Origin of the sequence: Pseudomonas sp. Root562 (assembly GCF_001427125.1) — a bacterium.
Classification (GTDB): Bacteria; Pseudomonadota; Gammaproteobacteria; order Pseudomonadales; family Pseudomonadaceae; genus Aquipseudomonas.
The window spans coordinates 512,395-627,737 of record NZ_LMGK01000012.1; the positions used below are offsets into that span (position 1 = coordinate 512,395).

101 protein-coding genes and 2 pseudogenes (2 of these 103 only partly in view) are annotated in these 115,343 nt (G+C 57.7%); 59 read left to right on the forward strand and 44 right to left on the reverse strand.

All coding sequences use genetic code 11. The annotated features are described in order from the left end of the window. Together ASD60_RS12425 and ASD60_RS12430 are read left to right on the forward strand one after the other, a co-directional pair. A protein-coding gene (locus tag ASD60_RS12425) for a ThiF family adenylyltransferase (RefSeq protein ID WP_056854280.1) crosses the window boundary here: on the forward strand, nt 1–387 show its 3' end. It extends 1,398 nt beyond the left edge of the window; 387 of the gene's 1,785 nt are visible here — the last part of the coding sequence; its start codon lies off the left edge, out of view; its stop codon occupies nt 385–387. Next, nucleotides 384–866: a Mov34/MPN/PAD-1 family protein gene (locus tag ASD60_RS12430; protein ID WP_056854281.1), complete on the forward strand. Its 483-nt coding sequence runs from the start codon at nt 384–386 to the stop codon at nt 864–866. Before ASD60_RS12425 ends, ASD60_RS12430 begins: the two co-directional genes overlap by 4 nt. Before the next feature lie 28 nt (nt 867–894). Here ASD60_RS12430 and ASD60_RS12435 read toward each other — a convergent pair whose 3' ends face one another. After that, entirely contained in the window at nt 895–1,443 is a 549-nt protein-coding gene (locus tag ASD60_RS12435) for a 3'-5' exonuclease (RefSeq protein ID WP_056854282.1), read from the reverse strand. Between the two features lie 221 nt (nt 1,444–1,664). Here ASD60_RS12435 and ASD60_RS12440 point away from each other — a divergent pair, with 221 nt between their 5' ends. The 9 genes and pseudogenes from ASD60_RS12440 (at nt 1,665) to ASD60_RS12470 (ending at nt 10,711) form a co-directional block, all read left to right on the forward strand. Then, nucleotides 1,665–2,297: an antitoxin Xre/MbcA/ParS toxin-binding domain-containing protein gene (locus ASD60_RS12440; protein WP_236708445.1), complete on the forward strand. Its 633-nt coding sequence runs from the start codon at nt 1,665–1,667 to the stop codon at nt 2,295–2,297. A gap of 200 nt (nt 2,298–2,497) precedes the next feature. After that, on the forward strand, nt 2,498–2,839 hold the full coding sequence (locus ASD60_RS12445) for a hypothetical protein (RefSeq protein WP_056854283.1): 342 nt from the start codon (nt 2,498–2,500) through the stop codon (nt 2,837–2,839). Nucleotides 2,840–2,938: 99 nt separating this feature from the next. Further along, a complete protein-coding gene (locus ASD60_RS12450; protein WP_056854284.1) occupies nt 2,939–4,195 on the forward strand; it encodes a TolC family protein in 1,257 nt (418 codons plus the stop codon). After that, nucleotides 4,192–5,673 carry an efflux RND transporter periplasmic adaptor subunit gene (locus tag ASD60_RS12455; protein WP_056854285.1) on the forward strand — a complete coding sequence of 494 codons (1,482 nt, stop codon included), beginning with the start codon at nt 4,192–4,194 and terminating at the stop codon, nt 5,671–5,673. The genes ASD60_RS12450 and ASD60_RS12455 overlap by 4 nt, the downstream gene beginning before the upstream one ends. Next, entirely contained in the window at nt 5,670–8,828 is a 3,159-nt protein-coding gene (locus tag ASD60_RS12460; RefSeq protein ID WP_056854286.1) for an efflux RND transporter permease subunit, read from the forward strand. The genes ASD60_RS12455 and ASD60_RS12460 overlap by 4 nt, the downstream gene beginning before the upstream one ends. Next, entirely contained in the window at nt 8,825–9,175 is a 351-nt protein-coding gene (locus ASD60_RS12465; RefSeq protein ID WP_056854287.1) for a copper-binding protein, read from the forward strand. The genes ASD60_RS12460 and ASD60_RS12465 overlap by 4 nt, the downstream gene beginning before the upstream one ends. 301 nt (nt 9,176–9,476) lie before the next feature. Beyond that, complete coding sequence (locus ASD60_RS28265; RefSeq protein WP_082557577.1) at nt 9,477–9,653, forward strand: transposase; 177 nt, start codon at nt 9,477–9,479, stop codon at nt 9,651–9,653. After that, nucleotides 9,608–9,883: pseudogene (locus ASD60_RS28270) on the forward strand (transposase domain-containing protein); the annotation flags it as partial. The gene ASD60_RS28265 and the pseudogene ASD60_RS28270, both read left to right, overlap by 46 nt. 207 nt (nt 9,884–10,090) lie before the next feature. Further along, nucleotides 10,091–10,711 (forward strand): LysE family translocator, encoded by a 621-nt coding sequence (locus tag ASD60_RS12470; protein ID WP_056854288.1) that lies wholly within the window; start codon nt 10,091–10,093, stop codon nt 10,709–10,711. 262 nt (nt 10,712–10,973) lie between these two features. On the opposite strand, the gene ASD60_RS12475 is transcribed toward ASD60_RS12470, so the two are convergent. Beyond that, nucleotides 10,974–11,888 (reverse strand): AraC family transcriptional regulator, encoded by a 915-nt coding sequence (locus ASD60_RS12475; protein ID WP_056854289.1) that lies wholly within the window; start codon nt 11,886–11,888, stop codon nt 10,974–10,976. Nucleotides 11,889–12,013: 125 nt separating this feature from the next. On the opposite strand from ASD60_RS12475, the gene ASD60_RS12480 reads away from it, so the two are divergent. Next, nucleotides 12,014–12,553, forward strand: a complete 540-nt coding sequence (locus ASD60_RS12480) for a carboxymuconolactone decarboxylase family protein (protein WP_056854290.1) — start codon at nt 12,014–12,016, stop codon at nt 12,551–12,553. Nucleotides 12,554–12,669: 116 nt separating this feature from the next. Continuing rightward, a complete protein-coding gene (locus ASD60_RS12485) occupies nt 12,670–13,152 on the forward strand; it encodes a YkgB family protein (RefSeq protein WP_056854291.1) in 483 nt (160 codons plus the stop codon). A gap of 819 nt (nt 13,153–13,971) precedes the next feature. On the opposite strand, the gene gcvA is transcribed toward ASD60_RS12485, so the two are convergent. Next, nucleotides 13,972–14,916, reverse strand: coding sequence for a transcriptional regulator GcvA (gcvA, locus tag ASD60_RS28280; protein WP_177336571.1), 945 nt, complete (start codon nt 14,914–14,916; stop codon nt 13,972–13,974). Between the two features lie 76 nt (nt 14,917–14,992). Here gcvA and ASD60_RS12490 point away from each other — a divergent pair, with 76 nt between their 5' ends. From ASD60_RS12490 to ASD60_RS12550, 13 genes and pseudogenes are all read left to right on the forward strand, one after another. Then, entirely contained in the window at nt 14,993–16,081 is a 1,089-nt protein-coding gene (locus tag ASD60_RS12490; protein WP_056854292.1) for a quinone oxidoreductase family protein, read from the forward strand. Between the two features lie 13 nt (nt 16,082–16,094). Next, a complete protein-coding gene (locus ASD60_RS12495; protein WP_056854293.1) occupies nt 16,095–16,610 on the forward strand; it encodes a RidA family protein in 516 nt (171 codons plus the stop codon). A gap of 93 nt (nt 16,611–16,703) precedes the next feature. Beyond that, complete coding sequence (locus ASD60_RS12500; protein WP_082557579.1) at nt 16,704–17,657, forward strand: alpha/beta fold hydrolase; 954 nt, start codon at nt 16,704–16,706, stop codon at nt 17,655–17,657. 167 nt (nt 17,658–17,824) lie between these two features. Beyond that, complete coding sequence (locus ASD60_RS12505) at nt 17,825–18,361, forward strand: carboxymuconolactone decarboxylase family protein (protein ID WP_056854380.1); 537 nt, start codon at nt 17,825–17,827, stop codon at nt 18,359–18,361. 110 nt (nt 18,362–18,471) lie between these two features. Further along, on the forward strand, nt 18,472–19,014 hold the full coding sequence (locus ASD60_RS12510) for a YkgB family protein (RefSeq protein WP_056854294.1): 543 nt from the start codon (nt 18,472–18,474) through the stop codon (nt 19,012–19,014). 5 nt (nt 19,015–19,019) lie between these two features. Continuing rightward, nucleotides 19,020–19,295 carry a Rho-binding antiterminator gene (locus tag ASD60_RS12515; RefSeq protein WP_056854295.1) on the forward strand — a complete coding sequence of 92 codons (276 nt, stop codon included), beginning with the start codon at nt 19,020–19,022 and terminating at the stop codon, nt 19,293–19,295. A gap of 324 nt (nt 19,296–19,619) precedes the next feature. After that, nucleotides 19,620–20,155: pseudogene (locus tag ASD60_RS28285) on the forward strand (GNAT family N-acetyltransferase). Between the two features lie 122 nt (nt 20,156–20,277). Further along, complete coding sequence (locus ASD60_RS29865; RefSeq protein WP_056854297.1) at nt 20,278–20,670, forward strand: DUF6957 family protein; 393 nt, start codon at nt 20,278–20,280, stop codon at nt 20,668–20,670. Nucleotides 20,671–20,926: 256 nt separating this feature from the next. Then, entirely contained in the window at nt 20,927–21,829 is a 903-nt protein-coding gene (locus tag ASD60_RS12530; RefSeq protein ID WP_056854298.1) for a LysR family transcriptional regulator, read from the forward strand. Between the two features lie 129 nt (nt 21,830–21,958). Continuing rightward, nucleotides 21,959–22,585 (forward strand): glutathione S-transferase family protein, encoded by a 627-nt coding sequence (locus ASD60_RS12535; RefSeq protein ID WP_056854299.1) that lies wholly within the window; start codon nt 21,959–21,961, stop codon nt 22,583–22,585. A gap of 61 nt (nt 22,586–22,646) precedes the next feature. Continuing rightward, nucleotides 22,647–24,677 carry a 2Fe-2S iron-sulfur cluster-binding protein gene (locus tag ASD60_RS12540; RefSeq protein WP_056854300.1) on the forward strand — a complete coding sequence of 677 codons (2,031 nt, stop codon included), beginning with the start codon at nt 22,647–22,649 and terminating at the stop codon, nt 24,675–24,677. Between the two features lie 50 nt (nt 24,678–24,727). Continuing rightward, the gene (locus tag ASD60_RS12545) at nt 24,728–25,924 is read left to right on the forward strand and encodes a DUF3142 domain-containing protein (RefSeq protein WP_056854301.1); all 1,197 of its coding nucleotides are present in this window, start codon (nt 24,728–24,730) and stop codon (nt 25,922–25,924) included. Continuing rightward, a complete protein-coding gene (locus tag ASD60_RS12550; RefSeq protein ID WP_056854302.1) occupies nt 25,911–28,028 on the forward strand; it encodes a hypothetical protein in 2,118 nt (705 codons plus the stop codon). Before ASD60_RS12545 ends, ASD60_RS12550 begins: the two co-directional genes overlap by 14 nt. Nucleotides 28,029–28,031: 3 nt before the next feature. Here the strand turns inward: ASD60_RS12550 and ASD60_RS12555 are convergent, their stop codons facing one another. Next, nucleotides 28,032–28,658, reverse strand: coding sequence for a LysE family translocator (locus ASD60_RS12555; RefSeq protein ID WP_056854303.1), 627 nt, complete (start codon nt 28,656–28,658; stop codon nt 28,032–28,034). A 144-nt stretch (nt 28,659–28,802) separates the two neighbouring features. Between ASD60_RS12555 and ASD60_RS12560 the strand changes: the two genes are divergently transcribed. Continuing rightward, nucleotides 28,803–29,276, forward strand: coding sequence for an Lrp/AsnC family transcriptional regulator (locus ASD60_RS12560; RefSeq protein WP_056854304.1), 474 nt, complete (start codon nt 28,803–28,805; stop codon nt 29,274–29,276). Nucleotides 29,277–29,322: 46 nt separating this feature from the next. On the opposite strand, the gene lpdA is transcribed toward ASD60_RS12560, so the two are convergent. Continuing rightward, nucleotides 29,323–30,723, reverse strand: coding sequence for a dihydrolipoyl dehydrogenase (lpdA, locus tag ASD60_RS12565; RefSeq protein WP_056854305.1), 1,401 nt, complete (start codon nt 30,721–30,723; stop codon nt 29,323–29,325). Between the two features lie 371 nt (nt 30,724–31,094). Here lpdA and cfaB point away from each other — a divergent pair, with 371 nt between their 5' ends. Next, nucleotides 31,095–32,282: a C17 cyclopropane fatty acid synthase CfaB gene (gene cfaB, locus ASD60_RS12570; protein ID WP_056854306.1), complete on the forward strand. Its 1,188-nt coding sequence runs from the start codon at nt 31,095–31,097 to the stop codon at nt 32,280–32,282. Here cfaB and cls read toward each other — a convergent pair. Next, the gene (cls, locus tag ASD60_RS12575) at nt 32,279–33,718 is read right to left on the reverse strand and encodes a cardiolipin synthase (RefSeq protein WP_056854307.1); all 1,440 of its coding nucleotides are present in this window, start codon (nt 33,716–33,718) and stop codon (nt 32,279–32,281) included. The two genes, cfaB and cls, sit on opposite strands and share 4 nt — an antisense overlap. A gap of 132 nt (nt 33,719–33,850) precedes the next feature. On the opposite strand from cls, the gene ASD60_RS12580 reads away from it, so the two are divergent. Next, nucleotides 33,851–34,372 carry a DUF3617 domain-containing protein gene (locus ASD60_RS12580; RefSeq protein WP_056854308.1) on the forward strand — a complete coding sequence of 174 codons (522 nt, stop codon included), beginning with the start codon at nt 33,851–33,853 and terminating at the stop codon, nt 34,370–34,372. A 46-nt stretch (nt 34,373–34,418) separates the two neighbouring features. Here ASD60_RS12580 and ASD60_RS12585 read toward each other — a convergent pair whose 3' ends face one another. Next, the gene (locus tag ASD60_RS12585) at nt 34,419–35,312 is read right to left on the reverse strand and encodes a His/Gly/Thr/Pro-type tRNA ligase C-terminal domain-containing protein (protein WP_056854309.1); all 894 of its coding nucleotides are present in this window, start codon (nt 35,310–35,312) and stop codon (nt 34,419–34,421) included. A gap of 338 nt (nt 35,313–35,650) precedes the next feature. Here ASD60_RS12585 and zigA point away from each other — a divergent pair, with 338 nt between their 5' ends. After that, complete coding sequence (zigA, locus tag ASD60_RS12595) at nt 35,651–36,856, forward strand: zinc metallochaperone GTPase ZigA (protein ID WP_056854311.1); 1,206 nt, start codon at nt 35,651–35,653, stop codon at nt 36,854–36,856. 71 nt (nt 36,857–36,927) lie between these two features. Here the strand turns inward: zigA and ASD60_RS12600 are convergent, their stop codons facing one another. Continuing rightward, a complete protein-coding gene (locus tag ASD60_RS12600; protein ID WP_056854312.1) occupies nt 36,928–37,284 on the reverse strand; it encodes a hypothetical protein in 357 nt (118 codons plus the stop codon). 26 nt (nt 37,285–37,310) lie between these two features. Here ASD60_RS12600 and ASD60_RS12605 point away from each other — a divergent pair, with 26 nt between their 5' ends. Beyond that, complete coding sequence (locus tag ASD60_RS12605; protein WP_056854313.1) at nt 37,311–38,276, forward strand: CobW family GTP-binding protein; 966 nt, start codon at nt 37,311–37,313, stop codon at nt 38,274–38,276. Nucleotides 38,277–38,279: 3 nt separating this feature from the next. Here the strand turns inward: ASD60_RS12605 and ASD60_RS12610 are convergent, their stop codons facing one another. Further along, entirely contained in the window at nt 38,280–38,693 is a 414-nt protein-coding gene (locus tag ASD60_RS12610) for a DUF3301 domain-containing protein (RefSeq protein ID WP_056854314.1), read from the reverse strand. A 120-nt stretch (nt 38,694–38,813) separates the two neighbouring features. On the opposite strand from ASD60_RS12610, the gene pdxY reads away from it, so the two are divergent. Next, complete coding sequence (gene pdxY / locus ASD60_RS12615) at nt 38,814–39,686, forward strand: pyridoxal kinase PdxY (protein WP_056854315.1); 873 nt, start codon at nt 38,814–38,816, stop codon at nt 39,684–39,686. 79 nt (nt 39,687–39,765) lie between these two features. Here pdxY and ASD60_RS12620 read toward each other — a convergent pair whose 3' ends face one another. Then, nucleotides 39,766–40,248, reverse strand: a complete 483-nt coding sequence (locus ASD60_RS12620; protein WP_008064551.1) for an acyl-CoA thioesterase — start codon at nt 40,246–40,248, stop codon at nt 39,766–39,768. 288 nt (nt 40,249–40,536) lie between these two features. Here ASD60_RS12620 and ASD60_RS12625 point away from each other — a divergent pair, with 288 nt between their 5' ends. Continuing rightward, nucleotides 40,537–42,300: a cation:proton antiporter gene (locus tag ASD60_RS12625; RefSeq protein WP_056854316.1), complete on the forward strand. Its 1,764-nt coding sequence runs from the start codon at nt 40,537–40,539 to the stop codon at nt 42,298–42,300. A gap of 21 nt (nt 42,301–42,321) precedes the next feature. On the opposite strand, the gene ASD60_RS12630 is transcribed toward ASD60_RS12625, so the two are convergent. The 3 genes from ASD60_RS12630 to uvrD form a co-directional block, all read right to left on the reverse strand. After that, nucleotides 42,322–42,729 carry an SMI1/KNR4 family protein gene (locus ASD60_RS12630; protein ID WP_014720555.1) on the reverse strand — a complete coding sequence of 136 codons (408 nt, stop codon included), beginning with the start codon at nt 42,727–42,729 and terminating at the stop codon, nt 42,322–42,324. A 138-nt stretch (nt 42,730–42,867) separates the two neighbouring features. Then, entirely contained in the window at nt 42,868–43,746 is an 879-nt protein-coding gene (locus tag ASD60_RS12635; RefSeq protein ID WP_056854317.1) for a Tim44 domain-containing protein, read from the reverse strand. Nucleotides 43,747–43,969: 223 nt separating this feature from the next. Then, a complete protein-coding gene (gene uvrD, locus ASD60_RS12640; RefSeq protein WP_056854318.1) occupies nt 43,970–46,153 on the reverse strand; it encodes a DNA helicase II in 2,184 nt (727 codons plus the stop codon). Between the two features lie 258 nt (nt 46,154–46,411). Between uvrD and ASD60_RS12645 the strand changes: the two genes are divergently transcribed. Then, nucleotides 46,412–49,282 carry an EAL domain-containing protein gene (locus tag ASD60_RS12645; protein ID WP_056854319.1) on the forward strand — a complete coding sequence of 957 codons (2,871 nt, stop codon included), beginning with the start codon at nt 46,412–46,414 and terminating at the stop codon, nt 49,280–49,282. A gap of 69 nt (nt 49,283–49,351) precedes the next feature. Here ASD60_RS12645 and ASD60_RS12650 read toward each other — a convergent pair whose 3' ends face one another. Beyond that, entirely contained in the window at nt 49,352–49,666 is a 315-nt protein-coding gene (locus tag ASD60_RS12650) for a hypothetical protein (RefSeq protein ID WP_056854320.1), read from the reverse strand. 339 nt (nt 49,667–50,005) lie between these two features. Here ASD60_RS12650 and hexR point away from each other — a divergent pair, with 339 nt between their 5' ends. Both hexR and ASD60_RS29155 read left to right on the forward strand, forming a co-directional pair. After that, entirely contained in the window at nt 50,006–50,872 is an 867-nt protein-coding gene (hexR, locus tag ASD60_RS12655) for a transcriptional regulator HexR (RefSeq protein ID WP_007954250.1), read from the forward strand. A 214-nt stretch (nt 50,873–51,086) separates the two neighbouring features. Then, entirely contained in the window at nt 51,087–51,251 is a 165-nt protein-coding gene (locus ASD60_RS29155; protein WP_177336572.1) for a PA3496 family putative envelope integrity protein, read from the forward strand. Here the strand turns inward: ASD60_RS29155 and ASD60_RS12660 are convergent. Then, complete coding sequence (locus ASD60_RS12660; RefSeq protein ID WP_056854321.1) at nt 51,241–52,203, reverse strand: LysR family transcriptional regulator; 963 nt, start codon at nt 52,201–52,203, stop codon at nt 51,241–51,243. The two genes, ASD60_RS29155 and ASD60_RS12660, sit on opposite strands and share 11 nt — an antisense overlap. A 190-nt stretch (nt 52,204–52,393) precedes the next feature. Between ASD60_RS12660 and ASD60_RS12665 the strand changes: the two genes are divergently transcribed. Together ASD60_RS12665 and oadA are read left to right on the forward strand one after the other, a co-directional pair. Beyond that, nucleotides 52,394–53,809: an acetyl-CoA carboxylase biotin carboxylase subunit gene (locus ASD60_RS12665; RefSeq protein ID WP_056854322.1), complete on the forward strand. Its 1,416-nt coding sequence runs from the start codon at nt 52,394–52,396 to the stop codon at nt 53,807–53,809. Nucleotides 53,810–53,820: 11 nt separating this feature from the next. Beyond that, the gene (gene oadA / locus ASD60_RS12670) at nt 53,821–55,629 is read left to right on the forward strand and encodes a sodium-extruding oxaloacetate decarboxylase subunit alpha (protein ID WP_056854323.1); all 1,809 of its coding nucleotides are present in this window, start codon (nt 53,821–53,823) and stop codon (nt 55,627–55,629) included. A 76-nt stretch (nt 55,630–55,705) separates the two neighbouring features. Here the strand turns inward: oadA and ASD60_RS12675 are convergent, their stop codons facing one another. Beyond that, entirely contained in the window at nt 55,706–57,877 is a 2,172-nt protein-coding gene (locus tag ASD60_RS12675; protein ID WP_442965994.1) for an autotransporter outer membrane beta-barrel domain-containing protein, read from the reverse strand. A 337-nt stretch (nt 57,878–58,214) separates the two neighbouring features. After that, the gene (locus tag ASD60_RS12680) at nt 58,215–61,178 is read right to left on the reverse strand and encodes an autotransporter outer membrane beta-barrel domain-containing protein (RefSeq protein WP_056854325.1); all 2,964 of its coding nucleotides are present in this window, start codon (nt 61,176–61,178) and stop codon (nt 58,215–58,217) included. A gap of 230 nt (nt 61,179–61,408) precedes the next feature. Here ASD60_RS12680 and ASD60_RS12685 point away from each other — a divergent pair, with 230 nt between their 5' ends. Further along, entirely contained in the window at nt 61,409–62,734 is a 1,326-nt protein-coding gene (locus ASD60_RS12685) for a HipA domain-containing protein (protein WP_056854326.1), read from the forward strand. Then, nucleotides 62,731–63,009, forward strand: a complete 279-nt coding sequence (locus ASD60_RS12690; protein ID WP_056854327.1) for a helix-turn-helix domain-containing protein — start codon at nt 62,731–62,733, stop codon at nt 63,007–63,009. Before ASD60_RS12685 ends, ASD60_RS12690 begins: the two co-directional genes overlap by 4 nt. A gap of 145 nt (nt 63,010–63,154) precedes the next feature. Here the strand turns inward: ASD60_RS12690 and ASD60_RS12695 are convergent, their stop codons facing one another. Genes ASD60_RS12695 through ASD60_RS12705 form a run of 3 tightly spaced genes read right to left on the reverse strand, consistent with a single transcriptional unit; the run spans nt 63,155 to nt 64,924 of the window. Then, nucleotides 63,155–63,826: a GNAT family N-acetyltransferase gene (locus ASD60_RS12695; RefSeq protein ID WP_056854328.1), complete on the reverse strand. Its 672-nt coding sequence runs from the start codon at nt 63,824–63,826 to the stop codon at nt 63,155–63,157. Between the two features lie 17 nt (nt 63,827–63,843). Then, nucleotides 63,844–64,290 (reverse strand): GNAT family N-acetyltransferase, encoded by a 447-nt coding sequence (locus ASD60_RS12700; RefSeq protein ID WP_056854329.1) that lies wholly within the window; start codon nt 64,288–64,290, stop codon nt 63,844–63,846. Between the two features lie 10 nt (nt 64,291–64,300). Next, complete coding sequence (locus ASD60_RS12705) at nt 64,301–64,924, reverse strand: FMN-binding negative transcriptional regulator (RefSeq protein ID WP_056854330.1); 624 nt, start codon at nt 64,922–64,924, stop codon at nt 64,301–64,303. A gap of 92 nt (nt 64,925–65,016) precedes the next feature. Here ASD60_RS12705 and pdxR point away from each other — a divergent pair, with 92 nt between their 5' ends. After that, nucleotides 65,017–66,567: a MocR-like pyridoxine biosynthesis transcription factor PdxR gene (gene pdxR, locus ASD60_RS12710; protein ID WP_056854331.1), complete on the forward strand. Its 1,551-nt coding sequence runs from the start codon at nt 65,017–65,019 to the stop codon at nt 66,565–66,567. Between the two features lie 32 nt (nt 66,568–66,599). Here pdxR and ASD60_RS12715 read toward each other — a convergent pair whose 3' ends face one another. The 8 genes from ASD60_RS12715 to aspA form a co-directional block, all read right to left on the reverse strand. After that, entirely contained in the window at nt 66,600–71,177 is a 4,578-nt protein-coding gene (locus ASD60_RS12715; protein ID WP_056854332.1) for a dermonecrotic toxin domain-containing protein, read from the reverse strand. 132 nt (nt 71,178–71,309) lie between these two features. Then, a complete protein-coding gene (locus tag ASD60_RS12720; RefSeq protein ID WP_056854333.1) occupies nt 71,310–75,938 on the reverse strand; it encodes a dermonecrotic toxin domain-containing protein in 4,629 nt (1,542 codons plus the stop codon). Between the two features lie 315 nt (nt 75,939–76,253). Beyond that, a complete protein-coding gene (locus tag ASD60_RS12725; RefSeq protein ID WP_056854334.1) occupies nt 76,254–77,354 on the reverse strand; it encodes a polyamine ABC transporter substrate-binding protein in 1,101 nt (366 codons plus the stop codon). 12 nt (nt 77,355–77,366) lie between these two features. Continuing rightward, complete coding sequence (locus ASD60_RS12730; RefSeq protein WP_056854335.1) at nt 77,367–78,398, reverse strand: histone deacetylase family protein; 1,032 nt, start codon at nt 78,396–78,398, stop codon at nt 77,367–77,369. A 157-nt stretch (nt 78,399–78,555) separates the two neighbouring features. Further along, nucleotides 78,556–79,548 (reverse strand): AraC family transcriptional regulator, encoded by a 993-nt coding sequence (locus ASD60_RS12735; protein WP_056854336.1) that lies wholly within the window; start codon nt 79,546–79,548, stop codon nt 78,556–78,558. Nucleotides 79,549–79,721: 173 nt separating this feature from the next. Then, entirely contained in the window at nt 79,722–80,726 is a 1,005-nt protein-coding gene (locus tag ASD60_RS12740; protein WP_056854337.1) for an asparaginase, read from the reverse strand. A 77-nt stretch (nt 80,727–80,803) separates the two neighbouring features. Further along, on the reverse strand, nt 80,804–82,252 hold the full coding sequence (locus ASD60_RS12745; RefSeq protein ID WP_056854338.1) for an alanine/glycine:cation symporter family protein: 1,449 nt from the start codon (nt 82,250–82,252) through the stop codon (nt 80,804–80,806). Between the two features lie 427 nt (nt 82,253–82,679). Further along, entirely contained in the window at nt 82,680–84,104 is a 1,425-nt protein-coding gene (gene aspA / locus ASD60_RS12750) for an aspartate ammonia-lyase (protein ID WP_056854339.1), read from the reverse strand. A 180-nt stretch (nt 84,105–84,284) separates the two neighbouring features. On the opposite strand from aspA, the gene ASD60_RS12755 reads away from it, so the two are divergent. Next, nucleotides 84,285–85,193 carry a LysR substrate-binding domain-containing protein gene (locus ASD60_RS12755; protein ID WP_056854340.1) on the forward strand — a complete coding sequence of 303 codons (909 nt, stop codon included), beginning with the start codon at nt 84,285–84,287 and terminating at the stop codon, nt 85,191–85,193. Between the two features lie 36 nt (nt 85,194–85,229). On the opposite strand, the gene ASD60_RS28840 is transcribed toward ASD60_RS12755, so the two are convergent. Beyond that, nucleotides 85,230–85,922: a hypothetical protein gene (locus ASD60_RS28840; protein WP_156386262.1), complete on the reverse strand. Its 693-nt coding sequence runs from the start codon at nt 85,920–85,922 to the stop codon at nt 85,230–85,232. Between the two features lie 368 nt (nt 85,923–86,290). On the opposite strand from ASD60_RS28840, the gene purE reads away from it, so the two are divergent. From purE to ASD60_RS12775, 4 genes are all read left to right on the forward strand, one after another. Beyond that, the gene (purE, locus tag ASD60_RS12760) at nt 86,291–86,782 is read left to right on the forward strand and encodes a 5-(carboxyamino)imidazole ribonucleotide mutase (protein WP_034149342.1); all 492 of its coding nucleotides are present in this window, start codon (nt 86,291–86,293) and stop codon (nt 86,780–86,782) included. Nucleotides 86,783–86,793: 11 nt separating this feature from the next. Further along, complete coding sequence (locus ASD60_RS12765; protein WP_056854341.1) at nt 86,794–87,876, forward strand: 5-(carboxyamino)imidazole ribonucleotide synthase; 1,083 nt, start codon at nt 86,794–86,796, stop codon at nt 87,874–87,876. 105 nt (nt 87,877–87,981) lie between these two features. Then, entirely contained in the window at nt 87,982–88,227 is a 246-nt protein-coding gene (locus tag ASD60_RS12770) for a GlsB/YeaQ/YmgE family stress response membrane protein (RefSeq protein ID WP_056854342.1), read from the forward strand. Nucleotides 88,228–88,309: 82 nt separating this feature from the next. Further along, the gene (locus ASD60_RS12775) at nt 88,310–88,846 is read left to right on the forward strand and encodes a DUF3299 domain-containing protein (RefSeq protein WP_056854381.1); all 537 of its coding nucleotides are present in this window, start codon (nt 88,310–88,312) and stop codon (nt 88,844–88,846) included. A gap of 125 nt (nt 88,847–88,971) precedes the next feature. On the opposite strand, the gene ASD60_RS12780 is transcribed toward ASD60_RS12775, so the two are convergent. Further along, nucleotides 88,972–89,871, reverse strand: coding sequence for a D-hexose-6-phosphate mutarotase (locus ASD60_RS12780; protein ID WP_056854343.1), 900 nt, complete (start codon nt 89,869–89,871; stop codon nt 88,972–88,974). 74 nt (nt 89,872–89,945) lie between these two features. Continuing rightward, nucleotides 89,946–90,350, reverse strand: coding sequence for an acyl-CoA thioesterase (locus ASD60_RS12785; protein ID WP_007896491.1), 405 nt, complete (start codon nt 90,348–90,350; stop codon nt 89,946–89,948). A gap of 361 nt (nt 90,351–90,711) precedes the next feature. Here ASD60_RS12785 and ASD60_RS12790 point away from each other — a divergent pair, with 361 nt between their 5' ends. The 8 genes from ASD60_RS12790 to ASD60_RS12825 all read left to right on the forward strand — a co-directional run bounded on the left by ASD60_RS12790 (nt 90,712) and on the right by ASD60_RS12825 (nt 101,547). Beyond that, nucleotides 90,712–92,010, forward strand: coding sequence for an MFS transporter (locus tag ASD60_RS12790; protein ID WP_056854344.1), 1,299 nt, complete (start codon nt 90,712–90,714; stop codon nt 92,008–92,010). 256 nt (nt 92,011–92,266) lie between these two features. Next, nucleotides 92,267–93,265: a phosphate ABC transporter substrate-binding protein PstS gene (locus ASD60_RS12795; protein ID WP_056854345.1), complete on the forward strand. Its 999-nt coding sequence runs from the start codon at nt 92,267–92,269 to the stop codon at nt 93,263–93,265. 254 nt (nt 93,266–93,519) lie between these two features. Next, on the forward strand, nt 93,520–95,802 hold the full coding sequence (locus ASD60_RS12800; RefSeq protein WP_056854346.1) for an ABC transporter permease subunit: 2,283 nt from the start codon (nt 93,520–93,522) through the stop codon (nt 95,800–95,802). Nucleotides 95,803–95,817: 15 nt separating this feature from the next. After that, nucleotides 95,818–97,488 carry a phosphate ABC transporter permease PstA gene (gene pstA / locus ASD60_RS12805; RefSeq protein WP_056854347.1) on the forward strand — a complete coding sequence of 557 codons (1,671 nt, stop codon included), beginning with the start codon at nt 95,818–95,820 and terminating at the stop codon, nt 97,486–97,488. Between the two features lie 156 nt (nt 97,489–97,644). Then, entirely contained in the window at nt 97,645–98,478 is an 834-nt protein-coding gene (gene pstB / locus ASD60_RS12810; protein WP_020797931.1) for a phosphate ABC transporter ATP-binding protein PstB, read from the forward strand. A 72-nt stretch (nt 98,479–98,550) separates the two neighbouring features. Then, nucleotides 98,551–99,312, forward strand: a complete 762-nt coding sequence (gene phoU, locus ASD60_RS12815) for a phosphate signaling complex protein PhoU (protein WP_008150055.1) — start codon at nt 98,551–98,553, stop codon at nt 99,310–99,312. 167 nt (nt 99,313–99,479) lie between these two features. Continuing rightward, the gene (locus ASD60_RS12820; RefSeq protein WP_056854348.1) at nt 99,480–100,403 is read left to right on the forward strand and encodes a response regulator; all 924 of its coding nucleotides are present in this window, start codon (nt 99,480–99,482) and stop codon (nt 100,401–100,403) included. 223 nt (nt 100,404–100,626) lie between these two features. Further along, the gene (locus ASD60_RS12825) at nt 100,627–101,547 is read left to right on the forward strand and encodes a peptidoglycan DD-metalloendopeptidase family protein (RefSeq protein ID WP_056854349.1); all 921 of its coding nucleotides are present in this window, start codon (nt 100,627–100,629) and stop codon (nt 101,545–101,547) included. 65 nt (nt 101,548–101,612) lie between these two features. Here the strand turns inward: ASD60_RS12825 and ASD60_RS12830 are convergent, their stop codons facing one another. The 3 genes from ASD60_RS12830 to phoB form a co-directional block, all read right to left on the reverse strand. Next, nucleotides 101,613–102,953: a hemolysin family protein gene (locus tag ASD60_RS12830; RefSeq protein WP_056854350.1), complete on the reverse strand. Its 1,341-nt coding sequence runs from the start codon at nt 102,951–102,953 to the stop codon at nt 101,613–101,615. 122 nt (nt 102,954–103,075) lie between these two features. Next, the gene (phoR, locus tag ASD60_RS12835) at nt 103,076–104,362 is read right to left on the reverse strand and encodes a phosphate regulon sensor histidine kinase PhoR (RefSeq protein ID WP_236708451.1); all 1,287 of its coding nucleotides are present in this window, start codon (nt 104,360–104,362) and stop codon (nt 103,076–103,078) included. 105 nt (nt 104,363–104,467) lie between these two features. After that, entirely contained in the window at nt 104,468–105,157 is a 690-nt protein-coding gene (gene phoB, locus ASD60_RS12840; RefSeq protein ID WP_034149326.1) for a phosphate regulon transcriptional regulator PhoB, read from the reverse strand. 152 nt (nt 105,158–105,309) lie between these two features. Here phoB and ASD60_RS12845 point away from each other — a divergent pair, with 152 nt between their 5' ends. Further along, complete coding sequence (locus tag ASD60_RS12845) at nt 105,310–105,696, forward strand: COG4315 family predicted lipoprotein (RefSeq protein ID WP_056854352.1); 387 nt, start codon at nt 105,310–105,312, stop codon at nt 105,694–105,696. Nucleotides 105,697–105,800: 104 nt separating this feature from the next. Here ASD60_RS12845 and ubiA read toward each other — a convergent pair whose 3' ends face one another. Continuing rightward, the gene (ubiA, locus tag ASD60_RS12850; RefSeq protein WP_056854353.1) at nt 105,801–106,691 is read right to left on the reverse strand and encodes a 4-hydroxybenzoate octaprenyltransferase; all 891 of its coding nucleotides are present in this window, start codon (nt 106,689–106,691) and stop codon (nt 105,801–105,803) included. Beyond that, nucleotides 106,691–107,254 carry a chorismate--pyruvate lyase family protein gene (locus tag ASD60_RS12855; RefSeq protein ID WP_056854354.1) on the reverse strand — a complete coding sequence of 188 codons (564 nt, stop codon included), beginning with the start codon at nt 107,252–107,254 and terminating at the stop codon, nt 106,691–106,693. Before ASD60_RS12855 ends, ubiA begins: the two co-directional genes overlap by 1 nt. Nucleotides 107,255–107,453: 199 nt before the next feature. Here ASD60_RS12855 and ASD60_RS12860 point away from each other — a divergent pair, with 199 nt between their 5' ends. The 3 genes from ASD60_RS12860 (at nt 107,454) to ASD60_RS12870 (ending at nt 109,260) form a co-directional block, all read left to right on the forward strand. Next, on the forward strand, nt 107,454–107,621 hold the full coding sequence (locus tag ASD60_RS12860) for a rubredoxin (RefSeq protein ID WP_007954349.1): 168 nt from the start codon (nt 107,454–107,456) through the stop codon (nt 107,619–107,621). A 20-nt stretch (nt 107,622–107,641) separates the two neighbouring features. After that, a complete protein-coding gene (locus ASD60_RS12865) occupies nt 107,642–108,790 on the forward strand; it encodes an NAD(P)/FAD-dependent oxidoreductase (RefSeq protein WP_056854355.1) in 1,149 nt (382 codons plus the stop codon). Nucleotides 108,791–108,984: 194 nt separating this feature from the next. After that, nucleotides 108,985–109,260, forward strand: a complete 276-nt coding sequence (locus ASD60_RS12870; RefSeq protein WP_003213368.1) for an HU family DNA-binding protein — start codon at nt 108,985–108,987, stop codon at nt 109,258–109,260. Between the two features lie 195 nt (nt 109,261–109,455). Here the strand turns inward: ASD60_RS12870 and ASD60_RS12875 are convergent, their stop codons facing one another. From ASD60_RS12875 to ASD60_RS12895, 5 genes are read right to left on the reverse strand one after another with little or no spacing between them, the layout of a single operon-like run. Next, nucleotides 109,456–110,091, reverse strand: a complete 636-nt coding sequence (locus ASD60_RS12875) for an SCO family protein (RefSeq protein WP_056854356.1) — start codon at nt 110,089–110,091, stop codon at nt 109,456–109,458. Beyond that, nucleotides 110,088–110,987 (reverse strand): heme o synthase, encoded by a 900-nt coding sequence (gene cyoE / locus ASD60_RS12880; protein ID WP_056854357.1) that lies wholly within the window; start codon nt 110,985–110,987, stop codon nt 110,088–110,090. Before cyoE ends, ASD60_RS12875 begins: the two co-directional genes overlap by 4 nt. Next, the gene (locus ASD60_RS12885) at nt 110,975–112,048 is read right to left on the reverse strand and encodes a COX15/CtaA family protein (RefSeq protein WP_056854358.1); all 1,074 of its coding nucleotides are present in this window, start codon (nt 112,046–112,048) and stop codon (nt 110,975–110,977) included. The genes cyoE and ASD60_RS12885 overlap by 13 nt, the downstream gene beginning before the upstream one ends. A gap of 10 nt (nt 112,049–112,058) precedes the next feature. Next, entirely contained in the window at nt 112,059–112,652 is a 594-nt protein-coding gene (locus tag ASD60_RS12890; RefSeq protein ID WP_056854359.1) for a hypothetical protein, read from the reverse strand. Beyond that, the gene (locus ASD60_RS12895) at nt 112,618–113,358 is read right to left on the reverse strand and encodes an SURF1 family protein (RefSeq protein WP_056854360.1); all 741 of its coding nucleotides are present in this window, start codon (nt 113,356–113,358) and stop codon (nt 112,618–112,620) included. The genes ASD60_RS12890 and ASD60_RS12895 overlap by 35 nt, the downstream gene beginning before the upstream one ends. Before the next feature lie 70 nt (nt 113,359–113,428). On the opposite strand from ASD60_RS12895, the gene ASD60_RS12900 reads away from it, so the two are divergent. Then, nucleotides 113,429–113,632, forward strand: a complete 204-nt coding sequence (locus tag ASD60_RS12900; protein ID WP_056854361.1) for a twin transmembrane helix small protein — start codon at nt 113,429–113,431, stop codon at nt 113,630–113,632. Nucleotides 113,633–113,635: 3 nt separating this feature from the next. Here ASD60_RS12900 and ASD60_RS12905 read toward each other — a convergent pair whose 3' ends face one another. The 3 genes from ASD60_RS12905 to ctaD all read right to left on the reverse strand — a co-directional run. After that, nucleotides 113,636–114,523 carry a cytochrome c oxidase subunit 3 gene (locus ASD60_RS12905; RefSeq protein WP_056854362.1) on the reverse strand — a complete coding sequence of 296 codons (888 nt, stop codon included), beginning with the start codon at nt 114,521–114,523 and terminating at the stop codon, nt 113,636–113,638. 25 nt (nt 114,524–114,548) lie between these two features. Then, nucleotides 114,549–115,100: a cytochrome c oxidase assembly protein gene (locus tag ASD60_RS12910; RefSeq protein ID WP_056854363.1), complete on the reverse strand. Its 552-nt coding sequence runs from the start codon at nt 115,098–115,100 to the stop codon at nt 114,549–114,551. Between the two features lie 165 nt (nt 115,101–115,265). Beyond that, nucleotides 115,266–115,343, reverse strand: partial view of a cytochrome c oxidase subunit I gene (gene ctaD / locus ASD60_RS12915; RefSeq protein WP_056854364.1) — the 3' end only. Its footprint extends 1,509 nt past the window's final position; 78 of the gene's 1,587 nt are visible here — the last part of the coding sequence; its start codon lies off the right edge, out of view; its stop codon occupies nt 115,266–115,268.

A 115,343-nucleotide genomic window follows, 5' to 3' on the forward strand; every position in this document is an offset into this window, starting at 1 on the left:
TGGAGCGAACCGTATACCCAGGTAGGCCACGCGCTATTCGCACCAGCCGGTACCTTTGATGGCCGTCATTTATTCACGGACATCGGCGATTTTCTTCATAAGTTTACAGAGTGGCCGGGAGGAGGTGCAGTTCCGCTGCCCGCTTGTGGGGAGAGCTTTATTCCAGGCGGATCGTTGGGGATGACCAATATCGCCTCTATGGTGTCGCACACGGCTTTACGTGCATTGACCGGCAACATCACCACTGCATCTTGGGTGAGCAGTATCTACAGGCCTGAAGATGTGCCGAGCCTAGGAGGCCAATACCATGGGCCCAAACTTCCAGAGGGGGCGCAGCAACTCCTACTCGAGCGCGGATGGCCGGAACATAAGGATGAAATGGTATGACGGATATCGCTTGGCGCTGGAGATGGGCGGAGGTGGATTCCGAGCTATTGGTGTCGCAAGCTGTCGCGGACATCTTGGATAGTCATCGGCAAGGCCTCTTTGGCATGGAGCGAGGGGGACAGTTATTCGTCAACCCGGTTAATCCGAAAGGGTTGCTGCTGGCCTTGGCCACGTTGCCTCATCGCGCCGATCGGTCAGGCTGGTCTTGGCTAGAGTTGGATGCGGAGCGGTGCTGCCAGGAGATCCAAGCTGCTAACCAACAAGGGTTGCGTCTGGTGGGCTATTGGCATACGCATCCCCAATCTGTTCCGGTGATTTCTCCGGCAGACATAGGAAGTTTTTCCAGATTTGCTGCGCGTTACACGCAGGATCTGCCGCACCCAATAGCCGTTATCGTTGGCAAGTCCGAAAAACCAGAAGGCATCAAGGCGTGGTCGTTCAGGGGCGGCAGGTATGTTGAGGCAACCTGGCTTAGATAAGCTTCAAGTCGGTGCCATGGGAGGCACGTCAGCGGTTACCTTTACCCGCCAGCATTAGTGCGAAGAGCTCTGCCTGAAAGCGAGCATCATCCAATGCGTTATGGTTCGGTTCGCTGAGCGGCTTCAGCGCAGCGGTCATCTTGGATGATCTTGTTTCCTGCCAGCTGCAACCTACAGCTCCCATGAAGTAGGCCTTCATGTCGATAGCGGTAAAACCAAAGGGGTTGGTTTCCAAGTATTTATGGAAGTAGTAGTTGACGAATGACCAGTCAAACGGTGCATTGAGTCCTACGAAAATGACCTTCTGCCCCGTTTGGCAGGAAGATTTCAGCCATTCACCAAATGTCAGCATCGCCTGTTGCGGAGTGAGTCCTTCGCGCTCCAGCTTCTCCAGACTCAGCCCCGATACTGCCAGTGCTTCTGGGTCGTGTTTTGGACTGTCAGGCCGTAGCTCAAGATAGATGGATGTGGCAGGTTGATCTACAAGGCAGGCTCCAATGGAAAGCAGACTGTATTCGCCTGGTATAGGTCCAGAAGTCTCGACGTCGACGGAAACATAAAGCTCAACAGGGTTCATGTCATATCCTTTTCGTGTAGTTGCCAGATCAAGCTCGTAACCATGTGACGGTGGAAAGGCGGCAAAGCCATTGACCCATTTTTTGCTGTTTTACTCGCTATCCGGCGTTCGAGCAGCGGCAGTGCATGTCTACTGGAGGAGTGCACGTTCCTTTGGTCAGCTCTGCGCCCGAGCATAATGATGTGTGTCATTCTCTAATCGCGGATGAGGGCCGGACAATCATGAGCGAGCGTTGGATAGTCAAGTGCCAGAATACTGAGGACGGTACTGGCGACATCATCATTGACCTACCTCCAGAGTTGCTTGACCAAATGGGGTTAGGTGTTGGGGACGACCTGGAGCTAACGGTAGCGAATGGCACATTAGTGCTGATGCCCCTGGACAACGCAACATCAGTGCGGCCAATGTTCGCTGGCGTCCTGCGTCATGATGTCTATCATGGTTACCGCACGCGTCTGGAGGCGCTTCTTCATATCTCGGTCAATGCTTCGGATCTGGACATTCACGACAAGATTGTAGCTGGCTTCTCGGCCAGCCTGATCAAGGTGCTCTATGATGATGGAACCCTAAGCGACGAAGAACGCGACAGAATCATTCAACCCAAAACGCTCAAAAAAAAATTGGCAGCCAATCAACTCTTAACTTTGCATGAGAGCGACCGCCTGTTCCGGTTTGGACACATTACTGCCATGGCCGAGGTGATCTTCGGTGACAAAGGGAAGGCCAAACGATGGCTTTCAAAACCCAAAGCCCGTTTTGTGGGAGAGAGCCCATCGGCGATGCTCACTACAACCATTGGCACACATCTAGTCGAAGAAATGCTGATTCAGATGGCTGAGGGCATGTCATCTTAATCCAGCCGCAGCCGCAGCCGCATCCGATTCGTGAGAATCGCTTTTTCCTGAAGATAGGGCGTCTTGCGTCAAAACAAAATAATGCAGGCTTAATGCTGATGGGCTTATATCGCGAGTCATCAAGCGGCTTGCATGCGCTAGATGAAAGCCAGTGTCTAATTAATTGTTCGCGCCAATTCTGACGGCTACACTCCAACCCCATGAAACGCTACCTGCGGTTTTGCCTTATTTTTGTGATCACCCTGGCGCTTCCCCTCAGCGGGATGGCGGGGGTGCAGGCACCAACAGAACCGTGCCCGATGAAAGCCATGGGTATGGCGATGATGGACGACATGGGCATGGATTGTTGCAATGACATGAAGAGCCCGACCGAGCATGGGAAACCCTGCAAACTGGGTCAGGAGTGCAAGACGGGCGGGATGCTGCAAGTCTCGATCGTCAAGCCGCCCGTGACACTGTTCAGCCCCGTCGTGCTGGTCTTTTCCAGTGATTCCGTTTCTGTGTCCACCCCGTCCGGGGTATGGCGACCGCCCCGCGTCTGATTCCTATCCGTTATTGAACCTCATCCTGTTTTAACGGGATGGCATGGCTGTGCTCAGATGTTTTGACGCGCGCAGCGGATCATCACAGGAATCGCAAACATGAACCCCAAGTGCTTTTGCGCAGGTTGGTCCCTAGTGGCCGGCCTGGCGGCAAGCGTACTGGCCTTGCCGAGCTTCGCTACCTCGCTGACGCTCGACGAAGCCTTGCGGCTGGCCGAAAAAACCGCGCCGTCGCTGTCTGCACAGGATGCAAAGATTCAGGCTGCCAGCAGTGCGGCCATTCCAGCGGGTGAGCTACCTGACCCGAAGTTGCTCGCTGGTCTGCAGAACTATCCCATCGGCGGCCCAGATCGCTGGAGCGTCAATGATGACTTCATGACCATGCAAATGGTCGGGGTCAGGCAAGACATGCCCAATAGTGACAAGCGGAGGGCGCGGATCGAGGTGGCGAACGCAGGGGTTGAGCGTGCCGCTGCTGAGCGTCAGGTCGAACGCCTGAACGTGCGCCAAGCCACGGCGCTGGCCTGGATAAGCAGCTATTCAATCGAGCGCAAAGACGCGCTGTTCCAGGACTTCTACAAGGAGAACCGCCTGCTGAGCGACACCGTCCGCGCGCAAATTGCCGGCGGTCGCGCACAACCGGCCGATGCCGTGACACCGAAGCAGGAAGCGGCGCAACTGGCCGAGCAGCAGGACGACCTGATACGCCAGCGTGCTCAAGCGCGCGCTGCGCTGAAGCGCTGGATTGGTCCGGCCGCCAACGCAACGCCGGCGGGAAGTCTTCCGCAGTGGCCGATCGATACGTCAGGCTTGCCCCATAAACTGCAACATCATCCCGAGCTGGCCGCGTTCGGGCCGATGACCCGTGAAGCGCAAGCCAAGGTGCGCGAGGCGCAGGCGGAGAAAAAGTCCGACTGGAGCTGGGAGGTGGATTATCAGCACCGTGATCGGCAGTTCGGCGACATGGTAAGCGTGCAACTTTCCTGGGATCTGCCGTTGTTTCCGCAGACTCGGCAGAACCCCAAAATTGCCGCCCGAGAAGCCGAAGTCAACCAACTCGAATCCGAGCGCGAAGCCTTGACACGCGAGCATACCGAGCAACTAGAAAGTGAACTGGCTGACTATGAACGGCTCAATCGTGCGGTCCAGCGCAATGCGCAAAGTCTGCTGCCGCTGGCCAAAGAAAAAGTCGAACTCAGCATGGCCAGCTATCGCGCCGGTAAGGGCGATTTGAATGCGGTTGTCGCCGCCCGACGTGAACTCATCGAGGCACGCCTCAAACAAGTCGAAGTGGAGGAGCAGCGAGCACTGACCAATGCACGACTGTATTTTGCGTATGGAGAGGCCAGCCAATGAGCCTTAAAAAGAGTGGGGTGTTGTTGGCAGGCGTTGCAATGGCAGTGGGCATCGCCGGTGGTTACTGGCTGGCGCTTCAACGCGTCAGCGAAGTGAAGGGCGCTTCGCCTGAGCAAAATCTAAACGCACCAAATGAACGCAAAGCACTGTATTGGTATGACCCGATGTACCCCCAACAGAAGTTCGACAAACCGGGTAAATCGCCGTTCATGGACATGCAGCTGGTTCCGCAATACGCCAGTGGCGACAACGATCAAGCGACGGTCAGCATCGATCCGAGCGTGGCGCAGAATCTCGGTCTGCGCTCGGCGATGGTCAGCCGTGGAGTGTTTGCGTCCAGCCTTGATGTGAGTGGCATCCTCGCCTTTAACGAACGGGATGTCGCGGTTATCCAAGCCCGTACTCCAGGCTTTGTAGAGCGGGTCTACGCCCATGCACCCGGAGATCTGCTCAAAGCCAATGCGGCGCTGGCGGATATTCTGGTGCCCGAGTGGGCGGCGGCTCAGACTGAGTTCCTGGCCCTGAAAAACAACGGTGATCGCGACTTGCTCGCCGCTGCGCGGCAGCGCTTACGGCTCAGTGGAATGCCGCCGGGAGTGATTGCCCAGATCGAACGTAGCGGTAAGATCCAACCTTATCTGACGTTGACCAGTCCGATTGGCGGGGTGCTGCAAGAGCTCAACCTGCGCATAGGCATGACCGTCGCGGCGGGCGAGACGCTGGCGCGAGTCAATGGTCTGAGCAGTGTCTGGCTGGCGGTGTCCGTTCCTGAATCCGACGCGGGCACCATCGCCGAGGGGCAAAAGGTCGAGGCGCAGTTGCCGGCCTTCCCTGGGACCAAGGTCAATGGCACTGTCAGCACAATTTTGCCAAACACCAATGCGGACAGCCGCACCCTGCGCGTACGGGTCGAACTACCCAATCCAGACGGCCACCTAAGGCCCGGTTTGACGGCGCAAGTGCGCTTGAGCAGCTCAACTGAGCAGAGTGTGTTGTGGGTGCCGAGCGAGGCGGTCATTCGCACGGGTCGACGTGCCTTGGTGATGCTAGCCGAAGATGCTGGCCGCTATCGCCCCGTTGAAGTGCAGCTCGGGCAGGAAAGCAGTGGCAAGACAGTAATCGTTAAAGGTCTGGATGAAGGTCAGAAGGTAGTTATCTCGGGGCAATTTCTGCTCGACTCGGAGGCCAGTCTCAAAGGTATCGTGGCCAGTTCAGCAGACGAACCACCCCGTATCGCAGCAGCCTCAAATTTGCATGAGGCAGACGGGCAGATCGTCGAAATCGACGATAAAGAAGTCACACTCGCCCACGGCCCCTTCAAGACACTAGGCATGCCGGGCATGACGATGACGTTTCCACTTGCCAATCCGACCCTGATTCAGGGGCTGAAAACGGGCGACAAGGTTCGGGTCGCGGTGAGCCAAACCGACGATGGATTGCGTGTCGAGCGTCTAGATAAAACGGGAGGTCAGCCATGATCGCTGCCCTCATCCGTTGGTCTGTTGCCAACCGCTTTATGGTGCTATTGGCGACACTTTTCGTCACAGCTTGGGGCATCTGGTCAGTTCAGAACACGCCCATCGATGCCCTACCGGATCTCTCCGATGTACAGGTGATCATCCGTACCCCTTATCCGGGACAAGCACCGCAGATTGTCGAGAATCAGGTCACCTATCCGCTGGCCACCACCATGCTTTCAGTACCTGGAGCCAAGACCGTGCGCGGGTACTCCTTCTTCGGCGACAGCTTTGTTTACGTGCTGTTCGAAGACGGTACGGACTTGTACTGGGCTCGCTCTCGGGTGCTGGAGTATTTGAGTCAAATACAAAGCCGGTTGCCAGCCAGCGCAAAGCCCGCATTGGGGCCGGATGCTACGGGAGTGGGCTGGATCTATCAGTACGCACTGGTGGATCGCACTGGTGGGCACGATCTCGCGCAACTTCGTGCGCTTCAAGATTGGTTCCTCAAATTTGAACTCAAGACGCTGCCCAATGTTGCGGAAGTGGCCACCGTGGGCGGCATGGTCAAGCAATACCAAGTACAGCTCGATCCGCTCAAGATGGCCAATCTCGGGATCACTCAGGCACAGGTGACTGAAGCCATCGGCAAGGCCAATCAGGAAACCGGTGGTGCCGTGCTGGAAATGGCCGAAACCGAGTTTATCGTGCGAGCTTCGGGTTATCTAAAGACGCTCAACGATTTTCGGACGATCCCGCTGAAGTTGGAATCAGGCGGTGTGCCTGTAAGCCTTGGCGATGTCGCCACGATTCAGCTTGGGCCGGAAATGAGACGAGGCATCACTGAACTTGACGGGGAAGGCGAGACCGTCGGTGGGGTGGTGATTTTGCGCAGCGGTAAGAATGCTCGCGAGACCATTACGGCGGTGAAGAGCAAACTGGATGAGCTGAAAAGCAGTCTCCCAGCAGGCGTAGAAATCGTAACAACCTACGATCGCAGCAAGCTGATCGACCGCGCAGTAGACAACCTCAGTTACAAGCTGCTGGAAGAGTTCATCGTCGTTGCCCTGGTGTGCGGGATCTTCCTCTGGCACCTGCGCTCATCCTTGGTGGCGATCATTTCGCTACCTGTGGGGGTGTTGATTGCATTCATTGTCATGCGATACCAGGGCATCAACGCCAACATCATGTCCTTGGGTGGGATCGCTATCGCTATCGGTGCCATGGTCGATGCCGCAGTGGTGATGATTGAAAACGCACACAAAAAAATAGAATCCTGGCACACCTCTCATCCTGGGCAGGAGTTGAAGGGTGAGCAGCATTGGCATGTGATGACCGATGCAGCGGCCGAGGTCGGCCCCGCGCTTTTCTTTTGTCTGTTGATCATCACTCTGTCGTTCATTCCGGTGTTCACGTTGGAGGCTCAGGAAGGAAGATTGTTTGGCCCACTGGCGTTTACCAAGACCTACGCCATGGCGGCAGCTGCGGGATTGTCGGTCACGTTGGTGCCGGTGTTGATGGGTTACTGGATTCGGGGACGAATTCCGAGTGAGCAACAGAACCCTTTAAACCGCTGGTTGATACGAATCTACCAACCCGCGTTGGACGCAGTTCTGCGTCGTCCGAAAACCACTCTGCTGGTGGCGCTGTTGGTATTCGTCAGTGCGCTATGGCCAATGTTTCGCTTGGGTGGGGAGTTCCTTCCACCACTGGACGAAGGGGATCTGCTCTACATGCCTTCAGCCCTGCCGGGGTTGTCGGCACAGAAGGCTGCACAACTGCTGCAACAGACCGATCGCCTAATCAAAACAGTCCCTGAAGTTGAACACGTTTTCGGCAAGGCCGGTCGTGCTGATACCGCTACCGATCCAGCGCCGTTGGAAATGTTTGAAACCACAATTCAGTTCAAACCGCATGAGCAATGGCGCCCAGGCATGACCCAGGAAAAATTGGTGGAGGAGCTGGACCGCGTGGTACGCGTGCCTGGCCTGACCAATATTTGGATACCCCCGATTCGCAACCGCATCGACATGCTGGCCACAGGGATCAAAAGTCCCATCGGGGTGAAAGTTGCCGGCACTAACCTGACGGAAATCGATTCGGTCACCCAGGCGGTTGAAAAGGCAGCCAAGAATGTGCCCGGTGTCAGCTCCGCGTTGGCCGAGCGCCTGACCGGTGGCCGCTACATCGATGTGGATATCGATCGTAATGCAGCCGCCCGCTACGGCATGAATATCGCTGATGTGCAGTCCATCGTGGCCGGTGCTATCGGAGGCGAAAATATCGGGGAGACCGTTGAGGGACTCGCACGTTTTCCGATCAGCGTCCGTTATCCGCGAGAGTGGCGTGACTCACCGGGAACCTTGGAACAATTGCCCATCTACACATCGTCAGGCACCCAGATCACCCTCGGTACTGTGGCAAAAATCAAGATCACTGACGGTCCACCAATGCTCAAGAGCGAGAACGCGCGGCCTTCGGGCTGGGTGTACATCGATGTGCGTGGTCGTGACATTGCCTCAGTGGTCGCCGATCTTCGTCAGGTCGTCAATCAACAGGTCAAGTTGCAGCCTGGTATGAGCCTGAGCTACTCGGGGCAGTTCGAGTTTCTCGAAAGAGCTAACGCACGACTCAAGCTGGTCGTACCGGCCACGCTATTGATCATCTTCGTGCTGCTTTACCTGACATTCGCTCGATTCGATGAGGCCTTGTTGATCATGGCCACACTCCCTTTTGCTCTCACCGGAGGGGCGTGGTTCCTCTATTTGCTCGGGTTCAATCTGTCGGTGGCAACGGGGGTCGGCTTCATCGCACTAGCCGGGGTTTCTGCAGAGTTCGGCGTGATCATGCTGCTATACCTGAAAAATGCTTGGGCCGAACGTGTAGACCTTGGCGATAACTCTGAACGTGCATTAGTGGAGTCGATTCGTGAAGGCGCTGTGCAGCGAGTGCGTCCCAAAGCTATGACTGTGGCTGTCATCATCGCGGGCCTGTTGCCCATACTGTTGGGCAGTGGTACCGGCAGCGAAGTGATGAGCCGAATTGCCGCGCCAATGGTCGGCGGAATGGTAACTGCGCCCTTGCTTTCCCTGTTTGTCATCCCGGCGGCCTATCGCTTAATGCGTCGTCGAAAGCTACCTAGCAAACCCGTAACTCTGAAAGGAAATGTTGTATGAAACTGACCCTTATTACAGTTGCCAGCACTGCGGTTGTGTACTCTCTCGCTGCCCATGCACAAGAAACGCCAGCAATGAAAATGGACGGTATGGAAGGCATGGAAATGAAGCAGGAATCAAAGCAGATGGCTGTCGCCAATGCCGAGGGCACGATCAAGGCCATTGATCCTGCGAAACATAGCGTGACACTCGCTCACGGTGCCGTTCCAGCTGTTCAATGGCCGCCGATGACCATGTCCTTTTCCGCATCGGATGATCAGTTGGCAGGGTTGAAGGTAGGAGATCGTGTGTCATTCACCTTTCGGGTCGAGGGAGGTAAAGGAACGATTGTCTCCATAAAGAAATGAGTTACTAAAGCTGCCGGTAACCGGTGTCGCCAATGAGGCGTTCACCACTCACCTGGCTGTCAAAAACTCTTCGCCGAGTTAGGGATAGGCGAAGGTACAAGGAATGTCATCCACCAAACCCGGGAGAATCGAACCTAGCGGCATGCCCGTGCCGGCGGTTACCCAATTTGGATAAGCAAAGCCCTGCTTGAAGGTTTCAACGTAAGCGTCCGGCAAAGTCACCTACCCGATCTCTGCAATAAGGGCGATGGTGTCCACTTAAAAATACGTGGGCACCATCGCCCTTATCGTTAGGATTGCCATGCGCCAGCGAACCTCTTATCCAAAACCCTTTAAAGCCCAAGTCGTTCAAGAATGCCTGCAACCCGGTGTATCGATAGCTAGCGTAGCCTTGCGACACGGTATCAACGCCAACCCTGTCCGTAAGTGGACACCTACCTGGACGACGGAGCTGTGCCTATCGACAACAATCAGGTAGAAAATCAGATCTGACCGTGGGCACTTGGGCGCTCGAACTGGTTGTTTGCTGGATCGCTACGGAGCGGCAAGCGGGCGGCGGCGATCATGAGTTTGATCCAGTCTGCGCGCATGAACGGGCACGATCCTTATGCTTATATTAAGCACGTTCTGGCTCGTCTGCCGACGCAGCGGGCGAGCGACATCAACGTCTTGCTGCCCCACAACTGGACGCTAGCCTCCCACATCTAGAGCAAAACGCGGATGCTTACTGCTCACCGGGTGCGAGTACGGACTTATGGTAAAACAGGCAGCTCCTTGCCCAGTCAGGCTGCTCCTCGTCCGGATTCACAGCATCCTTGTCGTCAGTCTGAGCCCACTCTGCCTAGAGATGCGACTTCTAACAGACAGCTTTTTAAGGTTAACTTCTCCTCTAAATCACGCCGAGGCCATCTTCCTATGTCAATTGCTGACAACCTTATTGCGTTCACCTTCGCAGCAACGCTGTTAACCCTGACGCCAGGCCTCGACACTGCTTTGATATTGAGAACGGCCACCGTGGAAGGTAGGCAACAGGCTTTTCGCGCCGCACTGGGCATCAATACAGGTTGCTTGCTGTGGGGCGCCGCTGTGGCGTTTGGACTAGGCGCACTGATTGCCGTATCAGAGTTGGCGTTCAACGTCTTGAAATACTGCGGTGCCGCCTATCTAGCCTGGCTCGGGCTGAATATGATCTTACGCCCGCGTAGATCATTGTCGCCTGTCCAAGCGGCAGCAAAGCCAGGCCATAACTGGTTCCTGAAGGGAATGATGGGAAATATCCTGAATCCCAAGATTGGTATTTTCTACGTCTCCTTCTTGCCCCAATTCATTCCCCAAGGCCAACCATTGGTTGCTTGGACGTTCGGCTTGGTAAGCATTCACGTGGTAATTGGGTTGCTATGGTCGATTATTCTAATCGCCGCAACCCAGTCGCTGGCCGGTATATTGCGGCGTGAGAAGGTGGTCGCGTGGATGGATCGTGCAACAGGAATGATCTTCGTTCTTTTTGCGGCGCGTCTCGCCTTCGCTAAACGTTAAGCCCTTCAGTAAGGCGCCGGTGTATTGCCCGGACGCTTACGTTTCAACCACCAGAGCCGCAAGCATTCTGGTGACTACTAACATTCAGTTGAGATGTCGCAGCGTCGAGCTCTACAAGGAAGTGTGTGATTCAAATGAAGTCGTCGCTAGGAGCCACGGTGGTTCTTTAACGGAAAAATTGTGGTGCGGAGTTTTTTCACAAACGTCTTTGAAGAACGTGGACGATATACGCGTCCAGCGAAAAGCGCAGGCCCGGATACTTTTATCTTCCGTTTTCACGCCTAAATGATCCAGGGCTCTTGCCATGGAAGCGACTAAAAGCGCGGCTAAAGGCTGCCTCGGACTGATAACCAACGATCTCTGCAATGATGGCCACGCTGCGCGTGTCACGACTTAACCAATGCGCAGCCTTCGCCATTCTGATACGCACGAGCATATCTCCAGGCGTCATTCCTGCTACTTTCACGAAATGACGTGCGAACGTAGCGCGCGATAAATGACAGGTATTAGCCAGCTCTTCCACCGACCACTGTCGAGCCGGGTCCTCCAGCATAGCGTATAAGCCGCGAACGAGGCGTGGATCCGACAGTAATGCCAGCATACTAGGTTGAGTTTGTGCCTGGGACATCCATGCCCGGAGAATGATTGCGAACAAGGCTGAGGCAAGCTGGCTCAGGATTACTTCCGACCCCTGACCTGTGGCCCGTTGCTCGCAGCCAAGAATGGCGATCAAAGATTGCATAACCTGCATGTCTTTACCGCCGGCTTCGCGAACAACCATCAAGCTAGGCAGAGAGCTGAACAATGGGCCAGCAATGCCAGGCTCAAAATGAAAGTACCCGCACAGTATCTCGCTTTGCGCACCCACCTCATCATTTACTGCAACAGGCAGCGCTGAACCGGTTTCCACCCGTACTAAGCTCGGCAAACTATCAGGGTCTGCTTTTAAGGTATGTGCAGCGCCAGTAGGGAAAACGATAACGTCACCGCAGTGCAGATGCAGTGGCTCGAAGCCAGAGGTGTAAAGCCACACACTTCCAGAGGTAACAATATGATAAGGAGCGACTCCGTAATTGGTAGGCGGGTTCTCGAGCGCCCAGGGAGCCCCGAGCTTGCACACATGGTCTAGAGCGACCTCGACGGGATAGAGGTGCAGTAAGCGGCTTAATAGGTCCATTTTCTTTCCAGATTGAGACGCTAGGGCAAGAAGATGCCCAAACCTATCATCATTTGGATCGATTACCTCGCTAAAGTGGCTACATCCGGCGCTCCTGCCGGTCCACATTAGCAAAAGGAAATCGTATGACTCGCCTTACTTCCCACCCCGTCGATCAGGCAACCGGCCGCGCTGCCGAATTGTTCGTTGCTATCAAGACTGCCTTTGGCGCTGTACCCAATACCTTCGCAGATATCGGTGCCAATAGCCCCGCAGCGCTGGAGGCAGCTCTGGCAGTCGATAGCACCTTGTCAAAAGGATCGCTGACTACACAAGACATCGAGGTAATCAAGCTCGCTATCAGCCAACAGACCGGTTGCGACTATTGCCTTGCCGCGCATACGGTGATCGGTCGAGGTGCGGGTCTTAGTAAAGAACAAATCCTGGCTGCTCGCCATGGCGATGCATCATCGGGCAACGCAAAGCTAGATGCGCTCGCGTCATTTGCCCGAGTTTTGTACCAAACTCGAGGCACTCTACCAGCGGAGCATGTGGATGCAATAAAAGCCGCCGGCTATAACAACAAGCAAATTGTTGAGATCCTTCTTGCTATCTCGTCTGGTATTTTCACTAACTACTTTAATCGTGTGAATGATACCGTAATTGAGTTTCCGAAAGTAACCTGAAAAGACCAGTAAGTTTTAGGCGCAGCACCCAGTATACAAAATCACCGTAATGTTGCTTATAGTCCCCAGCGACTATTAATAGCCAGTTGCCCATCATTCGTCTAGAGGAAATAATTATGAACTACATTATTAATTTGCTTGGCCGTTCCTTTATCATGAAGCACGACCTAGATTATCACTTGCTCCGAGCCTCCATGGTGCTTATCTTCCTTTGGTTTGGCTATGACAAGTGGTTCGATGTTGAAATAAGAGACTTAATTCCTTTGCTGACCAACGCGCCACTTCTTTCTTGGACAATTCCAGTATTAGGTGTTAGCGGCACGAGCATTTTGCTGGGTACTGCGGAATGGACTTTCGGGCTGTTATTGTTCCTTGGGTTCTGGAACAAAAAAATTGGCGTACTTGGCGCTCTTGGTTCGATTGTAACATTTATAGGTACACTCACGATTTTCCCGTTTGCACCAGGAGCTTGGCACCCAGAAGCTGGCGGGTTCCCAGCGATGACCATAGTTTCGGGTTTCTTGTTGAAAGATCTCGTCTTATTGATGGCTTCTGTCTATCTACTGAAGCAAGATCTCGGTAAGTTGCTCAAAGTTTAGGATTAGCTCTCAATAGCGGAAAGTGGTTACTGTCTAATTCTGTTCCTCAGCCGCGGTGAACATGCCGCGGCGGTCAGTAGGGCGTTGCAGAAATTAGGACTTAAAATTGTCTAAACATATTATGGCGAGTAATATCGATCGGTTTGCCAGAGCTTTAATAGTAGTTTGGGAGTAGATAAAATGAAAAATGTAACAATGTTTATTCCCCAGCGTTGGTTTTCGTTGCCATTATGCCAAAGCATTCTTAACAGGCGAGAGCAATAGGGTGGAAGAAATTAATGTTAAGGCTGATTCTCAGCGCTTGCGAGAACGGATTATCAAAAGTGGGACGACACAACGTTCCGCAGATGTTTGTTGGAGAGCATCATGTAGGTGGCTTCGATTATATGATTGCACTTGAGCACGCGGGTAGTCGTGACGCCCTGCTAGGGTAATGAAAAGAACGTGCTTTGTCAGCGATCATGGACTGACCAAATTACTATAAATTCAGTTCACCGAGGCTGTTTTTACGCCGCATTTACGCCGCATCAGAGAACACGTCGTAAGCGTCTTACACGATTCAGGAATAGTTGCTATGCAACGGCTTAATACTTTCTCGTGCTTCCGGAGGATCAGTGTTTTTGGGCTTTTAATAGTCGTTGCGCTATTAAATATGAAGGGCCTAACAACTCCCGTTTTAGAAGTTGGAAAAGGCAGGCCGCTATCATTATCGATATCACGAAGGGCATCCTTGCGCTACACGGGATTCGAACATCACCTTCAACAAAAACCCTTAATTAAATAGTTTATGCTGATCGAATAATTCTTAAGGCGCCTCGTTTAGTAGTAAGTTGTCAGTATTTGTTCCTCTTCTGCTTCCGACATCAGCCAATCACGCACTGCTTTTACTTGGGGTCGCAGGGTAGCGTGGTGGGGATACACCACGAAATAGGAAGAGTGAGACGTTTCGTATCCATCGAAAGGGCGCACCAATCGCCCTGAAACCAAATCCTCTTTTACTAATCGGCTGCGAGCTAACGCGACACCGTGCCCTTCAATAGCTGCCTGGATAGCTAGCGCAGATGCATTCACATGCATGCCACGCAGTCCATGAATATTATTGTACCCTCGAGATGACAGCCATGAAGTCCACGTTGGGAAATTTGGATCGAAGCTTATGGTTGCATCGTGTATCAAGGTCAAAGAAGCAATATCGTCAAGACTTAATGAAGGCTTTCCCAGCTTGTCTAGCAAATTTTGGCTGCAAACCGGGAATACGTACTCTCCCATCATTCGCTCCGCTGTTAAATCGGGGTAACGGCCTATCCCAAAGCGAACGCCGATGTCTACGCCCTCACTGCGAAAATCGACAAGACGGTCAGTAGTGTGCAATCGAATATCCCATTGTGGATAGCGAGCGCTGAAACCAGAAATTCGGGTCAAGAGCCATTTGCTAGCAAAAGCAGGCGTTACAGATAGCGTGACGACATTAACCGGTAGCGCTGTCCGCAAACGTTGTAATCCCTCCGCCAGCAGTGAAAATCCGTCGCGGATCTGAGGATAAATCGCAGCGGCTTCAGGGGTTAACGTCACGCCACTACGGGATCGTTCAAACAGAGAACGCCCTACGTAATCTTCTAACGTTTTGATTAATTGGCTGATCGCAGGAGGGGTTACGTTGAGTTCCTCCGCAGCAGCGGAGAACGTTTGCAGCCTTGCAGCTGCCTCGAATGCCCGTAGAGCATTCAAATAAATTGCAATCCGTCGAGCTTCTTCGTTAAGCACAGCTTATTGCTCCGGCAAGAAAATCCCAATATTCGGCTGCTTCGTTCGCTCACATAATAGCCACTCAAGCGGGTAAATGTTCAAGATGAACGATGCCGGCGACGTGATCTCTCTTATTTTTCTGTTTAACGGAGTTTTTATGAAAGCGTCTATTTTTCGTGAGTTCGGTGGCCCGAACGTTCTGCGCTACGAGGACGTTGCTACGCCAAGCGCACGCCCAGGACACGTGGTCATTCGGGTACTAGCTGCAGGCATCAATCGACTTGAACTCTACCTGCGTGAAGGTGCTATCACCCGTGATCTCGCTTTGCCTCATATTCTTGGGTCGGATGCGGTTGGGGAAGTAGTCGAGTTGGGTGCCGGTGTGACCGACTTCTCACTGGGTGAACGTGTAGTACCTATGCCTGGTTACCCGCTAGATAAAGCTGACTATGCATTTTCCCCCATGAGTGCAGCTCCCAGCTATGCCATTGCAGGCATTATGAGTTGGGGGGCCTATGCTGAGTACATGGAAGTTCCCGCGCATTGGTTGCTGCGCGACGATACGGGCCTGTCCCCAGAGGAGCTTGCGACGTTGCCAATGGTCCTAGTGACTGCTGTGCGCGCTGTGAGAGTCGTAGGCGCGGTGAAAGCGGGAGACACCGTTTTGGTCCAAGCGGGCGGTTCGGGTACAGGTTCGATGAGCATCCAAATCGCTAAGGCGCTTGGCGCCAGGGTCGTAACCACAGTTAGTAACGATGAGAAAGCTGAAGTCGCACGAAAGCTCGGTGCCGATCTGGTCATCAACAGCAAGCGTGAAGACTTTGTAGCAGTCTCTCGCGAGTGGACAGGAGGTAAAGGTATGGATGTAACGATCGACAACCTCGGTGGTGAAATTCTTGCCCGCAGTATTGAAGCCACGCGTCCTACTGGCACTGTGGTTACCTTGGGCTTCGTCGCAGGGTCTGAGCTGAATCTTGATATTCGTAGCTTTTTCTTCAGCCAGCGTCGGCTGCTTGGGACGCTTATGGGGGATTTGGACGACCTGCGTTTCGGGTTGGATTTGATAAGGAAAGGCGCTGTGCGCCCAGTACTGGATCAAGTAATTCCGCTTTCTGAAGCAGCTCGTGCTCATGAGCTACTCGGGGAAGGGCGTGTGTCGGGCAATCTAGTGCTGAAGCCTTGATTCGGAGTAGATCATGAAGACACCTATATCATTGGAATTATCGCCCGACGCGCTAAGTGGCGACGAGATTGCTGAAAGACTGCGCTTGCTCGGTATTACGTTACCGGAGCCCCCTAAGCCGGTCGGTTCCTATAGTGCGGTGATGATTCGCAATGGCATAGGGGCTGTTTCTGGGCAGTTTCCTTTAGTTAACAGCAAACTTTTCCACCCTGGTGTGGTTGGCTTCCAAATAAGTGAAGCCGAGGGCTACGCCGCTGCAAGAGCGGCAGCTCTCAATGTTATCTCGCAAATTGAAACGGCCTTAGGTGGGTTTCAACGGTTTGGCGGGTTATTGCGTTTGGAAGGGTATGTTGCCAGTGCACAGGATTTCCTTGCACAGCCACATGTGCTGGATGGAGCGTCAGAGCTTTTTGTGTCTGTTTTTGGCCAGTCTCTTGGTAGCCATAGCCGGACGGCATTCTCTGTAACGCAGCTACCGCTTGGAGCATCTGTAGAACTAGCAGTGACCTTCGCAGTGACGAATGATTAATTGCAAGTTGCTGTAGCGCCACTGCTAAGGCAGATTATTATGGAGTTAAAACGTTGGTAGGCACTAAACTTAAAAGAAAATAGAGAGGGATTTATGAAGCTAAATATGAAATCTTTTTTGATTGCTGGTTTGGTTACTACCTTAGGCTTGATCGCAAGTGTCGCTTCGGCGTCCCCGATTTTAAATCAAACCCGCCACCAGACTATTAATATCGATGGAGTAGAAGTTTTCTATCGCGAGGCAGGTGATAAGAGTGCTCCGACAGTTTTATTGCTGCACGGGTTTGGTGCATCCTCCCACATGTTTCGCGATTTAATTCCGAAATTGGCTACGAAGTACCATGTGGTCGCACCAGATTTACCGGGGTTTGGATTGACTACAGTCGATCCTACAAGAAAGTTTATTTATAATTTTGATAATCTTGCAGCGGTAGTACAAAGGTTTACAGAAGCTAAAGCTTTAAACAAATATGCCATCTATGTTTTTGATTATGGTGCACCTGTAGGTTGGCGTCTTGCTGTTAAAAACCCTGAAAAAATCACAGCCATCATCACTCAAAATGGGAATGCCTACGAAGAAGGGCTTAGCCCAGGGTGGGCAGATATGCGTAAAGCCTGGGCGGATCCATCCCTTGAAAATCGCGAAGCGTTGCGAAAACTGAATACGCTGGAAATGACCAAGTGGCAGTACACCGAGGGAGTAAATGATCCTGCGCTTATCGCGCCTGAGAGCTACATGTTGGCACAGGCAGCTGTGGAGCGTCTGGGCGTCGACATCCAACTCGACTTGATTATGAACTATGGCGAAAACATCAAGCAATATGCTGAGGTGCAAGAATACTTTAGAACTAGGCAGCCTGCCCTATTAGCGATCTGGGGGAAAAATGACCCTTTCTTCCTCCCCGCTGGTGCTGAGGCGTTCAAACGGGATATTCCAAATGCAGAAATCGTATTGCTCGATACCGGTCACTTTGCAATTGAAACTCATGGAGATGTAATTGCCGAGAGAATGCTTAATTTTCTTGGTAATAATTCGAAGAACTTGTAAGCGTAATAGTAATTTTTCTTCGCTCTGAATCCACCAATGTCGGTTTGAAAGCTGACATTGGAGATCGCCTGATCTCAGGCGTAATTATGAACGCCGCAGCATGATTAAACAGCCTCTTTAAAAAGAGGCGGCTGAGCGTTCACTCATGCATGACAAAAGGTAACTTTATGAATCGTTTGAATGTAACGGGCGTTGATGACGCGACCGGTCACTCTGCAGAAGTATTCGCCTCTATTAAGCGTGCTTTTGGTGGAGTGCCCAATGCTTTTCTAGTCGCAGGTACTAACAGTCCTCTCGCTTTGGAAGCCGCGCTCGCACTCGATAGTGCTCTACATAAGGGAAGTCTAAGCGTAAAGGAAATCGAGGTAATCAAACTCGCCGTCAGCCAGGCTTCAGGATGTGATTATTGCCTTGCAGCACATACTGTGATCGGGAAAGGTGCCGGTCTTAAGGACGACGAAATACTCGCGGCACGCCACAATACGCCTTCTGGCAATTCCAAATTTGATGCTTTGTCGAAGTTCGCTAGAACGCTCGTTAGTACATCGGGTACCCTCGCGATCGAAGCCGTTAATACTGTCAAAGAAGTCGGTTATTCAGATCAGCAGATTGTGGATGTCGTGCTTGCTGTTTCAAGTATCACATTTACTAATTTAATTAACCGTATAAATGATACTCCGCTAGATTTTCCAGCGGTTAGCTGAAAATCAGTCGGTGCCGCACGGTCGCCGTGCGGCACTGATACCGGCGTTATTCTGCCTCGTGCAAAATTGTATCTTTTTAGCAAATAAATATTTCTCCGTGAGTGTCTAAAATGACGAATCCACAGCTCAAGAATCAAACTTCATTATTTGGCATTGAGAAGTTGCGCGTTTGGGGCGACAAAATCATGCTGCTTAGTATTTATGGTTTATACTGTGCCTTAGCTGTAATCTATTTTTGGTTTGGCGGTATGAAGTTCACTCAATACGAAGCACAAGGTTTAGTACCGCTTGTTAGCAACAGCCCGGTGGTAGGTTGGACATATGAAATGCTCAGCGTGGGTAATTTTTCTAGTGCGCTTGGTTATATAGAGGTCTTGATTGGAGCCCTTATCCTCGGTCGCATCGTATCACCAAAGATTTCATTGCTCGGTGGTGTGTTATCTGTTGGGTTATTTTTAACCACGATAAGCTTTATGTTTTCTACTCCTGGAGTTATTGAGGAAGGCCTTGGTTTTCCCGCTATTACGGTGTCTCTTGGGCAGTTTTTGCTAAAGGATGTTGCACTTCTCGCAGTATCAATATTTATCGTCGGTCATTCACTTTCGGCACTCGAATCCAAAGATGATGGTTTCGTAATATTTGAAAACAGGTAATTGATATGACATATCAGCCACTGGACTGCGGTCTCTACGATTTTATTGAAATGGTCTGTATGCGACATAATTTGCTCGATGTGGAAATGTTAGACGGCCAACGTATAAAAGCACGAGCTTTAACTACAAAAACCTCCGCTTCCAAGGAAGAGTATCTTCAACTGGAGTCCCCGAATTTACTTCAAGAGGTGAGGTTGGATATGATTTCTGCAATAACAGTTATGGACGAGGGGGAGGGTTATCAGCGAAAAGACTTCACTATAGGTTCTTGCGCCATCTGAAACATTGTCGCTCAGGTTTAGTAGGTTTTTTAGAATAGGTGACAGCGTATAAATTTCAGTCCTTATGATATTTTTTCATAAATATCATTCCAGATGGCTGGGGCGATATGTAATTACGAGCCCGCTGGCGCACACCAGACCGACCTGATTGCCGCGGATCAGCAGGTGAGTTATTGCCACGCTCAGATTGAGGACTTTAAGACGCAACTCTCCGGAGTCGCAGCGCATTTGCGGACAGCAACATTATGCAAACTGAAGGCTGTGTCTTAAGTCGTTCAGCCCTTCAAACGCGGTTCCTCAAGTGGCAGCAAGAAAAGAAAAGATATGAATTATAAGGTGAGGGGTGCTTCACCCACTGATGCCTTTGCTATCCAAGCCAATCTATGGACCAGTGGTTTCGGGCTCAGTCATCTCGTTCGCGTTGATACTACCGACTGTGAAAAAGATGCAAGCACGAATAGCCGCGACACTGCCAACGTATCCCTATCTGGTAGCCCAGGGTGGAAGGCAACGTCGATGGATACGCTCACGCAAGCCAGCATCGAGCGAGAAACGCCCTGGTCGGTGGATGTCACCGTATATGTCGACCCGGCGTTGCACCGAAGGGAGGTGTGCTTTATAAGCAGCTTCTTCTAGGCCTAGAGAAACAAGGTTTTCATGTAGCCTATGCCGGCATTGCCTCACCCAACGCTGGAAGCACAGGTATCCATAAAGCGCTCGGGCTAACTCAAATCGGCACCTATCCGGAGGTTGGTTTCAAGCACGGTCAATGGCAAAGCGTGGGCTATTGGCGCAAACCGCTTTGTGCGGTCACTCCGCTAACAGCAATCATCCCGTTCAGGGAGATAAAGGAAGAGTAGAGGAACAAGGTGTGAGATGACTTGACTACTTTTTGTCGCCATCAATACCAGGCTGTTCGCTGGGAGCTATGCTTAGTGATGATTAACGTTCGAGACGGTTTACCGACCAGCCGGAGGAATTAATGAATTTGGCGGCGTTTACCTTGCTGCTTTCCGCAGGCGAGACCATAGACGGGTGCCCGCTCACTGACTCAGATGCAGTGGCACTCGCAAATCTGCATTTTCCTTCCCGTGCCTATTGCCTTGTTGCGGATTGGATAATCTTGGACCTAGAAGTTACAACACGTCAGCGAGCTGCCATCGCCGCTAGAGGGCTTATCCCGGCCTTGGTTTACGCGTTGACTGTTATCCAAGATAGTAAAGGCCGTTTTGCACCTGGTGATTGGGTTAGATCAACGTTGGAGGTTTCCTTGTCCCAGAACTGCTTATTTGAGACGAAAAACACGGTTTATGTGCTCATGGGAGCCGGACGTAGGTTGCGTACAGATTTAGATATCGCACTGAGCTTGTGCTGAAGACAGCAGTTTATGGGCTCTCCCTTCATGGCTGCTTACTTCTAGCTCTTCGTGTCAAACTATGTTGTGAGCAATCGGGCCCTGTATTTCAAACGCAGCCCATCTGGGTCAATCTATGTTGCTTATGTCTTTATCCCGAATCATCCTACAGACCCCGATTTAGGCTAGGGTTTGTGTCAAACTATGTTGTTGGTACCCAACCTCCAAAATCGCAGCCCAAGGGTTGCGATTTTTTTATCTGAATCGAGGACACTCCATGGACCGCTTTCAGGAAATGCAGGTCTTCGCCGCGGTCGCCCAGGACCAGGGTTTTTCCGCGGCAGCACGGCGGTTGGGGTTGTCGGCGGCCAGTGTCACCCGGGCGGTGGCGGCGCTGGAGAAACGCATTGGCACGCCGTTGCTCACACGCACTACGCGCAGTGTGCATCTGAGTGAGGCCGGCCAGCGTTATCTTGAAGACTGTCGCAGAATTCTTGCCGAAGTGCAGGAGGCCGAGGATTCAGCGGCAGGCAGTCATGCTCAGCCGCGTGGGCAACTGACAATCACGGCGCCGGTGTTGTTTGGTGAATTGTTTGTCACTCCATTGATGGTGGATTTTCTTACACAATTCCCGGACGTCACGATCAATGCGCTGTTGGTTGACCGTGTGGTGAATGTGGTGGAGGAGGGCATCGATGTGGCTGTGCGCATCGGTGAGCTTCCGGATAGCAATCAGCACGCCATTCGCGTGGGTGAGGTGCGGCGGGTGGTTTGCGTATCACCGGCATTCCTGGCGGCTAATGGACATCCGACTCACCCGCAGGATTTGGCTCGAGGACCGGTTATCGCGACGTCTGCGACGGGCCAGTTACGCAGCTGGCCGTTTCTGGAAGGGGGCGAGCCCATCAGTGTGCGCACCGATCCCCGGTTGGTGGTTACGGCGAATCAGGCGGCGATCACCGCGGCTTGCCTTGGCTTGGGTTACACCCGGGTCTTGTCTTATCAAGTGGCACGCAAAGTCGCGGCAGGGGAGCTGGAAATTGTCCTGGCGAATTTCGAGATGCCTCCCTTGCCTATCCATGTGGTGTACCAGGGCGGACGCAAGGCTGCGGCGCGGGTTCGCAGTTTTGTCGACTTTACTGTCAAGGCGTTGAGGGAACATCCAGCCCTGCAGGTCTGATACGTTATTTCGCTGGATGAAATAATGGATTGCGTTTGTTGGTTATTCTGTTGTTTTGGTGACTGATGGAAGATGGCCCCCCAAGGTGCTGATCTCCCTGAACAACACCACTCAAGCGCGGAGTCGATCATGCAAGCCATCAAACTCTACAATTTTCCCCGTTCCGGCCACGCCCATCGTGTGCAGCTGATGCTGTCCCTGCTGCAACTGCCGACCGAGTTGATTTTGGTCGACCTCGCCAAAGGCGAACACAAAAAGCCCGAGTTCCTGGCGCTCAATGCTTTTGGCCAGATTCCGGTGCTTGATGATCAAGGTGTGGTGTTGGCGGATTCCAACGCGATCCTGGTTTACCTGGCGCAAAAATATGGCAATGGTCGTTGGTTGCCCACCGATCCGGTCGGCGCTGCCAAAGTCCAGCGCTGGTTGTCGGCCGCTGCCGGCCCTATCGCCTTTGGTCCGGCCAGGGCGCGTTTGATCACGGTGTTTGGTGCGCCTTACAACCCTGACGAGGTGATTCCTTATGCCCACAGCGTGCTCAAGGTCATCGATAAGGAATTGGCCAACACTGAATTTCTCGTCGGTAACGAACCTACCATCGCCGACATAGCAGCCTACAGCTACGTTGCCCACGCACCGGAAGGCAATGTGTCGCTGGACGAGTACGCCAACATCCGCGCATGGTTGGCACGGGTCGAAGCCTTGCCTGGTTTTGTCGGCATGCCGCGCACGGTTGCCGGTCTGCAAAAAACAGCCTGACGTTTGTGGCCCGATGATCGGGCCCTTCACGCTGTGCCATTGGCGCAGGGGAGAAGCCGTGATGGACCGTTCACCGTGGCATGCTGGCGAAAGAGAGTTACAGGCGCATATCGGAGTTGGCGAGCGCATGGAGGCAGTAGGTCGCAGGGTTATTCGTGATTACATGCCGGACCAGCACCGCACGTTCTACGAGCAATTGCCATTCATGCTGTATGGCGCGGTGGATGCCAACGGCAACCCGTGGGCCAGTGTGCTTGAAGGTGAAGCTGGTTTTGCTCATTCCCCTGAACCGCAACTGTTGCAGTTCAGCAGCGTGCCAGCAGCGGATGACCCGGCGCAATTGAGCGATGGCGCGGCAATCGGCCTGCTGGGTATTGAATTGCATACCCGGCGGCGCAACCGCATCAACGGTCATATCGGCGCAATGACGGCGAACGGTTTTGCGGTGAAGGTTGACCAGTCGTATGGCAATTGCCCGCAGTACATACAGTTACGGCAGTTTCGCTCGGTGCCGCTGGCGGATGCATCAACGCGTCCCGCGCAGTACCTCAATGAACTGGACGAAGCAGCCAGAGCTGTGATCGCCGAGGCTGATACATTCTTTGTCGCCAGCTATGTGGACGTCGATGGCGTTCGCTCGGTGGATGTTTCACACCGTGGCGGACAGGCAGGTTTCGTTCACATCGAAGGGAATTGCCTGACCATTCCAGACTTTGCGGGCAACCTTTTTTTCAACACTTTGGGCAACTTGCGGGTCAATCCAAAGGCCGGTTTGTTATTCATTGATTTCAATTCGGGTGATCTGCTGCAACTCAGCGGGCGCACCGAAATTATCCTGGAAGGACCACAGGTAGAGGCCTTTCAAGGTGCCGAACGTTTGTGGACGTTCCACGTGGAACATGTTGTTCGCAGACCTAGTGCTCTTGCATTGCGATGGCGTTTCGACGGCGTTTCACCCACCAGTCTGCTAACAGGTACTTGGGAGCAAGCCAAAGCTCGCCTGCAAGCCAAGGCTTTAGGTGATCAATGGCGGCCATTGCGTGTCGTACGAATCGAAGCGGAAAGCCAGAACATTCGCTCGATTTACATGGAGCCAGCTGACGGAGCAGGGCTGCCGTTGTTTCAGGCCGGTCAGCATTTACCGTTGCGGTTCAACATTGATGGTGACGTGCATATCCGCACTTACAGTCTGTCGAGTGCCCCATCGGATGATTTTTTCCGTATCAGCGTGAAGCGTGATGGACGGGTGTCTTCACACCTGCATGAACACATTCGCGTCGGTGATCTGCTTGAAGCCCGAGCACCCCAAGGCCATTTCACTGTGGCCGCCAATGAGCGTCGGCCACTGGTACTGTTGGCTGCCGGAGTGGGCATTACGCCGCTGCTGTCGATGTTGCGTGAAGTGGTCTACCAAGGCTTGCGCACCCGTGGGATTCGTCCGACCTTGTTTTTGCAGAGTTCGCGTACCTTGGCGGATCAACCATTTCGTGCGGAAGTGGATCGCTTGCTCGAGCACGCCGGTGATGCGGTCAAGGTGATACGTTTGCTCAGTCAACCGGAGCCGAACGCTCTGGAAGGTGAAGACTTCGATTCGATCGGGCGTATCGATGTCGCACGGCTCACGGAATTGCTTGAAGTTGAAGACTACGATCAGCTGGATTTCGTCTTGTGTGGTCCCGGCAGTTTTACCCAGGCGATGTATGACGGCCTGCGTGAGCTGGACGTCCGCGATGTGCGGATTCACGCCGAAACCTTTGGCCCTTCGACGTTGCGCCGCCAGCCCGATCCGGATGCAATAGTGATCGAGCAACCACCGGCCGCCACCACGTCGGTGCCGGTGGTGTTCGAGCGTTCCGCCAAAGAGGCGCGTTGGCAACCCGAGGGCGGCAGCTTGCTGGAGCTGGCAGAAAGTCGTGGTTTGCAGCCCGAATTCAGTTGCCGTGGTGGCTCTTGCGGCACCTGTAAAACCCGTTTGATCAGCGGCCAGGTGCATTATCCACAACCACCAGCGGAGATACCGGAGGAGGGCGAGGTGTTGATTTGCTGTGCAATTCCGGCTCAGGGCGCGCAGCCTTTGGTACTTGATTTGTAGTTGCTGACAAAGGCTTCTACGAAGGAGCGGGTTCAACTCACAGGAGCTTTATGGTTTTTTTCGTTCGGCTGGTGTCGCTGCTGACTGCACTGACACTGCTCAATGGCTGCGATCAGCGGGAGGCGCCCCCGCTCGATCAGCAGCTGTACATCTGGCAGCGACAATGGACCCCCTCCCATGAAGCAGCGCTGCGCGACAGTCGCGCAGATTTTTCCACCCTGCGTGTGCTGGCATTGCAGGCATTTCCCCAGGCCCGATGGCATCGGGCGCTGATTGACCCTGAGCTGCTCAAGCACGATGGTCGGCCGCTGATCGCAGTGATTCGCCTCGATGGCCAGCTCAAGTCGCTGGATCAGAACGAAGTCACGCTGCATATTCAGCAGGTGCTCAGCGACTGGCAGACACAAGGATTGACTGTCGCAGGTCTGGAGATCGATCACGACGCCGGCAATGCGCGGCTTTCGGCCTATCGAGAGTTTCTCCTGCATTTGCGCACGGTGCTGCCGGTCTCAATGCCACTGAGCATCACCGCGTTGCCGGCGTGGCTCGGCAGTGCGCAGCTGCCCGCATTGTTAGCCGCGGTCGACAGCAGTGTGTTGCAGGTTCACGCGGTGAGCGATCCTCGCCGTGGTTTGTTCGACCCCGACCAAGCCCGGCAATGGACGAACGCCTGGAGCCGAATAACCGAAAAACCTTTCTTTCTGGCGCTGCCGGCATACGGTGTGGCGTTGTTGCCGAATGACGGCGGTGCGCCGGTCGTGGAAAGCGAAACTCGAATCGAACGTGACGGCAAGCGTCAGGAGTTGCTGGCCGATCCCCAACAATTGAGTCAACTCGCTGCACAATTGCGAAACGACCCTCCGAATCATCTGGCCGGATTGATCTGGTTTCGCCTGCCACTGGCCAACGACCGGCGGGCGTGGAGCCTGACTACTTTGCGCGCCGTGTCGCGGGGAGATGCGCTCCATAGTCGGCTTACGCTGAGTTTCACGGAGCACCAGGGCCTGTATGACGTGAGCCTGATCAATCAGGGCAACCTCGACAGCGCCTGGCCCGAACGCGTCACTGTCGCAGTGCAAGGCTGTGATGGCGCCGATGCACTCGCCGGTTATGCGTTGCAACAAGGCCCGGATCTGCTTACCTTCACCCGCTTGCGTGAGGGGCGGATTGCAGCCGGCGGACAACGCGCCGTTGGTTGGGCTCGCTGCAGCAAAATTGATCAAGGAGCTTCGAATGTTCACCCGTAACTGGCCGCGTCATCTGCTCTGCCTGAGCCTCAGCCTGCCACTGGGTTCGGCGTTGGCATGCGGGCCGGATTTCCCGATGCGCCTGCTGGATAACCGTGGTCAATCGTTGGCGGAGCTGCCGGAGGGCAACTTCAACTTCGAGATCAGCCGACTCGGGCACCGGATTGCCGGGTTGAATAACGTCAGCGCAACCGCATACAGCATGGATGGGCCAGACTACTCAGAGCAACGCAATCAGGCTGAGCAGGCGGGTTTGACGCCGGCGCAGCAGGCATTGGTCAAGCAGCTGCGTAGCCTGACCAATGCCTCGCAGGTTGAAGTACAGGGCGCGAACTTGCCCGACGAAATCCGTTTTTATCTGGCCGGTGCGGTGGCGTTCAACGTGGGTGACCATGGGCTGGCAGCCGAATACTTCGAAAAAGTGCTGGCGCTGCCCGCGGATCAACGCGCGTTGCGCAGTACCTGGGCAGCGTACTCGCTGGGCCGGGCGCGATTCGCCATGAGTGCCGAGGCCGGTGCGGCTCCTGATCTGCTGGCGCAAGCTCGCAAGGCTTTTGAGCAAACACGGCAACTGAGTATCGACGGCTTCAGTGATCCGCTGGAACTGGGTGTGGCCAGTCTCGGCGAAGAGGCCCGCGTAGCCCGCACCGCCGGCGACTGGAACACGGCCATCGAACTCTATGCCACGCAGAACCTGCACGGTTCGGCGGTGGGCTATACCTCACTCAAGCTGTTGGTGGCTGACTTGGCGGCCATGCCCGAAGAGCAGTTGGCCGAACGGCTCAAGGGCAAACCGGTACAGCAACTGGTAACGGCATCGTTGATCAGTCGACTGGGCTGGTCGTTCGGTGAACAACCGGCAAACGAATTGAAGCTGATTAAATTGCTGCAAAACAGCACGCTGGGCAGCCTCAATAATGCGGATCGGCTGGCGGCGGTGAATTATCAACAGGGCGATTTCGCCAGCGCCAAGGCGTTCGTTGAACACGCAGGTGACGGTGGGCTGGCGTGGTGGTTACGCGCCAAGCTGGCGCTGCGTGATGGCGATAAAACTGCTGCGGCCGCGGCGTATGCCAAGGCGGCGCAGGCCTTTCCTCAGAATGAATCCTGGGGCGATCGGCGAACGCCGGACTTCGATTATGAAACGCTGCAACCCAAATGTCGGGTTGATGGCGAAAGTGCGATTCTGGCCCTGCAACGCGGGGATTACCTGCAAGCGTTCGACCAGCTTTATCGCAGCCAAAGTATCTACTGGTTTGACGCGGCGACGGTGGCCGAACGTGTGCTGACGCTCGACGAACTCAAGCATTACGTCGACACCCAGGTTCCAGCGCCACCCCCGCTCAGCCAGCATGACCGCGACAACTATGTGCCCTTGCCAGTGGCAGCGAGCCTGCGCAATTTGCTGGGCCGTCGGTTGTTACGCGAAGGGCATTATGAAGATGCGCCCGCCTATTTCGATAACGACGGGTTGCGCCACAAGGCCAGGCTGTATGGCGAGCAACGCCTGGCGGCCGATGCCGCTTGGTGGCCGACCCGCCGCGCCGCCGCTCTGTTCAACGCTGCGTGGACTGCACGTGAGTGGGGGATGGATATTCTCGGTTACGAGATGGCCCCGGATTTCGCCACCTTCGCCGGCAACTACAGCCTTGAAAGCACTGAGTTGAAAGTCGGGCCGCTGGTGGCCGAAGACGAAGTGAAGCGTCAGCAGGCCAGCGCTGCCCAGCCTGATCAGCGTTATCACTACCGCTTTGTCGCCACACAATTGGCCAATCGCGCTGCGGATAATCTGCCGCATACCAGTCAGGCATTTGCTGCTGTGCTCTGTGAAGCGGCCGGTTGGAACAGCAGCCTTGCAGATCAAAGTGCGCTCTACCAACGCTATGTCAAAGACGGGCCTTTTGTGGAATGGGCGGCGGACTTTGGCAACCAATGCCCGTATCCCGATTTCGAGAACGCCGATAAACGCTATGTCACCCAGGTTACCGATGCCGCTCGCTCTGCATTGCGTCCATACAAGACGCCTTTGCAGGTGGGCAGCGTTGTTGCGGTCACGGCAGCGGCACTGTTGCTGATCAATCGCCGCCGCCTTAAAGCGCAGTAAGGTTCAAGCCTGTTGCACAAAGGTCAGCCGTACGGCGAAACCGATCAACAGGCTACCGAATAACCATTGCTGCAAGCGCTGGGCCGAAGGGCTGCGTTGCAACCAGCGGCCGAGCGCTGTACCGATCAGGGCATAGGTGCTGTCGAAGAGCAAACCGACGCCGACCAGCACACCACCCAACACTGCAAATTGCGCGAGCACCGGCCCGGCCTGTGGGTTGATGAATTGCGGCAGTAACACGGAACAAAACAGCAGCGCCTTGGGGTTGAGCAGGTTGGTCAACAGACCGCGACGGATCGCTTCGCGCCAGCGGGCTTTCTGTATCGGTTGATGGCTGTGCAAGGCCGGCAGCATCGTCGTTCGCAGGCATTGAATGCCGATCCACAGCAGATACGCGGCACCCGCCAGTCGCACCACGTCGAATGTCCAGGGCGCCGCTTTGAACAATGCCGCCAGCCCCAGCGCCGCCAGTACAACGTGACAGCCGCGGGCTACTGCGAGTCCCACCGCTGTGGCGAGTGCCGCTCCTTTTCCCTGACGAGCACCGGTCTGCAGCAGCAGGATCATGTCAGGACCAGGCAACAGGTACACCACGGCCAGTGCCATGAAAAACAGCCAGAGTCCTGCCATGTTGCACCCCATTTGTTGTCGATTTGGTAGGGCCAGTGTAGGGCGCAAGGGCAGGGCAGGTGCTTGCGTAGTTTGCTTCAAGATTGGGCTTTGTTGGCATAATCTGCCATGAACAGAACACATGACCATCGGAATCTGCCAAACATGAAACTGGATGCCTACGATCGCAAGATTCTCGCTGCACTGCAGCGCGATGGTCGCTTGACCAACGTGCAATTGGCCGAAGAGATCGGCCTGTCGGCGTCACCCTGTTTGCGACGGGTACGCATGCTCGAAGAAGCCGGGGTGATTCGCGGTTATCAGGCCAACCTCGATCGCGATGAAGCCGGTCTTGGGTTGACGGTGTTTGTTGGCGTGAAGGTCGAGCGTCACAACGACGAACAGGCCGAGTCGTTTCGCCTGGCGGTCACGGCTTTGCCTGAGGTGATCTCGGCGTTTCTGGTGTCCGGGGAATCGGATTTTCTGTTGCAAGTGGTGGTGCCGGATCTGCGCGCGTACGACCGCTTTCTCACCGGATGCCTGTTGAAGTTGCCGGGTGTGAGCGATATCCGCAGTAACTTTGCGATCCATACGGTGAAAGCACCGGGCCCGCTTCCGTTGACGCATTTGCCTGGCTGAAGTGAATAGCTCGCCGCCTGCCGCAGGCTGCGAGCTTTTGATGTTGTTACATCTGGGTTGCCATTCCCTCCACATTCATCGCGGCCTGTCGCAAGGCTTCAGAACGGGTCGGATGCGGATGGCAGGTCAGGGCTATGTCTTCGGCTGACGCGCTGAACTCCATGGCCACGCAATATTCGCCAATCATTTCACTGACGCTCGGGCCTACCAGATGCACGCCGAGGATCTCGTCGGTGCGCTCATCGGCCAGCACTTTGGCAAAGCCCTCGGTCTCGTGATTGATTTTCGCCCGGCTGTTGGCGGTGAAGGGAAACTTGCCAACCTTATAGGCACGACCCTCGGCCTTCAGTTGTTCCTCGGTTTTGCCAACGCTGGCCAGTTCCGGTTTGGTGTAGATCACGTTGGGGATCAGCTCGTAATTAACCTCACCGGCCTTGCCAACGATCTGCTCGACACACGCCATGGCTTCGTCTTCAGCCTTGTGCGCGAGCATCGGACCTGATGTCACGTCACCAATGACCCAAATGCCAGCGACTTCGGTGCGGTGACCCTTGTTGGCGAGCATGCCGCGCTTGTCCGTGGCCAAGCCAACGTTCTCCAGGCCCAGGCCCTGTGTATAAGGTCGGCGTCCTATGGCTACCAACACATAATCAGCGTCGAGCACTTCGGTGGTACCACCAGCGGCCGGTTCGACGTTGAGCTGCACACCTGTGTCAGATGTGGTTGCGCTCGTCACTTTCGAACTCAACTTGAAGCTGATCCCCTGTTTGCTCAAGGAGCGTTGCAGGGTTTTACCTGCTTCACCATCCACGCCAGGGCAGATTCGATCGAGGAACTCCACCACTGTCACCTTCGCGCCCAGACGCCGCCATACCGAGCCAAGCTCCAGGCCAATCACGCCGGCGCCGATGACCACCAGGTGTTTCGGTACTTCCGTCAGCGACAGGGCACCCGTGGAGTCGAGGATGCGTTTGTTATCGATCTCGACACCGGGCAGGGGAGTCGGCTCGGAGCCCGTGGCGATGATGATGTCCCTGGCGCTCAGTTCGGTCGTGCCGCCAGCAGCATCCGTGACGCTGACTTTGCCCGGCCCGTCGATTCGGCCCCAACCTTTGATCCAGTCGACCTTGTTTTTGCGAAAGAGAAATTCGATGCCCTTGGTCAGCCCAGTCACGCTTTCATCTTTCTGCTTCATCATCTGCGCGAGATTGAGGCTCGGTTTGACCTCGATGCCGAGGTTGGCGAATTCTGCGCCCATGGCTGCGTCGTAGAGTTCGGAGGCATGCAGTAATGCCTTGGACGGCATGCAGCCAACATTCAGGCAGGTGCCACCAAGGGTGGCGCGCCCTTCCACGCAAGCCGCTTTCAAACCGAGTTGACCCGCGCGAATCGCTGCGTTGTAACCGCCGGGGCCACCGCCGAGTATCACGACGTCGTAAGTGCTCATGGATCTTCTCCTGGATTGAAAGGGATCGGAGGGGTAACCGTAGCCTTTGAGTAAAATTACGAGCGTAATATGTGCGTCCGAGGCATTCCGGTCAAGGCTTCGCCTTCGCTGCGCAGAATTCAGTGTGGTTCCACGTGGAACAAATGCTGGGCTGAGAACATTTTCATCCAGTAGCGCAGTACGGGTAACAATTGTTAGAACTGTCCTTCGTGGCCGTAGTCATTTAAGTGAGGGCACGGCATTTTGTGCATTCGCTCCCTATGAGTCATTACGGCGCGAATCATGGAAAACGGCGATTAATTGAATAGCCTGCTATTTTTCCAAGATGGTCTACCCTCTGATCAGACGTCTGAAACAAGGGGGGAATCTCCATGCTCGCGCAACTTCCACCGGCCTTACAGAATCTGCAGTTACCGCTACGCCTGCGACTCTGGGATGGCCATGAGTTCAATCTGGGGCCGATGCCCAGCGTCACGATTGTGGTCAAGGACCCACAAATGGTTACCCAGTTCACCCATCCCAGCCTGGATGCGCTTGGCGCGGCATTTGTCGAAGGCAAACTGGAGCTGGAAGGCGCCATCAGCGACGTCATCCGCGTCTGCGATGAATGGAGTCAGGCGTTGCTGGATGAGGACGATGGCAGCCAGCCTGTGCGTACCGTCCACGACAAGGAAACTGACGCCAAGGCGATCTCCTACCATTACGACCTCTCCAATGCTTTTTATCAGCTGTGGCTCGACAGCGACATGGCGTATTCCTGCGCGTACTTCGAGACCGGCAGTGAATCGCTGGAGCAGGCTCAACAAGCAAAATTCCGTCATCTATGCCGCAAGTTGCGACTGCAACCTGGCGAGTATCTTCTGGATGTCGGCTGCGGTTGGGGTGGTTTGGCACGTTATGCGGCCCGTGAATTCGGCGCGAAGGTGTTCGGCATCACGCTCAGCAAGGAACAACTCGCGCTGGCCAGGGAGCGGGTCAAGGCTGAAGGCCTGGAGGATTTGGTCGAACTGCAACTGCTCGACTACCGCGACCTGCCGCAGGACGGCCGATTCGATAAAGTCGTCAGCGTTGGCATGTTCGAACACGTGGGGCACGCGAATCTTCCCGAATACTGCAAAACCCTGTTCGGCGCAGTGAAGGAGGGTGGCCTGGTGATGAACCACGGGATCACCGCCAAACACACCGACGGGCGCCCGGTAGGACGGGGGGCTGGCGAATTCATCGAAAAATACGTATTTCCCAACGGCGAGTTGCCGCACCTGGCAATGATCTCTGCCGAGATCAGTGAAGCGGGTCTGGAGATCGTCGATGTCGAGAGTCTGCGCCTGCATTACGCGCGCACGCTGGATCACTGGAGCGAACGCCTGGAAGACAACCTTGAAGCCGCCGCCAAACTGGTGCCTGAACAGGCGTTACGCATTTGGCGTCTATACCTGGCCGGGTGCGCCTATGCCTTCGCTCGCGGCTGGATCAATCTGCACCAGATTCTTGCGGTGAAGGCGCATGCCGATGGCAGTCATGAACTGCCATGGACGCGGGACGATATCTACAATCCTTAAAGGATCGGTGAAATAAGCCGGGCGACCCGCATACCGACCTGTTGCAGGTGGCGAGTCTCCCGGCCTTCCTCTTTGGCGATTTCGTGGGCTTGGGCAAAGTCATCGTTGAGCATCTGCTCCACTTCGCCGGCAAATGTGCTGTCGACCGTCAGCAACATCACTTCGAAATTCAACCGGAACGAGCGGTTATCCATGTTGGCGCTGCCAATGGCGCTGATCTCACTGTCGATCAACACCACTTTCTGATGCAGGAAACCCGGCTCATAGCGGAAAACCCGAACGCCGGCGCGCACGGCTTCAAAGGCATAGAGGCTGGAGGCGGCGTAGACGATTCGGTGGTCAGGCCGCGACGGCAACAGAATTCGCACATCGACACCACGTAATACCGCCAGCCGCAGGGCGGCGAAGACGGCTTCGTCGGGTATGAAGTAGGGACTGGTGATCCACACGCGTTCTGTCGCCGCGTGGATGGCCTCGACGAAGAATAACGAACAGGTCTCGTAGGGATCCGCCGGGCCGCTGGCGAGCATTTGACACAGTACGCCGTCGTCCGGGTACACCTCCGGCAGGATCAGCGGCGGCAACGAACGGGCTGCCCAGAACCAGTCTTCGGCGAAGGATTCCTGCATGCAGGCCACTACCGGTCCACGCACCTGTACATGAGTATCGCGCCAGGGCGCCAAGGGTGGTTTCTCCCCCATGTACTCGTCGCCCACGTTGTGCCCCCCGACGAAGCCGATAACGCCGTCGACTACCACGATCTTGCGGTGGTTGCGGAAGTTGACCTGGAATCGATTCAACCAGCCGCTGCGAGTGGCGAAGGCTTTGACCTCGACACCGGCGTCACGCAGTGACTGAACATAGCTGTGTGGCAAAGAGTGGCTGCCGATTCGATCATAGAGCAGATAGATCGCCACGCCTTCAGCTGCTTTTTCCAACAACAGTTTATGCAGGCGCTGGCCGAGACGGTCGTCGTGAATGATGAAAAACTGGATCAGCACCGCTTCCCGGGCTTGGCTGATGGCATCGAAAATCGCATCGAACGTTGCCCGGCCATTGATCAACAGTCGTACGTCGTTGTTGGCCAGGCACGGCATGCGCCCGAGCTTGGGCATGGCCCTTAACGACGCGTAAGCGGTGGAAGCACGAGCGGTTAGCGCCTCTTCAACCCACGGCCGCCAGTTGAGCTCAGAAATTGCCTTGCGCATTTCTTCGTTGGCCTGACGTCGGGCCTTGATGTAACCATCGAAGGTGCTGCGACCGAACACCAGATAGGGGATGAGTGTCAGGTAAGGCATGAAGACCAGTGACAGCGCCCAGGCAATCGATCCCTGAGCGGTTCGAACGGTCAACACGGCATGAATTGCTGCAATCGCGCCCAGGGAGTGCAGCAGGGCGATGGTGTAGCCAAAAATATGCGGTCCGAAATAATCCATGGGGGCAGCCTTGCTCCTGAAGATTCAATGCTTAACAGACCATGTTCCGGGCAGAATGTCGCTATTTAATTGGCCCATGAACCGAAGCTTGCGGCTGACGTCTAACGGCCACCAATGATCAGGAGTTACACGATGAACGTTCGTCTGCTGGGTTTGGCCATCACGCTGGGTTTGGCACTTCCTGTGGCCGCTCAGGCGCAGATGCTGCAACCGGGTTTGTGGGAATTGACCTCGAGCAACATGAAGGTCGATGACCAGAACCTGCCGGATCTGCAACTGATCCTCGGTCAGATACAAAGCCAGATGACCCCTGAACAACGGGCACAGCTGGAAAAACAGGGCATCACCATGGGGGGCAAAGGCATTCGCGCGTGCCTGACGCCGGAACAGGTCAAGACCGACAATATTCCGCTGACCGATCCGCAATCAGGCTGCAAGCAGGAAATCACCGAGCGCACCGGCAATCAGTGGAAATTCCGTTTCAGCTGTCCGAAAGCGCAGGGCGCGGGTGTCGCCACGTTCCTCAGTGACCGTGAGTTCACCACCAAGGTCAATGGCACGTTCAATGCCACCGGCATTCAGCAAAAGGGTAGCCTCGATACCCGCGCTGTATGGCTGGGGCAGGATTGCGGCACAGTTAAACCTCGGGCATAAAAAATTCGCGGGGTGCAGGCTCCCACGGGGCACGCCCTTGGGAGCTTCAACCACCGGCCATGCCGGTGGAGCTCAGCCATTCACACACCGCTTCAACCTTCATCCTGCCAAAATCCTCCCCGCTGTTACTGCGCACACTGACAAAGCCACCCGCCTTTTCCTTTTCCCCCACGACCACCAGGTACGGCACGGTTTGACGGTGCTGGCGAATCTTGTAGCGGACCTTTTCGTTACGCAGGTCCGACAGGGCGCGAACGCCGCCACGACGTAACGTCTCGGTAACGGTGTGCGCGTAGTGGGCCTGGCGATCATCCATGCTGACGACCATCACATGCGCTGGCAGGCGCCAATACTGCAGCTCCTGATGACTGGACCAGCACGTTCCATAGACCCGTTGTTGCAAGGTGCCGCTGACGTGATCCAGGGCGAATGCCTGCAGTACCCTGGTGGTTGGGACATGCGGGCCGGTGGTCCAGTACTCGGTTTCACCGAGGCGATAGAGCGAAAGACTTTCCGACGACGATGTCGCCTTGCGGCGGATTGAATGGTTGGTTGCTGCCAACGATTGCATGCGCGCTTCGATGAGCGGCAGATCGGTCGCGGCGAGGGCTCGCTCGACGGCAAACTCGCAAAAGAACCCGTCACCCAGTGCCGAGCCCACGCGCATTTGCGCATGCGGATGAAGTTGTTTGACGGCCATCGCCAGCATCAGCGTGCAGGACCGGCGCAGGATCTCCAGGCCGTCCGGCTCCTGCGGCGTGACTATGCTGACCCGGGCATTGGCTGCGACCAGGAATTCGCAATCCACCAAGACGCCGTTGACGCGTCCGGCCACCGCCGCGTTGGCCAGCCCCAGGCCAATACTTGCGGCGATTTCATGCACGGTCAGTGGTTGGTCGTACTCACGCAATGAACCATCGGGCAGGGTGATCTGGATCATGATTATTGTTCTCGAATACTTCGATCACACGCGCTAGCGGTTTAACCATAGAACCAAATCCCGTCCGCTGTCATGTAGACATTTGTCGAGGTTCGATTCGTCCGGATGGTCATCCGAAAGCAGGCTCAATTGCCCAACGCCGGGATTGGCTATGAGGTATCGCAACGATGCTTCGCCTTACCCAATCAGGCCGGGTTAGCCCCTCATGAGCGAGCCCATCATCGAAACATCATCATAATGTTATGGTATAACATGATTGTCGCGATCGTTATTCGTGAAGAATTTTTCATGTTTGGCAAGCCCCGAGGGTTGACCGGGCTTTCTATGAGGAGCAACTGATGGCAAATCGCTTACCTGTCACGGTCCTGTCGGGCTTTTTAGGGGCCGGAAAAAGTACACTTCTTAATTACATACTACGTAATAGAGAAAACCTTCGGGTTGCGGTTATCGTCAATGACATGAGTGAAATCAACATTGACGGCGGCGAGGTGCAGCGCGATGTCAGCCTTAATCGCGCCGAAGAAAAACTCGTTGAAATGAGCAATGGCTGCATCTGCTGCACCTTGCGTGAGGATTTGCTGGAGGAGGTCGGCAAGCTTGCCAATGAGGGACGCTTTGATTACCTGTTGATCGAATCCACGGGCATTTCCGAGCCGCTACCCGTCGCGGAAACCTTCACGTTCCGCGACGAAAACGGGCAAAGTCTCACGGATATTGCGCGGCTCGATACCATGGTCACCGTGGTCGATGGCATGAATTTCCTGATCGATTACCATGCCGCGCAAAGCCTCGCATCCCGAGGCGAAACGCTGGGAGAAGACGATGAACGCGCGATCACCGACCTGCTGATCGAGCAGGTGGAGTTCGCTGATGTGATCCTGATCAGCAAGATCGACCTCATCAGCAGTGGCGATCGGGATGAGCTGATGGCGATCCTGAAACGGCTCAACGCCCAGGCTGAGATCATTCCAATGGTCATGGGCGAAGTACCGCTTGGCAAAATCCTCAATACCGGTCGCTTCGACTTCGACAAAGCCGCTCAAGCGCCTGGCTGGTTGCGTGAGTTACGCGGCGAACATGTTGCTGAAACTGAAGAGTACGGCATTGCCTCCAGCGCTTATCGGGCACGTCGCCCCTTTCATCCGCAACGCTTTTTCAGTTTCATTGACCGGCCATGGGTCAATGGCAAACTGCTGCGTTCCAAGGGGTACTTCTGGCTGGCCAGCAAACATATGGATGCCGGAAGCTGGTCCCAGGCGGGAGGATTGGTGCGCCATGGTTTCGCCGGGCGCTGGTGGCGCTTTGTGCCGAACAACCAATGGCCGCAGGACGAGGAAAGCACAGCCGCCATTATGGAAAACTGGACCAGCGACACAGGAGATTGCCGCCAGGAACTGGTCTTCATCGGTCAGAACATCGACTTCAAACAACTCACTGCAGAGCTCGACGATTGCTTGCTGACAGACGCTGAAATGGCGCTGGGAGTCCAAGGCTGGCGAATGCTCCCGGACCCCTTTGGCCCTTGGCATGAAGAGGCCGCCTGAGCTTTCCATTGACCCCGTTCAGAAGTCGTGGGTTGCTGCTGTCGCTTAACAACGCTGGAGCAGCACGCCGCTCAAGGCTTCAGCCAGGTGCCCTGGCTTTGCGCTTCGCAGTACGGCTGCAAATACGCCGCATCGGTGGCCACGCCGTAATAGTGAATATCCTGCCGGTAAGGCATATTGGCGACTTGAGCGTTGCTGCACACGCCGAACGCTCCTGCAGGGCACTGGTCGACGTATTGCACGTCGACCTTCTGCCCGGCCAGGTTCGGTTGGCAGAAGCCGTCGGCGAACAGTTTTTGCGGGATGTTGCGGTTCTGCTGGCAGACTTTGACGTCGAGTCGTTCCGCCTGGCTATGGACAACGCAGGCCTGCGCCAGCGCTTCGCCACTGGCAAGCGTCAGCAGAAACGCCAATCCAATCCACCGCATCCTTACCTCCTCAGAAACCTTCGATCATGTTGCAGAACATTCCCACCCATGTCATCGCCGGGCCATTGGGGGCCGGCAAGACCAGCCTGATCAAGAACCTGCTGGCGCAACGTCCCGCGGATGAACGCTGGGCAGTGCTGATCAACGAGTTCGGTCAGATTGGCATCGACGCTGCACTGCTCACCCAGGAAGACGATGGTATCGCACTGGGGGAAGTGGCCGGGGGGTGTTTGTGTTGCGTCAACGGTGCGCCATTTCAGGTCGGTCTCGGGCGTCTGCTGCGCAAGGCGCGGCCGGATCGATTGTTCATCGAGCCTTCCGGCTTGGGGCATCCGATGAATTTGCTCAAGCAGTTGAGCGAGGCGCCATGGCGAGGCGTGTTGAGTCTGCAACCTTGTGTGCTGGTACTCGATGCGCAAGCGCTTGTAGCGGGCAAGCCGCTGCCTGAGGCCCAACAGGAGGCGCTGAACAGTGCGGGATTGTTGCTGATGAACAAGTCTGAAGGACTTGCGCAAGCGGACCGGCAGCGAATTGCCGCCACGTTGCCGATGCGTAAACTGCATTGGACGCAACAAGCTGCGCTGTCTTTGAGTGAGTTGCCCGGGCTGGTTTCGCGAGCGGTGGCGGGTGTGGATAACTTTGTGATGCCGAAAAGTCTGGCGCAGCTCGCGGCGATCTGGAGCGACCCGGTTCTGCCGATCTGTTTAAGCCAGGAACAGGAGGGTGGCTGGAGCATCGGCTGGCGCTGGCATCCGAGCCAGGTCTTTGAGGCCGCTCTCGTTGCGCGCTGGCTTGAAAGCCATTGCTGGCGGCGTGCGAAGCTGGTTATTCACAGTGACAAAGGCTGGATATCGGCCAACGCGCTGGATAATTCCGTGGTGGCGTGGCAACCGAGTGAATGGCGTAAGGATTCGCGGATTGAATTGATTTTCAGTGCGCCGCAAGACCTCGAAGTGCTGCAAAGAGGCCTGGCCAACTGCAGGAGGCATTGAAGATCACGACCGCCACTTGTTGTGTTCCTGCCGCCAATGATTCAGCTCGATCACCTGAGCGCTTGGCTTGACCACATCGACCACAGGGGGCGTGTCGTCAAACGGCATCGGGTACGGCGCCAGTTCGATTTGCGCGCTGTGGGCGCCGAACTGAGTGATGGTGCCGTTATGCCGCGTTTCGCCGGTGACCGTGAATTCAAAGTTATACACACGGGCCAGACGTCGCCGGCCAGCGGCATCCTTGATGAAGCCCATTTTTTTCAGCGCCACGTTGCCATCGAGCAACTCGATCCCCAGGTTGCTGCAATGCTGCTTGACCCGCTCCAACGCACGTTCGCGCAAGCCGTGGTTGTGCCAAAGCCAGGCGCCAGCAGTGGCGAGCAGCATCAGCACGAAAATATTTCCAAGGGTCAGCATCAACAGGGCGCTCCAACAAGATAGTGTCAGCTTAACTGCGTCGCCGGTCTGTCGTACAGGCTGCGTTTAGTCGCATACTGCGCCGCTCGAATTTCAATCGTTTTACGGAAATCTCACCGCATGAAACGTACACCCCATCTGCTCGCTATCCAGTCCCACGTGGTGTTCGGTCACGCTGGCAACAGTGCCGCGGTTTTCCCGATGCAGCGGGTCGGGGTGAATGTCTGGCCGCTGAACACCGTACAGTTCTCCAACCACACACAGTACGGGCAGTGGGCCGGTGACGTGCTGGCGCCGCACCAGATCCCTGATCTGGTCGAAGGCATCGCGGCGATTGGCGAGCTGGGCAATTGCGACGCAGTGCTCTCGGGCTATCTCGGCAGCGCGGCGCAGGGCCGGGCGATTCTCACAGGGGTGGAGCGGATCAAGTCGATGAATCCCAAAGCGCTGTACCTGTGTGATCCGGTCATGGGTCATCCGGAGAAGGGCTGCAGCGTGCCCGCGGAAGTCAGCGATTTTCTGCTGGAAGAAGCCGCCGCCGTGGCTGATTTCATGTGTCCGAACCAACTGGAACTCGACAGCTTCTCGGGGCGCAAGCCGCAATCGCTGTTTGATTGCCTGGCGATGGCGCGCTTGTTACTGGCACGCGGGCCGAAGGCGGTGTTGGTCAAACATCTGGACTACCCGGGAAAAAACCCGGACGTCTTCGAAATGCTGCTGGTGACAGCGCAAGGCAGTTGGCACCTGCAACGCCCGCTGTTGGCGTTTCCGCGCCAACCTGTGGGCGTTGGTGATCTGACGTCCGGGTTGTTCCTGGCGCGTGTGCTATTGGGCGATAGCCTGCTGGCAGCTTTCGAGTTCGCCGCATCGGCGGTGCACGAGGTGTTGCTCGAGACTCAGGCCTGCGCCAGCTATGAGCTGGAGCTGGTGCGCGCGCAGGATCGGATTGCCCATCCGCGGGTGCGGTTCGAGGCGACATCGATCAGCCTTTGATCGAAGTGCAAAAAAGATCGCAGCCTGCGGGGATCTGAATTCCTCTGCAGGAACTGCCGCAGGCTGCGATTTTTTTGCTTTACGCGTCGCCTTTGATTTCCTGGTAACGCTTTTCCAGTTCCTGGCGAATCTGGCGGCGTTGCTGCGCCTGCATATAGCGACGCTTGTCTTCGCTGTTTTCCGGTTGCAGTGGCGGCACCGGGGCGGGTTTACGTTGGTCATCCACCGCGACCATGGTGAAGAAGCAGCTGTTGGTGTGACGCACTGAGCGCTCACGGATATTTTCGGTCACCACCTTGATGCCCACTTCCATGGACGTGTTGCCGGTGTAGTTGACCGAGGCGAGAAACGTCACGAGTTCGCCGACATGGATCGGTTCACGGAAAATCACCTGGTCCACCGACAGGGTCACCACGTAGCGACCTGCATAACGGCTGGCGCAGGCGTAGGCCACTTCATCGAGGTATTTGAGCAGGGTGCCGCCGTGAACATTGCCAGAGAAGTTGGCCATGTCGGGGGTCATCAATACTGTCATCGACAGTTGGGCGTTTCCGGGTTCCATAGCGTTCTCACGGTTCAAGGCCAGGTTTGAGGGGACGCACCTCTACGGGTGCCTCGGCGGTTTTTTCAAACCAACAGTTATCGGGACGCCGGGCGGCTGATCGCCGTCACGCCGGATCGATCTGTTTCCATATATTGCACCGCCTTTCGGTTGGAAGTCGCGGTGTTACCCTTCAAAAGCCCATCCCCAAGGGCAAAATGCCTACGCGGATAGCGGATTTTCATTCTGCTCGCTCGGACGATTCCCACGCCCGATGTATGAGCAGCGTCACCCAAGGAGCCTCACACCATGCATGCCATCAGTTTTATTCAGGACCTGGCAGTGATCATGTTGGTCGCAGGTGTGGTGACTGTTCTTTTCCACCGCTTCAAACAGCCCGTGGTGCTGGGGTACATCGTTGCCGGGTTCATCATTGGCCCGCACACCCCGCCGTTCGGCCTCATCCATGACGAAGAAACCATCAAGACCCTCGCGGAACTCGGGGTGATTTTCCTGATGTTCTGCCTGGGCCTCGAATTCAGCTTGCGCAAACTGTTCAAGGTCGGCGCCACGGCATTTATCGCGGCGTTCCTGGAAATCGTGCTGATGATCTGGATCGGCTACGAAATCGGTCGCTGGTTTGACTGGAATACCATGGATTCGCTGTTCCTGGGTGCAATCCTGGCGATTTCCTCGACCACCATCATCGTCAAGGCACTCAACGACCTGAAGATGAAAAACCAGCGTTTTGCGCAATTGATCTTCGGTGTGCTGATCGTTGAAGACATCCTCGGCATCGGCATCATCGCATTGCTCTCGAGCATCGCAGTCAGTGGCACGGTCAGCTCCGGCGAAGTGTTTTCTACGGTTGGCAAGCTTTCGCTGTTCATGATCGTCGCCCTGGTGATCGGCATCTTGCTGGTGCCGCGGTTGTTGGCCTATGTGGCGAAATTCGAAAGCAACGAAATGCTGCTGATTACCGTGCTGGGCCTGTGTTTCGGCTTCTGTCTGCTGGTGGTCAAGCTCGAATACAGCATGGTGCTCGGCGCATTCCTGATCGGCGCAATCATGGCTGAATCCCGGCAATTGCTGAAAATCGAGCGCCTGATCGAGCCGGTTCGCGACTTGTTCAGCGCGATTTTCTTCGTTGCCATCGGGTTGATGCTCGACCCGCTGATCCTGCTGCAATACGCCTGGCCGATTGCGGTCATCACCGTGGCAGTGGTTCTTGGCAAAATGCTGTCCTGTGGGCTCGGTGCCTTTATCGCCGGCAATGACGGACGTACCTCACTGCGCGTCGGGATGGGCCTTTCACAGATCGGCGAATTTTCTTTCATCATCGCTTCGCTGGGCATGACCCTGCAGGTCACCAGTAACTTCCTCTATCCGGTGGCGGTAGCGGTATCGGTGATCACTACGTTGCTGACGCCGTATCTGATTCGTGCCGCCGATCCGCTGTCGATCAAACTGGCGGCGGTGATGCCGCAGCGACTGGGACGCGTATTGGGGATGTATGGCGAATGGCTGCGCAGCATCCAGCCACAGGGCCAGGGTGCGCTGCTGGCGTCGATGATCCGAAGGATCTTGCTGCAAGTGGGGGTCAATCTGGCGTTGGTGGTGGCGATCTTCTTCGCGGGCGCTTACTTTGCCGAACGCATTTCCACTTATCTGCAGGATTGGATCAGCGATCCGAGTTGGCAGAAGGCATTGATCTGGGGAGGAGCGCTGCTGTTGTCGCTGCCATTCCTGATTGCCGCGTATCGCAAGCTCAAGGCGCTGTCGATGCTGTTGGCGGAGATGGGCGTAAAACCGGAGATGGCGGGGCGCCACACGCAGCGAGTGCGTCGGGTGATCGCCGAAGTGATCCCGATTCTCTCGCTGCTGGTGATTTTTCTGTTATTGGCAGCCTTGTCGGCCAGTATTTTGCCGACCAACAAGTTGCTGCTATTGATTGCCGTGGTTGCGGCCGCTGTGGCGGCGTTGCTGTGGCGCTGGTTCATCCGCGTCCACACGCGGATGCAGGTAGCCTTGCTGGATACGCTGGACAATCACAAGGATTCGCCAGGGCACTGACCCGGCCGGGCGTCAGCTGACTCAGCTTTCCAGCCAGACGTCCCGCGCCCAATGCCATACCGATTCCCAGGTTTCTTCTGTCACCAGCTCTTCTTCGGCGGACCATAACACCACGGTGCCGTCTTCTTCGACGCAGTAGTAGTCGTCGCCGTCCTGGCAGATCGGGATCAGGCTGCGATCCACACCGGCATCCCAGGCGTTGGCGGCAACGTCCGGCAAATAGGTGTGCGATTGCGGGTCGGTGACGGTCACCGGCTCCAGGCTGCCGTAGACCACGTCGCTGACGGTCAGCAAAAACTCTCTGAAGACGAACGGAATGTCGATGAACAATTGTTCTTCGATTTCCACCAGCAGGTCTTCGTCAGGCAACTCCAAGGGGACCGGTACCGGTTCATTGGCTTCACGCAGTTGTTCGATGATTTCTTCCACGTCCGGGATCCTCTTGCTTGTATGGCGCGGTTTATATGGGGCGGTTTATACAGTAGCTCGCTATAGATGCAACCGCGAAATAGAAAACCCCAGCCGAGGCTGGGGTTTTTATTACCGCAAGTGAAGCGCGGAGGGTAATCAGCCGTTCTGGCGGATACCTGCGACCAGCCAAGGCTGGTTTTCGCCCTGTGCACGTTCCATGTTCCAGCTTTCGCTGAACACTTCGCCCTGGTCGAAACGCGAGGTTTTCGACACGCCGCTGAAGGTCAGGGTGGCGATGGTCTTGTCGGCGCGATCGTCCACACCGTCCAGTTGCACATTGAGGTTGTCGATGTAGGTCGACTGGAAGCCGTCGCCCAGATCGGCACGTTCGCGCTTGAGGAACTCCAGCATCTGCGGGGTGACGAACTCGGCGATCTTGTCCATTTCGTTCGCGTCCCAATGTTGTTGCAGGGACTGGAAGTGATTGCGCGCTGCTTCGATGAAGTTGCGTTCATTGAACCAGGCTGGAGCATTGATGACCGGACGAGCGGCGACGGGTGCTGCAGAACCGCCGAAGATCGAACCGCCGGCAGGCTTGTGTTCGAAAGCTTCACGCTGCATCGGCGCGTGACCGGCTGGTGCGAATTGCTCCTGCTGCTTGCGACGACGGGCGGCGATGAAGCGGAAGACCAGGAACGCGATGACCGCCATGATCAGGATGTCGAAGATCTGCATACCCTGGAAGCCGTCGCCCATGAACATGGACGCCAGCAGGCCACCGGCGGCGATACCGGCCAGTGGACCGAGCCAGCGCGAAGCGCCACCGGCCTTGGCAGCGGCGCCAGCGGCACCGGCAGCACCAGCGGTCGCCGCAGCGCCGCCCATGCCTGGAGAAGAAGGAGCCATCTGGCTGGTCTGGTGAGTTGGCGCAGCGCCTGCGCTTTTGCCACCACCGAAGCGCTTGGCGGCATTGACGTCGAGACTCATCGTCAGGCCGATGCACAACGCCATGGCGATGCTAAGAAAACGTTTCATAGAGGGAATTCCCATTTGTGGAAGGCACGCGCGCCATGTTGCACAGCTGAAGTGTTACTGGCTAGCGGCAGAGTGTTTCGGGCTTTTGCCTGACAGGTCGGGTTCAGCTTAATCAGGGCAATAAGGCCTGTTAACTTTGGTCTGTAGGAGGAGTGGATAAGTTCTGTAGGAAAGTTGCAAAACCCTGTGGGAACGAACAGGTTCGCTCCCACAGAAAATTGCTTTAAATCGCTTCCAGCTTCGCATACCCCAGCATCAACCACTTGCTGCCTTCGCTGAAGTTCACCTGCACCCTGGCCGCGGCCCCGGCGCCTTCGAAGTTGAGGATCACGCCGTCCCCGAAAATCGAGTGGCGCACGGTCTGGCCGAGGCTGAAGCCGGTCTGCGGAATCTCGCTGCCGCTGAACAGGTTGCCGCCGCTCATCGACTGGTTGCCGCCAAACAGGCGACTGACGCTGTTGGAAAGCCGCACTTCCTGAATCAGACCTTTCGGCACTTCGCGTACGAAACGCGACACCTTGTTGTAGGTCTCGCTGCCGTACAGGCGTCGGGTTTCCGCATAAGTCATCACCAGGTTCTGCATGGCGCGTGTGATGCCGACGTACGCCAGGCGCCGCTCTTCCTCGAGACGGCCAGGCTCTTCCAGGCTCATCTTGTGCGGGAACAGGCCTTCTTCCATGCCCACCAGGAACACGTAAGGGAATTCCAGACCCTTGGCGCTGTGCAGGGTCATCAGCTGAATGCTGTCTTCGTGCTCGTCGGCCTGGGTATCGCCAGCTTCCAGCGACGCGTGGCCGAGGAATGCCGCCAGTGGCGTCAGGTCCTCGTCCTCTTCGCTGTTTTCAAAGTTACGCGCAGCACTGACCAGTTCTTCAAGGTTTTCTACCCGGGCCTGGCCTTTCTCGCCTTTTTCCGCTTCGTGATAGGCGATCAACCCCGACTGCTCGATGACGGTCTGGGTCATCAGGTGCAGCGGCATTTCCATGCACTTGGCGGCAAGGTTTTCGATCAGCTCGACAAATGCGCCCAATGCGCTGGCGGCGCGACCGGTAAGGCCCTTGTTGGCTACCAGTTGTTGCATCGCTTCCCACATCGACACATCGCTGTGGCGTGCATGCTCGCGAATCGCTTCGACGGTTTTTTCGCCGATGCCGCGGGCGGGTACGTTGATCACCCGTTCCAGCGCGGCATCGTTGCCACGGCCTTCAAGCAGGCGCATGTAGGCCATGGCGTTTTTGATTTCCGCCCGCTCGAAGAAGCGCTGACCACCGTAGATGCGGTACGGAATGCGCTCGCGCAGCAAGGCTTCTTCCAAAACGCGCGATTGGGCGTTGGAGCGGTACAGAATCGCAATATCGCTTCGCGCCAGGCCGGTTTTCAGCGCACTTTCGATGGTTTCGACAACGTAGCGTGCTTCATCGTGTTCGTTGAAGGCGGCATACAGGTTGATGGCCTCGCCATCGCCGCCGTCGGTCCACAGTTCCTTGCCCAGGCGACCGGTGTTGTTGGCGATCAGGGCGTTGGCAGCCTTGAGGATACCGGCCGTGGAACGGTAGTTTTGCTCCAGACGAATGGTCTCGGCGTCCGGGAAGTCTTCGGAATACTGGTAGATGTTCTCGATTTTCGCGCCGCGCCAGCCATAGATCGACTGGTCGTCATCGCCAACCACCATCAGGCTGTCGCCGCCCTTGGCCAACAAGCGCAACCAGGCGTACTGCACGGCGTTGGTGTCCTGGAACTCGTCCACCAGAATGTGCCGGAAGCGCTTTTGATAATGCGCCAGCAGGCCCGGATGATCGCGCCACAGGTCGAGGGCGCGCAGCAGCAGTTCGGAGAAGTCGATGACACCGGCGCGCAGACACGCAGCCTCATAGGCTTCATAAATGCTGCGCATGGTCGCCAGGAACAGGTCGCCGCTGGCTTGAATGTGTTGCGGACGCAGACCTTCGTCTTTTTGCCCGTTGATGAACCATTGGGCCTGACGCGCCGGCCAGCGTTGCTCGTCCAGGCCGAGCTCGCGGATCACCCGCTTGACCAATCGTTGTTGGTCATCACTGTCGAGAATCTGGAAGGTCTGGCTCAGGCCTGCCTCTTGCCAGTGCGCCCGCAGCAAGCGGTGCGCCAGGCCGTGGAAGGTGCCGACCCACATGCCGGCCGGGTTGATACCCATCAGCTGTTCGATGCGGTGACGCATCTCGGCAGCGGCCTTGTTGGTGAAGGTCACCGACAGAATGGAGTGGGGCGACGCGTTTTCGACCTGGATCAACCAGGCGATACGGTGCACCAGCACTCGGGTTTTACCGGAACCAGCACCGGCCAGGACCAACTGACGGCCTACGGGGGCCGCTACGGCCTGACGTTGGGCATCGTTGAGGGAGTTCAGCAAAAGGGAGAGGTCATCGCGCATCGGGGCATTCTAGGGGGCGGCGCCACACCGGGCAAATCCCGCTTTGCATTAGCCGATGAAAGAGATGTGCGGGACGACCGGTCAGTCATTGTCCGTAAGCATTGCAGCTACATGCCTGGGGGCATTTGCGCGGGGGCGGGTGGCAGGCAGATTTGTCTGTTTTTTGACCGGCAGCAGTTTGGTCAGGGCAGATGCTTGTGTATGCTCCGTCGACGTTTCGGGCTCATGCTCATCATTATAAGAACAAGAATATCGCCTATGACCCTCAGCTTCGACCTGTCGGGCCCCACTGCGCAGCCCCGGGTTATTCGTAAACAATACGCCATGGAGATGGCGGTCGAACGCACGCGTCTGCTGTATCAGGGCTCTCTGCTGCCTACGCTGTTCATGTTGATCAATGGTCTGGTCTGCGCCGGTTTACTCTGGAGTCCGCAGCGTTACTTCCTGGTCACGGTCTGGCTGGTATGGCTGCTGTCACTGGTGGCATTGCGGGTGATTCAGGTTGCCGCCTTCGATTCGGCCATTCCCAATCGTCAGGCTCACCCCATTTGGCTACGCATGTTTTTATTGGGCTCCGGCCTCACCGGCCTGACTCTGGCGGGTGCCGGCATCGCCCTGGTTCCCGCCGATAACTTCATTCAGCAGGCCTGGGTCTTCGGCCTCATCGGTGCCGCGGCGCTTTCCGCCAGTGTGGCTTATGCGGTCAGTTTGCCGGCCTTTCTTTCGTTCACCTTGCCCTGTCTGCTGCCGGCCATCGCTTACATGTTTTGGGGGGGAGACGAGCAGCAGCAAGGTTGGGGCTGGTTTGGATTGATTCTGCTGGGTGCACTGAGCGTGGTTGCCTGGCAGGTCAATCGTTTGATCGATCGGGGCTTGATGCGACGTTTTCAGAATCAGGCGCTCATCGAACACCTGCAACAGGCACAAAGTTGCAGTGACCAGCTCAATCAGAAGCTGGCCAAGGAAATTGAGCAACGCCAGCGTGCCGAAGAAGAATTGCGGGAAATCCAGACCGACCTGGAAAACCGTGTTGCCCAGCGCAGCCTCGAACTGGACGCCGCCAGCCAGGCGTTGAGCAAGAGTGAAGCACGCCTGGCGCTGGCCCTGAAGGCCAGCGAATTGGGGCTGTGGGACTGGAACCTGCAAACCGACGAAGTTCACCACACGCAGATTCAGGAATTGTTCGGCCTGGAGCCGGAACAGGTGACGGGCATTTTGCGTCACCTCAAGCCGCGGCTGCACCCGGAGGACCTTCCCGGACTGAAAAGAGCACTGGTCGAGCATTTGAAAGGGCGCACCGAGGACTATCAGATCGAATATCGCGTGCGGCATGGCGACGGCCACTGGGTCTGGATCGAGGACCGCGGGCGGGCAGTCGAGCGTGGCGAAAACGCAAGGGTGATTCGCATGGTCGGCACCCGTCGCGACATCAGCGTCAGCAAAGGTCTGGAAGAGCAGCGGCAGCTGGCCGCGACCGTGTTCGAAGCGGCCAGCGAAGGCATTGTGATTTTCGATCCGAATTACAAGCTTATCGCGATCAATCAGGCTTTCAGTCGGGTGACCGGCTACGACATCGAGGACATGATCGGGCGCAATGTCGTTGAATTACCGTGCAGCCGCGATGCGCGTCGGCATTACGCGGCGATTCACCAGGCGCTGGAACAGCAGGGCAGTTGGCAAGGCGAACTGGTGGAAACCCGCAAGAACGGCGAGATGTATCCGCAATGGCTGCAGCTGAACGCCGTACGCGATACTCGGGGAAATGTCAGTCATATCGTGGGCTTCTTCGCTGATCTTTCGGCGCGCCGAGAGTCCGAAGAGCGCATGCGTTATCTTACGCATTACGACGAACTGACCGGCCTGGCCAACCGCTCGATGTTCCGCGAACGACTCAGCGAAGCGCATCAACGGGTGCGTCAGGGCGGTTATCGCAGCCTGGCGTTGCTGCACATCAATCTGGACCGCTTCAAACAGCTCAACGACAGCCTGGGGCATGAAATCGCTGACCAGTTGTTGCAGAAGATGGCTCGACGGTTGGTGAATGCATTGCCGGAAGCGGACACCATCGCGCGCCTGTCCGGTGACGAATTCGCGGTGCTGTTCAACGCTTACGGCAACCTGTCGAGCCTGGCGCGGGTGGCGACGCGTCTGGCGAGCAAGTTGCGGTTGCCGGTGACCATTGATGGGCATGAGCTGGTGGTCAGCGCGTCGATGGGCATCAGTTTATTGCCGGACAGCGCCCGGGATATTTCGGCATTGGTCAGTCAGTCGAACATGGCCATGCAGCACGCAAAGCATCTGGGAGGGAACAACTTCCAGTTTTATACCGACAGTTTGCAAGCCAGCACGCTGGAGCGTTTGCAAATGGAAAACCAACTGCGAAAGGCTGTCGAAGAGAAGCAGTTGAAGGTGTTTTATCAACCGAAATTGTGCCTTGCCACGGGCAAGTTGAATGCCGCCGAGGCCTTGGTGCGTTGGGATCACCCGACCATGGGCCGAGTGCCTCCTGGGGATTTCATCGGGTTGGCCGAGGAAACCGGGCTGATTGGTCCGATAGGCGAGTTCGTACTGCGTCAGGCTTGCTGGCAAGCCTGTGAATGGCAGCGGCAGGGACTTGAAGCGATTCGGGTATCTGTGAACCTGTCCGTGCACCAACTGCGACAGGGCAAGCTGGTCAGTCTGGTGCGCCAGGTCCTGGAAGAAACCGGGCTGGAGCCGCGCTACCTTGAGCTGGAACTCACCGAAAGCCAGTTGCTGGACAGCGTCGAACACATCATTGCGACGTTCCAGCAATTACGTGATCTGGGCGTGAAACTGGCGATTGATGATTTCGGCACAGGCTATTCGTCCTTGAGTTATCTGAAGCGGATTCCCGTCGATTACGTGAAGATCGATCAAGCGTTCATTCGTGGCCTGGGGGAGGGTAGCGAAGATGCGGCGATTACTCGGGCGATCATCGCCATGGCGCATGGCCTGGCATTGAAGGTTGTGGCGGAAGGCGTCGAGCGGATCGAACAGCTTGAGTTTCTGAAGGCTGAACACTGTGATGAAGTGCAGGGGTATCTGGTCAGCCGCCCGGTAGAGGCCGAAACCCTGGCCGGCTTGCTGCATGCTCAGGCCGCCAGTTGAGTAGAAGGCGTCCCGGTCTCAGCAGCTGAGACTGCGGGACGCCTGAATTGCCGGAAGCGCAATTGATGCTTAGTGGGTGATCGATACTTTATCGATATGGTGCAGCAACTTTCCTTCGTAGAAGATGCTCACGCTGCAAACATCAGAGTTGCCCGGCACTTTGTATTCTACAAACTTGTCGGTTTCGACTTGCAGCGAAATTTCATTGGAGTTTTCCAGTTTAAGTTCCAGGCGCAAGTCATAGGATTTATCTTGCTCTTCGCTCACTTCCAGCTTTGGTGTAATGCCCGTATGCGCCACGGTTACGATGCCATAGGTGCGAAACGAAGCGGCGCCTGGCATGCGGTCGATCTGTGCGGTCCAGCCTTTGGTTTTAATAGTCATGATGTGTAGCTCCTTTAGTTTTGATTCGCTTCCTGCGCAATTAATATACCCAGCTGAAGTTTGCTTTGGTTGAATTTTGTCAGTTTGATTTGTAAATCGGCGTGTGTTGTTATCGAGTGCTCATGCCGCATTGGTTTTATATATTGCCAAGTAACTAAGTAAATATTTGCCAGTTCAAAACCAGCGCTTCGGCCCCGCGTCATGAGTGCTACATGAGGCGCGGACGCCAGAAATCGAGGGATTCGGTAACGCATTGAGCAGGCAAAAAGCCAATTCATGTAGTATAACTACAAGCGTGCTACATCCCCGGCACCTGCCAATAACAAAGAGTCCAGCCCTTTGAATCTGCTGCAACACATCGCCCAGTCACGTCACCTGTTACGCAAGTCGGAGCTCAAGGTCGCCGATCATGTGCTGCTTGACCCTGCGGCTGTGATGCACAGCTCCATGGCCGACCTGGCCCATAGCGTAGGCATCAGTGAGCCGACCATCGTGCGCTTTTGCCGCGCCATCGGGTGTTCCGGGTTCCAGGACCTGAAACTGAAGCTGGCCCAGAGCCTGGCAGCCGGTGCGAGTTTCGGGCAATTCGCGATCCATGAAGACGATTCGGTGGCCGACTACAGCCTGAAGATCTTCGACACCACGTTGCATACCCTGATGGAGGTTCGAGAAAAGCTCGACCCACTGGAATTGCAGCGAGCAGTGACGCTGATGTCCCAGGCGCAGCGGGTCGAGTTCTACGGTTTTGGCGCTTCGGGTGCGGTAGCAGCAGATGCGCAGCACAAATTCTTTCGTTTGTTGCTGACCGCAGCGGCGTACTCCGATCCGCATATGCAAGCGATGTCGGCGGTGACGTTGAAACCGACAGACGTGGCGATCTGCATCTCCCAGTCCGGGCGCTCCAAGGATCTATTGATCACTGCCAATCTTGTGCGTGAGAGCGGCGCTTCGCTGATTACCCTGTGCCCGAGCCAGACACCGTTGGCCGAGTTGTCGACGGTCAACCTGGCGATCGACGTGCACGAAGACACCGAAATCTACACGCCGCTGACCTCGCGTATTGCCCATTTGGTGGTAATCGACGTATTGGCGATGGGCGTGGCAATGGCGCGCGGGCCGAGCCTGGTCAACCACCTCAAGAGCGTTAAACGCAGTTTGCGCAGCTTGCGGTTGTCGCCCAAATCGGTGAAAGCGCTGGACGACTGACTTCAAGGCCGGTGCGGCCCCTGTGGCGAGGGAGCTCGCTCCCGCTGGGTCGCGAAGCGGCCCCAGAATTGTGCGACTGCTGCGCAGCCGAACGGGAGCAAACTCCCTCGCCACAGGACCAAACAACATTCATCGGTCTGTAACCATCAAGCCGCCAAACCGTCATCCCCCACGCCTATCTTGAAACTCCCGTACTCGTCTTGGGAGACTTGAAATGGCCCTGCCTTACGAAGAACGCAACAGCGCTGTCAAAACCCGTCGTCAACAAGAAGATCAACGGCGCATGGAGTTTCGCCGCGCTATTGAAGATCGTTGCGAGCGCCGTCAGCTTCTGGCCGAGATTGGCGATTTTCCTGAAGATTTCGAGCTCAATTATTGACAGGCTGCGCCGACAGCTTCCCGGCGAAGCGCTCAACCAGGCCGCTGATCTGCACCCGCTCGCTGCGCACGAACGCAAGGAAGGCGTGAGCCACCGGTGACAGCCGTTTAGCCTTGGCTTGCACCAGACACCAGCTGCGATAAAGCGGCAGTTCTTCGACCGGCAACTCGATCAACCCACCGGTCGCCAGTTCGAGGTTCAGGGCGTGGCGCGTCAACAACGCCACGCCCAGACCCGCCAGCACGCATTCGCGTTGAGCTTCGGCTGATGACACTTCCTGTGTCTGGTTGAAGTGCACGCGCTTTTCCTTGAAGTACTCTTCGCACGCCAGGCGTGTCCCCGAACCGGGCTCGCGCAGCAGCAGGGTATAAGGTTCCAGATCCTGCAGGCGCAGGGGGCCCATGTGGCACAGTGGATGATTCGGTGGCGCCACGGCGACAATCGGATTGTTCAGGAATGGCAGGAATTCCAGGCCCATGTCCTGTGGCACCATGGACATGATGACCAGGTCGTCACGGTTGTCCGAGAGGCGTCGAATCACCTGCCCCCGGTTGACCACCGTCAATTGCAGGTTGACCTCCGGATGCTGGCGCTTGAACGCGGCAAACAAGTGCGGAACGAAGTACTTGGCGCTCGATTCCACCGCCAGTTTCAATTGACCCTGGAGGGAGCCCTGCATGTCCGATAGCTGCATATCGAGGTTTTCCAGGCGCCCGAAAATGTCCCGGCTGGCGCGTTGCAGTGCTTCGGCCGCTTCGGTCATGTAGAGTTTTTTACCGACGTAATCGAACAATGGCTGGCCAACCAGTTCTTCGAGTTGGCGAATCTGCAGGCTTACGGCCGGTTGTGTGAGCGACATTTCGTCGGCTGCGCGGCTGTAGGACCTCAAATCGCAGACTTCGTTGAAGATCTGCAACTGACGCAACGTCATACGCATCAATGACTTACGCATTTTATTAGTCCTCTCGCCGCTGGCTGATGCAGCAACTATAAGTCTTTACTTATGCGTGACCCAATAATTATTCATTTTTGTTAATCCCTTGTGGGCGCTAGTGTGGGGCTGCGACCAAATTGAAACATTTGGTCACGCGTCGACCTGGTCTAGCAGGTCGTGGGTACCACCGGCTCAAGGGAACCTCCAAGTGATAAAAAAGATCCTGATCGCCAACCGTGGTGAGATTGCCGTACGCATCGTGCGTGCCTGCGCCGAGATGGGCATTCGCTCGGTCGCGATCTATTCCGATGCCGACCGTCATGCCCTGCATGTGAAGCGTGCGGACGAGGCCCACAGCATTGGCGCCGAGCCATTGGCGGGCTACCTGAACCCGCGCAAGCTGGTGAACCTGGCCGTGGAAACCGGTTGTGATGCATTGCACCCCGGCTACGGCTTCCTCTCCGAGAACGCTGAACTGGCAGACATCTGCGCAGAACGCGGGATCAAATTCATCGGTCCATCGGCTGAAGTGATTCGCCGCATGGGCGACAAGACCGAAGCCCGCCGCAGCATGATCAAGGCTGGCGTGCCGGTTACCCCAGGTACCGAAGGCAACGTCTCGGGCATCGAAGAAGCCCTGACCGAAGGCGATCGTATCGGCTACCCGGTGATGCTCAAGGCCACTTCCGGTGGCGGCGGCCGCGGCATTCGTCGCTGCAACAGCCGCGAAGAGCTCGAACAGGCGTTCCCTCGCGTGATCTCCGAAGCCACCAAGGCGTTTGGTTCCGCTGAAGTGTTCCTGGAAAAATGCATCGTCAATCCCAAGCACATCGAAGCGCAGATCCTGGGCGACAGTTTCGGCAACGTCGTGCATCTGTTCGAGCGTGACTGCTCGATCCAGCGCCGCAACCAGAAGCTGATCGAGATCGCCCCGAGCCCGCAACTGACCCCTGAACAGCGCGCCTATATCGGTGACCTGTCGGTGCGTGCAGCCAAGGCTGTGGGTTACGAGAACGCCGGTACTGTGGAGTTCCTGCTCGCTGAAGGCGAGGTGTACTTCATGGAGATGAACACCCGGGTGCAGGTGGAACACACCATCACCGAAGAAATCACCGGCATCGACATCGTCCGCGAGCAGATCCGCATCGCTTCCGGTCTGCCGCTTTCGGTGAAACAGGAAGACATCCACCACCGTGGATTTGCCCTGCAATTCCGGATCAACGCCGAAGACCCGAAAAACAACTTCCTGCCGAGCTTCGGCAAAATCACCCGTTACTACGCGCCCGGCGGTCCCGGCGTGCGTACCGACACGGCGATCTACACCGGTTACACCATTCCGCCGTTCTACGACTCCATGTGCCTGAAACTGGTGGTGTGGGCGCTGACCTGGGAAGAGGCGATGGACCGTGGTTTGCGAGCCCTGGACGATATGCGTCTGCAAGGGGTGAAAACCACCGCCGCGTACTACCAGGAAATCCTGCGCAATCCGGAATTCCGTAGCGGCCAGTTCAACACCAGTTTCGTTGAAAGCCACCCTGAGCTGACCAACTACTCGATCAAGCGCAAACCCGAAGAGCTGGCCCTGGCCATCGCCGCCGCCATCGCCGCCCACGCAGGCCTGTGAGGAATAGAACAATGTCCAAGAAGATCCATGTAACCGACACCATCCTGCGCGACGCCCACCAATCGCTGCTGGCGACCCGCATGCGCACCGAAGACATGCTGCCGATCTGCGACAAGCTCGACAAAGTCGGCTACTGGTCGCTGGAGTGCTGGGGTGGGGCGACGTTCGACGCCTGCGTACGTTTCCTGAAAGAAGACCCGTGGGAGCGTCTGCGCCAACTGCGCGCGGCACTGCCTAACACGCGTCTGCAAATGCTCCTGCGCGGTCAGAACCTGCTGGGCTATCGCCACTACAGCGACGACGTGGTCAAAGCTTTCGTTGCCAAGGCCGCGGTCAACGGCATCGACGTGTTCCGCATCTTCGACGCGATGAACGACGTGCGTAACCTGCGCGTGGCGATTGAAGCGGTGAAAGCCGCAGGCAAGCACGCTCAGGGCACCATCGCCTACACCACCAGCCCGGTGCACACGATTGATGCTTTCGTGGCGCAAGCCAAGCAAATGGAAGCCATGGGTTGCGACTCGGTGGCGATCAAGGACATGGCCGGCCTGCTGACCCCATACGCCACCGGTGAACTGGTGCGGGCGTTGAAAGCCGAACAGTCGCTTCCCGTGTTCATCCACTCCCATGACACCGCCGGTCTGGCGACGATGTGCCAGCTCAAGGCGATTGAAAACGGTGCCGACCACATCGACACCGCGATCTCCAGCTTCGCCTCGGGCACCAGCCACCCAGGCACCGAATCGATGGTGGCTGCGCTCAAAGGCAGCGAATTCGACACAGGCCTGGACCTGGAGTTGTTGCAGGAAATCGGCCTGTACTTCTACGCCGTGCGCAAGAAGTACCACCAGTTCGAAAGCGAATTCACCGCTGTCGACACTCGTGTTCAAGTCAACCAGGTGCCGGGCGGGATGATTTCCAACCTCGCCAACCAGTTGAAGGAGCAGGGCGCGCTGAACCGCATGGGCGAAGTGCTGGCCGAAATCCCGCGCGTTCGTGAAGACCTCGGCTTCCCTCCGTTGGTGACCCCGACTTCGCAGATCGTCGGCACCCAGGCGTTCTTCAACGTGCTGGCCGGTGAGCGTTACAAGACGATCACCAACGAAGTGAAGCTTTACCTGCAAGGTGGCTATGGCAAGGCACCGGGCACCGTGAACGAGAAGCTGCGTCGCCAGGCCATTGGCAGCGAAGAGGTAATCGACGTTCGTCCGGCCGATCTGCTCAAACCGGAAATGGCCAAGCTGCGCGCTGACATCGGTGCATTGGCCAAGTCCGAAGAAGACGTGCTGACCTTCGCGATGTTCCCGGATATCGGTCGCAAGTTCCTCGAGGAACGTGCTGCCGGCACCCTGACACCTGAAGTGCTGTTGCCGATTCCTGAGGCCGGTGGTGTTGCATCGGCTGGCGGCGAAGGCGTACCGACCGAGTTCGTCATCGACGTGCACGGCGAAACCTACCGCGTCGATATCACTGGTGTTGGCGTCAAGTCCGAAGGCAAGCGGCATTTCTACCTGTCCATCGACGGTATGCCGGAAGAAGTGGTGTTCGAACCGCTCAACGAATTTGTCGGCGGCGGCAGCAGCAAGCGCAAGCAAGCCACAGCTCCGGGCCACGTCAGCACCACCATGCCGGGCAACATCGTCGATGTGCTGGTCAAGGAAGGCGATTCCGTCAAGGCTGGCCAAGCGGTGCTGATCACCGAAGCGATGAAGATGGAAACCGAAGTGCAGGCGGCCATCGCCGGTAAAGTCACCGCCATTCACGTGGCCAAGGGCGACCGGGTGAACCCGGGCGAAATCCTGATCGAAATCGAAGGCTGAGTTAACAGCCTCGATCTACCGCTTTAAACCTCGGGGGAGCATGTGCTCCCCTTTTTTTTGCCTCGGGTTTGGGCTCTCAGAAACTCATTCGCCACTGACCTGTAACGCCGTGGTTGCGGCTGTCGGTGCCGATCTCACCCGTGAGGCCGACGGCCAGCGTGTGTTTCGCTGAAAATCCAAGGTCCAGCCCGGCATCGACCAGCAGGCTGTCACGATCCAGTGGCACGCCGGAAACGGTGAAGTTTTTCCCACCCGTAACTATTTGTTGGCGAGTATCGCTGTAGACGTCCCCGTAGGTGTGTTTCCAGCCAGCGCTGAACCGCGGGGTCAGTTGCATGCCGTTATCCAGCGCGGTGAGCTTCGCCAGTCGCAGGCCGAATGTGCTGTTCAAATTGTTCTGCGTTTGACCGTGTACCTTCAGTGCCGCTGCACCACCTTTTTCCGTGAAGGTATCGCGCTGATAGCGTTGGTAGCCCAGGCTGGCAAACGGTTCGATGCTGACATTCGCCCGGCCCAGGTTGTAACCCAATTCCGCGAAAGCCTGCTGGGTGCTGGCATCGTAGCGGCCTTCGGGGCGGTCGCTGAAACCTTTGAAGGCAACCCGTCGTTTAGTGCTGCCATCGTGGCTGCTGTAGGTCGCACCCAGTCGCATTGACAGGGGACCGTTTTGACGCAGGGCGTAGGCGCCCACATGCCAGCTATCGAGATTGCCGTCGAGTCCGCGACTGTTCAGGCGCGTGTCGGATTTGCCGCTGATAACACCCAGCCGCCAGTCCTCTGCAATACCCCAGTCCGCTCCGATTACCAGCCCGTGGGTGGTGTGTTTCAGAGCATCGTAATCGCGATCCAGGGTCCCACCATGACCCAATGCTTGCAGCCAGACCCGACCATTGTCTTCGCTGCCGGCAGCGAGGCGTGGTGCATTGCGCCTCGTGGCGTTGCCAAAGCCACTGGCACTGTCCAGCTGACGCATGGCTGAGAGCATGGTTGCGCTGATTGGGCTGTCACTGTTCAGGGTCGCCTTCGCGAGGTTGGCGTTTTGGCTGGCGGCCAGTTGCTCGATGGCAATAGACGCGGTCTGTTGGTCAGCGCGGAGCAGAGCTGCGACCGCAGCGTTTGTGGGGATGGGTGCCTTTGGTAGTGTGGCGACGGATTTGTCAGTGGTAGATGCCGTTGCAATGGTGACGATCTGGTTATTGGCAGCGGGTATTGCGGCTGTGGCAGGCTGTTCAGTGGTAGTTGCCGTTGCGGCTGTCGACAGATTCTCATCGGCAGTAGTTGGAATTAAGGCAGGAACGGATGAATCGGCATCCGTGGATAGATTCGGGTCTTCTGCGGCAGAGGGTGTTTGGAGCTCCATATCGTTAACGCTGTTTCCGAGTTCCCTGCCGTTATCCGTGATGGCGGCATTGGCCATCGACACGTTGTTGCGGACGAAGATCAAGCCTACAGTCTTGTCCTGGTAGTCGAGCTTGGGTGTGAGGAACGCAAGATTGTTGAGAACTTTCCCGAATTCGCCTTCGACTTTGCTGGCAGCCAGGATGGTTTTTTCGCTGATCAGCGGGTAATCACCCGATGCCGCCACGATGTTCAGTGTGGCGCCGCCGAGGTTGGCGGTGCCATCGACCACAATCGTTTCACTGTTGAGCCCATCATCGATCTCGTAGCTCAACTCGGCGGTTTTCGAGAGATTCAAGTCACCTTTGACCTTTGGTGCACCGTGCAAACTGTTGACAGAAAGTTTTCCATTCACGGTGAGGGAACCGGTCAAGCCGCTGCCCGCAAAAACGCCTTTTTCTTCAACCTCGACGTCGCCTTCGATAAAGCCCGGGTTGTTCAGGAAACCTCCCGGTCGCACCGTCGCGCCGCCGCCAATCTTCCCATTGTTGACCAGCGTTCCCAGGGTCAGTGCCCCACCCAGAATGTGCCCTTCGTTGATTAGCGTTGCTTTTGAACGAATCAAGACCCCAATGTTGAAATCACCAGAGCCATTCACGGTCCAGGTGCTGCGTTTGAGCTCCAGACCTGCAAAACGTCGACTGTCGTCCAATGTGCCACCGCTCGCGGTATCGAGTTGCAGGAAATTGTCCCCGCCACCACCGTCAATCAACCCGGAAAGGGCGCCTCGGCCAGATACAATGACCAGGTCATTTCCATCGCCGAATGTCCGGTTAACGCCATCCGCTGCTTTGCCAATGGTCTGTTTGTCAGTGGTGGGATCATTGATGAATGCATCGAGTGCCGCCATGAGCTGCTCCGGTGTTGCATCCGGAGCAATGGTGGTATCGATGGACACTTGCTGGGCAAGTGAAATTTCAGCGCAACCCACTGCGAGCGCAATCGCCAGCGCCAGATGTTTCGGTCGGTATTTGTGTTGAACGGGCATCGAGTACGGCCTCTTTTGACAGGAAGCCAAACTCTAAAAGGCAGTGAAAAATATCGATGTCAGGCGCATCCGCAGGTGTTGCGGCTGATGTCGGAATGGGGCGCAGAAAAAATACAGCCACCTAAAGGTGGCTGTATTTATCTGAGAAATAAGACGATTGTTCTTACAAAAAATCAGGACGAGTGCGGCCAGCGGGCTGTCAGAAACTCATCTGCCACTGCCCGATCACTCCATGGTTGCGACCGTTGCTGCCGATTTCTCCGGAATAGCCAACGCCGACGCTATGGCGTGCCGAAATGCCCACATCCAGTCCGGCTTCCAGCACCAGGCTGTCGCGATCCAGTGAGCTGCCATCCACACTGAACGCTGTACCACCGACCACGAAGGCCTGGCGTGTCGAGTTGCTGACATCGCCGTAGGTGTGTTTCCAGCCGGCAGTCATGCGCGGGGTCAGGCTCATGCCGTTCTCGAGGCTGTTCAGGTGCGCAAGGCGCAGGCCGAAGGTTGTGCTTAAGTTGTCCTCGGTTTGACCGTCGACGTGCAGGGCCGCAGCGCCTCCTTTTTCTTCATAACTGTCGCGGTGATAGCGCTGGTAGCCAAGGTTGGCGAACGGTTCGGCGCTGAGGCGACCGTTGCCCATGGCGTACCCGAGTTCGGCGAATGCCTGTTGGCTGTCGGCCTCGTAATCACCTTTGGGCCGGTCGCTGAAACCGTTGAATGCCACGGTGCGTTTGCTTTCACCCTGATGACCGCTATATGCCGCGCCGAGGCGCAGAGCCAACGGGCCGCTTTGGCGCAACGCATAGACGCCGGCGTGCCAGCTTTCGACATTGCCATCGACGCCTGTGGCGTCCAGATCGGTCTTTGAATAACCGCCAAGCACACCCAGTTTCCATTGCCCATCGAGCGCCCAATCGGCGCCCAGTACCGTGCCTTTGCTGCGTTGTTCAAGTCCGCTGCTGCCGTGTTCGCCGTCGAGTTTGCCGTAGCCGCCAATGGCTTGCAGCCAGAGTCGGCCTTGGGCATTCGGGTCATTGAGGTTGCGAGCATCACGGGGGACGCCGTTCGCGGCGAGGACCGGCGTGTCCCGTTGATCGAGGCCCACCAGTAAAGCCGAACGGCCGCCCATCTGATGCATCGCCGACAGCATGCTGGCGCCGATCTGGTTACTGACACCGAGGGTTGCGCTGGCCAGGTCAGCGTTGCTGGCACCGCTGAGCTGCTCGATGGCTGCACCCGCGGTTGCGCCGGTGGTGTTGAGCAAGGCGTTGTACAGCGTATTGTTTTTGCCGAGGGAGGCCAGGCTGTTGGCGGCGCTACTGCCATTACCGGTGACGGCGAATTCGTTGAAGGCGACATCGTTACGGGTGTAGGTCAGGTCGACCCGGGTTGGCGTATAAGCCAAGGTTGGCGTGATAAACGCGTAGTCGCTTGTGACTTTGCCGAAGGTGCCGTTCACGACCGCTGCCTGCAACACGGTGTAATGGCTTTGCCACGGATAGGTGCCACTGCCGGGGTTTACGGCCAGCGTCGCGCCGTTGAGATTGGCCGTGCCGCCGACCATGATCGGTGCGCTGCTGCCATCTGCATTTACGCCGTATGCGATTGTCGAGCCGCTACCCATGGTCAAGTCGTGGGTGACGGTCGCAGTGCCGAGTTGGCTGTTGGTCAGCAGAGTGCCATTGACCATCAAGTTGCCCACCGAACCGCCGCCGGCATACACGCCACCTGCATCGACAGTCATGCTGCCGCTGATGCCACCCTGGTTGATCAGCGTTGCGCCGTTACGTATCGCACCACCGTCACTGAAATCTGCGCTGCCGTTCAGGGTCCATACCCCTTGCTCGACCTCCAGCCATTCGAAGTGGCGACTGTTGCCGAAGCTGCCGCCCGACGCATCGTCCATCACTACACGGTCGTAACCGCTGCCGCCGTCCACAGTCCCAATGAATCGGCTGCCGTTGCGCAAGCTCAGGCTGTCGTTACCACCACCAAGGTCCAAAGCCAAGCCATTGCTGCCGCTGATGGTGCCGCCGTTGACGACGCTGTCAGCGAACTCGCCGACGAACTTCACGCCGAAACCATCGAGACCCTGGATGGTGCCGAAGTTTTCCAGCGCGGTTGCCGCGAGGCCCGAGCCGCCGCTGCCGTCGTCAACCAGAATGGCACTTGTGGCACCGCTGATCATCGCGCCTTGGGCGTTCAGCACATAACCACCGCCCAATGCGATCCCTTCGCTGCCGTTGGTGAACCCGTTCTTGTCCACACCGCCGGCACCAACACCCTGGATCGTGCCGTAGTTTTCGATGTGGGCGATGTTGTCGATGTCTACGCCATCGCCGTCGCCATTGGGTTGCAGGCCGGAATAGGCGCCGGTGATGGTGCCGTGGTTGATCACCGTACCATCGCCGTCGGAACCGAAACCGGAGCCGTTGCGCCCGGTCACTTGCCCATAGTTGGTGAGGGTCGCGCCCAGATCGGTGGTAATGCCGTGGCGTCCACCGGTAATGGTGCCGTAGTTGGTAACCGTCACGCCGGTGGCCGAGTCGATGTCGACGCCGTCGAATTTCTGGTCGGCGTTGTGCGAGTCGCCGGTGGAAATTTCGCCATAGTTGGTGATGGTTGCATTGGCGCCGGTCTTCATGCCGTCGCTGGCATCACCACGAATCAGCCCGCCCGCGCGGTTGATGATGGTGGTCGTGACCCCGGTGCTGCGCAGTGCATCGAGGTCCAGGCCTTGGCCGGTTGTCGAGCGGATGATGCCGCTGTTATCGATCAACAGGCTGCCACTGACGAAGTTGCTGTCGATGCGCAACGCGTCGTTGAAGCCGAGAATCTGGCCACCGGCGCGGTTGTAAATGCTGTAGTTGCGCGCCTGGGTCAGGTCGCCGCTGCTGTCGATCGCCCGTCCACCGGTAGAAACGATCTGCCCCGCGTTATCGATCACCACGCCGACACCGGCCGTACCGTCCTTGAGGCTGACAGCCTTGCCGGTATGGGTAATGCTGCCTGGCGCGGAGATCGTCAATGTGTCTGCACCGCCGAGGGTTTGCGCAGTGGTGGTGGCCGTGTCGATCTGCAGGTTTTTGTACGGCGCGGCAATGGCGCCTGTACTGATCACCAGGCTGATGACAAGTGCCAAATGCTGGGGCGGGGAGGTCATGATGGACGGCCTTTTGTTATAAGCAGGGCGTCCTGTATAGCGGAGGGTTTTTACAAATTGATGTCGGGCTTTGCAGTGAGATCTGCATTTAAGTGCAGATTTACCGCTACATTTTTTAAAAATCTGCATTTCTTTGCATATGAGTTCTACGTGATGTCAGAGAATCTGCACTATATTGCAATCAAGGCGCATTTGACTGGCAATAATGTGCATTAAATTGCGGATATCCCATGTATTCAGTGACGCTTCAACTATATGCCTCGGGTCGTTGGGAAGATGCGATGACGCTTGTGTTTGCGGACCCAGAGAAAGGTTTTGAGGGGCCCTGCCGGTTTGGCTACAAGACTGGATACGTGGCGGATAATCTCGAATTTGTCGACTCGCCTTTCAACAAAGCGGTGAGTGCCAGATTGCCGCTGAGCTGGGAAAGCGCTTCGCTGAAAAAAGCCCCGGCTTTCCTGCACGATATAGCGCCGGCGGGCGCGGCCAAGCGGTTTCTCATGAGTCGGGTAGGTCAGGACAAACCTGAAGGTATCAGCGCTGATCTGTTTTTACTGGGACGCAGCACTCCCGCGCCGATAGGTAACATGCGTATCAAAGAGTCTGCTGAGGCTGTAGATGACAGACCCGCGATGGGATTTCGACGTGACGAAGTGATCGCTCGAGACAGTACGTTTCTCGAGTACGCCTATGAACAGGGTGCGGCCATTGGTGGCGCGACGGGCGCAGGAGGGGAGGCTCCCAAGCTGCTCATGTCCCGGGGGCGGGATGGATTGCTGTATCCAGACGCTGTATTGAGCGACGATCAAGTGGAGCAACACTGGTTTGTAAAGTTCGCTCGCAACCGGGCTACTCAGACCGATCAGATCATTCTCAAAAGCGAATTTCACTACTACAAGGCATTGCACGCCTTGGGAATCGACACGATCGCATTGGACGGGCTTGCGTTTGAGCAGGCGACCAAACCCAGCCTGTGGATGAAGCGATTCGATCGAAGTGTGAATGATCTGGGGGTTGAGCGCTCTGCAGTGGAGTCGATCTACTCGCTGGCGGGTGTTGTGGTGCCAGGCAGTTACATGAACCATCTGGAAGTGATCCAGCTCCTGGCCCGACTTTGGGCGCAGGCCGGGCAGGAAGAGCAAATCCCCGAGCTGATATCTGAATATTTGCGACGAGACTTGATCAACAAGATTCTGGGCAATTCCGATAACCACGGTCGCAATACATCAATTATCCGCGGCAGCGATTCCTTCCGTCTGGCACCGATTTACGATTTGGCGCCGATGGTCATGGACGACGAAGGTGTCACACGTACGACCAAGTGGCCTAAAGGCCTTGAGGTGGCGGGGGAAGTGAAATGGCGTGAAGTGTGTGATTCATTGGCGCAGATTGGCGATCCGCAAGCACTGTATGAAGGCCTGCGGGAAGACGCTGCCCGGTTCATGGCTTTGCCCGATATGCTTGCCGCTGATGGCCTTCCCGAAGCCACAATGAACCATCCGGCTATTGCCTTGAGAAACCTTGAGCAGCGTTTGAAAAGCTGGGGGCTGAAATGACCATTACCATTGACGCCCGGGCTCTGTTGATCGAAAGCATCCAGGAAGGATTGGCGCAAGGCACTCTCGAAATCGGTGAAGCCGTCCGGCGTTTGCGCACGGAAGTCACCGGTTTGCACCAAACCCAATTTGCCAAAATGTGCAAGATTTCCGTGCGCACGTTGGTGCATATCGAGCACGGCGAAGGCAATCAGACCCTGAAGTCGCTGAACGCCGTGTTCCGCCCGTTTGGCTTGAAAATGGGAGTGGTGCGAGTTCGGCGTGATATCAGCTGAAATTGCCCAATCACAGCTAACCCCTGTAAGAGCCAGCCTGCTGGCGAAGAACGTCCAGGCACCGAGTTCAGTCAGGCTTGGCGCATTATCGTTGGCACCCATCGCGAGCAGGCTCGCTCCTACAGCGGTGGTGCATCGAGTCGACTTACCTGCGGCACTCCACCAACGACTTCACCTGTCCCGCCCCTTTCTGGTTTTCATCACTCAACCACCGTTCAAACCCTGCCCCGATTGCCGGCCATTCCGAGTCCAGGATCGAATACCACGCCGTATCCCGATTCTGCCCCTTGACCACCATGTGCTGGCGGAACACACCTTCAAAGCTGAAACCCAGCCGCTCGGCTGCGTACTTGGAGCGGGCATTGGCGTTGTTGCACTTCCATTCCAGGCGGCGGTAACCCAGGGCAAAGGATTCCCGGGCGAGCAAATAAACCGCCTCGGTGCTTTTCGGCGAGCGCTGCATCGGCGCACCGAACGTCACGTGACCGATCTCGATCCGGCCTTGTGAAGGCACAATCGACATCAAACTGAGGATGCCTTGCACTTCACCGCTGGCACGGTCGATCACACTGAAGAAGTAGGGGTCGCTATTGGCTGCATGGTTGTTCAGCCAATCGTTGAAAGCACTGCGCTCGGGGAAGGGGCCGTAAGGCAGATAATCCCAGAGTTTCGGATCGGCGCCGGGGCCTTGCAGGGCGTTGAACAATTCATCGCCGTGGCGCGCCGGGTCGAGTTTTTCCAGGCGGATGAAACGCCCTTCGATGGTTTGAACCGACGGTGCCGGGACACCTTTCCAATCCGCGAGTGAAGTCGACATGTTGTTCTCCTTGAACCTTAAATGGCTTTGCGAAACTGGATGAAACCGGGGCGCTCGGCGATGCGCTCATAAAGCTGGATCGCGGTGGCGTTGGTTTCGTGAGTGAGCCAGTGGACCTTGCAGCAACCGTCCTGTTTGGCTGTTGCGTAAACGAATTCGATCAGTTGTCGGCCGACGCCGGTACCACGGGTTTCGGGCGCTACCAGCAGGTCTTGCAGGTAGCAGGAGTTTTCGATGCTCCAGTTCGAACGATGGTAGATGAAATGCACCATGCCCACCGCTTTGCCGTCGGCCCAGGCCAGCGCGGCGTGGGTGGGTTCGTTTGGATCGAGCATGCGTTGCCAGGTGCTTTGGCTGACGGCGTCCGGCAGTTCGGTGTTGTAGAAGCGCAGGTAGGTTTGCCACAGCGGTAGCCAAGCTGCGTGATCGCCGGCGGTGACTGGGCGAATGTCGATCTGACTCATGGTGATTTCCTTAGCGCATCAATTGAGCGAGGGTCTGGTCATTGACGTCGGAGCTGGCAGCCAGGCCTTCGCGTACGCCCGCGATGTCGGCGGGGGCGCGGTTCTGGCTGAGTTTGCGTTTGCCCTCGAGACGGTCGATGGGAATGGCGAAACCGACGATGGCCTTGAGCATGCCGTCGATGTAATCGGCGGGGGCATCGGCCACTGACCATGGCTGGGCGCGGCCAGCTTCATGACGGTCGGTGAGGGTGCTGACAATGTCGAGCAGCCGCCCGCCATCGCTGAAGGTTTCGGCACGGCCATAGGCATGTACCGCGACGTAGTTCCAGGTGGGCACGACTTTGCCGTGTTCGGCCTTGCTCGGATAGAAGCCAGGGCTGACGTAGGCATCGGGGCCGGCAAAAATCAGCAGGGCTTCAGCGCCGTCGCGCAGGTCTTTCCACTGTGGATTGGCTTTGGCCAAGTGTCCGTACAGCGTGCCGTTCGAGCCCTGTTCGCAGTGCAGCAGAACCGGTACATGACTGGCTTGCAGGCCACTTTCACCGTGGGTCACCAAAATGGCGAGCCGGCTGGCGAGCATCAGTTCATGCAGTTGGGACAACTCGTCGATGGCAAAGGCACGTGGCGTGTACATGAAGATATTTTCCTTGGCGAATGCCTGCATCCTAGGCAGGCTATTGGTCTGTTGTAAGAGCCATTAACGACCAATTTCATAGGTCCATTGTCATGACTACCGAACCACTGTCCCTTTCGTTCAACCCGGCGGGCATCGAACTTGACCGCCGCCAGGGGCTGAGTCGGCAGCTGTATCAGGCATTGCGCCTGCGGGTGCTGGATGGGCGACTGGCCAGTGGCACCCGTCTTCCCGCCAGCCGCGATCTGGCGGCGGCTCTGGCGATTTCCCGCAACAGTGTGGTACGCGCCTACGACCAACTGTATGCCGAAGGCTTCATCGAGGGACGAGTCGGCGATGGGACCTATGTCGCGCAATTACCTCAGAATGCGTTGCCGGCAAAAAAATTATCCACAAAAGTATCCACAGGGTTGTCAACAGGCTTACCCACAACCTTATCCACAAATTGGCTGGATTTACCTGTTGATTCATCCAGCAAAGTTATCCACAGCGGTGCGTTGGGTCGCGTAGAAAAGAACCATTTACCGAGTCCACCAAGCGGGCCTCCGCGGGCATTCAGGGTTGGCGTTCCGGCCTTTGACCTTTTTCCTTTCGAGGTGTGGGCCAAGCTGAATGCGGCTTTCTGGCGAAAACCGGATTTGCAGCAGCTGTGTTACGGCGACCCCGCAGGTGATGCGCGTCTGCGTGGGATGATTGCCGCGTACTTGCGCAGTTCCCGGGGCATGCAGTGCACGGCTGAACAAATTGTGATCACCAGTGGTGCGCAGCAGGGGATCAGCCTTTGTGCACAGTTGCTGGTCGAACCTGGCGATGGTGTGGCGATTGAGAATCCCGGTTATCGCGCGGCGGGTCATGCGTTCGCCGTGGCCGGTGCCCGATTGCACGGGGTGGCGGTGGACAGTGACGGTATCGATTGCAACGAATTGAACGGCATCGTGGATTGTCGTTTGGCCTATGTCACACCTTCGCATCAATACCCGACGGGGGTGGTGATGAGTCTGGCGCGGCGGCTCGAGTTATTGGCCTGGGCCGAGAAAACCCAAGGCTGGATTGTCGAGGACGATTACGATGGCGAGTACCGTTACAGCGGCGCGCCACTGGCACCGCTGGCCGCGCTGGATCGTCACGGGCGCGTGCTCTACGTTGGCACGTTCGGCAAAGTGGCTTTCCCGGCATTGCGCCTGGGTTATCTGGTGTTGCCAACGGCACTGGTGGACGCTTTCAGCCAGCGTCGCGCGGTCGATGTCCGGCACTCCGAGGTCAGCACCCAGGCCGTCATGGCCGAATTCATGGCGGCCGGGCATTTCCAGCGGCACATCCGCCGTATGCGCCGCGCCGCGTTGAGTCGTCGCAATACGCTGCTGGCCAACTGGCCCTCGGACATTCCCGGGGTGGGCAGCCTGCCGAGTGTCGCGGCAGGGTTGCACGTGACGGTGGCAGTCGATACTCAGGCCCGTGAACGTGAACTGATTGAGGCTGCCGCCGGCGTCGATGTCGAGATCAACGGCCTGAGCAGTTACTGGCTAGCGGATTCGAGCACTTCGGCGGATCAGCGGGCAGGGCTGGTGCTGGGATTTGCGGCGGTGCCGGAAGCGGCTATCGCGTCAGCGCTTGTGCGTTTGCGCAGTGCCTGGTGCCGGTAAAGGGCGGGTCCGCGGACCCGCCCCTCTATGAGTCACTGGGGCTCGAGTTGCAGGAACAATGATTGGGTGGAAGCACTGGTGATTCGACGCAGTACGTAGTCGATGGGTTGCAGCGTTGCCAATTGTTCTCGAAGCTCGGTATCCAGCGTCGCCAGGTATTTTTCCGATACTTTCAGATGCGCTGCTGTGGGGTGGGCGGCATCGCTCTCAAGTGTTTCGTAGTGGAAGTGCGCAACCCACAGTTCCTGGTCATTGTCGGTAGCGTCGAGAATCCGGTACTCCTGAAAGTAGTCCTTGCGCCCCGTGGTTCTGATCCGGCCTTGCTCGTTGCGCAGGATTTTGACCTGTCGGTTTTCGTGCAACCATTGGAAGTACTCCTGCCTTGGCTTGCGCTTCTTGAGCATTTTTGTGCGTGTCTTGATGCCCTCTTTGCGGAGTCTGTCAGCCCTGCCGCGCAATTCCAGGCTCAGGCCGGCTACGGGAGGAGGTTGTTTGCCGGCACTTCTGATGTTGCTCATGGCCTGTTCGACGCTTGTGGCGGACTCTTCCAGTTTGCGCGCCTGTTGATCGAACAGGTCCTGTACATCGGCAGGGATTCGATTTGCACGTTCGGCGTCCCGATTGATGCGCTTGGTGAATTCGTTTGCGTCCACGTTGAGGTTCAGGCCGGCAGCGATGGTGGCGAGATCATCCAGCGCGGGTTTGGCGGGCTTGGCGCTTTTGGGAACGAGCTTCTGGAATAACTCCTCTTTTTTCTCCTGCCCGGATGTTTGCGGGGCTTCGCTTTCGACGACGCGTGGGCGGGTCTTGGTGACTTTGACCTTGGGCCGCGACGGGCCTGCAACAGCAGGTCGGGAAGGTTGATGGATGAAAGCTTCTTCGGCTTCAGGAAGCAGTTGGTTGAGCTGGTTCAGCGTCAGTGTTTGAAATTCCGAGATCAGCACTTGAAGGTGGTCGAGCGCCGATTGGTGAACCATCCCGGGGTATCGGGCTGGCAGATCCTTAATACACTGAAGTGCATCGGCATAGATGTCGGCCAGCCTGGACAGCTTTTGGATGCGCGCCTCGGGCGGCTCGGTATTGCTCGGCTGTTTCATCATTTCAGCAACTTCATGGCTGGCGTCGGCGGCGTCCTCCACCATGCTGACGATCGCCGTTCGAGCTTCGGACATGGTTTCGCCAGATGCCTCTTGGATGCACTGTTCGTAGGCCATGCCCACTTCATTGGCTTTGAAGTCCAGGCGAGTGAATTTCGGCAAGAGTTTTGTCAGATCGGCGATTCTGGTAAGCCCGACATGGCCCAGTACCTGGAGACCTGTCAGGGTGGTTTGTGACTGTTCCAAGCGTTCGACGATGGCGTCTCCCAATGCGATTGCCTCTCGGATGTCGGTCAGATCCGCTCGTACCGGCTCACCCGTGTTCAAAGGCGCTTGCGCCAGCAGTTTCTGCATGATCCGGGCGTACTGGTTTTTCTTTACCGTAAACCAGAGTGAAAGGAACTTTTGCTGCACGGTGGTGAGGCGCATTAACTCGTAGGTGTACCCGGTTTCCCCGCCCAGCGAACGCCATTCGCTCAACTGTTCGAGGGCTTTTCCATAACTTGTTTTCAGCTCGTCGAGTTTGTCGGTGTAGAGCCTGGTCGCTGCTTCGAGATTCTCGGTGGAAGCCTGAGTCATGCTCGTCTGAAGGAGATTGAGTGCTTGCTGTTGGGTTTCTTCCTGGCTTCTGAACGCCTCCAATTGAGTATCAAGTTCCGCTTTGCGTTTTTCCTTGGCTAGCTTCAGGGCTTTCAAACGGCTTTTCGGGCCACCGCCGCGCAGGCGCAGCCGCGTATCGACAAACCATTTGCCATGGGGGCCACGAGCCAACAACGGCCCGGTACGTTTGGCGTCATCGGGACTGACAATCTGCACGTCTTCGTCGTCATTGACGGTGACCTGAAACCAGCGTTCACCTACCTGGGCGTAGTGTGTTTCGTTAAGTTCATACAGATGGGGCGGCTTGTTGTTCAGCGTCTTCATCTCGATATTGTTCAGGTCCGGCGCAGAGACGCTGAGCTTGTCCAGATAGGTGCCCAATGACGGGGTCGAGCGACGAGGCACCGATACACCGGTCTCCAGAGAGGAGGTATGGCTGTCGGGCAATTGATCAAAAGATACTGAAGGGGCCATGGAAATTTTCGCAGGTACAGGCTTGGGCGATTGCGGTGTTACTGGAGCTGACGGCAGGTCCCACGCCGGTTTTTTGCGTACACGCCTGGTCCATTCACTGTGACGCTGCTGGTAAGCGCGGTGAGTCAGCACAATGGCCAGCGTCACCAGCACATCACCCAATGAGCTCCATTCGATCAGCGTGTCGCCTTGTTCATGGGCGTCGAGTGCTTGCTGGATCTCGCTGATGCTTTGCCACACCCAGACGGCGGTCCCCACAGGCCCGCTCAAGAACGTCGAGGCAACGTTGAAAATCGCCCAGGCGCTGTCCTTCAAAAGTGTCCAGCGTCTTTCCTCATTGGACACTGATGACCGATCCGCCTGCTCTGCCATGGCATTGGCGTTGCTGGTGAACAATGCGGACAGCAAGTCGCCAGTGATCTCCTCGGTGTCCAGATCGATAGGTCCCGCCAGGTCCAGGCTGAATAACGTCGAGATACCGGACTGAGTCGCCAGCCAAGGTGAAGGCAACCCTACGGGAAAAACGTATTGCGCATATTCGAAGCTCAGCGCCGGTGTCGGCAGCCAGGCCAGTACGCAATCGCGCAGCTCGCCCGGTTGGTGCAGGGCGTAAACCAGGTTTGCCTGCGAGGCAAATTGTATTAACGGTTGCTCGAACAGTGGCCGGTAAAGCAGGCAGGGAGCGTCTGTTTTTTGCCGCGGGCCGATGATGAACATGTTGCTGACGGTGTCACCGCCGGACAGCAGGCGATGCCGAGGCTTGAACGTGAGAGGGCGAATGACGATATCGGAATGAGGTTGTGGAGGTTTTCCCTGTGCGACGTCCATCAACTCGCTAATGTAGCGATAGCCAGTCTCGTCAACACCACCCAATTGTTGAAGCATGCATTCCAGTGCATTGAGCCGCAGCAAGTCGGGCAATTGATCGATGTAGCGCTGTTTCTGAATCGCGGCTTGCACCGAATCATCGATCAGTTTGTTCCTCAGCAACTTCGGGTAGATCTCGCCGATATTGACCTTGGCGGCGATGTCGACCAGATAATCGACAGTCAGCCAATCGGGCACCAGCGTGTTGTTTTTGAAACTCAACTCGGCCCGGTAGGGCGCGGTATTTTGCAGGGCGAAATCACCCAGGTTTTCGGTATACCGGTCTTGCGGATTGGGCAAGGTGAGCCCGCCGACGGTGAAGCTGTTGGTGACAGTGATTTGCAGATCATCAAGCGGCAGTCGTGAGGCCCCGTCACTGGTTTTGTCCTTGACGATGGCTTCGCGCATGGCGGTCTGCGCATACACACTGATCAGAGGAATGTCGTTTGCGCTTGAGCTGTTGCGCAGTTTTCCAAGGCGGGCAAGGCAGTGGCTGTAGTCTTGCAAATGACTGGGCGAGGCATTGGATAACCAATCGGGAATGGCCGCCTCAAGCTGCTCGATACGGTTTTTGTCGCTAGTGCTGAAATGCTCAGCCGGGGTGGCTGCCGTACGCAAGCCCGGGGGTGTTGCGGTCCTGGCGGTCGAGACCGGAGGGACGAGTGCATTAATGGCGTCCATTTGAGAGGCTATCAGCGCCCAGGCCATATGATCGAAAACGTTGCCGTCGGGCTCGACCAGTCGCCACTTCAGCGTGCGCCCTGCCAGGTCGATGTCGATCCGGTCAGGCAGCGTCGCGCCCAGTTGCTCCAGAGAATCGAAGGCTTCGTAACCGCTTTCCACTGTGTACAGCATGATCTGTTCACGCTGTTTGTAAGTGGCCTGCAGTGCAATCGCACCGCCGAGCATTAGATGAACGCCTTCGTTGTTGTCCACGTCGATCAGGCAGGCTTTGATACCGGGAATTTCAGTATTTTTCCGGGCTCGTTCGGTTTTGTCCGGATAGTTGTACACCGCACGGGCCACCGTACATTGATCGACATTCCAGCCCTTTACCTGTTGGACATCAAATGCGTTTTTCAGCGTCTCGCAGAGTCCATGCCATCGCGGTTGGTCGCTGACTGTTTCATTCCAGAACGCCAGTGCGCGCTGTTGAAACTCGACCATCAACAGGGCGGCGTGGTCGTTGAGCAGTTGGGCAATGTCTTCGACACTGACAGCAAGATGAACGGGGTCGCTGGTCAATGGGCTGTGCGTCAGGAAATGCTCACCCTCGATGAAATTGGCGACACCTGCGCTCCAGCTCAAACGCACCAGCGCATGGGTCAATGTTTCCACGGAGGGAGAGGCGGCACTCAGCGTTCCATTGGTCATGCGCCATTGCGGCGTCACAATCAGTGTCTGGTCGGGGTCAATGTCGAGCAGTGGATAAAGTTTTTTCAGTGCTTCGCTCAGCACCTGCGAGCTGGCATCGTCGAGGGAAGGCCCCTGATTGGTCAGGCTGACCAGCTTGCTTCTGTCCAGCAACAGTGTTGCGTTGTTTGCGGAGGTGCTTGTGGATTCTCGGGTCATGGTCATTTTCCTTTTTGACCGGCATGGGGGCGGCCGCCAGCCTGCGATACGGGCATCACAGCCCGATGAGATGGAGGCAGGCAGGCGACAGCGTTTGAAAGGACCCACCGACAGGTGAGTCTGCAGCAGCGATCAGGTGGAGGTGGATGTCTTGGCGAAGAACAGTGATCGGGCCAACTGAGGGCTGATCCTGCTGCGATAGATTTCGATTGCGTCCTGGTTGCTGGTGCTGGCCCCGATATCGACACGACCCAGCAGCCGTTGCTCGCGGGTTTTCAGATGCGCTGCGGTGTAGGACTGGACGTCGTCCTTGAGCTGGGCGTAGTGAAAGTGGGCATACCAAAGCGCATTTGCGGAGGTGGCGTCACGCACTTCGTATTCCTGCAGATAGTCCCGGCGCTGCCCTTTGAGTCGACGTCGGTCTCCCACCGGCACGATATCGACTTCGCCTTTGCTGTGTAGCCATTCGACGCGTGCAGCGGTGGGCGGTTGCCGTTTGGTCATTTCAAGCCGCAACCGATGGCCTTCGGCATACAGTAGCGCGGTTTGCGTGGCCAGTTGCGTCAGTACCGATTGCGCCTCGTTTGTATGATCTTGCGTGGTATTGCTTTGCATGAGCGCTGCGTTGATCGCCTTGGTGGCTTCTTCAAGGCGAGAAGCTTGTTGGTGGAATGCTTCCTCTATTTCCACCGGGAGCTGCCAGGATTGTTTTGAGTCTGCTTCGGTACGTTGAATAAAGGCGGGTAGCGCATCCAGCAATGCTTTACCCGCCTTTATGCGTGCCCCGGGATCAGGCAGGCGCGTTTTCGGCGCCTGCGGTTTCATCGTCAAACGTTCGACCCAGACCCCGGGGGTCTTTTCATGGAAGGTGGCGATCACTTTGCCGGTCACCGGCGCGGTGACATCCACAAGGACCATGTGACCGGGCGCGGTTTTGCGGGTCTGGCCGATCACCGTACCTTTGAAGCGCGTTGTGATGACCCTTTTGTTTGACGTCGATGTGGTGCGTGACGGGCCGGGTACAGGCTCCAGGAGTTGCTGTTCGCGCAGCAGGTCCGCCAGATGCCCGACGGTCTGCTGATTGAACTCGTCGATACGACCCTGCAATCGCGTAAATTGCGTTTGCACGATCTGCTCCTGGTTGGCTGTAGAGAAGCTCTTGAGGCGTTGTTCGATAGCGGCGAACTGGTCGATCAGGTTGTTCAAGGCCTCAATCCGTTCATCCGTGCGCAACAGCTGCGCATCACCCATCAACTCCATTGCACTGTTCACCGTCAGGTCGGCGTCTTCGACAATCTGCTCGAGTGATGCTTTGGCACTGGACAGTTCGGCCGTTTCGCCAGATTTGACGCACACCTCGCGAGCCAGCGTGACTTGAAGGGACTTGAGGTCCGGAAGGTCGAATTTTGGCAGTTTCTTTTGATACTCAAGGGACAGCTGCTCGGCTTTCTTGCCCAGGCGCGTCAATTCCTTGAAGCGCAACTGAGCGAACTCGACCTTCTCGATAACGCCTTGGGTCAGGTCCGACATGTTTTCAAACGTCCCGGCGGGAGGCGATTGGGCACTGTCTTCTTTGGCATCGAGATGTTCCAGGGTCAACTTCAGGGCATCGACGAACGCCGGGTATTTCTCGTCGATCCAGGTCTGGTTGAAAAACAGTTGAGTTCCCAGCATCTCGATCATCGCGTCACGATAGTTACGCACATCCTCGACCAGGTTGAGTGATTTGAGTTTCTCGATGGTGATTTCATATTCACCGATGCGCTCCTCGAGTTTGTCGAGAAATGTTTGTTTAGCTGCATCCCTTGCATCTGCGGAAGCCTTTTTCATGGTGTTGTAGGCATCGGTAATACTTTGGCGTTTGGACGCCATCTGCGCATCGAAAACCGCCAGGTGAGCCTTGATCTCGGTGATTTTGGTGGCGTTGGCTTTTTGCAATGCCTTGAGCCTGCTTTTCTTGCCACCGCCACGCAGTCGCAGCCTGATATCGATGACCCAATCGCCTCTGGAATTGTTGATCAACAAGGGGCCGGTGATGGAAGGTTGTTTGCGGGTATCAACGATTTGCACGATTTCATCGTCGTTCAGGAAGACTTCGAACCATCGTTCGCCTACCGGGGCATAGTATTTGGACTGATGTTCATAAAGGTGTTTGTGCCAGCCTTCGGTGCTGGCCGCTCCCAGCCCCGGCGGTTTGGGGATTTTGTACCGGTCCAGGGTTGGCCCCAGCCCTGCGCTGTTGCTATTGAGTACGGTCGCGGGGTGGAGTGAGGTCTGGTGTTCGGCCGGCAGATAATCATCCTCAATATCAGGTAACTGGATGCTGGCCGGGGTCTGCGGCGGAGGGTTTTTCTGCGCGCCGCCAATAACGGCTGTTTCGGTCTTCGCAGGGCGCGCGCGCGCCGGTTGGCGTCGGGCGGTCGCCTGATGAGCCAGCACCATGCCCAGGGTCAGGAACAAGTCGGTCAGGGCAGACCATTGTGCTGGCGTATCCTGGTTTTCCCGGGCATCAATGCCTTCTTGCAGGTCGTCCAGAATCTGCCAGATCCACGCAGCCGTTCCGGCGGTTCGACCGAGAAAAGGCAACACGGCGCTGAAGATCATCCAGGCGCGTTGTTTGAAGCTGGCCCAGCGGCTTTCGGCGTTGGATACCGAATCCCGCTCGCTCTTCATGATCAGCGCATTGGCGTTGGCCTTGAACAGTTTCATCAGGCGGTCGTGCTCGATCACTTTTTGCCCGAGCGACACCGGTCCGCTCATCCGCAGGGAAATGGTCGGGTCGGCCAACAGTTGTGACACCGTCCAGACCGAAGGCAATTCACCCGGGAAGACATACTGCGAATAATTGAACCGAACATCGTCCGCCAACCATGCCAGGGTAGATTCGCGAAGCTCCTTGTCGTGTTTGATCGCATACAGCAGGTTGGCGGCCGAGGGGTACTGAGTCAACGCTTGTGCAAGCAGTGGGCGATAGAGAATGCAAGGCCCATTGGCCATGTCCCGCGGCCCGATCACAAACATGTTGGTGACTTCATCAGGGGTTTTGTTTTTATCCTGGCCGGTGATGAACGCCAGCGGACGGATGACGATCTCATGCCCGTCGACCCAGCGGTCGGCCTTCAGCACATTCATTGCCGCCACGATGTAGCGATAGCCCTTTTCGTCAATGCCATGTTCGCCAAGAATTTTGCTTTGCAATGCTTGTAGCGCCAGCTGAATACGCAGGTTACTGGCGTAGAGGCGTTGACGGCGCAGCGATTCAAGCGGGTCATCCAACAGCTTGCTCTTGACCTGTGCGGGGTAGGTCGCACCGATATCGACGGCGCTGATGGCCGTCTTGACATAGTCGGGCGTCATCCAGGTCGGCACTGCTGTGCCGTCCTTGTATCGCACCGACTGGTTGCCCAGCGGAAGGGCGATGAGGTTTTCGAGTGCCAGCTCGGCAAGGTCCAGGCGATTGGTCTGGTTCATGCCAGGGGCCGTGAATGCCCCCCAGACCACTTGACTCTCGATAACGATCTCAATGTTCTCAAGCTTCATGCCGGCAACGTCACTGTGGCTTTTGAGCATGTGGGCTCGAAGGGCATCCAGTGCGAATGTCTTGATCGGAGCAATATCGTCGTCGAAGGATTTTCCGCTGTTGCGCAGTTGCAGCAATGCCAGATCGAACAGGTGTCGACTGTAGCAACCCAGATCGAATGGCGAAGCGTTGTTCAGCCATTCGGGGATCAGACGCTGCACCTTTACGAAGTGCGAAACCTGTTCGGTCTGAGTTGTACCGCTCACCTGCGCTGCGGCACGGGCAGGCGTCGTGAACACCGGTTTGCTGTCCCGTTGTCCAAACTCCAGGCCGGCAATCGCATCAGTTTGCAGGGCAATCAGCGCGACGGCCTGATGATCAAAAAAATTCCCGGAGGGTTCGAACAGGCGCCATTGAAGCTTGGCTTCGGGTGGCATTTTTTCAACATACTTCGGCAAATCCTCGCCGAGTTTTTCCAGCGACTCATAGGTCCCGAACCCCGAAGCGATGGAGTGGGTCAGGATGATTGTGCGTGTCTCGACGGTGCCGATCACGACGGTCAGATCCGTACGATTGAGATGGCTGGATACGGTTCCATCGAGCCGGTCGAGGTCGATCAGGCAGACCCGAATCTTGTAGGTGTCGTGCTCAGTGCGTGTTTTCGCATCGGGATAGTCGAAAACATTGCGCGCGATCGCCAGTTGATGCGCATCCCAGCCTTCCACCTTTTGTACATTCCAGACCTGCCGCAGTGACTGCGACAACGCTTGCCAACGCAAAGTGGAACCTTGAGTGGTCTGGTCCCAGTATTCGAGTTGTTGTTCCTGATAGGCCACCAACAGCACGGGCGACAGTTTATTGATCAGACGCCCTATGGCATCGATCCTGACCGGTAGGTGGATGGGCGTTTTCGTTCTGGGATTCAGGCTCAGGTAATGCTCGCCGTCGAGGTAGGTCACAGACTCGCCTGAACCGGCGTGCCGCAACAGCGCATCCGTCAGTGACTCGAATCGCAGGGTTCCGGGCCGGACGGCCCCGGCGACGATTTTCCAGCTCGGTGTAACGACCATCGCCATTGCGGGGTCGATGTTCAACTGTGGATACAGCTTTTTCAGATCGTCTCGAAGAATACGGGTGGCGACCTCCCTGATAGAGGGGCCGGTGACCAGTTGGGTGAGCAGATCACTTGGGTCGCTGGAGGCCTGATCAGGCTCGACAGCATTCGTTTCGGTAGAGGCCATGTGCGTTCCTTGCTGAGGGACTGGGACGTGCGCGTCAACGCGCCGCTCAGGTTCGGAAGGTAACGTGGGGTGGGATGGGGCGTGCGGTACTTAAATATCGTCCGGAAAAAAAGACCCGCCATAAGCGTAATGCTGTTCACTTAAGGACGAACACCCGTGGCGAGGGAGCTTGCTCTCGATGCGCTGCAGTCCCTTTCAGGACCGCTCCGCGCTCCAGCGGGAGCAAGCTCCCTCGCCACAGGATGCCAGCGTTCTCTTAAGTGAACAGCATTACGCCATAAGCGGGTCTTCACTGGCGCGCAAACACTGGCTCGTTCAGGTTCCGGATTTGATCTTGGTCCACGCCCGGGTGCGCGCGCGTTCGGCATCGCGCGGCAGCGGTTGCAGGGTGTAGAGCGTGCTCATCGCCGTGTCGGTCGGATACAGGTTCGGGTTGTTGCGGATGGCCGGGTCGACCATTTCCGTGGCGTCCTTGTTCGGGTTCGGGTAACCGACGAAATCGCTCACCGGCGCGATCACCTGAGGTTGCAGCAAGTAGTTGATGAAGGTGTAGGCGTCTTCCGGGTTCTTCGCGCCCTTGGGAATGGCAAGCATGTCGAACCAGATCGGCGCGCCTTCCTTCGGCAGGCGCATGTCGACGGTCACACCGTTTTTGGCTTCCTTGGCGCGGTTGGCCGCCTGGGAGAAGCTGCCGGAGTAACCGACCGCGACGCAGATGTCGCCGTTGGCGATGTCGGCCATGTACTTGGAAGAGTGGAAGTAAGTGACGTACGGACGGATTTTCATCAGCAGTGATTCAGCCTTGGCGTAGTCCGCAGGCTTTTTGCTGTTGGGATCGAGGCCGAGGTGTTGCAGGGCCAGAGGCAGGATCTCCGAGGGCGAGTCGAGCAGGGCGACGCCGCACTGCTTGAGCTTGCTGATGTTTTCTTCCTTGAAGATCAGGTCCCAGCTGTCCACGGGAGCGTTGTCACCCAGCACGGCCTTGACCTTGTCCGGGTTGAAGCCGATCAGGATCGTGCCGTACATGTAGGGCACGGCAAATTTGTTGCCCGGGTCATTGGCTTCGATCAGCTTCATCAGCTTGGGATCGAGGTGGTTCCAGTTCGGCAATTTGCTGCGGTCCAGAGGCTGGAATACGCCCGCTTCAATTTGCTTGGCGAGGAACACATTGGACGGCACCACCACGTCGTAGCCGGAGTTGCCGGTCAGCAGTTTGGCTTCCAGCGCTTCGTTGGTATCGAAGATGTCGTAGACCAGTTTGGTCTGCGCGTTCTGTGCCTTGAAGTCTTCCAGGGCTTTGGGCGTGATGTAGTCGAACCAGTTGTAGACACGCAACGTTCGTTCTTCGGCCTGTGCGGCACCGCTCAGTACCGTGGCGCAAAGCGCAGGGACGATTAAACGCTTGAGATTCTTCATGCTTGTATTTCCTCAGCAAGCGCTTTCAAAACCTTCGAGAACGTTCACGGCGTTGATACCGATTTCTTCGACTGCGTACCCGCCTTCCATCACGAACAGCGTCGGTACGCCTAGCTTGGCGATGCGCTTGCCCATGGCCAGGTAATCCGGACTGTCGAGCTTGAACTGCGAGATCGGGTCGTCCTTGAACGTGTCGACGCCCAGGGACACGACAACGATGTCGGCGCCATAGCTTTGGATCTCTTTGCAAGCGTGTTCCAACGCTGCACTCCAGGTGTCCCAGCCGCTGCCGGCAGGCAACGGATAGTTGAAGTTGAAACCTTCACCGGCGCCTTCACCCAATTCGTCTTCATAGCCGAGGAAGAATGGAAACTCGGCTTCCGGGTGACCATGGATCGAAGTGAACAGCACATCGCTGCGCTCGTAGAAAATCGATTGAGTGCCATTGCCGTGGTGGTAGTCGACGTCGAGAATCGCGACCTTTTTGTGGCCCTGATCGAGGAATGCCTGGGCAGCGATGGCCGCGTTGTTGAGGTAGCAATAACCTCCCATCAAGTCGCCGGCAGCGTGGTGTCCTGGTGGGCGGCAGAGGGCGAAGGCGCTGCGGGCGCCGCGCTGGATTTCGGCTTGGGCCGTGAGCGCAACTTGCGCTGCACTGTACGCTGCCTGCCAGGTGCCGGCGGTGATCGGGGCGCCGCCATCGAAACTGTAGTAACCCAGTTCACCATGCAGGCTCGTGGGTTTGACGCGACGCAGCGTGCGCGCGGGCCAGGTGTAGGGCAGCAAGTCACCGTCGGTGTTGAACTCGGTCCAGCGTGCCCAGGCGCCTTTGAAAAAGTCGAGATAATCGCGGCTGTGGATACGCGCGATCGGTTCGAGGCCGAAATCCTTCGGCGCCTCCACTGGGCCGAGATTCTGCTTTTGCACTCTGCCAAGCACGTGGTCGGCCCGCGATGGCATTTCGAAGCAGGGCTTGAGTTGCCCGTCTATCAATTCGCAGCGGCCATGGTGCAGGTGGTGATCGTCTGAGTAGATCGTCAGCATTTGTTGTTCTCCGCAGGGCTGGTTCGGTTGAGCACAGTCTTGCGGCGCAGACGATTCAGGAGAACGGCAGGAAAGGCCAAAAGGGGATCGATGTGGCCAAAACATTTGACCGAAATTCGCCTCTCGAATAACGCTGCAAAACCCGTAGGAGTGAGTATCAGGGCCGGAACTGGCTCGGCGCGACACCGCTCCAGCGCACAAACGCATGACGAAAACTGGCGGTCTCGCTGAACCCCAGGGCCTCGGCGATTTGATAGATCGGCAGTTGATCCTCGCACAGCATTTGTTTGGCCTGCTCGAAGCGCAGTTCGTCGAGCAGTTCCTGATAACTGCATCCCAGATCTTTCAGATGCCGACGCAAGGTGCGCGCCGAACAATTCATCTGCTCGGCCAGCCCTTCAAGCCCTGGCGCGGCGTTCAATTGCGCACGGAGCAACTGCCGAATCCGCCCTAACCAGGCCTGGCGCCCCGTGAATTCGAGGTTCTGCTTGCGGCAACGTTCGGCCATGGCCTGGTGGGTGATGACATCGGCCAGCGGCAATGGCTGGTCGAGCCAGCGCTTGTCGAAGGCAAAGGCGTTGTCCCGCGCCCCAAAGAGCAGCGGGCAATTGAAATGTTCGGCGTAGGTCGATTCATAGTCGGGCGCGGCATGTTCGAAGCGTGCAGCCAGCAACGGCAGTGAATGCCCGAGCAGATCGTCGCAGGTGACTTTCAACGACACCAGGCAAAACTCCGCGTTGAACACGGCCATCGCCGGGCTCTCACGGTAGTCGGCCGCGACGAACCAGATACGCTCGCCATCGTCTTCCAGGCTCAATTCGAAAAATGTTCCCAGCAACGCCGGATACCGCATCGCCAACCGTAAAGCGTCACCGAAGGTGGCACTGGTGAGCAGGGCGTAACCAAGCATGCCGTAGCAGGAAACGTGCATTCGCCGCCCCAGTTCCAGGCCGATGTCACGCTTGAGCGCAACGGCGTTGGCGCAGACCTGCATTTCCTGATTGGTGGTGATGCGCGTGTCGGCCCGGTGCAGGTCCGCCGCACTGATGCCGCTGCCGGCCAGCAGCGCCTCGCTGGACAAACCTTCGGCCTTGAAGACGTTGAGGATCAGCGAGACGGCGTTGAGCGTGGTGAGGTGGGAGTGGAGCATGGGAGGTTCCAGCCTTGGGATGGCTGGAACGCAGCAAGTTGCATGCCTGCTTCAACGTGTTGCGTGTCGCAAATAACCAACCCGTAGGAGCGAGGCTTGCCCGCGAAGCTTTTGGCGTACTTGAGGCCGCGTTCGCGGGCAAGCTTCGCTCCTACAGATTTTTGTGGAGCGGGTCAGATCAACTCGCCGCAGAGGTCCAGTTCTGCCAGGCGGCGCACCTCGGCGGTATCGAGCCCGGCGCTCAACAGCGCATGCAACTTGCCGAACGCCGCCTCACGGGTCATGCCGCCACCCGACAGCACGCCCACACCGCGCAAGCGACTGCCAGCCTCATACACATCCAGCTCCACGCCACCTTCATGGCACTGAGTCACGGCGACAACGACAACGCCTTTATCCCGCGCCCGCTCCAGGCTGGCGAGGAACGCCGGGTTGTCGCTCGGCCCCGTGCCGCTGCCGTAGCACTCCAGCACCAGGCCTTGAATGCCGCTGTCGAGCAGGCCGTCGAGAATCCCGGCGCTGATGCCGGGAAACAATGGCAGCACCGCGACATTCGCCAATTGTCGGGGCTGGTTGTAGTTCAACGGCGCCGGGATCGAAACCGCTTTCACGCCGCCACCCTGGCGCTCCAGGCGCTTGAATGGATGCCGGCCGAAACTGCGCACCTTGGCGCAACGGGTCGGGGCCAGCAGTTCGCCGTGGAAATACAGTTGCACGCCCGGCGCCAGGCCTTGGCCCAAGGCAACCAGCGCACCGCTGAGGTTTTCCCAGGCATCGCTGTCCGTTACGCCGGCCGGCAACATGGAACCGGTGAACACCACGCGAGCCTTCAGGCCGAGCAACTGAAAGCTCATGGCTGCGGCGCTGTAGGCCAGGGTATCGGTGCCATGCAGGATCAGCACGCTGTCGCAGCCCTGGACATCCACCGCATCGACCACCGCTTCACGCAGTTGCTGCCAATACGCGGGGGTCATGTTGGCACTGTCGATCAGCGGCGACATCTCGCGAAAGCGCCATTGCGGTACGACGAGATCAGGCTGGCTGTGCAGGTATTCGCGCATCCGCGCTTCGAAACCGGACGCCGGGGCCAGGCCGTTGGCGCTCGCCTGCATGCCGATGGTGCCGCCGGTATAGAGCACCATGACGTGCTGGGCGGCAGGATAGGTCGACGAATTCATGGAGCTGCTCCGAGAACGATGATGTCCTGTAGGAGCCAGCAAGCCGGCTCCTACAGGGGATTTCGCACTTTAACCGATCAGCGTTGCGCTGCGGTCACACCTTGCGGCTCAGCCTGGTTCTGAACGGCGGCCGGTGGATTCGCCGGCCAGGCCTGACGATCCAGATCCAGATCCGGGAACTTGCTCGAATCGAACACCGGCGTCTTGATCCCGGCGGCGCGCTGATCATCGTAGTCACGCAGGATGCGCATGCCGACCTTGAACAACAGGGCCAGCGCGATCAGGTTGACGAAAGCGAGCAGGGTCATGGTGATGTCGGCGAAGGCGAACACGGTGCCGAGGTTTTCGATGGCGCCCCAGAAAATCAGCACCAGTACCAGCGCTCGATAACCCATCAACGCCTTGCGGTTTTCACCGATCAAAAAGCGCAGGTTGTTTTCGCCCAGGTAGTAGTTGTAGAGGATCGAGGTGAACACGAACAACGCCAGCGCCACGGAAATGAACATCCGGCCCCAGTCACCGACCACTGCTGCCAGGGAGTTCTGGGTCAGGGCAATGCCGTCGCCTTCGAAGCCCGGGGTGTAGAAGCCCGAGAGCAGGATCAGCAACGCCGTGCAGGTGCAGATCACGAAGGTATCGAGGAACACACTGAACGCTTGAACCACGCCTTGCGCCACCGGGTGCTCGACCGCTGCCACCGCTGCCACGTTAGGCGCACTGCCCAGGCCCGCTTCGTTGGCGAACACGCCGCGTTTGACGCCCATGATAATGGCGCTGCCCACCAGTCCACCAAAGGCCTGGTCCAGACCGAAGGCGCTCTTGACGATGGTCATCAGCATGCCCGGCACCTGGTCGAATTGCAGCACGATCACGTAAATGGTCACGCCGATGTAGACCAGGGTTTTCACCGGCACCAGCAGGTCGGCGACCTTGGCGATGCGCTTGATCCCGCCGATGAACACCAGGCCCAGCAGCACGGCCAGACCGAGGCCGGTGTAAGTCGTGTCGAGGCCGAATGCGTTGTTCAGCGAGTGAGTCACGGCGTGGGCTTGCAAGCCGTTGAAGGCGAACCCGAAGGTCACCAGCAACAGAAAAGCCATCAACATGCCGAGCCAGCGTTTTTGCAGACCGTGCTGGATGTAATAGGACGGGCCGCCACGGAACTGACCTTCCGAGTCGCAGCGCTTGTAGAGCTGGCCCAGGGAGCATTCGAAGAAGCTGCTGGACATGCCGACCAGTGCGGTCACCCACATCCAGAACACCGCGCCTGGGCCGCCGAGTGTCACAGCGATACCGACACCGGCAATGTTGCCCGCACCGACGCGGCCGGCGAGGCTGAGCATCAGGGCCTGGAACGAACTGAGTTGCCCGGCGCTGCTTTTGAGGCTGTCGCGGAACACCGCGAACATGTGGAAGAAATGACGCAATTGAACGAAACGCGAGCGGATCGTGAAGTAGCTACCGAGCCCGACAATGAGCACGATCAGTACTTTCCCTGAGAGGAAGTCGTTAATGACTTCGAGCATGGATTATTCCTCGCTGTTTTTTGTGTAGGCAACAATGCTGGCCGGACAGACACATCGAGTTACATCAGTTGGCGCTCGGCACAACAGGCGGGTCGATGTTCGTCCCGGTTTCATATCGCGGGTTTGTTATTAGTTCGGGTTTCGCATGGGTTGTGGTCTCGCTACCGACGACCGCTCACGCGAAGAGGGGCGGCACTATACCGATGACAGTGCCGTCCGTCTGCACGGTTGTGGTGCAAGCACGCAATTGCAGGCGCAAGGCTTGCCCGCGATGGCGATTGTGAGAACGCCATCGCGGGCAAGCCTTGCTCCTACAGCTGTAAAAAAATCAAAAAAAAGGGCCGGGAGAGTGATCTCCAAGCCCTCAAAAGGTGAGAGGTGTCTAGTCCCTCGACCTGGTGAGCGGTGCTACAGGTAACGCGTCGGTTCAGGCTTTAAGCGGAACCAGACGCGGAGCAATCATGTTTTCCGGGCGCAGGATGTCGGCGAGCATGGCTTCGTCGAGCAGACCTTCTTCGCGCACCAGTTCCAGCACGCCACGGCCGCTTTCGAGGGCGATACGGGCGATGCGGGTGGCGTTTTTGTAGCCGATGTACGGGTTCAGTGCGGTGACCAGGCCGATCGAGTGTTCGACCAGTTCACGGCAGCGTGCTTCGTTGGCGGTGATGCCGACGATGCAGTGCTCGCGCAGCATGTCCATGGCGCGTTGCAGCAGGCGGATCGAGTCGAGGATCTTGAAAGCGATCAGCGGTTCCATCACGTTCAGTTGCAGCTGGCCGCCTTCGGCCGCCATGGTCAGCGCCAGATCGTTACCGATGACCTGGAAGGCCACCTGGTTAACGGCTTCCGGAATCACCGGGTTGACCTTGCCGGGCATGATCGAGCTGCCTGGCTGACGTGCCGGCAGGTTGATTTCGTTGATGCCGGTGCGTGGGCCGCTGGACAGCAGGCGCAAGTCGTTGCAGATCTTCGACAGCTTGACCGCGGTGCGCTTGAGCATGCCGGAGAACAGTACGAAGGCACCCATGTCGGAGGTGGCTTCGATCAGGTCGGCGGCGGGAACCAGTGGCTGACCGCTGATCAGGGCCAGGCGCTGCACAGCCAGGGCTTGATAGCGTGGGTCGGCGTTGATGCCGGTACCGATCGCGGTGCCGCCCAGGTTCACTTCAGTCAGCAGTTCCGGGGCCAGCGTCTTGAGACGGGCCAGGTCTTCGCCCATGGTGGTGGCGAAAGCACGGAACTCTTGACCCAGGGTCATCGGCACAGCGTCTTGCAGCTGGGTACGACCCATCTTCAGGACGTGGTTGAATTCTTCACCTTTGGCCGCGAATGCCTGAATCAGGCTGTCGAGGCTGGCCAGCAGCGCATCGTGACCCAGCAGCAGACCCAGGCGGATCGCGGTCGGGTAAGCGTCGTTGGTCGACTGCGCCATGTTGACGTCGTCGTTCGGGTGCAGGTACTGGTATTCGCCTTTCTCGTGACCCATCGCTTCCAGAGCAATGTTGGCGATCACTTCGTTGGCGTTCATGTTGGTGGAAGTACCGGCGCCACCTTGAATCATGTCGACCACGAATTCTTCGTGGAAATCACCGCGGATCAGTCGAGCACAGGCTTCGCTGATGGCCGCGTGCTTGGTTTCGCTCAAGTGGCCCAGCTCACGGTTGGCGTCTGCAGCGGCCTGTTTGACCATTGCCAGACCTACAACCAGTTTCGGGTAATGCGAAATCGGCACACCGGAGAGACGGAAGTTGTTCACCGCCCGCAGTGTCTGGATGCCGTAATACGCATGAGCCGGTACTTCGAGGGCGCCAAGCAGGTCGTTTTCTGTGCGGAATGATGCAGCGGAAGACATGATAGAAATCATCTCGATATTAACCCGGTCTGTGCCGGAACACTGCAAATGCTAGGCTTGTGGAGCATTTTGGGCCAATGCTGTTAAACACTGCCCTATGCATATTCGGCATAATGCCGATGTGACGTCGCGTTCGTGGCGAGCGTGTGACCTAAATTGGTGCGTGTCCGGGAGGACGTGATGAATCTGGAAAGTAAATGGCTGGAGGACTTCAGTGCTCTGGCGGCCACCCGCAGCTTTTCCCAGGCCGCGGAACGGCGCTTCGTGACCCAGCCTGCCTTCAGCCGGCGCATCCGCAGCCTCGAAGCGGCATTGGGGCTGACCCTGGTCAATCGCTCGCGCACACCCGTGGAGCTGACGGCGGCGGGGCAACTGTTTCTGGTCACCGCGCGCACCGTGGTCGAACAGCTCGGCGAAGTGCTGCGCCACCTGCACCATCTGGAAGGCGGGCAGGGGGAAGTGATGCAGGTCGCGGCTGCCCACTCATTAGCGCTGGGTTTTTTCCCGCGCTGGATCGCGCAGTTGCGCAACGAAGGTTTGAATATTGCCACGCGACTGGTCGCAACCAACGTCGGCGATGCGGTGCATGCCTTGCGTGAAGGCGGCTGCGACTTGATGCTGGCGTTCTACGACCCGGACGCGGCGATGCAGATGGATCCGGAAATCTTCCCCTCGCTGCACCTTGGCCAGACCGAAATGCTCCCGGTATGCGCCGCAGATGCCGATGGCAAGCCGTTGTTCGATCTGGAAGGCGAGGCCAGCGTGCCGCTGCTGGCCTACAGTGCCGGTGCGTTCCTCGGGCGTTCAGTCAATGGTCTGTTGCGCCAGCGCCAGCTGCGGTTTACCACGATCTACGAAACCGCCATGGCCGACAGCCTCAAGAGCATGGCGCTGGAAGGGCTGGGAATTGCCTGGGTGCCGCAGCTCAGTGTGCGCGCCGAATTGGCGCGCGGTGAACTGGTGGTCTGCGGGGGACCGCAGTGGCACGTACCTCTGGAGATTCGCTTGTATCGTTGCGCTTTGGTACGCAAGGCCAACGTACGGTTGTTGTGGCGCAAACTGGAAGGCGGCGTTGCTGCCAATACTTGAAATGGCGAGACGCTCACCGATGTGTGATTCGACGGGTTATGGAGCATCACGCAGATAACTTCTGATGCGATCACGATTTGGGTCGGTATATACGTAGCAGTTGGAGAGGAGCGGATTGACCTTGGCTGCCATGAAAGTTTCGCACCACCATCCGTTATATCTGACTTCGGCGAGCTCATGTTGTGCATCGAGCATATGACCAAGTTCATGTCCAACAAGTTGTTTGTGGCTTAATGCTGCCAGTGCAAATTGTTGTCCTCCCCCTGCAAGGCCAAATACGTTGTTGGTCATTCCATCATTGGTAAGCAACATAAATTTTGTGGTTCTGCCTGTAGGGAGATTTTTTGCATCACGGTAGGCTGTACCCAGATCTCTCCATCCATCATAGGAGGCCTGAGTTTCGCCCTTGTAGGAGTAGTTCGTGTAAGGCGGGGTGTTGCGTACGAATATGACCGAAACATCACGTCCCGTTGTAGTTCTCAGTTCTCTGATGACCGGCGCGAAGTGATCGGGATAGAGGGAAGGGATCTTATCTTCCGGTACATCATCGTGGACAAAAGCAAATACGAATATTGGTCTTTTTTCCACGGGTATACTGCTGCGCATACTTGGAGTTTCAGGTTGTGCAATCGGCCAGGGCGTTTCGTCTTTTACGACGGTGGCCGAAGCGGTTTGATTGATAATTGAAGTAAAAAGCAAAGTGGTGAAAAGTGTGTAGAGTATTTGCATATTTATACGCTCGGGATAATTGGATTTTTATTTGGAAGATGTAATGTCATCCGCGAACATTAATATGACTTTTAAGTTAGCTTGTATCGCATAGTTATGTTTCGAACAGTGTGGAAGTCCAGTTCTAAGAAAAATGATCGAGGGGCTATTCGCTCTGACTTTCAAGTCAATAAAATCGGTTGTTGCGAGCAAAACCACTCCAGCGACACTTGGTCGTATCGGGGGCTGTTTATCTGCCGTATTGCGGTATACTGCGCGGCCTTCGGCCGGTTACGACCGGCCATAATTCGTACAATCAAGCCACGCATTCTGCGTGGCTTGTTGTTTTTTGATGCGCCTGCGGGCGCCCAGAGAGAAGAGGCACGACGATGAGTGCATTGGTTGGCGTGATCATGGGCTCGAAGTCCGATTGGTCCACCCTTAGCCACACCGCCGATATGCTGGAAAAGCTCGGCATTCCTTATGAGGTGAAGGTGGTTTCTGCCCACCGCACCCCGGATCTGCTGTTCCAGTACGCTGAAGAAGCCGAGGCGCGTGGCATCGAGGTGATCATCGCCGGTGCCGGTGGCGCGGCCCACTTGCCTGGCATGTGTGCAGCCAAGACCCACCTGCCGGTGCTGGGCGTGCCGGTGCAGTCGGCGATGCTCTCGGGCGTCGATTCGCTGCTCTCCATCGTGCAGATGCCTGCCGGTATTCCGGTTGCCACCCTGGCCATCGGCAAGGCTGGCGCGATCAACGCTGCGCTGTTGTCGGCAAGTATCCTGGGCGCCAAGCACCCGCAGTTTCATGAAGTGCTGAAAACCTTCCGTGCTGAGCAGACAGACAGCGTCCTGGAAAATCCAGACCCACGCATCGCCTGAGGTTGTTGACGATGAAGATCGGTGTAATCGGTGGCGGCCAGTTGGGTCGCATGTTGGCGCTGGCGGGCACTCCGCTGGGAATGAACTTCGCTTTCCTCGACCCGGCGCCGGACGCTTGCGCGGCAGCATTGGGCGAACACCTGCGGGCCGATTACGGCGATCAGGATCACCTGCGCCAGTTGGCCGATGAAGTCGATCTGGTGACCTTCGAATTCGAAAGCGTACCGGCGGAAACCGTCGCGTTCCTGTCGCAATTCGTTCCGGTCTATCCGAGTGCCGAAGCCCTGCGCATTGCTCGCGATCGCTGGTTCGAAAAGAGCATGTTCAAGGACCTGGGCATTCCAACCCCGGCATTCGCCGACATTCAGTCCCAGGCTGACCTGGACGCCGCCGTGGCTTCCATCGGTCTGCCGGCGGTACTGAAAACCCGCACCCTGGGCTACGACGGCAAGGGCCAGAAAGTCCTGCGCACCCCTGAAGACGTGGTTGGCACGTTCGCCGAGCTGGGCAGCGTGGCTTGCCTGCTGGAAGGTTTCGTGCCGTTCACTGGTGAGGTCTCACTGATCGCCGTACGTGCCCGCGATGGTGAAACCCGTTTTTATCCGCTGGTGCACAACACCCACGACAGCGGCATCCTCAAGCTGTCCGTGGCCAGCACCGATCACCCGTTGCAAGCCTTGGCCGAAGACTACTCCAGTCGCGTACTCAAGCAGCTGAATTATGTCGGCGTGATGGCATTCGAATTCTTTGAGGTCGACGGTGGCCTCAAGGCCAACGAAATCGCCCCGCGGGTGCACAACTCCGGGCACTGGACCACCGAAGGCGCCGAATGCAGTCAGTTCGAAAACCACTTGCGGGCCGTTGCCGGTCTGCCGCTGGGTTCGACGGCCAAGGTCGGCGAGAGCGCCATGCTCAACTTCATTGGCCAAGTGCCTGAGACCGAGAAAGTCCTGGCCATCGCCGATTGCCATCTGCATCACTACGGCAAGGCATTCAAGGTCGGCCGCAAGGTTGGCCACGCCAATCTGCGTTGTGCAGACCGTGAAACGCTGGCTGCACAGATCCTCAAAGTCGAAGCGCTCATCGCCGAATAAACAGTTTCACGTGGCAGCGGCGGAACCATTGCGGTGCCGCCGTTCTCTCATGGCAGGATGCCAAAGTCTGGCTAGGCTAAAGCCAATCAATCAGAGGGAAATGCCATGGGAATTATCGGAACCATCTTTATCGGCTTGATCGTCGGCCTGCTGGCGCGGTTCCTGAAGCCGGGCGATGACAGCATGGGCTGGATCATGACCATCCTGCTCGGTATCGGCGGTTCGCTGGCGGCTACTTATGGCGGCCAGGCGTTGGGCATTTACCAGGCGGGCGAAGCTGCCGGTTTCATCGGTGCGCTGGTGGGCGCGGTGGTGTTGCTGGTGATCTACGGCCTGATCAAAAAGAACTGATTCAAGCGACAAAGTCCTCTCGGCTGCGCAGTCCGGGAGGACTAGAATGCTCGGCGATTTCCTTTCCTTGCCGAGCATTTCCATGCGACGTCTTCTGCTTGCTGTTGTTTTAATGGGTGCGGGTCTCGCCCACGCCGGCGAACTGCCGGAAACCGATTGGCTCGAACTGATGCCCAAATCGGATCAGAAAGCCCTCGAGGCCATGCCTGAAATCGACCACGACTCCCCCGAAGCCAATGGCACCTTTACCGAAAAGGGTGGCATGAAGCAGAGCAAAGGCTTGCCGGCGGTGATGTACTCGACCAAAACCGTAGCGTCGATGAACGACAAGAACATCCGCCTCGGTGGTTATCCGGTGCCGCTGGAGTCCGACGCCAAGGGCAACAGCACGCTGTTTTTCCTTGTGCCATACCCGGGCGCCTGCATTCATGTGCCCCCACCGCCACCCAATCAATTGGTGCTGGTGCGCTATCCCAAGGGCTTGAAGCTCAATGATATCTACACGCCGCTGTGGGTCACCGGCACGCTGAAAGTCGAGAAGGTCAGCAATGACCTGGCGGATGCGGCCTATGCGCTGGATGCGTCAAAAGTCAGAGTGGTGAAAGAGGCCGATCTCTAACAGCAACCCGAAACAACTGTGGGAGCCAGCCTGCTGGCGATAGCGGTCTGTCAGATACTTATAAGTTGACTGACACCACGCCATCGCCATCAGGCTGGCTCCCACATTTTTTATTGCGATGTTGCCTAGAGCGGTTTGCTGCCGATGCTCACGCCCAGGGTATGGCTCGCACCTGGCGCCAGGTTCACCACATCACCCATCACGTTCGCCGTTTCGATGCACAACATGCGTTGCCAGCCATCGTCGGCCATGTCGCTGAACGCCGCGGCGCGCTCGGTCCACGGGTTCCAGATCACCGCCGTGCGCGAACCGGTACTGCTCAGTTCGATACGTCGTTCCCAGGTCGGGTCGACGATGCTCAGCAATGGCGGGGTGTCGAGGTAGATGCGGTCGGTTTCGCCGGTAAAGCGCAGGTCGCCGGACTGTTGCCGGGTTGCCCAGTCTTCCAGGGTTTCGATGTAGCTCAAGCCGTCCACGCCTTCGACTTGCACATTGCGCACATCGCTGACGGCGAAATAACTGTGCAGGGCCTGGCTGATGGTGACGGTTTCATCGCCCACGTTGTGGCTGGTCAGGCTGATGTGCAGTTGCTCGTCCAGGCGAATGCTCAGCTTCAGGTTCACCCGATGTGGCCAGCCTGGCAATCCACCTTCGGGGCAGGGCAGGAGGAATTCGATTTTCAGGCTTTCGCCTTCGGCCTCGATGCCGCCCAATTCCCAGTCCATTGCTCGCACCAGGCCATGAGCCGTTGGCGCCTCGTCGCTCACGCGCATCGCCTTCACGCTCTGCGGATTGCGCTCGAAGTTACCGAACCACGGCCAGCACACTGGCACGCCGGCGCGAATGCTTTTGCCCGTCTTGAACACCGCCTCATCGTTGAGCCAGATCAGCGGCGGCTGCCCCGCCAGTTGATAACTGAGGATGTGCGCGCCTTGCTGGGCCACCAGTAATTCGGCCTGGCCGTGACGGATGCGCCAGCAGTTCAGTTCATCCAGTTTGACGGCTTCAACGTTGGGCGTGTTCATGGGACAGCTCTCGATCGGTAACAGGACTGCAATGGACCGTGAATCGGTCGTCGGGTTTAACGCTTCCCGGTTTTTTAGCGAGCTCTGGGCGGAACCGAGCGGGTGCGGCCGCTGCCATCGATGGCAACGAACACGAATACCGCCTCAGTGACTTTGCGCCATTCGCTGGAGAGCGGATCGTCGCTCCAGACCTCGACCATCATCTGGATCGAGCTGCGGCCGATTTCCAGTGCCTGGGTATAGAAGGAGAGCTGGGCGCCCACCGCCACGGGTACCAGAAACGCCATACGGTCGATGGCGACTGTGGCGACGCGCCCGCCAGCCACCTTGCTGGCCATCGCGGTGCCGGCCAAATCCATCTGCGCCACCAGCCAGCCGCCAAAAATATCGCCAAAGCCGTTGGTTTCGCGGGGAAGTGCGGTGATTTGCAAGGCCAGGTCGCCTTGCGGGATCGGATCTTCTTGTTCGAGCTCTATCATGCCGGGGGTGCCTCTGACCCGTGACTCTTCGTTGGTGCTGCTGGTGGTAGCCGTCTTCGGGAAAAACGATTCAGCACCGAACATACTACGTTCGTCACGTTTTCCATAAGGCGCCTAAAGGGAAACTCTGCGAAATCGCCTATGACCCTGAAGGCGCTTTCGCACAGCAACCCTTGCAAGCCGTTGCACAGTTGCGAGTATATCGGTCGGTAGACTCCGAGACGACCGTCCGGTTCTCATTTTGACCGTCAATTACGCACCTCTATGTGCTTTTTTGAACAATTTGCTATCGTGCCGGTCCTGCCCGAGCCTTGCCAGCGTTGTTGGGGCGGCAGACCTGACTATAAGAGAAGCCCTTGCCATGACTACAGCGCCCTCGAGTATCGCGCAGCCATCCCAATCCGCACGTCCGCTGACCCGCAACGACTACAAGACACTTTCGTTGTCAGCCCTGGGCGGGGCGCTGGAATTTTACGATTTCATTATTTTCGTGTTCTTCGCGACGGTGGTGGGCAAGCTGTTCTTCCCGGCGGACATGCCTGAATGGCTGCGTTTGATGCAGACCTTCGGCATTTTTGCTGCCGGGTATCTGGCGCGGCCGCTGGGTGGCATCGTGATGGCGCACTTCGGCGATCTGCTGGGGCGCAAGAAGATGTTCACCCTGAGCATTTTCATGATGGCCGTGCCGACCCTGATCATGGGCCTGCTGCCGACTTACGCGCAGATCGGCATGTGGGCGCCGATTCTGTTGCTGCTGATGCGGGTCATCCAGGGCGCGGCGATTGGTGGTGAAGTGCCTGGCGCCTGGGTCTTCGTTTCCGAACACGTGCCGCAAAAACATATCGGCTACGCCTGCGGGACCCTGACCAGCGGCCTGACGGCAGGCATCCTCTTGGGTTCTCTGGTCGCTACGGCGATCAACAGCATTTACACCCCGGGGGAAGTGGCGGATTACGCCTGGCGGATTCCGTTCCTGCTGGGCGGCGTGTTCGGCCTGTTCTCGGTGTACCTGCGCCGCTGGCTGCACGAAACCCCGGTGTTTGCCGAACTGCAACAACGCAAGGCCCTGGCCGAAGAAGTGCCGTTGCGTGCGGTGTTGCGTGACCATCGCGGCGCCATCGCCATTTCGATGCTGCTGACCTGGCTGCTGTCCGCCGCCATCGTGGTCTTGATCCTGATGACTCCGACCGTGCTGCAGACGGTCTACCACTTCGCGCCGACCACCTCCCTGCAGGCGAACAGTCTGGCGATCGTGTTCCTGAGCGTTGGCTGCATCATTGCCGGCGCATTGGCCGATCGCTTTGGAGCGGGGCGGGTCTTCGTCTTTGGCTGCACCGCATTGCTGGCCAGTTCCTGGACCTTCTATCACAGCCTGGTCGATCATCCTGACTGGTTGTTCCCGTTGTATGCGCTGACCGGCCTGCTGGTCGGCACCATCGGTGCGGTGCCGTACGTGATGGTCAAGGCGTTCCCGCCGGTGGTTCGTTTCAGCGGTTTGTCGTTTTCCTACAACGTGGCTTACGCGATTTTCGGTGGTTTGACGCCGATGATCGTCAGCCTGTTGCTCAAGGAGAGTGCGATGGGGCCTGCCTATTATGTGGCGGTGCTGTGCGGGGTGGGGATTGTGGTGGGTGCGTATCTCTGGAAGAAGGGGCGTTAGTTCTGGCCTCATCGCCAGCAAGCCGGCTCCAGTCCTGTGCAGGAGCCGGCTTGTAACCGATCGTTCCCACGCTCTGCGTCCGCTTTTGAGTGGGACGCAGAGCGTCCCGAGATGCATTCCCACGCGGAGCGCGGGAACGATCTAGAAGCCCAATACTGGCCTTTCATCCAATTGTCATATTTCAGCCATAGAGTGTTCACACGGCCTGCTGATACTTGGCCCCGACTTAACACACCCTATCTGCTAGGAGTAAGGCATGAAACTGAAGCGTTTGATGGCGGCAATGACTTTTGTCGCTGCTGGCGTTGCGACTGCCAACGCGGTTGCCGCTGTTGACCCTGCTATCCCGAGCTACACCAAGACCACTGGTGTGTCGGGCAACCTGTCCAGCGTCGGCTCCGATACCCTGGCCAACCTCATGACCCTCTGGGCTGAGAACTACAAGAAAGAATACCCGAACGTAAACATCCAGATTCAGGCCGCCGGTTCGTCTACCGCGCCACCTGCGCTGACTGAAGGCACCGCTAACCTGGGCCCGATGAGCCGCAAGATGAAGGATAACGAACTGCAAGCCTTCGAAACCAAATACGGTTACAAGCCAACCGCTATTCCGGTGGCTGTGGATGCCTTGGCCGTGTTCGTGCACAAGGACAACCCGATCAAAGGCCTGACCATGGCTCAGGTCGATGCCATTTTCTCCTCGACCCGTCTGTGCGGCGCTAAAAGCGACGTTAAAACCTGGGGTGACCTGGGGGTGACCGGTGACCTGGCCAACAAGCCGGTACAACTGTTCGGCCGCAACTCGGTATCCGGCACCTACGGCTACTTCAAGGAAGAGGCCCTGTGCAAAGGCGACTTCAAGCCAAACGTCAACGAACAGCCAGGTTCGGCTTCGGTTGTGCAGTCGATCAGCAGCTCGCTGAACGGCGTTGGTTATTCGGGCATTGGCTACAAGACCGCCAGCGTGAAAACCGTTGCCCTGGCCAAGAAAGATGGCGGTGAATTCATCGAAGACACCGAAGAAAACGCCCTGAATGGCAAGTACCCGCTTTCGCGCTTCCTGTACGTGTATGTCAACAAGGCCCCGAACAAGCCTCTGGCCCCGCTGGAAGCCGAGTTCGTGAAGCTGGTTCTGTCCAAACAGGGCCAGGAAGTAGTGGTGAAGGACGGTTACATCCCTCTGCCAGCCAAGGTTGCTGCAAAAGCACTGGCTGACCTGGGTTTGCAAGAAGGTAGCAGCGTAGCAAAGAAGTAAAACCCTAGGCCCGGGGTTCGCCCCGGACCTGTAGGAGCAAGGCTTGCCCGCGATGGCGTCAGACCATTCAACAAATAGCTGACTGGCAGACTGCAATCGCGAGCAAGCTTTGCTCCTACAACGGCTCCAGGGTGGCCATACAGGCGACCCCGGCCCTCCAAATTTCCGATCCACTGCCAGTTCCCGCTGGCGGCGGATTTGTTGCGTCACTGCACTGTCATCTTTCTGTCATACAGGATCGCTAGGGTGTGCGAATGAATGATCTGGCCAATTCCAACATGACTACTAATCCCCCCAAGCGAATTGATTTCAATACGCCTGAGTTGCAACGCAAGCGCCGCATTCGCGCGCTTAAAGATCGCTTCACGCGCTGGTACGTCCTGATCGGCGGCCTGGCTGTGCTGGCAGCCATCACCCTGATTTTCTTCTTCCTTGCCTACGTCGTTGCGCCCCTGTTCCAGGGTGCCAGCCTGACGTCCAAGGACGCGATCACGCCGGCCTGGATGCAAGACGCCGGCAAGCCGTTGATGTTTTCCCTGGAAGAGCAGAACCAGGTGGCCATGCGGGTTTCAGACAAAGGCCAGGCATTGTTCTTCGATATCGACAGTGGCGCCGAACTCAAGCGCGTCGATTTGCCTGTTCCGGCCGGCGCTACCGTGACCTCCATCGGTAAAGACCAGCCAGGTCATCCGCTGGTGGCGGTAGGTCTGTCCAATGGTCAGGCCCTGGTGTTCCGTCACACGTACAAGGTCAGCTATCCGGACGGCAAGAAAACCATCTCGCCAGCCATCGAGTATCCGTATGGCGAAGCGCCGATCGCGGTGAACGAAGCGGGCGGTGTGCTGGAGCACGTCAGCCTCAACGCGACTGATTCGACCCTGATGCTGGTGGGTTCCACCGGTTCGCAACTCAATGTTTTGTCGCTGACCAGCGAAGAAAACATGATGACCGGTGAAATCACCAACGAGCAGACGCGCATCGATTTGCCGCAAATGACCGAGCCGGTGAAGAACATCTTTGTCGACCCGCGTCAGCAGTGGTTATACGTGATTAACGGTCGTGCCCAGGCCGACGTATTCAGCCTGCGCGACAAGAGCCTGAACGGTCGCTACAAATTGCTGGAAAACGGCGACGCTGAAATCACCGCCAGTACGCAGCTGGTCGGTGGTATCTCGCTGATTCTTGGCGATTCCAAAGGTGGCCTGGCCCAGTGGTTCATGGCCCGCGACCCGGATGGCGAACAGCGCCTGAAGCAGATCCGCACCTTCCAGATGGGCACCACGCCTATCGTTGAAATCACCGCCGAAGAGCGCCGCAAGGGCTTCGTCGCCCTCGACGCCTCCGGCAAGCTCGGCGTGTTCCACAGCACCGCGCACCGCACCTTGCTGGTTGACCAGGTGGTTGAAGGCGAGGGCCTGTTCGGTCTGTCGCCGCGGGCCAACCGCGTCATCGTGGAAGCCGGCGGCAAGCTGCAACCGTTGCTGCTCGATAACCCGCACCCGGAAGTGTCGTGGAGCGCGTTGTGGAGCAAGGTCTGGTACGAGAACTACGACGAGCCTAAATACGTCTGGCAATCGACCGCCGCCAACACTGACTTCGAACCGAAACTGAGCCTGTCGCCGCTGACCTTCGGTACCTTGAAAGCCGCTTTCTACGCCATGCTGCTGGCAGCGCCGCTGGCCGTCGCCGCCGCAATCTACACCGCGTACTTCATGGCCCCGGGCATGCGCCGCAAGGTCAAGCCGGTGATCGAGCTGATGGAAGCGATGCCGACGGTGATCCTCGGTTTCTTCGCCGGTCTGTTCCTCGCACCCTATGTCGAAGGGCACTTGCCGGGCATCTTCAGCCTGTTGATGTTGCTACCGATCGGCATTCTGGTGGCGGGTTTTGCCTTCAGTCGCCTGCCTGAATCGATCCGCCTGAAAGTCCCGGACGGCTGGGAAAGTGCGCTGTTGATCCCGGTGATCCTGTTCGTGGGCTGGCTGTCGTTGTACATGAGTCCGTTCATGGAGAACTGGTTCTTCGGCGGCGACATGCGCATGTGGATCTCCCACGACTTAGGGATTACCTACGACCAGCGCAACGCACTGGTGGTCGGCCTGGCCATGGGCTTTGCGGTGATCCCGAACATCTACTCCATCGCTGAAGATGCCGTGTTCAGTGTGCCGCGTGGCTTGACTCTCGGTTCGTTGGCCCTCGGTGCCACGCCTTGGCAGACCATGACCCGCGTGGTGATCCTCACCGCCAGCCCGGGCATCTTCTCGGCACTGATGATCGGCATGGGCCGTGCGGTCGGTGAAACCATGATCGTGCTGATGGCCACCGGTAACACCCCGGTCATGGAAATGAACCTGTTCGAAGGCCTGCGCACCCTGGCCGCCAACGTCGCGGTGGAAATGCCCGAGTCGGAAGTCGGCGGCAGCCACTACCGCGTGCTGTTCCTTTCGGCGCTGGTGTTGCTGTTGTTCACCTTCGTCATGAACACCCTCGCGGAACTGATTCGTCAGCGTCTGCGCAAGAAATACTCGTCGCTTTAAGAAAGGTAGAAGTCTGTGAAACAGAACTCCCTGAAAGGATGGTTCAAGAGCGGCGCCCCCGGCGTCTGGATCAGCGGTGGCGCGGTGTCCATCGCGGTCATCATGACCATTGGCCTGCTGGCAGTGATTGCCGTGCGCGGTCTGGGTCACTTCTGGCCGGCGGACCTGGTGCATGCCAGCTACGACGTGCCGGGCCAGGCCAATCACTTGGTGATCGGCGAAATCGTACAGAAGGAAGAAGTGCCGCGAGCGCGTCTGAAGAGCGCCGGTTTGCCGGTGCCAGACGAAGGCCCCGAATTCATGACCCGCGAGCTGATCAAGGTCGGCAACCGTGACTTGAATGGCACCGACTTCACCTGGATCGTCGGCGAGTGGCTGACCAACCAGAAGACTCCGGTCGAATTGATGGCGCTGGAGCGCCGTGAATGGGGCAACTTCTACGGTTACCTGGTCAACGTCAAACAGGATGGCAAGATCATTGCCGAGGGTGAAGCTGCCTGGCCTGAGCTGCAAGCGCGAATCAACCGCGTGAATCAGCTGGCCGCGCAACTCAAGACCCTGGAAAAAGTCGACATCGGTGCGATCAACGCCGGTCTGGAACGCATCCGTCTGCACGGCCGCAAACTGGAACTCGATGGCAAGCTCGACGCCACCGCACAAGCGGACATGGAGTCCGAACGCGCTGAGCTGAACGCCCGTTACCAGGATGTTGAAGCGCGCCTGAATGATCTGCACGCGCAGTTCAATCGCGACAGCCTCACCGCCCGTGATGCCAACGGCAAGGAAATCGAGATTGGTCTGGGCAAGGTGGTTCACGCTTACCAGCCCAATGGCATGGGCACCCTCACCAAGATCGGCTTCTACTTCAGCAAGATCTGGGAATTCCTGAGCGACGATCCGCGTGAAGCGAACACCGAAGGCGGGATTTTCCCGGCGATCTTCGGCACCGTGATGATGACGTTGATCATGGCGATGATCGTCACCCCGTTCGGCGTGCTGGCGGCGGTGTACCTGCGCGAATACGCCAAGCAGAACACCCTGACCCGGGTGATCCGCATCGCGGTGAACAACCTCGCGGGTGTACCGGCCATTGTCTACGGCGTGTTCGGTCTGGGCTTCTTCGTTTATGTACTGGGTGGCTCGCTCGACCGCTTGTTCTTCCCTGAAGCGTTGCCGGCGCCAACCTTCGGTACGCCGGGTCTGCTTTGGGCTTCGTTGACCCTGGCACTGCTGGCGGTGCCGGTGGTGATCGTCGCCACCGAAGAAGGCCTGGCGCGGATTCCTCGCACCGTGCGTGAAGGCTCGTTGGCTCTCGGCGCGACCAAGGCTGAAACCTTGTGGAAGATCGTGCTGCCGATGGCCAGCCCGGCGATGATGACCGGCATGATCCTCGCCGTGGCCCGAGCCGCCGGTGAAGTGGCGCCGCTGATGCTGGTGGGTGTGGTGAAACTGGCGCCGTCGCTTCCGGTGGACGGCAACTACCCGTACCTGCACCTGGACCAGAAGATCATGCACCTGGGCTTCCACATCTATGACGTCGGCTTCCAGAGCCCGAACGTCGAAGCGGCACGACCACTGGTATACGCCACGGCGTTGTTGCTGGTGCTGGTGATCGCGACGTTGAACCTGTCGGCCGTCTATATCCGTAACCACCTGCGCGAAAAATACAAAGCGCTGGATAGCTGATTACTGCCGCTCCCTGTAGGAGCAAGGCTTGCCCGCGATGGCGTTTTCGAAATCGCCATCGCCAGCAAGCTGTGCTCCTACAGGGGTGGTGCTACCGCCAGGCTTTATGCCTGCAGCGGCCAATTGAACCGAATTTGTTAGCACAGGGAGCCTCCCATGCAGCACGAAGCACATACCCACGGCATCAACATGTCGGCCCTGGGTCGCGACAAACAGAGCCTGAGCCTCGAGCAGGAAACCGTAGCCATCGAAGTGCCGGGCCTGAGCCTGTTCTACGGCGACAAACAAGCCTTGTTCGACGTCAGCATGAACATCCCGAAACAGCGCGTGACCGCCTTCATCGGCCCGTCCGGCTGCGGCAAATCCACGCTGCTGCGGACCTTCAACCGCATGAATGACCTGGTCGATGGCTGCCGTGTCGAAGGCGCGATCAACCTTTACGGCAACAACATCTACCGCAAGGGCGAAGACGTCGCCGAGCTGCGTCGTCGCGTCGGCATGGTGTTCCAGAAGCCGAATCCGTTCCCGAAAACCATCTACGAGAACGTGGTTTACGGCTTGCGTATCCAGGGTATCAACAAGAAGCGCGTACTCGACGAAGCCGTCGAGTGGGCGTTGAAAGGTGCGGCGCTGTGGGACGAGGTCAAGGACCGCCTGCACGAGTCGGCATTGGGCCTGTCCGGTGGTCAGCAGCAACGTCTGGTCATTGCGCGCACCATCGCCGTGGAGCCGGAAGTGCTGTTGCTCGACGAACCGTGCTCGGCGCTCGACCCGATCTCGACGCTGAAAGTCGAAGAGCTGATTTACGAACTGAAATCGAAGTTCACCATCGTTATCGTCACCCACAACATGCAACAGGCCGCGCGGGTTTCCGACTACACGGCGTTTATGTACATGGGCAAACTGGTGGAATTCGGCGACACCGACACCCTGTTCACCAATCCGGCGAAGAAGCAGACCGAAGACTACATCACCGGTCGTTACGGCTAGCAAGCGGTTGGTTGCTCACTGAACTGACGCTGCGGCCCACCGCACCTTACCGGACGCTCCAAGGACGCCAACATGATTAGTAAAGAAGGCCTTACCCACCACATTTCCGCGCAGTTCAACGCCGAACTGGAGGAAGTACGCAGCCACCTCCTGGCCATGGGCGGGCTGGTCGAGAAGCAGGTCAACGACGCGGTGACCGCGCTGATCGAGGCCGACTCCGGCCTGGCCCAGCAGGTTCGCGAGATCGACGACCAGATCAACCAGATGGAACGCAACATCGACGAAGAATGCCTGCGCATTCTGGCCCGTCGCCAGCCGGCGGCCTCGGACTTGCGCCTGATCATCAGCATTTCCAAATCGGTGATCGACCTGGAGCGCATCGGCGACGAAGCGACCAAAATCGCCCGCCGTGCGATTCAGCTGTGCGAAGAAGGTGAAGCGCCGCGCGGTTATGTCGAGGTTCGTCACATCGGCGACCAAGTGCGCAACATGGTGCGTGATGCGCTGGACGCGTTTGCCCGTTTCGACGCCGACCTGGCGTTGTCGGTAGCGCAGTACGACAAGATCATCGACCGCGAATACAAGACCGCCCTGCGTGAACTGGCGACCTACATGATGGAAGACCCGCGCTCTATCTCGCGGGTCTTGAGCATTATCTGGGTGCTGCGTTCGCTGGAGCGGATCGGCGACCACGCGCGCAATATCTCGGAACTGGTGATTTACCTGGTGCGCGGTACCGACGTGCGTCACCTGGGCCTCAAGCGCATGAAAGAAGAAGTTGAAGGAACAAGCGGTGAAACCGCTAATGTTCCGGGCAAAGCTGACGATAAGTAAGGTTGCCCAAGTAAAGCGCCCGGCCTTTTGGCCGGGCGTTTTTGTTTGCGGCCGACGAATTCGAAAAGCAGCACCCGCGAACGAAAAGTGCCGGCGTGACTGAAGGTTTTGGCAATGTGCCATCAGCAAAGCGGTATGCTTGCCGGGATTTTTTAAAGGGGTTATGGATGAGTAAGGTCAGTGTGTTGGTCGTGGACGATGCCTCGTTCATTCGTGACCTGGTGAAGAAATGCCTGCGTAACTATTTCCCGGGCATGCGAATCGAAGACGCGGTCAACGGCAAAAAGGCTCAGGCCATGCTGGCGAAGGAAGCGTTCGACCTGGTCCTGTGCGACTGGGAAATGCCGGAAATGTCCGGCCTGGAACTGCTGACCTGGTGCCGTGAGCAGGACAGCCTCAAAAGCATGCCGTTCGTGATGGTGACCAGTCGCGGCGACAAAGAGAACGTGGTCCAGGCAATCCAGGCCGGCGTGTCCGGATACGTCAGCAAACCGTTCACCAACGAGCAACTGATCACCAAGGTCAAGCAGGCGCTGCACAAGGTCGGCAAGCTCGATGCCTTGATCAACGTTGCAGCGACTAAAACCAGCCCGGCATTCGGCAATGACTCGCTCAGTGCATTGACTGGCGGCAAACCCGCCGTGGTCGCACCGGCTGCCGTTGCACCCACACCTGCGGCCCCGGCACCGTCGCGGGGTGGCTTGCTCAACAGCCCGCCAGTCAAGGCTCCTGTAGCAGCGGCCACCGTGGGTGGAGGACGTGGCCAGGGTCAATTGCGCTTGCCGAACGGCATCCAGCAATGCGTGATCAAGGCCCTGAGCCTCAAGGAAGCGTTGTTGGTGGTCAAGCGCGCCGAAACCCTGCCGCAAGTCCTCGACAGCGCTGTGCTCGACCTGGAGCAGGGTGACAACGCCGAAACGGCGCGTCTCAATGGCTATCTGCATGCCATCGTCGCTCACGAACAGAAGCCCGACAGCGAATGGTTGCAACTGACCTTTCGCTTTGTCGACCAGGATGCGCAGAAACTCGACTACATCTCCCGCCTGATTGCCCGTGGCACGGCGCAGAAGCATTTCATTCCCGGCGCTTAAAACTGCGTCGCCCGTGAGATTGCCATCGCGAGCAAGTCGAATCGTCGCACCGTCGCTCCCACAGGGACATTGAATACCTTGTGGGAGCGGGCCGCCCGCGATGGGGCCAGAACTGTCACTGCTCATCCTCCCGTAACATCCTTTTCGAAACATCTGTCGACCACGCGGGTCAATTCCGGCTGCTAGGCTCAATCCCAAGCCTTACTCGACAGAACTCCTTCCCATGTTCGCGCGCCTGTTGTTTCTTTGTGGTTTGTCCATGGCCTGCGCTTCATCAATGGCCATGACTATCTACAAGTCCACCGATGCCAATGGCGTGGTCTCTTACAGCGATCGCCCCACGAAAGGCTCAAAGGTATTCGTTTTTCGAGATCGTATGGTCGAGCGCCTGGAGCGTCAGGTGTACTACGTGATCATGAAAAAGGATGGCGTGGACAGCGTGTATGTGCGCAATGACCTGTATGCACCGGTGGAGATCGAATTGAGTTTTGCCGGCGTGAAGAACGTCAGCGGAATTCCAGGTCGATCGATCCGCCGAGTCATTCCACTGCGCACCAGCGTTCGCCTGGCGCAGCTCACGGCGATCCGGGCCGGGAAGCCACTCGCCTATGTCCCCAAGCTCAAATATTCGCTCGGTGACCCGACAGGCACCGCTGTGGGCTATCGGTATCCCTTGCCTTGGCGTGGCGGTCCGTTCCGGATCAGTCAGGGCGCCAACGGCCCCTACAGCCACTTCGGCCCTAAAAGCCGCTACGCCATCGACATTGCCATGCCGGAGGGCACGCCGATCATCGCCGCACGGGGCGGGGTGGTGGTGAAAACCGAGAATGGCCAGAGCGGGCGTGGCACTGATGCTTCCGGCAATTTCGTGCGGGTGCTGCACGATGACGGGACCATGGGTGTGTACCTGCACCTCAAGCAAGGCTCGGTCAGGGTACGAGAGGGGCAGAAGGTGGCGGTAGGCAGTGCACTGGCCCTGTCGGGCAACACCGGCAACAGCACCGGGCCACATTTGCACTTCGTGGTGCAGCGCAATACCGGGATGGGGCTGGTGTCGATTCCGTACCGGTTCAATCAACCGGTGGGGGCGATGCCCAACTTTGCGTTGGGCAGTAGGAGCCGGCTTGCTGGCGATGAACGATAACGCGGTATCACAGGGGCACCGCGGCGTACCCATCGCCAGCAAGCCGGCTCCTACAGGGGCGTGACTTAATCCAGCATCAACACCTTGGCCAGCACGATCTTCGGCCCTTTCATCTTCTTGATGATGATCCGCAAACCTTCGACTTCCAGCACTTCTTCCTCTTCCGGCACCCGCTTCAGGCTTTCGTAGACCAGCCCGGCAAGGGTTTCGGCTTCGACGTGATCCAGATCGATGCCCAGCAGTCGCTCGACCTTGAACAGCGGTGTATCACCGCGCACCAGCAGCTTGCCCGGTTGGTACGCGAGGATGCCGCGCTCGGCCTTGCGGTGTTCGTCCTGAATGTCGCCCACCAGCACTTCCAGCACGTCTTCCATGGTCAGGTAGCCGATGATGTTGCCATCGGCCTCTTCGACCACGGCGAAGTGCGAGCCGCCCTTGCGAAACTGTTCCAGCAATTGCGACAGCGGCATGTGCCGGGAAACGCGTTCCAGAGGGCGGGTCAGTTCGGCAAGGTTGAACGACTCGGGAATGTGGTCCAGCGCCGCCAGTTCCAGCAGCAGGTCCTTGATGTGCAGCAGGCCGACGAACTCCTGGCGCTCGCTGTCGTACACCGGGTAGCGGCTGAACTTGTGGCGACGGAACATCGCCAGGATTTCCTTGAGCGGTGCGTTGAACTCCAGGGTCACCAGGTCTTCGCGGGAGTTGGCCCAGTCGACCACTTCCAGCTCGCCCATTTCCACCGCCGAGGCCAATACGCGCATGCCTTGGTCGCTCGGGTCCTGGCCACGGCTGGAGTGCAGGATCAATTTCAGTTCTTCGCGGCTGTAATGGTGCTCGTGATGCGGGCCGGGTTCGCCTTGGCCGGCGATGCGCAGGATCTGGTTGGCGCTGGCATTGAGCAGGTAGATCGCCGGGTACATCGCCCAGTAGAACAGGTACAACGGCACGGCCGTCCACAACGACAGCAGCTCGGGTTTGCGGATGGCCCAGGATTTCGGGGCGAGTTCGCCGACCACAATGTGCAGGTACGAAATGATGAAGAACGCGGTGAAGAACGACACGCCTTTGATGATCTCGGCCGACTCGACGCCCACGGCGCTCAGCAACGGCTCGAGAATGTGCGCGAACGCCGGCTCGCCCACCCAGCCAAGGCCGAGCGAGGCCAGGGTAATACCCAACTGGCAGGCCGACAGGTAAGCATCGAGCTGACTGTGTACGGTACGCAGAATGTGACCGCGCCAGCCGTGTTGTTCGGCAATGGCCTCGACACGGGTCGAGCGCAATTTGACCATGGCAAATTCCGCCGCAACGAAAAAACCGTTGAGCAAAACCAGGATCAGAGCAAAAAGAATCATGCCGAAGTCGGCGAAAATTGTAGCGAGGGTCAAGCCAGGGGAAGGGTCCATGATGGAGTTTTGCGGTTTCCGTGAATTCGAAAGGAAAGAAAATGTGTACCTGAATGGCAGGCACAAGTCAGCCAATGTAGCGGCTGACTGGGCGATTGCCTAGTGGCGCGTGCTGGCCGGTATCAGTCGGCGGTGCTGATGACCAAGGATTTGCTGACCTGGGCGGGAGCGAAATGGCAGGTAAAGGTGCTGCCATGGCCCGGCACGCTGCTGATTTCCATGCGCGCCCGATGGCGCAACAGCACGTGCTTGACGATCGCCAGGCCCAACCCGGTGCCACCGGTATTGGAGTTGCGACTGGAGTCGACGCGATAGAAGCGTTCGGTCAGTCGCGGCAGGTGTTTGCTGTCGATGCCGATCCCTGAATCCTGCACGCTCAAATGCGCGCCCTGTTCATCGCCCCACCAGCGAATGCGGATATTGCCTTCGGCCGGGGTGTACTTCACCGCGTTGAACACCAGATTGGAAAACGCGCTGCGCAATTCCGCTTCACTGCCCTTGAGCAGAATGGTCGGGTCGGCCTCCAGAGTGATGTGCTGGTTTTTCTGGCCGGACAGTTGCTGCGCATCGCCCTTGATCGATTGCAGCAAGCCGTCGATGGCCACGGGCTGGTTGTCCGATGGGTAATCGGTGGCTTCCAGTTTGGCCAGCAACAGCAAGTCGTTGAGCAGGGTCTGCATGCGCCCGCCTTGCTGCTGCATCTGCTGCAAGGCGCGGGTCCAGCGCGGGTTCACCTCTTCGGCATTATCGAGCAGGGTTTCCAGATAGCCACAGATCACCGTCAGCGGCGTACGCAGCTCGTGGGATACGTTGGCGATGAAGTCTTTGCGCATCTGTTCCAGCTGATGGATGCGCGTCACGTCGCGCACCAGCATCAAGTGCTCGTTGTTGCCGTAGCGGGTGATGTACAGCTGGATGCGCACGCGGTCATTGGTCGGCGAGGGGATTTCCAGCGGTTCGCTGTAGTTGTCCTGCTCGAAGTATTCCTTGAAGCGCGGATGGCGCACCAGGTTGGTCACCGGCTGGCCGCTGTCCTGCGGGGTCTTGAGGCCCAGCAGGGTTTCGGCGGCGCGGTTCCACCATTCCAGGTTGCCGTCGGTGTCGAGCATGATCACCGCGTCTTTCAGCGCGGCGGTGGATTCCTGGACGCGATCGATGACCGCTTGCAGACGCCCGCGTACCCGTTGGTCACGACGTTGCAGGTGGTAGATGCTGTCAAACACTTCGCCCCACAGGCCATAGCCATCGGGCGGCGCCTCATCGGGTTTGTGCAGGCGCAGCCATTCGTGCAGGCGCAGCAGTTGCTTGAGGGTCCAGGCCAGGTAAATGCCCAGGCCTGCGGCGAGGCTCCAGCCGTAGTAGCCGGTGATCAGGCCGATCACCAGGCAGGCGGTGACCAGCAGCAGCATGTGGCGAATCAGGGTGCCATGCCAGTTTTGGTTCACGTGACGCGCGTCCTTGTCAGAAAAGCAGCTTTTAGCTTGTCGCTTGAAGCTTGCAGCTCGTAGCTACCTTCATGCTTTGGTAGAAAAGCGGTATCCGGTGCCGCGCACGGTTTGTACCAGATTTTCGTAGGCATCGCCGAGGGCTTTGCGCAGGCGACGGATGTGCACGTCGACGGTGCGTTCCTCGACATAGACGTTGCCGCCCCAAACCTGATCCAGCAACTGGCCCCGGGTATAGGCGCGTTCCTGGTGGGTCATGAAAAATTGCAGCAGACGGTATTCGGTCGGGCCCATTTCCGCCGGTTTTCCATCGATGGTCACACGGTGGCCGATCGGGTCGAGCAGCAAGCCGCCGACTTCGATCGGCGCTTCGCCATCGGTAGGGCCGGCGCGGCGCAACACGGCTTTGAGTCGCGCGACGAGCTCACGGGGGGAAAACGGTTTGGTGATGTAATCGTCGGCGCCCACTTCCAGGCCCTGGATCTTGTTGTCCTCTTCGCCCTTGGCGGTGAGCATGATGATCGGGATATCCCCGGTCAGTTCGTCGCGCTTGAGGCGGCGGGCCAGCTCGATGCCGGACGTGCCCGGGAGCATCCAGTCGAGCAGGATCAGGTCCGGCTTGCGGTCGACGATAATGGCATGCGCCTGCTGGGAGTTCTCCGCTTCCAGGCAGTCATAGCCGGCCATTTCCAACGCAACGGCGATCATTTCGCGAATGGGCGCTTCGTCGTCGACGATCAGAATGCTCCTGCCAACCATGCCTTAATCCTCTTGTCATTTAACTGTCTTGCGCCGCATTAGATAACGGAATTATTGCAGTCGTGTGACAGTATTTTAGTCGACCGGCGATTGCCATGATCCTGGGCTAAGCTCTAAGTCCGAATCCTGACAACCGCAAAAGGAAGGTTTCCATGAATCACATTGCTCAATCCTGGAAGGCACTGCTGGTTACGGCGGCGCTAACGCTGCCGGCGCTGGCCTTGGCCGCCGACCCGGCGATGATGAAAGACGGCATGATGGTCGATCACAATGGCATGACCCTGTACACGTTCGACAAGGACTCGGGCGGCAAGTCGATGTGCAACGACGAGTGCGCGAAGAACTGGCCACCGATGATGGCGCCGGCGGGCGCCACGGCCGAGGGCAAGTGGAGCGTCATCAAGCGAGATGACGGGAAGATGCAGTACGCCTATGACGGCAAGCCGCTTTACACGTTTGTGAAGGACAAGAAGCCGGGAGACATGACGGGCGACAAGATGAAGGACGTGTGGCACGTCGTTCACGAGTCGCAGAAGTAACCGCTCTTCTGCAGGCGCAAGGCTTGCCCGCGATAGCGATCTTGAAGGCGCCATCGCGGGTAAGCCTGGCTCCTGCGTAACGCAGTTCAAAGACAGGCCTTGGGTCAGCGCAACGCGTAATCCAGCACAATCCCGACAAAAATCGCCAACCCTGCCCAATGATTGTGCAAAAACGCCTTGAAACAGCGCATGCGATCCTTGTCGCGGGTGTACCAGAACTCCCAGGCAAAGCAGCCTGCCGCCACCACCAACCCCAGGTGGAACCAGCCGCCGAGTTCGAATCGGGAGCCCGCCAAGAGCAAGCAGGCCAGTGCCAGGCCTTGCAAGGTCAGGATGATCACCCGGTCCGCGTCGCCGAACAGGATGGCCGTGGACTTCACGCCGATCTTCAAGTCGTCATCGCGATCGGTCATGGCGTAGTAGGTGTCGTAGCCCACCGTCCACAACAGGTTGGCGATCCACAGCAGCCACGCTGCAGCCGGCAGTTCCCCGGTCTCGGCGGTGAAAGCCATCGGCATGCCCCAGGAAAACGCCGCGCCCAGCACCACTTGCGGGTAATAGGTGTAGCGCTTCATGAACGGGTAGGTGAAGGCCAGCGCCAAACCGCCCAGCGACAACCAGATCGTCGGAGCATTGGTGCACAGCACCAGCAGGAAACTCACGCCCATCAACAGCGCGAAGAACACCAGCGCCTCTTTCGAGCTGATCTTGCCGCTGGCCAGCGGACGTTGCGCAGTACGTTTGACGTGGCCATCGACCTTGCGGTCGGCCCAATCGTTGATCACGCAGCCGCCGGCGCGGGTCAGCACCACGCCAAGGACGAAAATCACGATGTTGGCCAGCGAAGGCGAGCCCTTACCGGCAATCCACAGCGCCCACAGCGTCGGCCACAGCAGCAGGTAGATGCCGATCGGCTTGTCCATGCGGGTTAGTTGAATGAAGTCCCAGGCCCGAGGGTTCAAGCGATTCAGGGACTTGAGCAGGCTCTGGTACATCAACGGCTCTCCGGTTGGACGCCGGCAGCGTTCCACAGGGACGGAAGGAAAATCTCGGCCACGAGTATGCTCAATGCGCCACGGTCGAAGCGCGAACGGCGGCCCCATAATTCAGGAGCCCGCACTTCGTTCGGCAACCATTCCTGGGGGTAGTGGCAAACCTCGATGGCCTGACGCTGGAACGCGCGGTCACAAAACAGCAATTCGCCCAGGGATCGGCTGCCCAATTCATCCATATGCAAGCCATCGCCCTGCAATGCACTGCGCGACGCCACACTTCGGGCAAACACCAGCGCTTGACCATGACCTCGCAAATACACCTCGCGCACCCAGCCTTCAGTACCTTCGGCAAGGTCCAGCGCGAGGCATTCGTCTGCGCGCAGGGCCTGCCAGCCTTCGAACAGCGGCGTGACGCTGAAGGCATCGTTGGTCAGTTGAACAAGGCGCCTGGTCAGCGAGCCATCATCGAACAACCAGTCGAGGACGGACGTGTCGGGCTGAGGCGTCAGCCGGCTTTGGGGGAGCCAGAGTGCGAGCGGGGAGAGGCGTTCTGTGTGTTGCACAATGAGTCATTATTGGCAGCAAAGGAGGCGCCGAGCTTAACATGTCAGCCTGTGAATTTGAGTGATCCGCCCAGCCGTTGCGCCGAACAGGCTTGCATCTGCCCGGCCCCCTCTATACAAAACGCCCTGAGCCGGACGGCAGAGCTGCAAGCATCGACCGTCCGAGCCGGCAAAACGCCTGAACTGAGGAAGTACCTGAATGAAAAAGTGGCAATGTGTGGTCTGCGGCCTGATCTACAACGAAGCCGACGGCTGGCCGGATGACGGCATTGCGCCGGGCACCCTGTGGCAAGACGTGCCGGAAGACTGGCTGTGCCCGGATTGTGGCGTCGGCAAAATGGATTTCGAAATGATCGAAATCAACTAAGACCTTCAGAGGAGTAAGGAATGAACGCACCTGTCGTGATCGTCGGCACTGGCCTGGCGGGCTACAACCTGGCCCGGGAGTTTCGCAAACTCGATAGCGAAACCCCGCTGCTGCTGATTACCGCCGATGACGGGCGCTCCTACTCCAAACCGATGCTCTCCACCGGTTTTGGCAAAAACAAGGACGCCGACGGACTGAGCATGGCCGAACCTGGCGCCATGGCCGAACAGTTGAAGGCCGAAGTGCGCACCCATACGCGCATCAGCGGCATCGATCCGGGTCACAAGCGCTTGTGGATCGGCGAAGAATCGGTGATTTACCGTGACCTGATCCTGGCCTGGGGCGCAGAAACCGTGCGGGTGCCCATCGAAGGCGATGCGGCGGACTGCGTGTTCCCTATCAATGACCTGGAAGACTACGCCCGCTTTCGCGCGGCAGCCGCCGGCAAGCAACGGGTGCTCTTGCTCGGTGCCGGCCTGATTGGCTGCGAGTTTGCCAACGACCTGAGCCTGGGTGGCTACGAGGTGCAATTGGTTGCACCGTGTGAACAGGTCATGCCGACCCTGTTGCACCCGGCAGCGGCCGCGGCGGTTCAGGCCGGTCTGGAAAGCCTTGGTGCACGTTTCCACCTGGGGCCTGTGCTGACTCGCTTGCAACGGGTTGCCGATGGCCTGGAGGCGCATTTGTCCGACGGTCAGGTTATCCCGTGCGATGTGGTGGTCTCGGCCATTGGCCTGCGTCCACGCATCGATCTGGCGGCCGCGGCCGGGTTGCAGGTCAATCGGGGGGTCGTGGTCGATCGTCACCTGAAGACTTCTCACGCCAATATCTACGCGTTGGGCGACTGTGCCGAGGTCGATGGGCTGAATCTGTTGTACGTGATGCCCCTGATGAGCTGTGCGAGGGCGCTGGCCCAGACCCTCGCCGGCAAGCCGACAGCTGTCAGCTACGGCCCGATGCCCATCACCGTGAAAACCCCGGTCTGCCCATTGGTGGTGTCCCCGCCACCTCGGGGTTCGGAGGGTGTCTGGACGGTCGAAGGGCAGGGGGCCGACATCAAAGTGCTATGCCGCGATGCCAGCGGAAAACTGCTCGGTTATGCCCTGACGGGCGCGGCCGTGATGGAGAAACTGGCCCTGAACAAAGAGCTTCCGGCACTGCTGGCGTAAATACCGGTCGTTCTGTCGGAATCACCCCTGTTTTGCCCCTACATTGGCCGCGTCGATACTGGCGCGGCTCCTCGCTGCGTGCCATCCTCACTCCCGTCTGCCGCAGAGTAGAGCACCTGCGGCGCTTTGGGCGCTGTTCCACAGAGAGCAGCACGGACATAACAACAAAAAACCGTCAAAGGGGCTTCACTAATATGCGTAAACCAGAACTCGCTGCAGCAATTGCTGAAAAAGCAGACCTCACCAAAGAGCAGGCCAACCGCGTTCTCAACGCCGTACTCGAAGAAATCACCGGCGCCCTGCACCGCAAAGACAGTGTAACGCTGGTAGGCTTCGGCACCTTCCTGCAACGCCACCGCGGCGCCCGTACCGGCAAAAACCCGCAAACCGGTGAGCCAGTCAAAATCAAGGCCAGCAACACAGTTGCCTTCAAACCAGGCAAATCGTTGAAAGACAGCGTCAATCCTTGATTTCCACCCCGCAAAACGGGGGGCGGAATAAAAAATGGGCACACCAACCAGGTTGGGTGCCCATTTTTTGTTGCCTGAAATACTGACCTTGTGGGAGCGAGCCTGCTCGCGATAGGGCCATCAGATCCAACATCAATGTTGAATGTCAGTCCGCTATCGCGAACAGGCTCGCTCCTACAGGGTTGGGTGGCGTTGTCACTGACGCTTGAGCATCACCGGCAACTGCGCCACCAGCTTAACGTTGTTCAACGGCGCACGAATGAACCCGCGCTGCGTGCCGTCCGGTCCGATGACCGCGAGGTTGCCGCTGTGGTCGACGGTGTAGTTCGGCTTGCTGGTATCCGCCGGGATGAACGGAATGCTCACTGCATTGGCAACTTTTTGCAGTTCCTCCACGGAGTTCGGCGTCAGGCCGACGAATTGTGGATCGAAGTAACCCAGATACTGTTTGAGCTGCTTCGGCGTATCGCGATTGGGATCGACGCTGACCAGCACGATCTGCAACTTGTCCACCGCCTCCGGTGGCAGTTCACTTTTGATCTGGCGCAACTGGGCGAGGGTGGTCGGGCAGATGTCCGGGCAGAACGTGTAGCCGAAGAACAGCAGCGACCACTTGCCTTTGAGTTCATTGATTTCCACCGGTTTGCCGTCCTGATCGGTCATCGTCACGCTCGGCAGATTGCGGCTTTGCGGCAGCAGGATGATCCCGGCGTCGATCAGTGCCGTCGGGTCGCCCTGACCTTTGCCGGACAGCACTTTGTTGATGGTCAGGCCCAGGACCAGCGCGATCAGGGCGACAAGGATGAAGACGGTTTTCTGGGTTCGAGTCATAGGTTCAACAATAAGTAGTGGTCTACGAGCAGCGCGATGAACAGCAGGAACAAGTAATAAATAGAGTACTTGAACGTGTTGATCGCCGCGTGCGGCCGAGTGCCACGGTACAGCACCACGGCCCATTGCAGGAACCTCGCGCCGAGGACGATCGCGCAGGTCAGGTAGAGCAGGCCGCTCATGTGGATCACGTACGGCATCAGGCTCACGGCCAGCAGCGCGGCGGTGTAAAGCAGAATATGCACCTTGGTGTAATGCTCGCCGTGGGTTACCGGCAACATCGGAATGTCAGCCTTGGCGTATTCCTCTTTGCGGTGGATGGCCAGCGCCCAGAAATGCGGTGGGGTCCAGGCGAAAATGATCAGCACCAACAGCAACGGTTCGGCACTGACATGGCCGGTGGCAGCAGTCCAGCCGAGCAGGGGCGGTGCGGCACCGGCCAGGCCGCCAATAACGATGTTCTGTGGCGTCGCACGTTTGAGAAAACCGGTGTACACCACCGCATAGCCAAGCAATGAGGCGAGGGTCAGCCAGGCTGTCAGTGGATTGGTGAAGGCCAGCAACAGGGCCTGGCCAAGCACCGCCAGCACCAGCGCAAACGTCAGCGCCGCCGTTGGTGAGACTCGCCCCTCGGCCAAGGGGCGTTTATGGGTGCGCGCCATGACGGCATCGATCCGCCGGTCCACCACATGGTTGACCGCTGCTGCACCGCCCGCACACAGGGCGATCCCCAGGTTGCCGAACACCAGCACGGTCCATGGCACCCCGGCGCGAGTGGCCAGGAACATCCCCACCAGCGAAGTGATGAGCATCAGCACCACTACTTTCGGCTTGGTCAGTTCCAGGTAGTCACGCCAGATTGCCTGGCTGTGACGCTCGCCGATCAGAATCGCCATGGCATTTCTCCTTTTATTGTTATGGGCCCGGCTGAATGTTTACGCGGGCTGAAGCGCCAGCGAGTCGTTTGTTTGACCCGAACCAGGCTGGTTCGCGCGTGATAATTGACCAGCACCATCGTCAGCAACAGCGCCGCACCCCCGGCGTTATGCGCCACGGCCACCGGCAGTGGCAGATGGAACACCACGTTGCTGATACCCAGCGTGATTTGCGCCGTGAGGGCGAGCAATACCAGCCCCGCCAGTCGCGTCATGCCGACTACCTTCAGTTGCCAGGCCAGGCCGAGCAGCACCAGGGTCACCAGTAGCGCGCCGATGCGGTGCGTCAGGTGAATCGCTGTGCGCGCATCACTGTCCAGTTGTCCGCCGAGGTAATTCGGGCCGATGTGCTGGGTCAGGTGAAAGCCATTGGCGAAATCGGCAGGGGGCAGCCATTGACCGTGGCAGGTCGGAAAGTCGATGCAGGCCACCGCGGCATAATTGGAGCTGACCCAGCCACCGAGGGCGATTTGCCCGATCACCAGCAGCAGCCCTGCCGTCGCCCAGTGCTGCAAACGACGTGGCACGGTCAATGCCGGCAGTACACCGGAGAGGCGCAAGGTCAGCAGGAACAATAGGCTCAACGTGGCGAAACCGCCGAGCAGGTGCCCGGTCACCACTTGCGGCCAGAGCTTGAGCGTCACCGTCCACATGCCGAACGCCGCTTGCGCGAACACCACCGCCAGCAGGAACAGCGGCAGCTTCACCGGCTGGCCTGGATGCCGGCGATGCATCCATGAGCGAGCGGCCAGGGCCACGAGCAACAGCCCCAAGGTGCCGGCAAAATAGCGATGGATCATCTCGTTCCAGCCCTTGTGGGCTTCGACCGGCGTGTCCGGGAAATGCAATTCGGCATGGGCCAATTGGGCTTCGCTTTTAGGCACGCTGATAAAGCCGTAACAGCCGGGCCAGTCCGGGCAGCCGAGGCCGGCGTGGGTCAGGCGGGTGTAGGCGCCGAGCAACACCACAATCAGTGCCAGCAAGGTGGCAAACAGCGCGAGGCGAAATCCAGGTTTGGCCATGACGATGTCCTTATCCGATGTTGGACAGTTTCAGCAGGTGACGCAGGTCGTTCAGCAGATCCTTGCCCTTGACCGACGGGTCGTAGCGCAGCACCAGGTTGCCGTGGGGGTCGATGATCCACAGCTGTGGTTCGGCCTTGTCCCCCGTGGTTTTGCTGAAGGTAGCGAGGTCCAGCGGATAGCGTTGCAGCTGCGGGTATTCGCGGGTCAGCTTGGCCTCGTATTCGCTGCTCAACGGCTGTGCAGCGGCGATGGCATGGCTGGCGCGCCCGGCATCGCGGCCCAGGCCGATCTGAATCTGCCGCGCCAGATACACCAGTTGCTGACAGTCGACAGCGCAATCCTTCGGCGCGGTCACCAGCAACTGCCAGCGCTCTTCCTCAGCCTTTACGCCGAGGTCGGCGCGGGTCTGGCCATTGCCGATCAGTTCGCCGTGATAACTGCGGCCCTCCGGCACCCAAAACTGCAGTTTGTACATGCCGGTGGCGAGGATCATCGGCCCGATCACACCGAGCAGGATCAGCAGCAACTGCAAACGTCCCTTGCGCCGGTTCAACGCCGGTTTTGCCTCAGACATGCTGGGTGGATTCATGGCCGCTCCCATGGTGTTTCTCCTTTGCGTTGTGCCAGCCGAGATAGAGATAAAGGCCGAACAGGGCGATCGACAGGGCGAACCACTGCACGGCATAAGCGATGTGTTTTTCCGGCCCCATGGCAACGACCGGCCAATCAGCCTGGTAAGTCGCCGGTCCGGTTTCTGCACGTAATTCATAGGCGAAGCCGTCGCGGTCGAGACCTGCCCAGAGCTTGGTCGGGTCAACTGCGGTGACCAATTGCGGCCAGGTCGTGGAATCGGGATCGGCGTGCAACTGGAAGGTTGCGCCCGGCGGCACGTAGACCCAGGCATCCAGGCTCAATGCCTGAACCGGTGTGGTGAATTGCGGTGGAGTGCGCCGGTCCGGCCACGGCAGCCAGCCTCGATTGACCAGCAGCCAGAGGCCGGTCGCCTGATCCTGAAACGGTTGCAGCAGCTCGACGCCGACCTTGCCGTCACGCTGGCGGTTATCCAGCAACAGGCTGTGGCTGGCATCGAACTGACCGTGCAGGCGAACCCGGCGGAAGGCTGGATCAACGCTGTGTTGCAGTTCGGTGCTGAGCATCGGTTCGGCGGCCCGGCGCTCGCTATAGGTTTGCAACAGCGCGCTTTTCTCCGCGCCCCGGCCCAATTGCCAGAACCCGAGCGACACCAGCAGCGGCAGCAGCAGGGCGACCACCAATGTCGGCACGATGCCCGGCCGGAAGCGCTTCATGGCGTCGCCAGAAAGTCAGTCGGTGCGATAGCTATACTCAAGTGCATCGCTAGTCCCCCGGAGTCTCACCATGCTCAAAGCAGCCATCGTCCTGATGCTGATTGCCACGGTTGTCAGCCTGTTCAGCGGCCTGTTTTTTCTGGTCAAGGACGACAGCAGTTCGAATCGCCTCGTCATTGCCTTGAGTGTTCGTGTCACGCTGGCCGCCATCACCGTCGGCTTGATCGCCTGGGGTTTTTTCAGCGGCCAGTTGGTTTCCCACGCCCCCTGGTAGGGGTTAGAGCACGTAAACGAATACGAACAAGCCGATCCACACCACGTCCACGAAGTGCCAGTACCAACTCGCCGCCTCGAAGCCGAACTGATGCTCGTTGTCGAAGTGCCCACGCATCACTCGTATCAGCATCACCAACAGGATGATGGTGCCCATGGTCACGTGGGCGCCGTGGAACCCGGTGAGCATGAAGAACGTCGCGCCGTAGATGCCCGAACCCAAAGTCAGGCCCAGTTCGTTGTAGGCATGGATATATTCTTCAGCCTGGAAGCCGAGGAACGCACAGCCCAGCAATACGGTGATCGCCAGCCACAGTTTGAGCGCACCGCGATGGCCCTTTTTCAAGGCGTGGTGGGCGATGGTCACGGTGACACTGGAACTCACCAACAGCACGGTGTTGAGCAGTGGCAGCCCCCAGGGACTGATGACGTCCTTTGGCGGCGGAAACAGTTTGGAGTCCGGGTTGTTCAGCAGTGGCCAGACGAACTCGAAGTTCGGCCAGAGCATGTGAGCCAGGCCTTTGGCGCCTTCTCCGCCGAGTGCCGGACCGGAGACCTGCCGGACATAGAACAGCGCACCGAAGAAGGCGATAAAGAACATCACCTCGGAGAAGATGAACCAGCTCATGCCCCAGCGGAACGAGCGGTCCATCTGCGCGCTGTACAAGCCGTCGCGACTTTCCTTGATCACCGTGCCGAACCAGCCGAACAACATGTAAGCGAGCAGCAAGCCACCGACGAAAAAGATCAGCGGGCCATGGGATTCTGGCCGTGCCGCCTTCAGGTCATTGAACCAGGTGGCCAGGCCGAACACCGTGACGAACATCCCGACCGTGGCGATGATCGGCCATTTGCTCTGGGCCGGAACGTAATAATGCTCATGAGTTGCCATTTATTGTTCTCCTTATCGGGCACGCTCAACCGCCAGTGTTTACTGCGACCGGTGGATGTCGGGCGGTGATATCGAACAGCGTGTAGGACAGCGTCAGGTGCTTCACTTCCTTGGGCATGTCACGGTCAACGATGAAACGTACCGGCATCTCGATCCGTTGACCGGGCTGCAGCACTTGCTGGGTAAAGCAAAAACATTCGGTCTTGTGGAAATACGCCGCCGCCGCGCTTGGCGCGATGCTCGGCACGGCCTGGGCGCTCATTGGTTTGTCGGTGGGGTTGTGTGCAATGAAGATCATCTCGTTCACCGCCCCGGGGTTGGCCGTCAACTCATCCTGCTTGGGATAAAAATCCCAGGACATGTCGGCGGAGTTGGTCGACAGAAACTGCACGCGAACCTGCCGCGAGCTGTCCACCGTTTGCTCACCCTCATACTGCCCGCCCGTCTTCCCATTGATGCCAAACGCCTTGCACATCACGTCGTAGATCGGCACCAGGGCAAACCCGAATACAAACATCGCCACCACCACCAGCAACAGACGAGTGACCAGCTTCTTCATCGAAATCGAATCAGCCATGATCTATGCCCTCTACCGAAAACCCTGTGGGAGCGAGAACTTGTGGCGAGGGAGCTTGCTCCCGCTGGGTCGCGAAGCGGCCCCAAAAACATCGCGTCTGCTTCGCAGCCGAGCGGGAGCAAGCTCCCTCGCCACACTGTCTCTCTCCCGCAAGGGCCAAAGTGTTCATTTCACTTCCGGCGGCGTAGTAAAGGTGTGATACGGCGCCGGCGACGGGATGCTCCATTCCAGGCCTTCAGCCCC

Coding starts and splice junctions, on each gene's coding strand:
- ASD60_RS12430 (WP_056854281.1), top strand. CDS start 384: ATGACGGATATCGCTTGGCGCTGGAGATGGGCGGAGGTGGATTCCGAG.
- ASD60_RS12435 (WP_056854282.1), bottom strand. CDS start 1,443: ATGAACCCTGTTGAGCTTTATGTTTCCGTCGACGTCGAGACTTCTGGA.
- ASD60_RS12440 (WP_236708445.1), top strand. CDS start 1,665: ATGAGCGAGCGTTGGATAGTCAAGTGCCAGAATACTGAGGACGGTACT.
- ASD60_RS12445 (WP_056854283.1), top strand. CDS start 2,498: ATGAAACGCTACCTGCGGTTTTGCCTTATTTTTGTGATCACCCTGGCG.
- ASD60_RS12450 (WP_056854284.1), top strand. CDS start 2,939: ATGAACCCCAAGTGCTTTTGCGCAGGTTGGTCCCTAGTGGCCGGCCTG.
- ASD60_RS12455 (WP_056854285.1), top strand. CDS start 4,192: ATGAGCCTTAAAAAGAGTGGGGTGTTGTTGGCAGGCGTTGCAATGGCA.
- ASD60_RS12460 (WP_056854286.1), top strand. CDS start 5,670: ATGATCGCTGCCCTCATCCGTTGGTCTGTTGCCAACCGCTTTATGGTG.
- ASD60_RS12465 (WP_056854287.1), top strand. CDS start 8,825: ATGAAACTGACCCTTATTACAGTTGCCAGCACTGCGGTTGTGTACTCT.
- ASD60_RS28265 (WP_082557577.1), top strand. CDS start 9,477: ATGCGCCAGCGAACCTCTTATCCAAAACCCTTTAAAGCCCAAGTCGTT.
- ASD60_RS12470 (WP_056854288.1), top strand. CDS start 10,091: ATGTCAATTGCTGACAACCTTATTGCGTTCACCTTCGCAGCAACGCTG.
- ASD60_RS12475 (WP_056854289.1), bottom strand. CDS start 11,888: ATGGACCTATTAAGCCGCTTACTGCACCTCTATCCCGTCGAGGTCGCT.
- ASD60_RS12480 (WP_056854290.1), top strand. CDS start 12,014: ATGACTCGCCTTACTTCCCACCCCGTCGATCAGGCAACCGGCCGCGCT.
- ASD60_RS12485 (WP_056854291.1), top strand. CDS start 12,670: ATGAACTACATTATTAATTTGCTTGGCCGTTCCTTTATCATGAAGCAC.
- ASD60_RS12490 (WP_056854292.1), top strand. CDS start 14,993: ATGTTCAAGATGAACGATGCCGGCGACGTGATCTCTCTTATTTTTCTG.
- ASD60_RS12495 (WP_056854293.1), top strand. CDS start 16,095: ATGAAGACACCTATATCATTGGAATTATCGCCCGACGCGCTAAGTGGC.
- ASD60_RS12500 (WP_082557579.1), top strand. CDS start 16,704: ATGAAGCTAAATATGAAATCTTTTTTGATTGCTGGTTTGGTTACTACC.
- ASD60_RS12505 (WP_056854380.1), top strand. CDS start 17,825: ATGAATCGTTTGAATGTAACGGGCGTTGATGACGCGACCGGTCACTCT.
- ASD60_RS12510 (WP_056854294.1), top strand. CDS start 18,472: ATGACGAATCCACAGCTCAAGAATCAAACTTCATTATTTGGCATTGAG.
- ASD60_RS12515 (WP_056854295.1), top strand. CDS start 19,020: ATGACATATCAGCCACTGGACTGCGGTCTCTACGATTTTATTGAAATG.
- ASD60_RS29865 (WP_056854297.1), top strand. CDS start 20,278: ATGAATTTGGCGGCGTTTACCTTGCTGCTTTCCGCAGGCGAGACCATA.
- ASD60_RS12530 (WP_056854298.1), top strand. CDS start 20,927: ATGGACCGCTTTCAGGAAATGCAGGTCTTCGCCGCGGTCGCCCAGGAC.
- ASD60_RS12535 (WP_056854299.1), top strand. CDS start 21,959: ATGCAAGCCATCAAACTCTACAATTTTCCCCGTTCCGGCCACGCCCAT.
- ASD60_RS12540 (WP_056854300.1), top strand. CDS start 22,647: ATGGACCGTTCACCGTGGCATGCTGGCGAAAGAGAGTTACAGGCGCAT.
- ASD60_RS12545 (WP_056854301.1), top strand. CDS start 24,728: ATGGTTTTTTTCGTTCGGCTGGTGTCGCTGCTGACTGCACTGACACTG.
- ASD60_RS12550 (WP_056854302.1), top strand. CDS start 25,911: ATGTTCACCCGTAACTGGCCGCGTCATCTGCTCTGCCTGAGCCTCAGC.
- ASD60_RS12555 (WP_056854303.1), bottom strand. CDS start 28,658: ATGGCAGGACTCTGGCTGTTTTTCATGGCACTGGCCGTGGTGTACCTG.
- ASD60_RS12560 (WP_056854304.1), top strand. CDS start 28,803: ATGAAACTGGATGCCTACGATCGCAAGATTCTCGCTGCACTGCAGCGC.
- lpdA (WP_056854305.1), bottom strand. CDS start 30,723: ATGAGCACTTACGACGTCGTGATACTCGGCGGTGGCCCCGGCGGTTAC.
- cfaB (WP_056854306.1), top strand. CDS start 31,095: ATGCTCGCGCAACTTCCACCGGCCTTACAGAATCTGCAGTTACCGCTA.
- cls (WP_056854307.1), bottom strand. CDS start 33,718: ATGGATTATTTCGGACCGCATATTTTTGGCTACACCATCGCCCTGCTG.
- ASD60_RS12580 (WP_056854308.1), top strand. CDS start 33,851: ATGAACGTTCGTCTGCTGGGTTTGGCCATCACGCTGGGTTTGGCACTT.
- ASD60_RS12585 (WP_056854309.1), bottom strand. CDS start 35,312: ATGATCCAGATCACCCTGCCCGATGGTTCATTGCGTGAGTACGACCAA.
- zigA (WP_056854311.1), top strand. CDS start 35,651: ATGGCAAATCGCTTACCTGTCACGGTCCTGTCGGGCTTTTTAGGGGCC.
- ASD60_RS12600 (WP_056854312.1), bottom strand. CDS start 37,284: ATGCGGTGGATTGGATTGGCGTTTCTGCTGACGCTTGCCAGTGGCGAA.
- ASD60_RS12605 (WP_056854313.1), top strand. CDS start 37,311: ATGTTGCAGAACATTCCCACCCATGTCATCGCCGGGCCATTGGGGGCC.
- ASD60_RS12610 (WP_056854314.1), bottom strand. CDS start 38,693: ATGCTGACCCTTGGAAATATTTTCGTGCTGATGCTGCTCGCCACTGCT.
- pdxY (WP_056854315.1), top strand. CDS start 38,814: ATGAAACGTACACCCCATCTGCTCGCTATCCAGTCCCACGTGGTGTTC.
- ASD60_RS12620 (WP_008064551.1), bottom strand. CDS start 40,248: ATGGAACCCGGAAACGCCCAACTGTCGATGACAGTATTGATGACCCCC.
- ASD60_RS12625 (WP_056854316.1), top strand. CDS start 40,537: ATGCATGCCATCAGTTTTATTCAGGACCTGGCAGTGATCATGTTGGTC.
- ASD60_RS12635 (WP_056854317.1), bottom strand. CDS start 43,746: ATGAAACGTTTTCTTAGCATCGCCATGGCGTTGTGCATCGGCCTGACG.
- uvrD (WP_056854318.1), bottom strand. CDS start 46,153: ATGCGCGATGACCTCTCCCTTTTGCTGAACTCCCTCAACGATGCCCAA.
- ASD60_RS12645 (WP_056854319.1), top strand. CDS start 46,412: ATGACCCTCAGCTTCGACCTGTCGGGCCCCACTGCGCAGCCCCGGGTT.
- ASD60_RS12650 (WP_056854320.1), bottom strand. CDS start 49,666: ATGACTATTAAAACCAAAGGCTGGACCGCACAGATCGACCGCATGCCA.
- ASD60_RS29155 (WP_177336572.1), top strand. CDS start 51,087: ATGGCCCTGCCTTACGAAGAACGCAACAGCGCTGTCAAAACCCGTCGT.
- ASD60_RS12660 (WP_056854321.1), bottom strand. CDS start 52,203: ATGCGTAAGTCATTGATGCGTATGACGTTGCGTCAGTTGCAGATCTTC.
- oadA (WP_056854323.1), top strand. CDS start 53,821: ATGTCCAAGAAGATCCATGTAACCGACACCATCCTGCGCGACGCCCAC.
- ASD60_RS12675 (WP_442965994.1), bottom strand. CDS start 57,877: ATGGCGGCACTCGATGCATTCATCAATGATCCCACCACTGACAAACAG.
- ASD60_RS12680 (WP_056854325.1), bottom strand. CDS start 61,178: ATGACCTCCCCGCCCCAGCATTTGGCACTTGTCATCAGCCTGGTGATC.
- ASD60_RS12685 (WP_056854326.1), top strand. CDS start 61,409: ATGTATTCAGTGACGCTTCAACTATATGCCTCGGGTCGTTGGGAAGAT.
- ASD60_RS12690 (WP_056854327.1), top strand. CDS start 62,731: ATGACCATTACCATTGACGCCCGGGCTCTGTTGATCGAAAGCATCCAG.
- ASD60_RS12695 (WP_056854328.1), bottom strand. CDS start 63,826: ATGTCGACTTCACTCGCGGATTGGAAAGGTGTCCCGGCACCGTCGGTT.
- ASD60_RS12700 (WP_056854329.1), bottom strand. CDS start 64,290: ATGAGTCAGATCGACATTCGCCCAGTCACCGCCGGCGATCACGCAGCT.
- ASD60_RS12705 (WP_056854330.1), bottom strand. CDS start 64,924: ATGTACACGCCACGTGCCTTTGCCATCGACGAGTTGTCCCAACTGCAT.
- pdxR (WP_056854331.1), top strand. CDS start 65,017: ATGACTACCGAACCACTGTCCCTTTCGTTCAACCCGGCGGGCATCGAA.
- ASD60_RS12715 (WP_056854332.1), bottom strand. CDS start 71,177: ATGACCCGAGAATCCACAAGCACCTCCGCAAACAACGCAACACTGTTG.
- ASD60_RS12720 (WP_056854333.1), bottom strand. CDS start 75,938: ATGGCCTCTACCGAAACGAATGCTGTCGAGCCTGATCAGGCCTCCAGC.
- ASD60_RS12725 (WP_056854334.1), bottom strand. CDS start 77,354: ATGAAGAATCTCAAGCGTTTAATCGTCCCTGCGCTTTGCGCCACGGTA.
- ASD60_RS12730 (WP_056854335.1), bottom strand. CDS start 78,398: ATGCTGACGATCTACTCAGACGATCACCACCTGCACCATGGCCGCTGC.
- ASD60_RS12735 (WP_056854336.1), bottom strand. CDS start 79,548: ATGCTCCACTCCCACCTCACCACGCTCAACGCCGTCTCGCTGATCCTC.
- ASD60_RS12740 (WP_056854337.1), bottom strand. CDS start 80,726: ATGAATTCGTCGACCTATCCTGCCGCCCAGCACGTCATGGTGCTCTAT.
- ASD60_RS12745 (WP_056854338.1), bottom strand. CDS start 82,252: ATGCTCGAAGTCATTAACGACTTCCTCTCAGGGAAAGTACTGATCGTG.
- aspA (WP_056854339.1), bottom strand. CDS start 84,104: ATGTCTTCCGCTGCATCATTCCGCACAGAAAACGACCTGCTTGGCGCC.
- ASD60_RS12755 (WP_056854340.1), top strand. CDS start 84,285: ATGAATCTGGAAAGTAAATGGCTGGAGGACTTCAGTGCTCTGGCGGCC.
- ASD60_RS28840 (WP_156386262.1), bottom strand. CDS start 85,922: ATGCAAATACTCTACACACTTTTCACCACTTTGCTTTTTACTTCAATT.
- purE (WP_034149342.1), top strand. CDS start 86,291: ATGAGTGCATTGGTTGGCGTGATCATGGGCTCGAAGTCCGATTGGTCC.
- ASD60_RS12765 (WP_056854341.1), top strand. CDS start 86,794: ATGAAGATCGGTGTAATCGGTGGCGGCCAGTTGGGTCGCATGTTGGCG.
- ASD60_RS12770 (WP_056854342.1), top strand. CDS start 87,982: ATGGGAATTATCGGAACCATCTTTATCGGCTTGATCGTCGGCCTGCTG.
- ASD60_RS12775 (WP_056854381.1), top strand. CDS start 88,310: ATGCGACGTCTTCTGCTTGCTGTTGTTTTAATGGGTGCGGGTCTCGCC.
- ASD60_RS12780 (WP_056854343.1), bottom strand. CDS start 89,871: ATGAACACGCCCAACGTTGAAGCCGTCAAACTGGATGAACTGAACTGC.
- ASD60_RS12785 (WP_007896491.1), bottom strand. CDS start 90,350: ATGATAGAGCTCGAACAAGAAGATCCGATCCCGCAAGGCGACCTGGCC.
- ASD60_RS12790 (WP_056854344.1), top strand. CDS start 90,712: ATGACTACAGCGCCCTCGAGTATCGCGCAGCCATCCCAATCCGCACGT.
- ASD60_RS12795 (WP_056854345.1), top strand. CDS start 92,267: ATGAAACTGAAGCGTTTGATGGCGGCAATGACTTTTGTCGCTGCTGGC.
- ASD60_RS12800 (WP_056854346.1), top strand. CDS start 93,520: ATGAATGATCTGGCCAATTCCAACATGACTACTAATCCCCCCAAGCGA.
- pstB (WP_020797931.1), top strand. CDS start 97,645: ATGCAGCACGAAGCACATACCCACGGCATCAACATGTCGGCCCTGGGT.
- phoU (WP_008150055.1), top strand. CDS start 98,551: ATGATTAGTAAAGAAGGCCTTACCCACCACATTTCCGCGCAGTTCAAC.
- ASD60_RS12820 (WP_056854348.1), top strand. CDS start 99,480: ATGAGTAAGGTCAGTGTGTTGGTCGTGGACGATGCCTCGTTCATTCGT.
- ASD60_RS12825 (WP_056854349.1), top strand. CDS start 100,627: ATGTTCGCGCGCCTGTTGTTTCTTTGTGGTTTGTCCATGGCCTGCGCT.
- ASD60_RS12830 (WP_056854350.1), bottom strand. CDS start 102,953: ATGGACCCTTCCCCTGGCTTGACCCTCGCTACAATTTTCGCCGACTTC.
- phoR (WP_236708451.1), bottom strand. CDS start 104,362: ATGCTGCTGCTGGTCACCGCCTGCCTGGTGATCGGCCTGATCACCGGC.
- phoB (WP_034149326.1), bottom strand. CDS start 105,157: ATGGTTGGCAGGAGCATTCTGATCGTCGACGACGAAGCGCCCATTCGC.
- ASD60_RS12845 (WP_056854352.1), top strand. CDS start 105,310: ATGAATCACATTGCTCAATCCTGGAAGGCACTGCTGGTTACGGCGGCG.
- ubiA (WP_056854353.1), bottom strand. CDS start 106,691: ATGTACCAGAGCCTGCTCAAGTCCCTGAATCGCTTGAACCCTCGGGCC.
- ASD60_RS12860 (WP_007954349.1), top strand. CDS start 107,454: ATGAAAAAGTGGCAATGTGTGGTCTGCGGCCTGATCTACAACGAAGCC.
- ASD60_RS12865 (WP_056854355.1), top strand. CDS start 107,642: ATGAACGCACCTGTCGTGATCGTCGGCACTGGCCTGGCGGGCTACAAC.
- ASD60_RS12870 (WP_003213368.1), top strand. CDS start 108,985: ATGCGTAAACCAGAACTCGCTGCAGCAATTGCTGAAAAAGCAGACCTC.
- ASD60_RS12875 (WP_056854356.1), bottom strand. CDS start 110,091: ATGACTCGAACCCAGAAAACCGTCTTCATCCTTGTCGCCCTGATCGCG.
- cyoE (WP_056854357.1), bottom strand. CDS start 110,987: ATGGCGATTCTGATCGGCGAGCGTCACAGCCAGGCAATCTGGCGTGAC.
- ASD60_RS12885 (WP_056854358.1), bottom strand. CDS start 112,048: ATGGCCAAACCTGGATTTCGCCTCGCGCTGTTTGCCACCTTGCTGGCA.
- ASD60_RS12890 (WP_056854359.1), bottom strand. CDS start 112,652: ATGGGAGCGGCCATGAATCCACCCAGCATGTCTGAGGCAAAACCGGCG.
- ASD60_RS12895 (WP_056854360.1), bottom strand. CDS start 113,358: ATGAAGCGCTTCCGGCCGGGCATCGTGCCGACATTGGTGGTCGCCCTG.
- ASD60_RS12900 (WP_056854361.1), top strand. CDS start 113,429: ATGCTCAAAGCAGCCATCGTCCTGATGCTGATTGCCACGGTTGTCAGC.
- ASD60_RS12905 (WP_056854362.1), bottom strand. CDS start 114,523: ATGGCAACTCATGAGCATTATTACGTTCCGGCCCAGAGCAAATGGCCG.
- ASD60_RS12910 (WP_056854363.1), bottom strand. CDS start 115,100: ATGGCTGATTCGATTTCGATGAAGAAGCTGGTCACTCGTCTGTTGCTG.